The 102,864-nt window shown below is 62.9% G+C and carries 69 protein-coding genes, 1 tRNA gene and 3 pseudogenes; 33 read left to right on the top strand and 40 right to left on the bottom strand.

The window, feature by feature from the left end:
• Positions 1-87: 87 nt before the first annotated feature.
• From HMPREF2674_RS01910 to HMPREF2674_RS01900, 3 genes are all read left to right on the top strand, one after another.
• Positions 88-1,662, top strand: coding sequence for a hypothetical protein (locus tag HMPREF2674_RS01910; RefSeq protein ID WP_070824665.1), 1,575 nt, complete (start codon positions 88-90; stop codon positions 1,660-1,662).
• A 188-nt stretch (positions 1,663-1,850) separates the two neighbouring features.
• A complete protein-coding gene (locus HMPREF2674_RS01905) occupies positions 1,851-3,932 on the top strand; it encodes a TPM domain-containing protein (protein WP_070824664.1) in 2,082 nt (693 codons plus the stop codon).
• Between the two features lie 156 nt (positions 3,933-4,088).
• The gene (locus HMPREF2674_RS01900) at positions 4,089-4,841 is read left to right on the top strand and encodes a PspA/IM30 family protein (protein ID WP_049343949.1); all 753 of its coding nucleotides are present in this window, start codon (positions 4,089-4,091) and stop codon (positions 4,839-4,841) included.
• Between the two features lie 104 nt (positions 4,842-4,945).
• Here the strand turns inward: HMPREF2674_RS01900 and HMPREF2674_RS01895 are convergent, their stop codons facing one another.
• Entirely contained in the window at positions 4,946-7,357 is a 2,412-nt protein-coding gene (locus HMPREF2674_RS01895) for an S-layer homology domain-containing protein (protein WP_070824663.1), read from the bottom strand.
• A 1,466-nt stretch (positions 7,358-8,823) separates the two neighbouring features.
• On the opposite strand from HMPREF2674_RS01895, the gene HMPREF2674_RS09655 reads away from it, so the two are divergent.
• The 3 genes from HMPREF2674_RS09655 to HMPREF2674_RS01885 all read left to right on the top strand — a co-directional run bounded on the left by HMPREF2674_RS09655 (position 8,824) and on the right by HMPREF2674_RS01885 (position 11,080).
• Entirely contained in the window at positions 8,824-9,063 is a 240-nt protein-coding gene (locus tag HMPREF2674_RS09655) for a gallidermin/nisin family lantibiotic (protein WP_005505332.1), read from the top strand.
• Between the two features lie 64 nt (positions 9,064-9,127).
• Entirely contained in the window at positions 9,128-9,730 is a 603-nt protein-coding gene (locus tag HMPREF2674_RS01890; RefSeq protein WP_246826147.1) for an ABC transporter ATP-binding protein, read from the top strand.
• Positions 9,731-10,456: 726 nt separating this feature from the next.
• Entirely contained in the window at positions 10,457-11,080 is a 624-nt protein-coding gene (locus tag HMPREF2674_RS01885) for a hypothetical protein (protein WP_005505326.1), read from the top strand.
• Positions 11,081-11,655: 575 nt separating this feature from the next.
• On the opposite strand, the gene HMPREF2674_RS01880 is transcribed toward HMPREF2674_RS01885, so the two are convergent.
• Together HMPREF2674_RS01880 and HMPREF2674_RS01875 are read right to left on the bottom strand one after the other, a co-directional pair.
• Complete coding sequence (locus HMPREF2674_RS01880) at positions 11,656-12,249, bottom strand: protoglobin domain-containing protein (protein WP_005505324.1); 594 nt, start codon at positions 12,247-12,249, stop codon at positions 11,656-11,658.
• A 97-nt stretch (positions 12,250-12,346) separates the two neighbouring features.
• Positions 12,347-13,411 (bottom strand): annotated as a pseudogene (locus HMPREF2674_RS01875) (IS256 family transposase); the annotation flags it as partial.
• A gap of 150 nt (positions 13,412-13,561) precedes the next feature.
• On the opposite strand from HMPREF2674_RS01875, the gene HMPREF2674_RS01870 reads away from it, so the two are divergent.
• The 3 genes from HMPREF2674_RS01870 to erm all read left to right on the top strand — a co-directional run bounded on the left by HMPREF2674_RS01870 (position 13,562) and on the right by erm (position 15,809).
• Entirely contained in the window at positions 13,562-14,740 is a 1,179-nt protein-coding gene (locus HMPREF2674_RS01870) for an IS256-like element IS1249 family transposase (protein WP_005323424.1), read from the top strand.
• A gap of 49 nt (positions 14,741-14,789) precedes the next feature.
• On the top strand, positions 14,790-14,855 hold the full coding sequence (locus HMPREF2674_RS09650) for an erythromycin resistance leader peptide (RefSeq protein WP_071569110.1): 66 nt from the start codon (positions 14,790-14,792) through the stop codon (positions 14,853-14,855).
• Between the two features lie 99 nt (positions 14,856-14,954).
• The gene (erm, locus tag HMPREF2674_RS01865) at positions 14,955-15,809 is read left to right on the top strand and encodes a 23S ribosomal RNA methyltransferase Erm (protein WP_049353249.1); all 855 of its coding nucleotides are present in this window, start codon (positions 14,955-14,957) and stop codon (positions 15,807-15,809) included.
• Positions 15,810-16,064: 255 nt separating this feature from the next.
• On the opposite strand, the gene HMPREF2674_RS01860 is transcribed toward erm, so the two are convergent.
• A complete protein-coding gene (locus HMPREF2674_RS01860) occupies positions 16,065-17,375 on the bottom strand; it encodes an ISL3 family transposase (protein ID WP_049353248.1) in 1,311 nt (436 codons plus the stop codon).
• A gap of 449 nt (positions 17,376-17,824) precedes the next feature.
• Between HMPREF2674_RS01860 and tet(W) the strand changes: the two genes are divergently transcribed.
• Positions 17,825-19,747, top strand: a complete 1,923-nt coding sequence (gene tet(W), locus HMPREF2674_RS01855; protein ID WP_070824660.1) for a tetracycline resistance ribosomal protection protein Tet(W) — start codon at positions 17,825-17,827, stop codon at positions 19,745-19,747.
• A 220-nt stretch (positions 19,748-19,967) separates the two neighbouring features.
• On the opposite strand, the gene HMPREF2674_RS01850 is transcribed toward tet(W), so the two are convergent.
• Complete coding sequence (locus tag HMPREF2674_RS01850) at positions 19,968-21,260, bottom strand: IS30 family transposase (RefSeq protein ID WP_005987407.1); 1,293 nt, start codon at positions 21,258-21,260, stop codon at positions 19,968-19,970.
• Between the two features lie 146 nt (positions 21,261-21,406).
• On the opposite strand from HMPREF2674_RS01850, the gene HMPREF2674_RS01845 reads away from it, so the two are divergent.
• The gene (locus HMPREF2674_RS01845; protein WP_204371245.1) at positions 21,407-21,694 is read left to right on the top strand and encodes a Rossmann-fold NAD(P)-binding domain-containing protein; all 288 of its coding nucleotides are present in this window, start codon (positions 21,407-21,409) and stop codon (positions 21,692-21,694) included.
• A 908-nt stretch (positions 21,695-22,602) separates the two neighbouring features.
• Here the strand turns inward: HMPREF2674_RS01845 and abc-f are convergent.
• The 6 genes from abc-f to HMPREF2674_RS01810 all read right to left on the bottom strand — a co-directional run bounded on the left by abc-f (position 22,603) and on the right by HMPREF2674_RS01810 (position 33,555).
• Positions 22,603-24,072: a ribosomal protection-like ABC-F family protein gene (gene abc-f / locus HMPREF2674_RS01840; RefSeq protein ID WP_005987409.1), complete on the bottom strand. Its 1,470-nt coding sequence runs from the start codon at positions 24,070-24,072 to the stop codon at positions 22,603-22,605.
• Positions 24,073-24,333: 261 nt separating this feature from the next.
• Positions 24,334-25,620, bottom strand: a complete 1,287-nt coding sequence (locus HMPREF2674_RS01835; RefSeq protein ID WP_005987410.1) for an MFS transporter — start codon at positions 25,618-25,620, stop codon at positions 24,334-24,336.
• A 1,056-nt stretch (positions 25,621-26,676) separates the two neighbouring features.
• Positions 26,677-27,912, bottom strand: coding sequence for an IS256 family transposase (locus HMPREF2674_RS01825; RefSeq protein ID WP_070824659.1), 1,236 nt, complete (start codon positions 27,910-27,912; stop codon positions 26,677-26,679).
• Between the two features lie 644 nt (positions 27,913-28,556).
• Positions 28,557-28,633, bottom strand: a tRNA-Met gene (locus HMPREF2674_RS01820).
• 335 nt (positions 28,634-28,968) lie between these two features.
• A complete protein-coding gene (locus HMPREF2674_RS01815) occupies positions 28,969-32,088 on the bottom strand; it encodes a UPF0182 family membrane protein (protein WP_070824658.1) in 3,120 nt (1,039 codons plus the stop codon).
• 243 nt (positions 32,089-32,331) lie between these two features.
• On the bottom strand, positions 32,332-33,555 hold the full coding sequence (locus HMPREF2674_RS01810; RefSeq protein ID WP_070824657.1) for a YlbL family protein: 1,224 nt from the start codon (positions 33,553-33,555) through the stop codon (positions 32,332-32,334).
• 223 nt (positions 33,556-33,778) lie between these two features.
• On the opposite strand from HMPREF2674_RS01810, the gene HMPREF2674_RS01805 reads away from it, so the two are divergent.
• A complete protein-coding gene (locus HMPREF2674_RS01805) occupies positions 33,779-35,242 on the top strand; it encodes a zinc-dependent metalloprotease (RefSeq protein WP_070824656.1) in 1,464 nt (487 codons plus the stop codon).
• Between the two features lie 146 nt (positions 35,243-35,388).
• Here the strand turns inward: HMPREF2674_RS01805 and HMPREF2674_RS01800 are convergent, their stop codons facing one another.
• Both HMPREF2674_RS01800 and HMPREF2674_RS01795 read right to left on the bottom strand, forming a co-directional pair.
• Positions 35,389-36,021: a M48 metallopeptidase family protein gene (locus HMPREF2674_RS01800; RefSeq protein WP_070824655.1), complete on the bottom strand. Its 633-nt coding sequence runs from the start codon at positions 36,019-36,021 to the stop codon at positions 35,389-35,391.
• Complete coding sequence (locus tag HMPREF2674_RS01795) at positions 36,005-37,954, bottom strand: ATP-dependent helicase (RefSeq protein WP_070824654.1); 1,950 nt, start codon at positions 37,952-37,954, stop codon at positions 36,005-36,007. The genes HMPREF2674_RS01800 and HMPREF2674_RS01795 overlap by 17 nt, the downstream gene beginning before the upstream one ends.
• 424 nt (positions 37,955-38,378) lie before the next feature.
• On the opposite strand from HMPREF2674_RS01795, the gene HMPREF2674_RS01790 reads away from it, so the two are divergent.
• Positions 38,379-39,383 carry a phosphotransferase gene (locus HMPREF2674_RS01790; protein WP_049343936.1) on the top strand — a complete coding sequence of 335 codons (1,005 nt, stop codon included), beginning with the start codon at positions 38,379-38,381 and terminating at the stop codon, positions 39,381-39,383.
• A gap of 976 nt (positions 39,384-40,359) precedes the next feature.
• On the opposite strand, the gene HMPREF2674_RS01785 is transcribed toward HMPREF2674_RS01790, so the two are convergent.
• The 5 genes from HMPREF2674_RS01785 to HMPREF2674_RS01760 form a co-directional block, all read right to left on the bottom strand.
• Positions 40,360-44,934 (bottom strand): ATP-dependent helicase, encoded by a 4,575-nt coding sequence (locus tag HMPREF2674_RS01785; RefSeq protein ID WP_070824653.1) that lies wholly within the window; start codon positions 44,932-44,934, stop codon positions 40,360-40,362.
• Positions 44,935-45,091: 157 nt separating this feature from the next.
• A complete protein-coding gene (locus HMPREF2674_RS01780) occupies positions 45,092-48,898 on the bottom strand; it encodes a UrvD/REP family ATP-dependent DNA helicase (RefSeq protein ID WP_070824652.1) in 3,807 nt (1,268 codons plus the stop codon).
• A gap of 162 nt (positions 48,899-49,060) precedes the next feature.
• A complete protein-coding gene (locus HMPREF2674_RS09060) occupies positions 49,061-50,641 on the bottom strand; it encodes a PDDEXK family nuclease (RefSeq protein ID WP_084824410.1) in 1,581 nt (526 codons plus the stop codon).
• A 47-nt stretch (positions 50,642-50,688) separates the two neighbouring features.
• Entirely contained in the window at positions 50,689-52,263 is a 1,575-nt protein-coding gene (locus HMPREF2674_RS01765) for a PDDEXK family nuclease (protein ID WP_070824649.1), read from the bottom strand.
• A 28-nt stretch (positions 52,264-52,291) separates the two neighbouring features.
• Complete coding sequence (locus HMPREF2674_RS01760; protein WP_070824648.1) at positions 52,292-53,347, bottom strand: DNA cytosine methyltransferase; 1,056 nt, start codon at positions 53,345-53,347, stop codon at positions 52,292-52,294.
• Positions 53,348-53,631: 284 nt separating this feature from the next.
• Here HMPREF2674_RS01760 and HMPREF2674_RS01755 point away from each other — a divergent pair, with 284 nt between their 5' ends.
• The 4 genes from HMPREF2674_RS01755 (at position 53,632) to HMPREF2674_RS01740 (ending at position 58,593) form a co-directional block, all read left to right on the top strand.
• On the top strand, positions 53,632-54,327 hold the full coding sequence (locus HMPREF2674_RS01755; protein ID WP_070824647.1) for a 3'-5' exonuclease: 696 nt from the start codon (positions 53,632-53,634) through the stop codon (positions 54,325-54,327).
• 106 nt (positions 54,328-54,433) lie between these two features.
• Positions 54,434-55,813 carry a threonine/serine exporter family protein gene (locus HMPREF2674_RS01750; protein WP_070824646.1) on the top strand — a complete coding sequence of 460 codons (1,380 nt, stop codon included), beginning with the start codon at positions 54,434-54,436 and terminating at the stop codon, positions 55,811-55,813.
• Between the two features lie 222 nt (positions 55,814-56,035).
• Positions 56,036-57,385 (top strand): glutamate-1-semialdehyde 2,1-aminomutase, encoded by a 1,350-nt coding sequence (gene hemL / locus HMPREF2674_RS01745; RefSeq protein WP_049346674.1) that lies wholly within the window; start codon positions 56,036-56,038, stop codon positions 57,383-57,385.
• A gap of 29 nt (positions 57,386-57,414) precedes the next feature.
• Positions 57,415-58,593 carry a sugar dehydrogenase gene (locus HMPREF2674_RS01740; protein WP_070483788.1) on the top strand — a complete coding sequence of 393 codons (1,179 nt, stop codon included), beginning with the start codon at positions 57,415-57,417 and terminating at the stop codon, positions 58,591-58,593.
• An 81-nt stretch (positions 58,594-58,674) separates the two neighbouring features.
• Here the strand turns inward: HMPREF2674_RS01740 and hemB are convergent, their stop codons facing one another.
• The 7 genes from hemB to hemE all read right to left on the bottom strand — a co-directional run bounded on the left by hemB (position 58,675) and on the right by hemE (position 67,209).
• Positions 58,675-59,676, bottom strand: coding sequence for a porphobilinogen synthase (hemB, locus tag HMPREF2674_RS01735; protein WP_070824645.1), 1,002 nt, complete (start codon positions 59,674-59,676; stop codon positions 58,675-58,677).
• Positions 59,677-59,744: 68 nt separating this feature from the next.
• Positions 59,745-60,719 (bottom strand): uroporphyrinogen-III synthase, encoded by a 975-nt coding sequence (locus tag HMPREF2674_RS01730; RefSeq protein WP_070824644.1) that lies wholly within the window; start codon positions 60,717-60,719, stop codon positions 59,745-59,747.
• Positions 60,720-60,721: 2 nt separating this feature from the next.
• Positions 60,722-61,849 carry a hydroxymethylbilane synthase gene (locus HMPREF2674_RS01725; protein WP_070824643.1) on the bottom strand — a complete coding sequence of 376 codons (1,128 nt, stop codon included), beginning with the start codon at positions 61,847-61,849 and terminating at the stop codon, positions 60,722-60,724.
• A 12-nt stretch (positions 61,850-61,861) separates the two neighbouring features.
• Complete coding sequence (locus HMPREF2674_RS01720) at positions 61,862-63,190, bottom strand: ferrochelatase (RefSeq protein ID WP_210400117.1); 1,329 nt, start codon at positions 63,188-63,190, stop codon at positions 61,862-61,864.
• A gap of 209 nt (positions 63,191-63,399) precedes the next feature.
• Entirely contained in the window at positions 63,400-64,206 is an 807-nt protein-coding gene (hemQ, locus tag HMPREF2674_RS01715) for a hydrogen peroxide-dependent heme synthase (RefSeq protein ID WP_070824642.1), read from the bottom strand.
• 150 nt (positions 64,207-64,356) lie between these two features.
• Positions 64,357-65,946 (bottom strand): protoporphyrinogen oxidase, encoded by a 1,590-nt coding sequence (gene hemG / locus HMPREF2674_RS01710; RefSeq protein WP_070824641.1) that lies wholly within the window; start codon positions 65,944-65,946, stop codon positions 64,357-64,359.
• Between the two features lie 87 nt (positions 65,947-66,033).
• Positions 66,034-67,209, bottom strand: a complete 1,176-nt coding sequence (hemE, locus tag HMPREF2674_RS01705; protein ID WP_070824640.1) for a uroporphyrinogen decarboxylase — start codon at positions 67,207-67,209, stop codon at positions 66,034-66,036.
• Between the two features lie 416 nt (positions 67,210-67,625).
• On the opposite strand from hemE, the gene HMPREF2674_RS01700 reads away from it, so the two are divergent.
• From HMPREF2674_RS01700 to HMPREF2674_RS09645, 4 genes are all read left to right on the top strand, one after another.
• Positions 67,626-68,888, top strand: coding sequence for a glutamyl-tRNA reductase (locus HMPREF2674_RS01700; RefSeq protein ID WP_070824639.1), 1,263 nt, complete (start codon positions 67,626-67,628; stop codon positions 68,886-68,888).
• A 236-nt stretch (positions 68,889-69,124) separates the two neighbouring features.
• Complete coding sequence (locus HMPREF2674_RS01695) at positions 69,125-69,352, top strand: DUF3107 domain-containing protein (protein ID WP_049332104.1); 228 nt, start codon at positions 69,125-69,127, stop codon at positions 69,350-69,352.
• A 483-nt stretch (positions 69,353-69,835) separates the two neighbouring features.
• Positions 69,836-71,482 (top strand): DEAD/DEAH box helicase, encoded by a 1,647-nt coding sequence (locus HMPREF2674_RS01690; protein WP_070824638.1) that lies wholly within the window; start codon positions 69,836-69,838, stop codon positions 71,480-71,482.
• Between the two features lie 2 nt (positions 71,483-71,484).
• Complete coding sequence (locus HMPREF2674_RS09645) at positions 71,485-72,768, top strand: DNA-methyltransferase (RefSeq protein ID WP_070824637.1); 1,284 nt, start codon at positions 71,485-71,487, stop codon at positions 72,766-72,768.
• A gap of 202 nt (positions 72,769-72,970) precedes the next feature.
• Here the strand turns inward: HMPREF2674_RS09645 and HMPREF2674_RS01680 are convergent, their stop codons facing one another.
• Positions 72,971-73,885, bottom strand: coding sequence for a PHP domain-containing protein (locus HMPREF2674_RS01680; protein ID WP_070824636.1), 915 nt, complete (start codon positions 73,883-73,885; stop codon positions 72,971-72,973).
• Positions 73,886-74,088: 203 nt separating this feature from the next.
• On the opposite strand from HMPREF2674_RS01680, the gene HMPREF2674_RS01675 reads away from it, so the two are divergent.
• Entirely contained in the window at positions 74,089-75,624 is a 1,536-nt protein-coding gene (locus tag HMPREF2674_RS01675) for an aminopeptidase P family protein (protein WP_070824635.1), read from the top strand.
• Between the two features lie 153 nt (positions 75,625-75,777).
• On the opposite strand, the gene HMPREF2674_RS01670 is transcribed toward HMPREF2674_RS01675, so the two are convergent.
• Positions 75,778-76,761 carry a hypothetical protein gene (locus tag HMPREF2674_RS01670; protein ID WP_070824634.1) on the bottom strand — a complete coding sequence of 328 codons (984 nt, stop codon included), beginning with the start codon at positions 76,759-76,761 and terminating at the stop codon, positions 75,778-75,780.
• Positions 76,762-76,875: 114 nt separating this feature from the next.
• Here HMPREF2674_RS01670 and HMPREF2674_RS01665 point away from each other — a divergent pair, with 114 nt between their 5' ends.
• From HMPREF2674_RS01665 to HMPREF2674_RS01655, 3 genes are read left to right on the top strand one after another with little or no spacing between them, the layout of a single operon-like run.
• A complete protein-coding gene (locus tag HMPREF2674_RS01665) occupies positions 76,876-78,204 on the top strand; it encodes a magnesium transporter MgtE N-terminal domain-containing protein (RefSeq protein WP_049343908.1) in 1,329 nt (442 codons plus the stop codon).
• Positions 78,197-79,033 (top strand): DUF1003 domain-containing protein, encoded by an 837-nt coding sequence (locus HMPREF2674_RS01660; RefSeq protein WP_246826146.1) that lies wholly within the window; start codon positions 78,197-78,199, stop codon positions 79,031-79,033. The genes HMPREF2674_RS01665 and HMPREF2674_RS01660 overlap by 8 nt, the downstream gene beginning before the upstream one ends.
• A complete protein-coding gene (locus HMPREF2674_RS01655; RefSeq protein ID WP_070483762.1) occupies positions 79,020-80,222 on the top strand; it encodes a P-loop NTPase in 1,203 nt (400 codons plus the stop codon). The genes HMPREF2674_RS01660 and HMPREF2674_RS01655 overlap by 14 nt, the downstream gene beginning before the upstream one ends.
• 76 nt (positions 80,223-80,298) lie before the next feature.
• Here the strand turns inward: HMPREF2674_RS01655 and HMPREF2674_RS01650 are convergent, their stop codons facing one another.
• From HMPREF2674_RS01650 to dapE, 4 genes are all read right to left on the bottom strand, one after another.
• Positions 80,299-80,676, bottom strand: a complete 378-nt coding sequence (locus tag HMPREF2674_RS01650; RefSeq protein ID WP_049332091.1) for a twin-arginine translocase TatA/TatE family subunit — start codon at positions 80,674-80,676, stop codon at positions 80,299-80,301.
• A gap of 267 nt (positions 80,677-80,943) precedes the next feature.
• Entirely contained in the window at positions 80,944-82,311 is a 1,368-nt protein-coding gene (locus HMPREF2674_RS01645) for a hypothetical protein (RefSeq protein WP_070824633.1), read from the bottom strand.
• The gene (locus tag HMPREF2674_RS01640; RefSeq protein WP_049332089.1) at positions 82,308-82,691 is read right to left on the bottom strand and encodes a hypothetical protein; all 384 of its coding nucleotides are present in this window, start codon (positions 82,689-82,691) and stop codon (positions 82,308-82,310) included. The genes HMPREF2674_RS01645 and HMPREF2674_RS01640 overlap by 4 nt, the downstream gene beginning before the upstream one ends.
• Before the next feature lie 209 nt (positions 82,692-82,900).
• Complete coding sequence (dapE, locus tag HMPREF2674_RS01635) at positions 82,901-84,055, bottom strand: succinyl-diaminopimelate desuccinylase (RefSeq protein WP_049346654.1); 1,155 nt, start codon at positions 84,053-84,055, stop codon at positions 82,901-82,903.
• A gap of 105 nt (positions 84,056-84,160) precedes the next feature.
• Between dapE and dapD the strand changes: the two genes are divergently transcribed.
• From dapD to HMPREF2674_RS01605, 6 genes are all read left to right on the top strand, one after another.
• Positions 84,161-85,126 (top strand): 2,3,4,5-tetrahydropyridine-2,6-dicarboxylate N-succinyltransferase, encoded by a 966-nt coding sequence (gene dapD, locus HMPREF2674_RS01630; protein ID WP_070824632.1) that lies wholly within the window; start codon positions 84,161-84,163, stop codon positions 85,124-85,126.
• A 301-nt stretch (positions 85,127-85,427) separates the two neighbouring features.
• Positions 85,428-86,441 (top strand): UDP-glucose 4-epimerase GalE, encoded by a 1,014-nt coding sequence (gene galE / locus HMPREF2674_RS01625; protein ID WP_070604114.1) that lies wholly within the window; start codon positions 85,428-85,430, stop codon positions 86,439-86,441.
• Between the two features lie 374 nt (positions 86,442-86,815).
• Positions 86,816-87,580, top strand: coding sequence for an amino acid ABC transporter ATP-binding protein (locus HMPREF2674_RS01620; RefSeq protein WP_070483752.1), 765 nt, complete (start codon positions 86,816-86,818; stop codon positions 87,578-87,580).
• Positions 87,581-87,593: 13 nt separating this feature from the next.
• Positions 87,594-88,424: a glutamate ABC transporter substrate-binding protein gene (locus tag HMPREF2674_RS01615; protein WP_070824631.1), complete on the top strand. Its 831-nt coding sequence runs from the start codon at positions 87,594-87,596 to the stop codon at positions 88,422-88,424.
• Between the two features lie 16 nt (positions 88,425-88,440).
• The gene (locus HMPREF2674_RS01610; protein WP_070483749.1) at positions 88,441-89,124 is read left to right on the top strand and encodes an amino acid ABC transporter permease; all 684 of its coding nucleotides are present in this window, start codon (positions 88,441-88,443) and stop codon (positions 89,122-89,124) included.
• Positions 89,121-90,059: an amino acid ABC transporter permease gene (locus tag HMPREF2674_RS01605; protein WP_070824630.1), complete on the top strand. Its 939-nt coding sequence runs from the start codon at positions 89,121-89,123 to the stop codon at positions 90,057-90,059. Before HMPREF2674_RS01610 ends, HMPREF2674_RS01605 begins: the two co-directional genes overlap by 4 nt.
• A gap of 136 nt (positions 90,060-90,195) precedes the next feature.
• On the opposite strand, the gene dapC is transcribed toward HMPREF2674_RS01605, so the two are convergent.
• From dapC to HMPREF2674_RS09055, 6 genes and pseudogenes are all read right to left on the bottom strand, one after another.
• Positions 90,196-91,335, bottom strand: a complete 1,140-nt coding sequence (gene dapC / locus HMPREF2674_RS01600; RefSeq protein WP_070824629.1) for a succinyldiaminopimelate transaminase — start codon at positions 91,333-91,335, stop codon at positions 90,196-90,198.
• Positions 91,336-91,541: 206 nt separating this feature from the next.
• Complete coding sequence (gene fdxA, locus HMPREF2674_RS01595) at positions 91,542-91,862, bottom strand: ferredoxin (RefSeq protein WP_049332074.1); 321 nt, start codon at positions 91,860-91,862, stop codon at positions 91,542-91,544.
• A 363-nt stretch (positions 91,863-92,225) separates the two neighbouring features.
• Positions 92,226-93,614: a PIG-L family deacetylase gene (locus HMPREF2674_RS01590; protein ID WP_070824628.1), complete on the bottom strand. Its 1,389-nt coding sequence runs from the start codon at positions 93,612-93,614 to the stop codon at positions 92,226-92,228.
• A gap of 267 nt (positions 93,615-93,881) precedes the next feature.
• Entirely contained in the window at positions 93,882-95,792 is a 1,911-nt protein-coding gene (gene typA / locus HMPREF2674_RS01585; RefSeq protein WP_049343880.1) for a translational GTPase TypA, read from the bottom strand.
• Between the two features lie 203 nt (positions 95,793-95,995).
• Positions 95,996-97,075 (bottom strand): NAD(+) diphosphatase, encoded by a 1,080-nt coding sequence (locus HMPREF2674_RS01580; RefSeq protein WP_246826152.1) that lies wholly within the window; start codon positions 97,073-97,075, stop codon positions 95,996-95,998.
• Positions 97,061-97,516: pseudogene (locus HMPREF2674_RS09055) on the bottom strand (acyltransferase family protein); the annotation flags it as partial. The pseudogene HMPREF2674_RS09055 and the gene HMPREF2674_RS01580, both read right to left, overlap by 15 nt.
• 317 nt (positions 97,517-97,833) lie before the next feature.
• Between HMPREF2674_RS09055 and pgi the strand changes: the two are divergent.
• The gene (gene pgi, locus HMPREF2674_RS01575) at positions 97,834-99,510 is read left to right on the top strand and encodes a glucose-6-phosphate isomerase (RefSeq protein WP_070824627.1); all 1,677 of its coding nucleotides are present in this window, start codon (positions 97,834-97,836) and stop codon (positions 99,508-99,510) included.
• A 153-nt stretch (positions 99,511-99,663) separates the two neighbouring features.
• Here the strand turns inward: pgi and HMPREF2674_RS01570 are convergent, their stop codons facing one another.
• The 3 genes from HMPREF2674_RS01570 to HMPREF2674_RS01560 all read right to left on the bottom strand — a co-directional run bounded on the left by HMPREF2674_RS01570 (position 99,664) and on the right by HMPREF2674_RS01560 (position 101,635).
• Positions 99,664-100,368 carry a pyroglutamyl-peptidase I gene (locus HMPREF2674_RS01570; protein WP_070824626.1) on the bottom strand — a complete coding sequence of 235 codons (705 nt, stop codon included), beginning with the start codon at positions 100,366-100,368 and terminating at the stop codon, positions 99,664-99,666.
• Positions 100,369-100,374: 6 nt separating this feature from the next.
• A complete protein-coding gene (locus tag HMPREF2674_RS01565; RefSeq protein WP_070824625.1) occupies positions 100,375-100,965 on the bottom strand; it encodes an LOG family protein in 591 nt (196 codons plus the stop codon).
• Between the two features lie 148 nt (positions 100,966-101,113).
• The gene (locus HMPREF2674_RS01560) at positions 101,114-101,635 is read right to left on the bottom strand and encodes an NUDIX hydrolase (RefSeq protein WP_070824624.1); all 522 of its coding nucleotides are present in this window, start codon (positions 101,633-101,635) and stop codon (positions 101,114-101,116) included.
• Positions 101,636-101,889: 254 nt separating this feature from the next.
• On the opposite strand from HMPREF2674_RS01560, the pseudogene HMPREF2674_RS01555 reads away from it, so the two are divergent.
• Positions 101,890-102,864 (top strand): annotated as a pseudogene (locus HMPREF2674_RS01555) (hypothetical protein); the annotation flags it as partial.

Genomic DNA, 102,864 nt, shown 5'->3' with positions numbered 1-102,864 from the left:
CGTCACGATAACGGAGGAAATAGCATGACCGACCACGCCCCCGCGCGCTACTCTCGCAGCGTCTGCTAGTGGGAGCCGTTAGCAATCATGCCCCTTGACCAGTATTCGTGGCAGCAACAGGTCAAAGCCCTCGAAAACTACCTCGTGCACGCCGTGCTGAACCTGCAGACGCTTGAGCGTGCGCAGGTTTCTCCCCTGCGCTCCCTAAAGCAGACGCCGAACGCGTCGAAGGAGCTTCTCGCGACCGAGCTGGAGCAGTCCATTGAGCAGAACCGCATGCGGCTTAGCGAAGCCCTGAAGTACTACGCTTCCCTCGCTAACCTCGAAGGAAAGCCGGATTCCTTTGCGTACGCCCGAGACCGTTCCCTCGCATTGGCGTCCTCAGTGGTGACGGAGACGGAGCGGTGCTTCGAGCGCACCTTCCGTAGCCGTCTGCTGGAGGATACCCCGCCCGCTGATGTGAACAACCGTCTCCACGCGGTGCGTTACCTGCGCGAGAGCGCGCAGAAGCTGGAGGCCTTCGCGGAGCGGAAAAATTACGATCTCGCGGTGGATCTCTCCCAAACGGTACTGGCTAACCGAGCTCAGCAGTATAAGGCGTCGAATGGCGGTGGGCTGGGTGAAAAGGATGAGAGCAGAAAGCTCTGGGATGCCACGATTCAATACGCTACGAATCTTCTTCCTGCTCTGCGCGAGCAGGCCCTGCTGCTAGTTCAGTCCGTATTGAAGTTCACCGATCCGTTTTACCGCACCGGTCGGGACGGCATCACCCGATTTTTGCGCGTCGAAGATCTGAACGAGTTTGAGCTGACGGGTATGCAAGCCACTCTCGAGGAGAGTCTCGATGCGGCACGCCTACAGTTGCAGGACGCCGAGTTCCTCGCGGCCGTGCTAGACATTCATGTGCGCGAGACCATCGAGGCGATGAACCTTATCCTCACGCTTGAGGGTGAGGGAATCATCGAGGAGATGACCGCCGACCTTCGCCTGCTGGCCCGGCACGACCCTAAGACCGCGGAACAGCCAATCATGATTCCCAACCATGTAGAGGATTGGGACCATCCCGGTCCCTATTCCCTTATCACAATCGGGAAGCGCATCCAATCGCTAACGGGGTTCCCCGATATCATCCGTTTCCTGCACTACGAGGGGAGGCTCTTGCTCGCAAATCCCGGCTCCGCGTCCCCGGATCGTCCCGAGCAGATTCCCCTCCCTCTGCTGCGGGCTCACGTACGTCTACTCCGCCAGACGGTACGTCTACATACCGTGCAGAGGCAACTGACCTGGCTCGTCACGTGCGACGGGTACCTTCCTCTTTCTCTCATCGAACGCACCGCTTGTGGCCCGTGCGCAGACGATACCGGGAGCGTTGGGGTGCTTCACACCGTTGAGGCGTTGGAAGACCTCATCGAGGCTCGCGAATCTTCCCGCCCCGTTGCGGCGGGTGCTTTCCCCTCGCTCCGCGACGCGTGGGAGCAGGCTCAGGAACTCATCCGTGATGGTGAGAGAAGGCTGAGCACCGCCAAGATGCGGGGCTGCGCGCTCGTATCTACGGTGAGCGTCTCCGACGGGAAGACGAGTACCGTGTACGGCTCGGATGCTCGGGGCGTCCCGCATTACCTTCTTATGAATCGCAAGCAGGCAAGGGATTCTCACCGCTAACGGTCAAAGTAAACGATCAGTAAACAGAGTTCCAATATTCGGGTCATATTCGCTGAAGGCTTCGTATCATCGGGCCTTGACCGCGGGGCCGCGGTTACACTAATAGTGTGACCGGTGTTGAGGGTACGCAACGACCGCTACCTGCACGAACGAGCACATAAATACGTCACGATAACGGAGGAAATAGCATGACCAACCACGCCCCCGCGCGTTACTCTCGCAGTCAGCGCCCGCGCCTACGCACCGTAGTGGGTGCCACAGCGCTGGCAGCAGGTCTGTCCTTCGCCTCCGTCGTGGCCCCGGCCGGTTCGGCGTTCTTTACCGCAGCCGGCCCCTCGGCCGCACAGGCCGCTGACCCCATGCAGATTACCGGTACCCGCATCTACGACACCACGAATTCCCTGGGCAATACCTCCACGCTGAGTTCCAAGATTTCGGCTCTGTCGAAGAAGCACAACGTGGACCTGCACGTGGTGACCATCGATAAGTTTGAGAACCCCTCGGGTTCCCAGGCGTGGACCAAGGCCCTGGCTACGAAGAACAACTGGGGCTCGGCCGACGTTGTGCTGGTGATTGCCACCGAAAGCCGCCAGGCGTATTTCCTGGCCGGTAGCACGAAGACCCTGTCGAGCGATCAGCAGACGAAGGTGTACCAGAACTACATCAAGCCGAAGCTGCAGAACAGCGATTACTCTGGCGCAGCGTTGGCCGCGGTCGAGGGTATCGAGGCTCAGAAGGGCGGTAGCTCTTCGAGCGTGGTGACCGGTGTGCTGGGAGTCGGTGCGGTGGCTGCCGTTGGTGGTGGCGTGTACGCGGCTCGTCGCCGTAAGCGTCGCAAAAACGCCCCGCAGCAGAACACCTATAACGCTCCCCGCCCGGTTCCGCGTCCGCAGGTCCCGGAGATTCCTCTGGAAGAGCTGCGCACCCGCGCCGGTAGCGCCCTGCTACAGGCCGACACCACGATGAGTCGCGCCAAGCAGGAGCTGGAGTTTGCACGCGCCCAGTACGGCGATCAGCAGGTCGCCCGCTTCGAGAAGGAAATCGCCCGCGCCGAAGAACTGATGCGCCGTTCCTTCCAGCGTCAGCAGCTGCTGACCGACAGTATTCCCGACACCGAGGCGGAGCAGCGCGCCTGGTTGAGCGAGATTATCGATAACTCCCAGGCCGTGGCCCGCATCTCGCAGGAGCAGGACGCTCAGCTGGCCCAGATGCGCGACCTTGAGCAGCAGGCCCCCCAGGCCATCGCTGCGCTGAACGAGCACCTCCCGCAGGTGCGTAGCACGGTGGCGGAGTGCTCCGCCCGATACGCCCAGATGAAGGAACGCTACCTACCCTCGGCTCTGGAGCCCATCTCGAAGACCGCTGCTCTGCTGGAATCGAACCTGGCTCTGTGCACCGATGAGCTTCAGAAAGCACAGCAGCTGGTGGATACCAACCGAGCCGAGGCCGTTGCGCACCTGCGCTCTGCCGAGGAAGCCTCGGCACAAATTCTCGCGCTGTCCAATGCGGTGACGAACCGCAACAACGAGCTCAACGCGGCTCAGGAGGCTTTGAGTACCGACCTGCTGAGTATTCAGCGCGACGTGGCCGAGGCCAAGAGCCTGGCCATGTCCCAGGGTCGTTCCGACCTGGCCGCCGTGGCTGCCGGTATGGAAGCGGTCCTCGGACAGGTGACGCAGAGCTCCACCGCCCGCCCGAACGACCCGCTGGCCCTGGCCAATCAGCTGCGTCAGCTCTCGAGCGAGCTGGACAAGTCGATGACGGAAATGCGCGCCACCCGCGACCGTTCCCGTGCGGCAAGCCAGACCCTCGATCGCACCCTCCGCTCCGCGCACGCCGCGGTGACCGGTGCCCGCGGGTACATCGATAATCGTCGCGGCGCCGTGGGCCCCACGACCCTGACCGCGATCTCCGAAGCCGAACGCCACCTCATGAACGCCAACCGGATGCGTAACTCCAACCCGTTGGAGGCTCTGAACGAGGCCAACATGGCCCTTCAGCAGGCCAACGACGCGCAGAACCGCGCCGCCCGCGAGATGGGCCAGTTCTCCGAACGCTCCAGCGGTGGCGGCGGTAATAGCTGGGGTAGCGACCTCGCGAAGGGCCTGCTGCTGGGCGCCATCCTGAACACCCTGGGCTCCGGCTCAACCCACAGCTGGGGCAGCAGCTCCGGCGGCTCCTCCTCCGACGGCGGTTGGAGCGGCGGCGGCTTCAGTGGCGGCGGAGGCGGCGACTGGGGTAGCGGCGGTGGCGACGGCGGTAGCTTCTAGTTCACCCAATTCACCCAAAGTTTAGATTGAGGTCATCGGGCGTGCATGGTTTTCACAGCCCACGCCCAGAAACCTCTCACATAATAAGTTGTACGGGCACGGCTCACGAGGAGCGTGGCGCTCCCCCGCAGCCCGTTGAACAGAAAGTAGGAAATCATGGCTAAGCAGACTATCTTCGGTCGAATCGCACAGCTGGCGAAGGCAAACATCAACGCCCTGCTCGACGCTGCCGAGGACCCGCAGAAGATGCTGGACCAGATGGTTCGCGACTACACCAACAGCATCCGTGAGGCAGAGGCCGCCGTCGCCCAGACCATCGGCAACCTGCGACTGCTGGAGAAGGACCACGCAGAGGACCTCAAGGAAGCCCAGGAGTGGGGCGCCAAGGCTCTGGCCGCCTCCAACAAGGCAGATGAGCTTCGCACCGCTGGCGACACCGCTAACGCTGACAAGTTCGACAACCTCGCCAAGGTTGCTCTGGGCAAGCAGATGCAGGCTGAGAAGGCTGCACAGGCCCTCGAGCCCCAGCTGGCTTCCCAGACCCAGGTCGTGAACCAGCTCAAGGACGGTCTGGACAAGATGCGTACCAAGCTCGACGAGCTGAAGTACAAGCGCGACGAACTGACCTCGCGTCAGAAGACCGCCACCGCTCAGAGCCAGGTCAACGACGCTCTGAAGGCCTTCGACGTGATGGACCCGACCAGCGAAATCTACCGTTTCGAAGAGAAGGTCCGCCGCGAAGAGGCACGCGTCATTGGTCAGCAGGAGCTGGCATCCTCCTCGCTGGACGCACAGTTCAACACCCTGGAGGAGATGGGTCGCCAGAACGAGCTCGACGCCCGCCTGGCCGAGCTGAAGGCAAAGCAGACCCCTGCTATCGGTGGCGACACCCCCACCCAGACCCTCTAATCCGGTAGCGCGCCGATAGGCGCCTCCCTGTAGGTCACATACAAGAACCGCCCCGCTCCTGAAAAGGAGCGGGGCGGTTCTTTATGCTTTAGGGGCCGTACGCCTTAGTTAGCGTAGATGTACAGGTAGCCTGCCATAGCGTCGCGGGTGATGGCTGCCGAAGAGGTGGAGCCGGTACCGATGCCGTTCGAGGCGGCCCAGGCCAGGGCCTGCGATGCGTAGCCGCCCTGAGCCTGTGCCGGGGAGCCGGCCGCACGGTACATGAACTCGGCCATGGTGGACTCGGTGACGGCTTCCAGAGGACGGAAGTCGCTACCGGTGATACCCTGCTGGCTCAGCCAGTAAATCTCCTTGTACGCGGGGTGGTTAACCGGAACGTCGCTGAACGGCGAAACGGCCGGTGCGTTCACGGCGGGGCGACCAGCCACGCGGTACAGGTAGGTTGCCAGCTGCGCACGGTTGACCGATGCGTTCGGGCGGAAGGTGCCGTCCGCGAAGCCGAGCATGATGCGGTGATCAGAGTTCCAGCTGATCTCGTTGTAGTTCGGGTTCGAGTCGGACAGGTCGCTGTAGCCCAGCGCGGGGGTCTTGCCCGCGAAGTCCAGCGAGGAGGCCAGGATGTGCGGCAGGTCGTAGTCGTGGTGGCTGAAGCCGTCAATCAGCTTCACGCGGGCGTCAGAGAAGCCTGCGCCAAGGTATGCGTTGTAGCCGGACTCGACGGCGCCTCGTGCGCTCCAGGTAACGGGGTTGGTGTTACCGGAGGTGTCATTCGCGCCAACCCACCAGTACATCGGGGATGCCTTGGTGGTTGCGTCAGCGTCCACCGATCCGTCCGAGTCGCCGCCTGCGACCATGATGGAGCCGCCGCCCTGACGCCATGAGGTGTTGTGATCGGTCAGCTCGTAGGTGATGAACTCGGCGCCTCCGGAGTAACCCATGGTCCACACCTGGGAAGCGTCCAGGTTGTTCTCGCTCACGAAGGACTTCGCGAAGGAACGGAAGAATTCGCCGTTGGCGTCCATGTCTTCCCACCAGGTGATGCCGTCACCGGATGCGTTGGTGTCCGGGGAAATGACCGGTACGAAGACCATGTTGCGGGCGTTAGCGATCTTGCCCATTGCCGCGAGCATGCCCTCGTCGGGGGTGTAGACCTTAGACTCGTCACGCTGCCAGTAGTCACCGTCGAAGTAGAAGACCACACCGACGGGCTTGGAGTAGTCCAGGTTGTTCGCGTACACGTGGTACTGCGAGGTGGTGCCCGCCGGGGAGGTGTAGCTCTGGTAGGTTGCGGAGCTCATGGTGCGGGCACGCTGGGTGCTCTGCTGCTTCTGCTCGGTCTTCTGCTCGACCTTGGGGGCGGCGGTTGCTTTACCCTTGGTGAGCGAGTTGCTCAGGATCTGGGAGAAGTTGTAGTCGAAGTGGCCCGAGCCGTTCAGAACGGTTGCGGAGGCGTTGGTGTAGCCAGCGTTGCGGTAGGCGTTGTAGCCACCCTCAACGGCGCCGCGGGCGCTCCAGGTCTGCGGGTAGGTCTCGCCGGTGCCGTCGTTCGAGTTTGCGTACCAGAACATGGGCTGGGACTTCAGCGCCGCGGAGGGGGTGCCCTCGTCCAGGCCACCGCCGGCGACCATGATGGAGCCACCGCCATTGCGCCAGGTCTGGGGCTTAGTGTTCAGCTCGTAGGTGATGAACTCGGCACCACCGGAGTAACCCATGGTCCACACGTTGGAGGAGTCCACGCCGTTAGCCGCGATGAAGGAAGACGCGAAGGAGCGGAAGAACTCGCCGTTACGGTCCATGTCCTCCCACCAGGTCACGCCAGCATCGTAACGGTTGGTGTCCGGGGAGATGACGGGCACGAACAGCATGTTCTGTGCCGCAGCGGAGGCAGCCATCTGAGCCAGCTCGCCGGAGGGGTCGTAGACCTTGGACTGGTCGTTGCGCCAGTAGTCACCATCGAAGTAGAAGACCACGCCAACGGGCTTGGAGAAGTCCACACCGTCCGCGTACACGTGGTACTGCGAGGTGGTGCCCGCCGGGGAGGTGTAGGACAGGAAAGTCTGGTTGGTGCGGGTTGCGGGAACGGTGCTGCCGGCAACGGTGGACTGTGCCGCCTGAGCGGTCTGGGCGTTAGCAACCTGCGAGAGAGTGGGCTCGGTGACCACGGGAGCGGTCTGGGTAGCCTGTGCCGAGGGGGTGGTCTGCGCAGACTGGAAGGTTGCGGGAGTAGCCTGCTCGGTCTGTGCTGCCTGAGTTGCCTGTGCGGTGTAGGTCTGCTGGATGGGCTGGACCTGGTTGGTTGCGGGAGCCTCAGCCTGCTGGCGAACCTGCACAGCCACCTGCGAAAGAGTAGACTGGGCGGTCGCGGTAAAGAGCGAGCCCTGGGGTGCGCCGCCGGGGATGTCCTGTACGACGGGAGCGAACGCGGATGCGGGAGACAGCAGGGTGCTACCGAGCACGGTGGGAACGGCAATAGCCGCGAGAGAGCCTGCCTTAACGGTGCGGGGGCGAAGTGCCATGGGGTGTCCTCGTTGTTGGTGTTTCTGGGGCGTGAACGCCCGTGAGTGGTTGAGTGATAGGTGATCTATAGGTGAGAAGCCTATAGGCGGTCGGCCTGCGGTTTTGGCACCGCTTTGGTTTGTCCATCACCATCCCGTGCTCGTGGCGGGGATGTCCTCATGCGATGGTTTGTGCGGGGTCAGTCCGATGACCTGCGCGGCGGACCGTGGTAACCATGTACTCAAAGCTACCAGGTCAAAAAGCCTTTTCTAACGGTTTTTTGGAGCATTTTTACCCCCTCGCAAAATACTAACCCTAAGCCTAAACTTTTTCTAAGGTTTAAGTTGAGAATGACATGGGTTCAACCGACGGTTGAATGAGGGGTTTTGCCTTGATTTTTCGCGGTTTTTGAGCGTTTTTTGAGCTCTATTCAAAAACATTCACTCCAGGCTTTAGAGTTTTATTGTGAGGACAATCACTTTCCGAGTTAATTTTTGCGGTTTTTAGCCATTTTTGCACCAAAATCCGCAGAATTCCGGGGTAAATCGACTGATTTCTCAACCGGGAATATAGAGAACATATCGCATATTCCGGTTCTGGCATGAGGTAAAAATGTCCTTTCGGGGAGTTCATAGCAGCTCACCGGCCTCCATGCGCACGATTCCGAGTGCCTCGACAAGGAAGCATTTTGACTCCTTCGAACTCCTTCGAGGAGCCGCCCCGAAGCCCCAATTTTTCCCCACCGTCAATCCGATCACTACTGGTCCGACTGACAAACTCAGAGAATTTGGAAAGAGGAGAAGAGAAGCTGGAGGGAGAAGAGCGGGATATTCTGGACCGACCAACGAGCACGGGGATAAGGGCCAGCAAGACACCCATCTGCGACCACGAGATTTCGGAACAAGTTAGAGACGACAGAGCCCCCAGAGACAGGTGGGGAGCTCCCGCTAGACGCCTATGTCGAGGTAACTGCGCCGAGGCGGTTTGCGTCAAGATGAATTGTGCCAAGATGAATTGCGCCAAGAGACTATACCGAGACAGCCGCATCAAGTACGGCATGGGGTGCAAACCATTGCGCACAGCGCAGACCCCTCCGGTTAGCCGAGCCGGGTTCGATACAGGGTGCAAACCATCGCGTGCAACACGCCCTCTCCCCGCTCAGCCAGGTCACGCTCTGCCATATCGGAACTCAATCAAATCGGGGCCGTATAAGCCGGCATCCAACCGGTCAGTGCCCGAACATTCAAAGGGCCGGGGTAAAGAACCGTACGGTCATAGCTAGAATCGACAGCACAGCCGATTCCGGGCATAAAAAAACTCCCGATAGCTAAGCTATCGGGAGTTATCCGTTGCGGGGACAGGATTTGAACCTGCGACCTGAACATTCTGAAAGTTGCCCCTACTAATCTTGCATCGTTGTATCATAGCAGTGCGGGTAACTTTCTGTTACCTGAATATGTTCAGATTCTGAGAGCTTGGAGAAGTCGTGGTCACCGTTGACCTTGACACCCGTGTTGAAGAGGTTGAGGAAGCTGTTTGTCCTCACATCACCTCGAAGTTCCTGTGCGCCCCTGGGTGCCCGACGGGTGGCATTGCATGCTTCACTGCCCAGTGTGCTAACGGCTGCGGCATCTCTGTTGGCTGCAAGTGGTTAGTAGCTTTGTCGCAGCAGTCGGCCCTGGAGGGAAGGCATCCTAGGCCTTACCTCCAGGGCCGTTTTCTTTGAAAGGTAGGCCATGCCAGCTATATCGGTAACTGATTTGTCGGTTGGGTACAAGAATTCCCCAGTAGTGAGCGGCATTAACTTGCAGCTAAATACTGGCAGGATAATCTGCCTCCTTGGACCAAATGGGGCAGGTAAAACCACCTTAATGAAAACGATCCTTGGTCGGATAAAACCAATAAGTGGCCACATTAGATACGATCAGACAGACATTAGCGAAATGTCAGCTGCAATCGACCATCCAAGCTACTTTCCGTATCTGAGCGGTAAACAAAATGTACAGGTCGTCGCGGCATTCTGGGGTCTGGATGTTGATCCTGAGTCGGCCTTGGATAGTGTGGGCATCGTCCGCGCTGCCCACGGGCGGAAAGCCAAGGACTACTCGACCGGCATGAAGGAACGGCTGGAGCTTTGTCTTGCTTTATTATCTAGACCAAGATTTTTGTTCCTTGATGAGCCACAGAATGGTTTGGATCCAGATGGCATGATCTCCTTGTCTGCGACGCTTCGTCGTTATCGGGACGAAGGGAACTGCGTTGTAATATCAACGCACCTCCTCCATGAGATTCAAGGCGTCCCGGATGAGTGTGTCGTAGTTCGTAACGGCAAAGCTTTGCATATCCCCGACCTCAACGGCGTGAATCTCGCGGACCTATATCACCGGGGGTAGGACCATGCGAATTACTTCAGCTATCCGTGCTTTGCTTACTTACTATTGGAACATCTGGTATTTTCTCGCGGCTATCTTGGGCTCAATGGCGTCACTATTCCTCGGTGCATGGATTTCAAGTGAGGCAAGCGGAACTCCAATAACAGGGGGATACAGCTTCTTCTTTACTGGAACGCAGCCACTAATTTCCCTCGCATTACTCTTTATACTTGATGCTAGGGTTTCCAAGGTCCACTACGGGGGTTTGCCTCAGCAGGTATACATTGCCTGGTTGCCTAGCGTCCTACGCACCATCTGTCGAACACTTTCAATAGTTCTTGTAAACCTACTTAGTGTGCTGCTATTCGATCTAACAATGGTTTTGTCTGGTTCGAAAATGCACTCTGGGCTAGCAACCCTGCTTTGCTTTCTTACCTTCCAAAGTATACTAATTGCTCTGATCTACTCGACATTAGAAAGTCTCTCAAAACCTCCGACTGCCGCGGTAATTTCAGGTGTTCTTCTGTACTTCTGGATAGTGCTACCCGGTAACCTAGCTGACAATGCTACCCCATACATATCAAACGCCCTCCACTCCGTAGGGCTGAATCTCAATGGTACCGCAATCTCGTTCGTAGATATCCAGGAGCAATCAAATTTCGGTTTCTCTGCGCTTATCCCGGTACCAATCCTAATTATTACCTATGTTCTTGTGGCTAGGTTTCGAAGTAAAGGAGCAGTAAGAAAATGAAGTCTTTGTGTTCTATCGAGCGAATTGCAATCATTCGTTGGGTCACGATCGCTTATCTCGGTGCACTAGTTCTTCCGCTGCTGTTTCTCCGTTATGGAAATACCATTGCCGTAGCGCAATCCGCGTTACTCATCATGCTCCCAATTGCCACGGCAGGTCTAGCTTTGTCGCATGCTAAGGTCCCTGCCTCGTACGTCTCGTTTAGTATTCACGATAAAGTTCTGCTCCGGTTCATTGCTAAATCGCTGCTTCTCGCACAAGTAGTTAACCTTTGTTTGAGTCTGCTTTATGTCTCTATCATTGGCGAGCTTGTTAATGAGCGACTGTCGAGTCATACTGCTTTAGTACTTGTTTTCTCTTCGGTTGTGCTAACTCTGGCCTGTTTTGCGCTTCGGCTTTGGACTACTTCATTAGTTTCATGGATTGTTATCATCTTTTTTGTGGTGGCAGGTCTTCCGATTAGCACAGGTGATTTTGCGAACTCACCGATCTTGTTTGCTGTCGTTCCCACGACTTGGATTTTAAAAGGCGCCACCTTTGGCTCCTATATATTTTCTACCGGGTTTCTGTTGGCTGCGATAAGTTCGGGGTTTTTACTAACGTCGGTGAAACGTGCATAGCTATACTTCACTTGGAAAAGCGTATGTGAGGATAGCTGCACTTCCAACGGATAGGTTTCCAAGTGACGGCAAAGCGAAGTCAGCGTTTGCTAAACTGTTCTATCGAATCCCAGTTTGAGATCGGTCCTTGCAAGTTCCACACCTTCGTTTTATTCCGCTATCACGAAGGCTATTTCCGGCTCTTCCGAGTTGAGTGTGGGTGACCAGGTATTGGTCGGGGGTTGTGGGTAGAGGTCGAGGTCCTTGATGATGAGCGGACTTCTACCACCGCGATCTTCAAAGGACCTCCTGTTGACTTCTTACCGTGACGGATCATGGGGCAGCCACACACAGAGCACGATGCAGTATTCACAGGAACGAGGCAAACACGACCAACTGAAAGAGTGACTTTCCCGCACCAGAAAGCCGAAAAGTCACCCAACCAGCAACACGTAGTGTCCTATAACCCAGAAAGAAAGCTCTCCCTGGAAGCCACTGAGGCTTCCAGGGAGAGCAGTCAGAGAGTGCGAAAGACGAATACACCGCTATCAAGCGTGAGGCGGCCGATGGGGGAGTCGTAGGTGGCGAGCGCCGGATCAGAATTGCTCGGGGTGATCGCGGTAGGCATACGCCCACACTGTCACGGCGACAGTCACAGCGCGAGTCCACGCGTCACGGACAGCGTCCAGTTCTGCGCCCTCGAAGCCCTCCGCCAGGAGACGGTGCCCGACCTCCACAGTCGGCGCGATGAAGGCGAGCACGTAGCGCAGAGGCACGAATGGCGTCGAGTCCGCCCCATCCGCCGCGTTCTTCGCCGCGGTCATGTGTCGAGCTCCGATCAGGTACTGGTAGTCCAACCACGCCTGATCCCGCTCGCGCGTGCACATGTCGATGATCCACTGGGCGAATCGGGGCTTTGACGCCTGCGCGTACTCGGGGTTCGGCTGTCCATCCGGATGCGCGGAATGTGCTGCCAGGTAGGTCTTTTGAGCCAAAATCCCGCGCCACGTGTCGACCATTTCCATGGCATGCGGCGCCAGGATGGGTTCTGCTCGCGCGAGCAGCTCTGCGTCACCGGGCTGGACGTGCGCGGCGGCCTCAATCTGGCGTAGATCCTCGAGTGTGAGCGGAGACGTGGGGACGGCATCGGTGCCGTAGGTGTACCCCGACGAGTGGTCGTAAGCGGTCATGCGAACCTCCTTGAACTTATGCGTCATTGTAGAACGTGCTCTTGCTCAGGTCAAGTCCTGTGGAGTGGTGTAATCGTTTTGTGTCCTTCGGGTTGGGTTATGCGCTGAGTTGGAGTGGGGTGTCCTCCTGCCCGGTGGGTTGTGGTGTGAGTCGTGATTTGGTGAGGATGTCGAGGCTGAGGTAGCGTCGGCCTTCGGCCCATTCGTCGTTTTGTTCGGCGAGGACGGCTCCGACCAGGCGGATGATGGCCTGGCGGTTGGGGAAGATCCCCACGGAGTCGGTGCGTCGGCGGATTTCGCGGTTGAGGCGTTCATTGGGGTTATTGGACCAGATCTGGGTCCACACCCCGGTGGGGAAAGACGCGAACGCGAGGACGTCTGCCCTGGCTTGATCGAGGTGGTCACACACGGCGGGGAGCTTGTCGTTCACGTAGTCCAAGAGCCGGTCGTATTGAGCGTTGACCGATGCTGCGTCGGGTTGGTCGTACACCGAGTGCAGCATCGCTTTGACGGCGGGCCATAGTGCTTTGGGGGTGACCGACATGAGATTAGCGGCGTAGTGGGTGCGGCATCGTTGCCAAGTGGCTCCGGGCAGGTTGGCGGCGATGGCTTCAACCAGGCCCAGATGGGCGTCACTGGTCACCAGGCGCACGCCGGTCAGGCCCCGGGCGACCAGGTCAGAGAAGAACTCCTTCCAGGCTGGAGCGGTCTCACTGGTAGATACGCGCACCCCCAGCACTTCGCGATGTCCGTCATTGTTGACTCCAGTGGCAACCAGAACCGCGCACGAGACGACGCGTCCTCCTTCGCGCACTTTCATGGTGAGCGCATCAGCGGCAACGAAGGTGAAAGGCCCGGCATCGTGGAGGGGCCGGTTGCGGAACTCGTCCACGTGTTCGTCCAGGTCGGCTGCCATACGTGAGACCTGGGACTTCGATAGTCCTGTGATCCCCAGGGTTTTGACGAGCTTGTCCATGCGGCGTGTGGATACTCCTGCTAGGTAGCAGTCAGCGACCACTGTGATCAAGGCGTTTTCGGAGCGTTTGCGGCGCTGCAACAGCCACTCTGGAAAGTAGGTGCCTGAGCGTAGCTTGGGGATCGCCACGTCAATGGTGCCGACCCTGGTATCCAGGGGCCGGTGGCGATACCCAGGGTTAAGGGTCAAAATGTGTGTCCGGAATCGCGGATTTTCACGGATTGACCTGTAGGTTTCCGGAAAGTATATGCTCCGGAAGCATATATCTAGCCCCCGACGGGAAATCCTCGGTGTGGCAGCCGTGATGTGCTATGCGCGGCGTGGTGTGGTGTCGCAATGTCGAAGAACCAACCACGCTGCCACTGCGGCGGTGAAATGAAACGCAACGGCACCACCAGCAAAGGCACCACCAGATGGCGCTGCAAACAATGCGGCGCCTCCAGCGTCAAACGTCGAAACGACATCACCAACGCGGCAGTGTTCACCCAGTTCATCGAGCATTGCACCACCGCAATATCACTCGACGACCTAGCCAAACGAAACGGTGTTAGCCGCGCCACCATGAAGCGGCGCTTCAAGTGGTGCTGGCTCGTTGATGTGCCTGACCCCACCGCCGGCCACCACAAGCGGATCTACGACCAGGTATTTCTCGATGGCACCTACACCGCCGGTGGCTGCCTGATCGTCGCGGCGACCATCGACCACGTGATCGCCTGGCACTGGTGCAAACACGAAACCACCCGCGACTACCAACTGCTGCTTGAACGCATCGAAGCCCCACTCATCGCCGTCATCGACGGCGGCCAAGGCGCATACAGCGCAATCAAAAAGTGCTGGCCGACTACGAAAATTCAACGCTGCCTCGTCCACGCCCAACGCGTGGTCCGCCGCTACACCACCACCAACCCACGCACCGATGCCGGGCGCACCATCTACCGACTTGCGCTGAAACTGACCCGGATCACCACACTGGATGAAGCCGCCGCGTGGGGTGTGCAACTGCACGAGTTTTCAACGATCTACCGGGAATGGATGAACGAGAAAACCATGATCAAAGACCCCAAAACAGGTGCATGGACCCGCGTGTGGACCCACCACAACGTGCGCAAGGCCTACAACAGCCTCAACCATCTTTGGCGGTCCGAGATGCTGTTTGTCTACCTCAACCCGCCAGCAGGAGTCCTTGCGCCCGAGCGGATCAAATCCACCACCAACAGCTTAGAAGGCGGCATCAACGCCCAGCTCAAACTGCTCGCCAGAACCCACCGCGGCAGATCAGGCGAACGACAACGCCGCATGCTGGATTGGTGGCTCTACTTAAAAACGGAACTGCCTGACGATCCAGTACGAATCGCCAGGCAGTCCGACTGGGGCCAGGGCCAACTCGCCAAAGTATCCACCCTGACCCAAACCGAGAACCAAGCCGACCACGAAACAGGACGCCCAGCCCTCTACGACAACGCTATCGACACCGACTACACCCACTCAATCGGCATTCAAAAAGGCCAAATCTAACCCCCGCGACACGCCGAGCCAGACACACATTTTGACCCTTAACCCTTTAATGGATATAATTAGACCCATGTTGATTTCAGGTACCGCTTTCTTGCGGTTGCGCACCAACCGCTAAGGCGGTTTCCTACCCCGTAGGTTAAAAACCGCTCCGGTCCTTTAGCCGGGCGGCTATTTGTCATGCCCGGCTCCCTTTCAAATCCAAGGAGCACACCTGATGTCTGCATACGGACACGGCCGTCACGAGCATGGCCAAAATTTTCTCACCAACCACAAGATCATCAACTCCATCATCGACCTTGTGAAACAAACCTCCGGCCCCATCATTGAGATCGGACCAGGAAGCGGTGCCCTCACTCACCCGATGGCCCACTTGGGGAGGGCGATAACGGCAGTTGAAGTGGACGCAAAACTAGCTGCCAAAATCACACAAGAAACCTCCTCGGCGGCGGTCGAAGTGGTCCATGATGATTTCCTTAACTTCCGGTTACCCGCCACTCCCTGCGTCATTGTGGGAAACATTCCCTTTCACCTCACCACTGCCATTCTTCGAAAGTTGCTGCATGCGCCAGCATGGACTGACGCTGTACTCCTCATGCAGTGGGAAGTCGCTCGCCGCCGGGCCGGGGTAGGCGCAAGCACGATGATGACGGCTCAGTGGTCCCCATGGTTCACGTTTCACCTGGGTTCTCGGGTACCAAGGCCTGCTTTCCGGCCACAGCCAAACGTTGACGGGGGGATCTTAGTGATCCGCCGGGTGGGTGACCCGAAGATTCCGATAGAGCAGCGCAAAGCCTTTCAGGCGATGGTGCACACCGTTTTCACTGCCCGGGGACGCGGGATAGGGGAAATTCTCCGAAGGGCAGGGTTGTTTTCATCACGTTCAGAGACACAATCATGGTTGCGCTCGCGAGGAATCGACCCCGCAACCCTACCTCCCAGATTGCACACCAGCGACTGGATCGATCTCTTCCAGGTGACTGGTTCCTCTTCACCGCGCCATCGGCCCATTTCACCATCGGGAAGTAGTCAACGACCTCCTCAACGGAAAAATCGAGGCCGGCGGCGTTAATCCCCACCAAAACCGAAATCCACCAGTAGTACTAAAAGGGCTCTTCCGGTTTTAGAGTGCATTGATTAGTTCGCCGGGGGTTCGGGCGTGGCACAAGATATTGGGGTCCTTGGCTTTGTAGGAAAAAGGTATCTAATCCATCCGTACAAAACTAAGGACCTACTGTGCAGCCTAACGGAAATGTCATCGTCGATACCATCTGCCGCACCGCAAAACTAGGAACTACTATCACCGGTGCCACAGAAAACGGGCTCTTCATAATTGGGGGTGTAGTTGGGGTCTGAATCCGCCGGTTTCGAGGAGGCAGCGGGTGATGTAGTGGGTGAGGTTACGGAACCCGAGGGCGGAGCCGCGTAGGTGTTCGAGGCGTCCGTTGATGGCTTCGGTAGGGCCATTGGAGGTGTGGGGGTGGTCGAAGTAAGCCAGGATGTCCCCGGCTCGGCGTTTGAGTGTCCTGCCCAGCGTGATGAGCTCGGTCAGACCCCTCGGTACACGCGTGGAGGTCAGGGTGTTGATTTCGGCTTCCATCAGGGCCTTACCCGCGTCCGTGTCGGGCGCGCGGTAGGCGTCGATGATGTTCTGGTAGGCGCTCCAAGTGACCTCGAGCGCGACGTGCTCCTCACCGGAAAACAGGTTGAGTAGTTGGTGCTGCTGGCGTGGCGTGAGCAGGCATGAGCGGGTGTGTAACATCCTGCGGGCCTTGTACAGGGGGTCGGTGGCACGCCCGCGCCGGTGGTGGAGTTCTTGCTGAATGCGTCTGCGACACTCATCCAAGGCGTTGCCAGCCAGGTGCACGACGTGGAAGGGGTCCATGACCGCCCTCGCGCCGGGGAGTTCTTCAGTGGCTGCGCTTTTGAACCCGGTGAATCCATCCATCGCGACGATCTCGATGCGGCTTCGCCACGTGTCGGGGCGGGAGGCCAGCCAGGTTTTGAAGACCTGCTTGGAGCGACCCGGGACCATGTCCAAGAGTCGGGAGGGGCCGCTGCGTTCTCGGATGGGTGTCAAGTCCAAGATAACGGTGACGTATTTGTCTCCGTAGGGGGTGTGGCGCCACACGTGTTCATCCACCCCGATGACACGCACGCCATCGAACCGAGTTGGATCATTGATCAGTAGACGCTGGCCTTCACCCAGGACAGCGGTGTTGGCGGTATTCCAGGACACACCGAGGGCCTGGGAGATACGCGCCACCGTCAAATGATGAACGACCAGCCCAGTGAGCGCCCAGCGCACCGCCGCACGCGAGAGCTTGGCGCGCGGATCGGCCGCTTGGCTCATATCTTGACGCCACACATGGGCGCACTCCTGGCACCGGTAGCGGCGCACGCTCACGTGCAAGATCGTGGGGCGCCACCCGTAAGGCTCGTGCGCCAAGCGCCTGATCACCGTGTCACGCGACTCGCCCTGGCATCCGCAGCGTCGACACCACCGGTCCTCACCAGCAATCCGGCAAGCCAACACTGCATGGTCTGGCCACATGCGCTGGCCCGTCACTTCCAGGCCCAGGTCATCCAGGCGCGTGAACGCGCTCAGGTCAGGGCGATCAAAGATAGTATTGGCCATGTCGAGGTCTTTCAGATGGACGGTGTAGCAATCTCCATCATCGGAAGACCTCGACCCCTACCCGGCCACGACACGCCCAACCCCGCCCACAACACCTACACCCTCAAATGCGAAGAGCCCTTTTAGGTACTTGCTTTCCTAAAACTGATGTGATACAATGATTTAATCCAGAAAAGGAGTAAAAAATATGCGGCAAGGTATTCTTAAATAAAACTATAATCAAATAGTGGGAACAAAGGATTATGATAGCTCCTTTTGTAGGGGCTTAGTTTTTTGTACCCAATTTAAGAATACTTTTGCCTTATCAATTTTGACATATCCCCAAAAACAGCAATCACAAACAGGTGTATGCTGTATATGTGTATGTCCGCAACTTATAATCCCCAGCGGTAAAAGTATTAGCCGCTGGGGATTTTTGCGCCCATTCGGGCCTTGTATGGAGGATAGACATGAACATTATCAATATCGGGATTCTTGCCCATGTAGACGCTGGAAAGACGACCTTGACGGAGAGTCTGCTATATGCCAGTGGAGCCATTTCAGAACCGGGGAGCGTCGAAAAAGGGACAACGAGGACGGACACCTTGTTTTTGGAGCGGCAGCGTGGGATTACCATTCAAGCGGCAGTCACTTCCTTCCAGTGGCACAGATGTAAAGTTAACATTGTGGATACGCCCGGCCACATGGATTTTTTGGCGGAGGTGTACCGCTCTTTGGCTGTTTTAGATGGGGCCATCTTGGTGATCTCCGCTAAAGATGGCGTGCAGGCCCAGACCCGTATTCTGTTCCATGCCCTGCGGAAAATGAACATTCCCACCGTTATCTTTATCAACAAGATCGACCAGGCTGGCGTTGATTTGCAGAGCGTGGTTCAGTCTGTTCGGGATAAGCTCTCCGCCGATATTATCATCAAGCAGACGGTGTCGCTGTCCCCGGAAATAGTCCTGGAGGAAAATACCGACATAGAAGCATGGGATGCGGTCATCGAAAATAACGATGCATTATTGGAAAAGTATATCGCAGGAGAACCAATCAGCCAGGAAAAACTTGCGCGGGAGGAACAGCGGCGGGTTCAAGAAGTCTCCCTGTTTCCGGTCTATCATGGCAGCGCCAAAAAGGGCCTTGGCATTCAACCGTTGATGGATGCGGTGACAGGACTGTTCCAACCGATTGGGGAACAGGGGAGCGCCACCCTATGCGGCAGCGTTTTCAAGGTTGAGTACACCGATTGCGGCCAGCGGCGTGTCTATCTGCGGCTATACAGCGGAACGCTGCGCCTGCGGGATACGGTGGCCCTGGCCGGGAGAGAAAAGCTGAAAATCACAGAGATGCGTATTCCATCCAAAGGGGAAATTGTTCGGACAGACACCGCTTATCAGGGTGAAATTGTTATCCTTCCCAGCGACAGCGTGAGGTTAAACGATGTATTAGGGGACCCAACCCGGCTCCCTCGTAAAAGGTGGCGTGAGGACCCCCTCCCCATGCTGCGGACGTCGATTGCGCCGAAAACGGCAGCGCAAAGAGAACGGCTGCTGGACGCTCTTACGCAACTTGCGGATACTGACCCGCTTTTGCGCTGCGAGGTGGATTCCATCACCCATGAGATCATTCTTTCTTTTTTGGGCCGGGTGCAGTTGGAGGTTGTTTCCGCTTTGCTGTCGGAAAAATACAAGCTTGAAACAGTGGTAAAGGAACCCACCGTCATTTATATGGAGCGGCCGCTCAAAGCAGCCAGCCACACCATCCATATCGAGGTGCCGCCCAACCCGTTTTGGGCATCCATCGGACTGTCTGTTACACCACTCCCGCTTGGCTCCGGTGTACAATACGAGAGCCGGGTTTCGCTGGGATACTTGAACCAGAGTTTTCAAAACGCTGTCAGGGATGGTATCCGTTACGGGCTGGAGCAGGGCTTGTTCGGCTGGAACGTAACGGACTGTAAGATTTGCTTTGAATACGGGCTTTATTACAGTCCGGTCAGCACGCCGGCGGACTTCCGCTCATTGGCCCCGATTGTATTGGAACAGGCATTGAAGGAATCAGGGACGCAACTGCTGGAACCTTATCTCTCCTTCACCCTCTATGCGCCCCGGGAATATCTTTCCAGGGCTTATCATGATGCACCGAAATACTGTGCCACCATCGAAACGGTCCAGGTAAAAAAGGATGAAGTTGTCTTTACTGGCGAGATTCCCGCCCGCTGTATACAGGCATACCGTACTGATCTGGCCTTTTACACCAACGGGCAGAGCGTATGCCTTACAGAACTGAAAGGGTATCAGGCCGCTGTCGGCAAGCCAGTCATCCAGCCCCGCCGTCCAAACAGCCGCCTGGACAAGGTGCGCCATATGTTCAGTAAGATCACTGGTTGATTTCCGATCCCAACCGAACACATTGAGCTGACGGCACGCTCCCGCAGTTAACCGAACGCCCCCGAGGTCCTATCCGGGCCCCGGGGGCGGCATTTTCCCAGTTGAAGGAATGGTGGAGATGTGTTTCGATGGGTCCGGTGGCCATGCTCCGCCCGCCGCCCGGCACCTCTTCCCAGACTCAGCCGGACGGTCGGTCCGTCTATTCCGTTTTTCTCCTAGGCTAGGCCAGCGGGGCATCGCCCCTCTCTGCGCGCGCCCTCTCGATGAGCCCCGGCGTCAGGTCGAGATCGCCGAGCGGCACGTCCTCCACGCCGTAGGCGTCCAGCAGCGCCGCCGCGTCCTCCCCGAGCATCGCCCTGAAGGCGCGCGCGGGCGTCGCGAAGCCGAGCGCGCCGCGGGGCTCGGAGTTCACGTGCGACATGGCCAGCGCCAGGTCGGCCGGGGCGAGCCGGTCGAACCTGATTCCGGCGCCCTTGGGCAGCAGCTTCCTGATCTCGACGTGGTTGCGCTCGCAGGCGCCCTTCTGGTCGCTGCGCCTGGGGTCGCAGTAGAACAGCCTCGTCTCGCCCGGCCCCTCGCCGAGCAGCGCCGCGATCGCCGCCTCGTCGGAGAACTCGGCGCCGTTGTCGGTGAGGACGGCGCGGAACACGCGGCGCGTCCCGTCGGCGCCGAGGATGGCCCGGACGCCCTCCAGGGCGTCCGCGACGCACCCGGCGGTCTTCTCCTCCAGCGGCAGCGCGAGCTGGAGCCTGCTGGGGCGGTGCAGCAGCGTGAGCAGGCAGGCGGAGTCCTCCCGGGCCCCCTCGACGGTGTCCATCTCCCAGGCCGCGGCGCACGCGTCCTCCCCGAGGGCGAGGAACGCGGCATGCGACCTGCGGGCGGAGTGGCGGGTCGCCGCCCGGCCCGCGGCGCGCTTCCTCGGCCTGTAGCCGACCTTGCGCCTGAGCTCCATGTTGGTCATGCCGTCGTAGCCCGCCGAGACCCAGCGGTAGATGGTCGACGGCGACAGGTCCACCGGGCCGCCGTTGCGCGCCGCCATCTGCTCGGGCGACAGCCCCCGGCGCAGGCAGTCCCTTATCGCCTCCAGCCTGGCCGCCGCGGCGGGCTCGTCGGCGTCTATCCCGCGCCTGGACGAGACGAGGACCGAGTCGGCGCACAGCTGCGCGGCCCGGGCCTCGTAGAAGACGTGGGGGCGGCGCTTGCAGCCGATCGCGCGGTACCGGCCGCACCCGTTGCAGCAGCGCGGCCACGCCGCCAGGCGCGGGCAGGCCGCCGACAGGTCGGCGGAGGCGTCCACGCGCTCGCCGCGCCTGGCCTTCGGCGCCGTCACGAACCTGTGCGACGCCACCTCGGCGCTCACCGTCGAGGGCGACCTGCCCAGCTCCCTCGCGATCTCCCTGCACGACGCCCTGCGCTCCAGCATCCTCTGGACCGTGTCCCGCTCGTGCCTCGTGAGCCTTCCGTAGGCCCTCGGGACCGCCCTTGCGGAGCCGCTCTTCTTCTTTCCGGACATGCCGTCCTCCGATCTCCCGGGGCCGGCCGATCCGGCCCTCAGGGTATCGGGTTCCCACATTCATCCGCACATGTGCGGATGAATGTGGGAGGTGTTCGGATAAAGTTGATAATCAAGGTGAAGTCTCCAGCTCCAGCTACATGGATGTGTTCTATCCGAAGTACCAGGTGACCTGGGATATGATGAACGTTGCCGGTCCGAACAGCATGTTCATGCACTGCCTGCCCGCCAACCGTGGCGAGGAAGTCGTCGACGAGGTCATGGACGATCCCGAGCGCTCCCTGTGCTGGGTCGAGGCCGAGAACCGCAAGCACTCCATTCGCGCCATCCTGGCCACTCTGTGCCCCCAGAGCGAGCCCGACGAGCAGAAGGCTGCGGCATACCGCGCCACCATCAATGAGCGCATGGCCGCTCTCGGTAAGCACGGTCTGTAAGACGTACCAGGTCGGGCGAGCTACGGCTCGCCCGCCTTCGCAGGAGATGGGCGACCTCATGGCCATCGGCGAGGAGAACTGCAAGGTCTCCGACGACAACCGAGTGCATCAAGGGCGCCGACTTCATCTACACCGACGTGTGGTATGGCCTGTACGATGCTTTCTGATGGGCGGCAGCAGATGCTTGTCTCTTGCTGCCCATCATCTGCGCCACTGCGCGTAGGCACTGGCGCCCTGTCTGAAGTTAAACAGACCTTTCGAGTGTGCACGAAGTGATTGCGCCAACAACGAAGCCCCAACCTGCTCGCTAACTCATGGGCAAGCCACCTGAGACTACTCATTTCCCCTACTAGCAATGAAGGCCTGCAACCTGCAGTTTTGCAAACTGCTTGAAAGGCGCCTGCGTTGATTCACTTCCTATTGCAGCTGGCGGCTCGCACACGAAAAGGCACTTGAGTTTCAAAGCGGGCGTTTTCGTCGATATCGAGCCTCCAAAGGCGGCTCTCCGTGCCCCTTGGGACAAAAATAAAAACTCAATACTCTGAGTTTGAAAATGGTTTTTGAAGTTGTCCCAGCTTTTGTCCCCGAAGCCGATGAAACACGACATAGTGTTACTTGGCGGCACTCGGTTTGAGACGGCATCGAAAACTGAGGACAACTGGAATGTCGGGACAGTAAAACTGAAGCCATCGAGTGGGAGTAGGCCGATAGGGTTCTGACCTGCGATTTTGAGTGCCGCACTGTGCCGCTGAGTTTCGTTTCGTACGAGAGTCATGACAAAGCCACCAGCGACGGAGATGAGTAAAAGCGATTAAAGAGCCTCCGTTCCCTGCGTTGGGACGGAGGCTCTTTCTTTGCCGTTTTACTCCCTTGTCTCCGTTCGGGGATTATTTCTTGCTCATTTAGGGCTATTCGCGCTGAAAGATTTTGACTAGCTTGGTGTCCTTTATTTCGTAGACAATGTCTGCGACGTTCTCGACCAGCCTCTTATCGTGGGAGACGAACACTATCGTTCCGGCATAGGCGCTCATCATCTGCTCGAGGGCTTCGGCGCTCTTGATGTCCAGGTAATTTCCAGGCTCGTCCATGAGCAAGATGTTGTATCTGCCCAGCAGCATCTTCGCGAGTAGCAGCTTGATGACTTCGCCTCCCGAGAGAACGCCAACGTCCTTTGTCAGGTCGCGCGGTCCGATTCCCATAGAGGCGAGGATGCCTCGAATTTCGGTCATGCTGTACTCGCAACCATCCTGCATGAACGAGATCGCAGACTGACGGGCGTCGAACTTGTAGCCTGTTTGCTCGAAGTAACCGATCTCTGCCTTGGGAGAGATGTTGATACCGTCGGCGCGTCGAGCGATTGCCTTCAGCAGGCTGGTCTTTCCTGTACCGTTGCCACCGGTGATGGCCACTTTGGCACCGAGCGGTATCTCGAATTTCGCGTGGTCATAGAGCATGCAGTTGCCGAAGCTCAAGCTGAAATCGTCTGCCGAGATGGGAAATTTACTATGCAGTTCCAGGGCCTTGCTCTGGCGGAACCGCACGGCGCGAATGCTATCTGGGGCCTCAATCCCTTCGAGCGCTTCGAGGCGCTTCTCCATGTCCTTAGCCGCCTGGTACATCCTCTTCTGTTTGGTGCCGGTTGCTTTCTGATGCCCCAATCGACCTGCATACTCGTTGCTTTTTTTCGCAGCCTTCCGCTTGGCGTCGACCTGCCGTGCTTTTTTCCGTTGTTTTTCGATGGCGGCTTCGAGGCGATCGCGCTCGCGCATCGCCTCTTCGTATCGAGTCGCCTGAGCTTTGCGCTCTTCTTCTTTCTGTCGCAGATAGTCGGAGTAGTCACCCCAGAATTCGGAAATACCGCCGTCTTTGAGCTCCCAGATCTTGTCTACCACCTGGTCGAGAAAATGACGGTCATGGCTCACGATGAGCAGAGCCCCATCAAATGCCTTGAGTTGTCCGACGAGAAGGCGGATGCCGTCTTGGTCGAGGTGGCTCGTAGGCTCGTCGGCGAAGATCGCGCTTGCATGCTGGGAGAGTGCAGAGGCAATCTTGGCGCGTGTTTCCTCCCCGCCGCTCATCGTCTCCTGCGCCACTCCGGCGACGTTGAGACGGGAGAGCATCTCACCACTGTCCTGAGCCGCATCAAGGTCGAGTTCATCGAGTTGGCCGATGAGGGCAATGCTGCCGAAGCGCCTGACGTCGGCGTCCGCAATGGTAAGATTGCCGCTCAGAATTTTAAGCAGGCTGGTTTTGCCTGCGCCATTGTCTCCCACCAAGCCGATGCGATCGTAGGAGTAGATTTCCAACTCTTCGATATCTAGGATATCGCGGCCGGCATATTCCAAAAAGATGTCTTTAGCTTTGACTATGAGTTCCATAGGTTGAACCGCCTTTTGTGTATTAGCGTTTTACTGGAAGCGCAGCCATGCCAAAAAAGATTGCTCACGTCGATTTTTCGCCTTTGCCCAATTGCCGGCGCGAGCGTTTTGACCTTGCGCAAGCCGGCAAATCCGAAAATGATAGTTGGCGACGAATAAGGAGCGCGATGCGGAATGTCGGTGCAATACCTCGTCGTCGCAAGGGCTTGAAGGCTGACGCTTGAACCGATGGCTGCTGCCTCTTTTTTTCGAATACTTGGGCTATTGAATCTGCCCGGTATCTCTTTTCCCCGCGTTTCGGACGCTCGGAGCAAGCAGCATAGCCATCGCAAGCAGTACCATGGTCGCTCCAGAGCCGACGAACCATAACGGAGCTCCAAGCAGATCCGCAAAAACGGAGGGGGCTGCGAGGCCCATGGGCATGGCCCACGCCATGATGGTTCCGTAGAGGCCGAAAACGCGGCCTAGGTACTCAGGAGGTATCTGCTCCTGCATAAGGGCAGTCTGGGTTCCCGCGTACAACGGGGAGCATGCGCCCATAAGAAAGCTCACCGGCAGGAAAGCAGCGAACAATGACGGGCCGAGCGATCCGGATACGATTGCGGCAATGCCGAAGCCGGCAATCGCGGCGACCATGGTGAACGACCTATTGCGGAACCCTCCCGTGGCCGCCAAAATGCCGGACCCAGCCAGCATGCCTGCAGAAAAAAGGATTTCCACCAAAGCGGCATCCCCCGTGCTACCGCCAAAATGCCCCAAGGTCATTATTGGGAACAATGCCGCGAGCGGAGAGAACGCGAAAGCGAAGACGAACCCGCACCAAAGAAGGGCGAACAGCCCCCTGTACTCCCTAATCAGCTTGTAGCCGTCCGAAATCTCAGAGAAGAGCTCTCGAACCTTATTGGAAAAGGACAAGCTGCGGTCGGCTTCATCGAGGCCCCCTGCGTCTATCTGTGCGGCGAGGACGGCTAAAGAAGCGAAAAGCGCTCCCAGCACGTCGAGGACAATCATAGCGGTAATGCCCGCCACGGGATAAATCACTGCTGCAAGCGCGGCGCCAAGAATGTATCCGCCGGACTGAATCGCCTGAGTCACCCCCGATAGGCGAACGAGATGCTCTGGCGGGGCGAGATGGGGCGTGAGAGATTGGGAGGCTGGCGTGTAGAACGAAGTACCAACTGCACGGAGAAACAGGGCGATGAGAATTAGCCATGCAGGTAAGCTGCCGGCCAACGAGGCAATCGCCAAGGCGGCACCCACCGCGGCAATGAAGAGGTCGGCGCCGATGAGGACACGTTTCAAAGGCAGTCTGTCGACAACGGCGCCCGCAAGGATTCCGAACAAAGCAATCGGCAGAAAGCCTGCCAGCGATGCTAAGGAGAGGAGAGAAGACGACCCTGTCGTGAGGGCGAGATGCCAAATAAGACCCATTTGGAGAATCGAACTCGTCAATGTCGAAACGAGCTCCCCGCCCCATACGAAACAAAGCTTGAATTGCCATGAATGGCACAGCAGAACAGACCTGCCCCGAGAGGTTTCAAATATCATGGTTATGTCCAATCGTGAAATGGCGTGCAGAAAAACAGCGCGACGCCACAACAGCGCCGCTTTCTAGGCGCTCATCCACGTGCGGAAAAGACCAACCACGACACCCCTCCTTTGTTAATTCGGTCTGGCAAACCATGTAATATGTAATATTAACGAGGCTTGAGTTTGCCTGTCAAGAATCGAGCATCGGTAAGGGCAATCCTCTCTGGCCATTCGATTCCTTTTGTATCTTTGGTTGCATAGGTGACCCGCCAGGGCTATTACGCGTGGAAGAGGCGCCTGCCGAGCTGGCCGATGAGGCGCTGAAGATGGCCCTGGTCAGGCGAAACGATCCCAAGGGATGCGTACATCATTCGGATAGTAAGAATGTTGCCAGCAGGTTTTGCGGCAACCGCAAAGGAGCCGTATCCTGCAGCTGGAATCACGTTGCAGCATCCTGACCCGCATTCCGATTGGCGGACGGCCCGCTTCGGCATCCTGACCAGCACAGCGATCGAGCCTTGTCATTCCTTGGATATGCCGGTTGCTCGGGGCGGTCCCGACGGAGGCCCTCGCCTCCCCGGTCCGTGACCCAAGAAGGGCAAGCATGCTGATCTGCATGGCTGGTTCCTCCTTTATGTAGACGACCATGCAAAGAAGGGACAACCGAGGAGGCAGGTTACTGATGCGGGCTCCCGCACGCCCATGACTACCCGACGGGCTGTTTTTCATCTCCGATGCCCGCATTGCAGCATGAACGAATGTGCCTCGACATCTCTGCTGGCATGGTACGACTGGGATCGCACCTCGACGCATCCTTGCGCATACTGCCTTCCAAGTTTCGAAACCGGGAAGGAAAGTGTATGTGAGCGACGATATCGGCGCCGATTCGACGCTCGAGAGGGAGATTGCGCCGATTCTATCCATCGGGGATGCATTCCCGAAGATTCTCATCACTCGCACGAGGCATGAGCCCCATACCCGGGAGGGCGTGCTCGTGCTGAATTTCGCGAGGTGGCTGCTTGGCGGGTCAAGTCCTGTGGAGTGGTGTAATCGTTTTGTGTCCTTCGGGGTGGGTTATGCGCTGAGTTGGAGTGGGGGTTCCTCCTGTTGGGTGGGTTGGGGTGTGAGTCGTGATTTGGTGAGGATGTCGAGGCTGAGGTAGCGTCGGCCTTCGGCCCATTCGTCGTTTTGTTCGGCGAGGACGGCTCCGACCAGGCGGATGATGGCCTGGCGGTTGGGGAAGATCCCCACGGAGTCGGTGCGTCGGCGGATTTCGCGGTTGAGGCGTTCATTGGGGTTGTTGGACCAGATCTGGGTCCATACCCCGGTGGGGAAGGAGGCGAACGCGAGGACGTCTGCCCTGGCTTGATCGAGGTGGTCACACACGGCGGGGAGCTTGTCGTTCACGTAGTCCAAGAGCCGGTCGTATTGAGCGTTGACCGATGCTGCGTCGGGTTGGTCGTACACCGAGTGCAGCATCGCTTTGACGGCGGGCCATAGCGCTTTGGGGGTGACGGACATGAGATTCGCGGCGTAGTGGGTGCGGCATCGTTGCCAGGTGGCTCCGGGTAGGTTCGCTGCGATGGCTTCGACCAGGCCCAGATGGGCGTCGCTGGTGACCAGGCGCACGCCGGTGAGGCCTCGGGCGACCAGGTCGGCGAAGAACTCGTTCCACGCCGGGCCGGTCTCGCTGGTGGATACGCGCACCCCCAGTACTTCGCGGTGTCCGTCATTGTTGACTCCGGTGGCAACCAGGACCGCGCACGAGACGACGCGTCCTCCTTCGCGCACCTTCATGGTCAGTGCGTCAGCGGCGACGAACGTGAAAGGCCCAGCGTCGTCGAGGGGGCGATGGCGGAACTCGTCCACGTGTTCGTCCAGGTCGGCTGCCATACGTGAGACCTGGGACTTCGATAGTCCTGTGATCCCCAGGGTTTTGACGAGCTTGTCCATGCGGCGTGTGGATACTCCTGCTAGGTAGCAGTCAGCGACCACTGTGATCAAGGCGTTTTCGGAGCGTTTGCGGCGCTGCAACAGCCACTCTGGAAAGTAGGTGCCTGAGCGTAGCTTGGGGATCGCCACGTCAATGGTGCCGACCCTGGTATCCAGGGGCCGGTGGCGATACCCATTGCGCTGGGCCTGGCGCTGCGGGTCTTGTTGGCCCCACTGGGCCCCGCACACGGTGTCAGCGTCCGCTGAGAGCAACGCGTTAATCACGTGCTGGAGCAGGGAACGCATCAAATCTGGGGACGCCTGGGATAACGCCTCGCCAAGCAGGCCAGCAGGGTCGATAATATGAGGAGCGGTCATCGTTGTGCCTCCAAATCGTTTCGAGTCAGAAGTAGAGAGCTTTCTCGAAGGATCACACGGTGACCGCACCCATATCAAACGGGCCGACCACCCACGGTTACACCACTATGCGGGACGCTACTCTTTCAACCGCTTAGTTACCGCCTGTTTGAGGCTAAGCGGTATATCGAAAACGTTGGTATATCAGTCAAAACATGGTGTGTTGCCGCCTCTACCGCCTAATTTCTAAAAAGTGTACACGCGAGTGTTCATCTTCCTACATATGCGTGTGTATATATAAAAGTTTTCGGTTTTAGGCGGTGAAGGCGGTAAAGGGTTGGGATTCGGTTGAGATACGAGGGAAAATGCTATACCGCTTTTGCATTTTCAGGCGGTAAACAGCCGGTATCAACGCCGATTAGGCGGTGAAAATCCTCCTCTGCAACCTCCCTCCCACGAGATCATGCACGAGCGAAGATAGTCATACGCCCCGAAGGGGCGTTGGATGATAGTCCTCGATGTTGGGTGATAGTCCCCCCTCCCCCCACCTCGACGACGGGCCTGAGTTTGGCTGAAAGGTAGGGAATAACATAGGGATTCGGTCTCGTCAGGGCAAAACAAAACCCGGTATCTCAGCGACTTTTCGTTGAGATACCGGGTTTTTCTGGTTGCGGGGACAGGATTTGAACCTGCGACCTCCGGGTTATGAGCCCGGCGAGCTACCGAACTGCTCCACCCCGCGGCGACTCATACAACTATACAGACCCCAAACCGGGCATGCAAGCCAAAAACGCGATTTGTAACCAAGCACACAAAAATAGGGGCTGTTGGGTAGAAAGCAGTTGGGTAGAAAGCAGTTGGGTAGGAATAGGGGCTACGGGGCAGTGCCAGGGGTAGAACATACAGGAACGGGGTGGAAGCGATACACTTCCACCCCGTTCCGTCAGAGACCGCTAGAGGTAGTCAGTAGGAGCCGTATCCAGTGCAGGCCCCGGTTCTAGAGCGAGGACGCTAGACCCGTGGACATCCGATCCGTGAGCATCCGGTATGCGCTACTCCCCCGCCGCCTCAGGCATCCTAGTGAGAAGTCGAAAGGCTCGCGCTGGGCTTAGCGCTAGCCGCTGCGCTCGGAGCCGCCGAGGCGCTGGGCGCTGCCGATGCAGAAGCCTTAGCGGACGCCGTGCTCTGCGCCTCCTCAGCCTCCAGAGCCTTCTTCACGGCCGCTTCCAGACGCTTCTGGGCCTCACCGTAGGCGGCCCAGTCACCCTTCTTCATCGCGGCGTCGCTATCGCTCATAGCCTTCGAGGCATCCGTCAGAGCCTGCTTCAACTCCGAAGACTGCGAAGCCGACGAACCGCCGGTCGAAGCGCCCGAAGTACCCGAGGAGCCAGAGGCAGACGCAGACGGGCTAGCCGCCGCCGAGCCGTCCAGCTTAGCGCCCGAAGAGCCGCCGAACACCTGGTTCAGGGCCTCCTCCAGGGTCGGGGCGAAGCCGACCTTATCGCCGAAGCTCACCAGCACGCGCTGCAGACGCGGGTACTTCGCGTCACCGCTGGACTGCACGTACACCGGCTGAACGTACAGCATGCCGCCGCCCACCGGTAGGGTCAGCATATTGCCGTTAATAACCTCGGAGGAACCGCGGCGCAGCAGGTTCAGCTGGTTCGAGACCTCGGCATCAGAGTTGAAGATATTCTGAGCCTGGCCCGGGCCGGGAACCACCGAAGAACGCGGCAACTCCAGCAGACGCAGCTTGCCGTAGTCGGCGCTACGCTCGCCATCCTTACCGGTACCGGCGTCGCCGTTAGCGGCAAGGAAGCCGTACATCACGTTACGAGAGTTCGAATCGCTCTGCTGAGGAATGAACGTCGTCGTCAGCGAGAAGTGCGCGCGCGAATCCCCGGGCATCTGCAGGGACAGGTAGTACGGCGAAATCGGCTGGTTACGATCATTGGTCGGGTCGTTCGGAATCGACCACACGTCATCGCCCGCGTAGAAGCTGTGAGCGTTCGTCACGTGGTACTTATTCAGCATGGTGCGCTGAATATTGAACATGTCGGTCGGGTAACGCACGTGGCTCATGAGCGAAGCGTTCATCTCGTGATAGCTCTTCACCGTGCCGGGGAAGACGCTCTGCCAAGCCTTGAGCACCGGATCTTCCTCATCCCAGGCGTACAGGGTCACCGAGCCGTCGTAGGCGTCCACGGTGGCCTTCACCGAGTTACGGATGTAGTTCACCGACTTCGACCGCTGAGCCCCCGCCGCGGTGGCAGAATCCTGCGAGCTACCCTGCGCGTATGGGAACTGGTCGCTCGTCGTGTAGGCGTCCACGATCCACTGCACGCGGTTATTCACGATCGCCGGGTACGGCTTGGAATCCACCGTCAGGTACGGGGCCACCTTGCGCACGCGGTCCAGCGGGTTGCGTTCGTACAGAATCTGTGAGCCGTCGCGCACCGCATCCGAGAGCAGAATGTCGGAAGACTGGAACTTAATCGCGTAGGACAGACGGGCCAGCAGCGAATCGACGCGGGGGCCGCCGTTACCCGAGAAGGTGTACTTCGCGTCGGAGGCCTTCGTCTCGTCTGCAGAGAGCGGACGGTCCAGCTCCAGGGTGTCGCCCCTACCGCCCACAATCGAGTACTCCGGCGAGCTCATGCCGAAGTAGATGCGCGGCTCGTAATCCTCACTCAGGGTACCGGTCGCCTTAATACCGGACTGCAAGAACTTGGGGTTACCCGCCGAATCCACCTGGTTACCGTACGCGGCAATCACGCCGTAGCCGTGGGTGTACACCACGTGGCGGTTGTACCAGGAATCGCCGTTGGTCTGCGTGGGGTTCAGCTCGCGGGCCGCCAGCACGGTGTCCTGCGTGGTGTTACCCACGGTGTAACGGTCCACCGCCAGCTGCGACTCGAAGCGGTAGTACGGGCGGAACTGCTGCATCTGCGCGAACGCGGAGGAAACCACGTTCGGATCCAGCAGACGAATGTTCGCGATGGTCGCACTCGAAGAGCTCAGGGCACCGGCGCGAGTGTCGATGGTCGCGTCGTACGGGGTAGTCTCAATTTTGTCCAGGCCGTAGGCATAGCGGGTCGCATCAATATTGCGCTGAATAAACTGCGACTGCGCGCCCTGCTCGTTCGGAACCACCTGGAAACGTTGCACAACCCACGGGTACAGGCCACCGGCCACCAGCGATACGACCGCCAGCATTGCGGTGCTAATCAGCGGCAGACGCCAGTGATTCTTCACCGCGGCAGCAATGAACATGAACGACACCAGCAACGCAGAAACCGCCAAGATGGCGCTCACGGGAATGGATGCGTTCACGTCCGTGTACATGGCGCCGGCCCAGCGTCCGGCCTGCTGCTGGGTGGACGAGTAACGGTCCAGCCAGAAGCTCACCGCGCGGGTCAGAACAAACACGACGGCAAGCACGGCCGCGTGGCGGCGGAAAGCGTGAGTCGTGGTCACGCCGCCCGGCTGCACCTTAATGCCGCCGTAGAAGTAGTGCATGAACAGGCCGGCCACCGCGGCGAGCGCCACGGAGGAGGTCACCAGCGACACCACCACGCGCAGGAAGGGCAGCACAAACACGAAGAAGCCGTAGTCCAGGCCGAATTCCGGGTCGGTCTTGCCGAAAGACTGCTGGTTGAAGAAAAGGGCGACCGTGCTCCACTGCGACATCGTTGCCGAGGCAATAAACAGGCCCAGTAGCAGCGGAACCGCAATCAGCAAAAGCTTACGCGCCTTATCCACGCTCTCGTGGTAGCGGCGCATGCTATCCTCGGCACGCTGCTGGCCGAACACGTCGCGGAGCATCTGCTCGGTCGCATCCGAGGCGCTCGTCGGGACGCTCTGGTTCGGGCCGGCCTCATCCTTCGCGTTCTGCTCGCGGGTGGCGGGCAGAACATCCGCGTGGCGGACCGCGTAGGTCATGGAGGCCCACAGCGGCAGGGCCACCACGAGGGCGGCCACCACGAACACCGCGGCCTTCAAAAGAATCTGGGTGGTGAAGACGGTGCTATAGCCCAGCTGGTCAAACCATAGCCAGTCCGTGTACACCTGGGATAGTCCCACAAATGCGGCAATCAGAACCGCGACAACCACAATCGTCATCAGTAGAGGGCTGCGACGCTTCTTTGCTCGTTCCTTCTTCTGTGGGCGTGGGGTCTTATCGGTCGACTCAGACACAATTCCTCGCTCATCATTTCAAAATGTTCTTTACCTTAAGTATCGCAGAGGTTGGAGGAACGAACGGTGACATGACGTCAGAGGAGGGGTCGTTCGCCCGCTATCCCACTATTCGCACACACGCTCACCGGTCGCGAGGCGGTCACCGCGCATAACGAAGGCCCCGGCTCGAGTGAGCCGGGGCCTGAAGCCTCCCGGAGGGAAGCGCCCGCGTTCGTTAGGGTTGCCCGTTAGAGCTGCACGTTAGGATCCGCAGCGCGGCAGCGAATCATCGGGGGCGCCAGACTTAATGGCGTTCACGACCTGCACCGCCTCGTCCAGCGTCGAAACCGGGACCACCACCATCGTGCCGCGCACCTGGCCGGCATGATAGTAGTTGAGCATCGAGGGGTCCTGCTCCTGCATCTTCAGGACCGAATCGCAATTCTCCTTGGGCGCCAGGAAGTAGCGCGCACCGTAGCGGCCCGTCGCCAAAATCTTGTACTTGATGCCGCCAATCGCGCCAACGTTACCGTTCGCATCAATCGTGCCGGTGCCCGACACGTAGCTGCGGTAGGGGTCGCCGCCGGCGTCCTCGTCTGCCAGCAGGGTGCCCTCGCTCAGCTTATCCACCGTGCCGAGGGCCAGCATCAGGCCCGCGCTCGGGCCGCCCACGCCGTCCAGGTTGTACTGCACCTGCGCCGGCAAATCGTAGCTCTGCTTCAGGCTGATGCCCACGACCCAGCGGTCGCCCTCGGCCGAACGCACCGGGTTCAGCGTCACCGTGCGCTGCTGGCCGTCGCGCTCAACCGTCACCTGAATCGGCGAGCCGTTCGAGGCGTTCACCGCCTGCGATACATCTTTGAGGGTGGTGATCTGCTTGTCCCCCACCTTCAGGAGGCGGTCGCCGCTCTCCAGCACGCCCGCCGCGGGAGAACCCTCAACGGTCGTGTTCACCAGTACTTTCTCGGTCACCTGCATCTTCAGGTGACGCATGGCCGCGACCTTCGCCTGCGTCTGCGAATCGGCCATCTGCGCGCCGGTTTCGGCCGTGGCCGTCTCGTGGCTCACGTGCGGGTACAGGGCGTCGGTGGGCACCACGAGGCTGCGGTTGCCGTCAAAAGCCAGCCACCCGTAGAAAGCCTCCGCGCCGGACAGCTCAGTGTACGGGCCGCCCGCCACCGACACCGTGGTCATGTTGAGTTTGCCGTAGGTCTTATAGCTGGGGGCGCCCGAAACCTCGATGACGTCCTTATCCTGGTAGGTGCCGAGCACGTCAAAGAGCGGTCCGGGGCCTTCCTTCACGTACGAGCTGGGCAGGACAAACGCGCCGGCCAGCAACGCGCAGGTCGCCACGGCGCTCACGGAACGCAGGTTCAAGCGGCGCTCGCGGCTACGCGATCCGTGCTTACGGCGATGAGCTGAGGACTCGGCGGAAGCCTTCGATGAGGACTTCTCGGATTCGGACGGTGAGGTGGGCTTAGTCATGTTTTCTAGACTACCGGATGAACGCCCTCATCAACACACCTTTTCTGGTCAATCCCCCTGCCGGGGGTAAGGTCGGGGGTAAACCGGGTGAAGACCCGCTTGTGAGCCCTCAGCTGATTAAGGCGCATCCGAGGCGCCGACACGGGAAATTCACAGCAAAAATCGGTAGGCTGGACAGCGAGCGGGCCGGCTGTGCCCACCTTCGGATTAGGAAAGGTTTCAGATGTCTGATCACCACCACGGCGACGCCTCCAACGAGCGTGACCCCCTCGAAGAATTCCTGAAGAAGATGCAGGAGCAGGGCTTCGACCCCTCCGCAGGGGCAACCGGCCGGGGCGGCAACGACGCCTCCTCCAACGCACAGAACCCCTTCGGCGCGCTCTTCGGTGAGGGCGGGCAGAACCCCTTCGGCATTAACATCGATCCCGAGGACCTCAAGAACATGGGCATCAGCTTCGACCCCGCTATGCTGCAGGGCATGTTCTCGCAGGTGCAGGCCATGTTTGCCGGCGCATCCGACGAATCCAGCCCCAGCGGCGTGAACTGGACCAACGTCAAGAACCAGACCCGCCAGATGCTCGCCTCCATGGGCGAAGACCCGGTGGTTCCCGAAAACCTCAAGCGCGCCGTCGAGGACGCCGCAAACCTGGCCGACCTGTGGCTGGATGCGGTCACCTCCATCGAGCGTCACAACCTTCCCGTTCAGGCCTGGTCCAAGGCCGAATGGGTTGAGGAGTCCTTCGACTCCTGGCGCGAAATGGTCGAGCCCGTGGCCGCCGAGGTCACCCAGGCCATGGTCATGCCCGGCCCCGCGGACGAGCTGCCCGAAGAAATCGCCGCCATCTTCAACAGCGGATTCCTGAACAACGTTGGCGCCATGATCTTTGGCGCCCAGATGGCCCAGGCCCTCGCGAAGCTCGCCGGTGAGGTGTACTCCTCCACCGATGTGGGCTTCCCCCTCGCCCCCGGCCACTCCGCACTGCTGCCCAACGGCTACCAGCAGCTCGCGGACGACATCGAGGTGCCGCCGCAGGAGGTTCTGCTCTACCTGGCCGTTCGCGAGGCCGCGCTGATTCGCCTGCACAAGGCCAACCCCTGGCTGCGTGAGGACCTGGTCCAGCTCGTTGCCCGTTTCGCCCGCGGTATTCGCGTGGACATGAACCGTATGCAGGACGCCGCCTCCCAGGTGGACATGAACGACCCCGAGGCCGTTCAGGAGGCCTTCGAGGGCGGCATGTTCAGCCCCCAGCGCACCGAGGACCAGGAGCTTGCCGTTCAGCGTCTCGAGGGTCTGCTGGCCCTCATCGAGGGTTGGGTGTCCGTCGTGACCGAGGATGCCACCCGCAACCTGCCCAAGGCCCCGCAGCTGACCGAAATCATGGCCCGTCGCCGCATCGACGGCGGCCCCAGCGAGCAGGTCTTCGAGAACCTGGTCGGCCTGCAGCTGCGCCCGCGCCTGGTGCGCGAGGCCCAGCAGTTCTGGCGCTGGTACGAAAGCTCCCACGGCATTGAGGCGCGCGACGGCCTCTGGGACACCCCGGAGACCCTGCCCACCCCCGCCGAGCTGGAAGACTTCACCGCATACGACGCGCGCATGAACGAAATCAGCCTGGACGACGTGGACTTCGAGTCTGAGCTGCAGAAGCTGCTGGACGGCGGCTTCGGCGAGGCTCCCGAAGAGAAGTAACCGCGGGAACTACCCCGGTAGACCGGCAAAAATAATACTGAAACCTCGAGCGGGGGTGGCTTGCAAAAGTGCAAGCCACCCCCGCTCGAGTATTTCCGGCTGGTTCTGCCGGTTTGTTTTTTGTTAATTAGTTTTCGGAAAAAGCCCTAGCCGGCGCTGTTTTCGCCGCGCTCGCCGCGCGAGCCTTCGGCCCGCGAGCGCCCCATCGCGTACCCGTCCAGGAATGCGCGGGCACGCTCCAGCTGCGGGTAGCGGGCCTCCAGGGTGCGGAAGGAGCGCGAATGATTCGGCTGCAGCAGATGGCACAGCTCGTGGTGCACCACCGAATCCAGCGCGTACTCCGGAACCCCCTGCAACTCCGAGGAGATGCGAATCTGCGCGGTCGCGTAGGTCGCCGAACCCCAGCGCTGACGCTGGTTGCTCACCCAGCGAATCGAGAGCCGTTTGAGCTGCTCGGTGCCCTCCAGCTCCGGCAGGTAGGCGCGCACCAACAGGCTGGCCCGCTCGTGCAGGTACTCGTCGGTGACATTCAGCTGCGCGGCGTGCTCACGGCGGGCGGCGCGACGCTGAATACGCGGCAGCAGGCGGGCAATATGCTCGTCTATCTCCTCGCTCGTGCTCGCGGCGGGAATGAGCAGGCGGTACGCGGGGTTGCCGTGCTCGTCCACGCCGTCGCGCTGCATGCTGATGGTGCGGGTGCGGCGGGCCGAGCGGACCAGCTCAATCTGCGGGCGATCCGCCGTGGCCGGCAGAATCTCTCGTTTAAAACGCTGAGCCATAGTCCTCTCCCTTCTTGCGACGACCCTGCGAGTGGTTCCCGTACGAGTGGTTCCCGCGCGCGCCGCGGGCCGCTCCTCCGTAGCCGCTCGAGTAGCCGCTTGCGGCGGGGCGGCGGCGCTTGGCCGGGTCGATGTCATCCAGGAAACGCGAGCGCTTCCGCTGACCTCTGCCGCCCACGGTGCGGGTCATGGTCCAGGTCAGCCACAGGTACTTGCGGGCGCGCGTGATGCCCACGTACAGCAGGCGGCGCTCCTCGTCCACCTCATCCGGGGTGGTCGCGAAGGTGATGGGCATGAGGCCCTCGTTGAGGCCGCACAGGAATACGGCATCCCACTCCAGGCCCTTGGCCGCGTGCAGGGAGGCGAGGGTTACGCCGTTCATCTGCGGGGCCTCGTTGAACTCGCTACGGTGGTTCAGGGTCGCCACGACCTCGTGCATGGTCAGCGGCAGCGGCTCGGGCACGCCGGGGCGCGGGTTGGCACGGTGCTCCTTCAGCTGCTCCTGACGGTTCTGCGCCATCATGTCGACCATGTGCACGAGTGCGGCGAGGGATTCCCACTTCTGGCGGGTGGCGCCTCCCGAGAGGGGGCCCTCCTCCTTGTAGCCGAGGCCGCTGAGCACGTCGCGGGTGTAGCGGGTGACGTCTTCGGTGCCGTCGGTGGACTTGGCTGAGCCGCGCAGGGCGAGCATGGCCTGCTTGACCTCGGGGCGTTCGAAGAAGCGCTCCGCGCCGCGCAGCTGGTACGGGATGTGGGCGGCGGACAGTGCCGACTCAATCGCCGCCGATTGGGCGTTCGTGCGGAAGAGCACCGCAATCTCGGCGGGGGCCACCCCCTCCTTGTCGATGAGGTCTCGGATATCCTCGGCGATGCCGGCGGCTTCCTGCTCGTCGTCCGCGTAGCCGAACCACTCCACGTCCACGCCGGGGCCGCGCTGAGACATCAGTTCCAGCGGCGGTGCCCAGGAGTGCGGGCTCGAATCGGGGTGCGGGCGGCGGGCGGCCAGCAGGCGGTTCGCGAGCTCCACCACCTGCGAGTGGGAGCGGTAGTCGCGGGTCAGCTTGACCGTGTGTGCCCCGCGGTAGCGTCGCGGGAACTCCAGCAGGTAGCGGCTGGTCGCGCCGGTGAAGGAGTAAATCGTCTGGGATGCGTCGCCCACCACGCAGATGTCGTCGCGGCCGCCCAGCCACACGTCCAGCAGGCGCTGCTGCAGCGGGGAGACGTCCTGGTACTCATCCACCACGAAGTGGCGGTACTGCTGGCGGACGGTCGCAGCGAGCTTCTCGTCCTCCTCGAGCATGGCGATGGTCAGCAGCAGCACGTCCTCAAAGTCGATGAGGTTACGCTCGTCCTTGAGATCTTCGTAGGCTTGGAAGATGCGCTGCATGTTCTGCGGGGTAATCGCCGAAGGCAGCTGTTTCTCGCTCAGGCGCTGCATGAGGGTGTCGGGGGTGAGCAGCTGAACCTTCGCCCACTCAATCAGCGACGCCAAATCGCGCAGCAGGGAACGGTCCGTGCTGATGCGCAGACGGTTCGCGGCCTCGGTGATGAGCGCCGCCTTGTTCTGCACGATGGAGGGGAAGGTGCCGCCCACGACCTGCGGCCAGAAGTAGGTGAGCTGGCGCAGGGCCGCCGAGTGGAAGGTGCGCGCCTGCACGCCGAACGCGCCGAGCTGCTGAAGGCGGGTGCGCATCTCTTCGGCCGCGCGCAGGGTGAAGGTCAGGGCGAGCACGCGCGGGCCCTGGTAGCGGCCAATCGCGATGCCGTAGGCGATGCGGTGCGTAATCGCGCGGGTCTTGCCGGTGCCGGCACCGGCGAGCACGCGCATGGGCCCGTCGAGCTCGGTGGCGACCGCGCGCTGGTCGGGGTCGAGGCCCGCGAGGATATCGTCAGCGGAGAGTGCGTGCTGCGGCTGCGGGGGTAGTGCGGTCATCGTTCTCCATCGGGGCTCGGCGCGGTTGCTGGATTCGCGCTGAATCTGTGCTGGTTCTGCGGGCTGGGCGTACGGGATGTACAGGGCGGGACCGGGAAGGTCTGCGCCGCTATTGCCCGGTCTTCCATTGTATTCCCTGCCGAACATCACAGCAGGCCCGGGCGCGCACCCGTTCACCGCAAGCGCGCCCGTTCACCGAGAACCTGCCCCTTCGCTGCGCCCCTGCCCGCGGGGGAACCGCAGGGAACCGGCCGCGGCGGCTACTTGCAGGCGGCCGTGCGCGGGCGGCGAAATGCGTGGTGATGCGTTCCCCCGGGATTCCGCCCGCCGGAGGGGTAGGCATCGCCCAAAACTTTCTTCACTAGTCAGCATAAACATACGGTGAAAGGCTCGGGGTGCTCACATGGTTTGGTAACCTTAACCCGTGACTTTATCTCCCCTTCAGCTTGCAGCCATCGTCTCTGCCGGAGTGCCCGGAATCTACCCCGTCGGCGCCGAGGCGGTCCGCGAAGATAGCGGCGACTTCGACTCGGCCATCATCGCCGACTCGGCCGGTCGCCGCTGGCGTGTGCGCGCCCCGCGCCGTCCCGATGCCAGCATGCGTCTGGAGGCCGAGCACCTCATCCTGCAGTCCTTCAGCCCCGGCCTGCGCGCCCGCCTGCCCTTCGCCGTGCCCACGGTCGCCGGCATCGTGCCGTACGCCGGCGGCAATGTTTTCGTGTACACGCACATCCCCGGCTCCGTCTACGACGTGGACCAGCTTGCCGAGCTGAGCCGCCGCGAGGTCGCTCAGGGGCGTCCCTCCCTGGCCGCGATTATCGCCAAGGATATTGCGACCCTGCACGTGATGCCCGAGGACATCATCTACGAAGCCGACCTGCCCTCCTACTCTTCGGAGCAGATTCGCCGCCGCAAGATTGCCGAACTCGAGCGCGCCGCCGCTACCGGCAAGGTGCCCGCCGACCTGCTCGCGCACTGGCAGGCGGTCCTCTCCCCCGGCCCCATGTGGCAGTTCCGCCCACGCGTGGTGCACGCCGATATGGGGGCCGAGAACCTGGTGCTGGAGGTGACCCCCTCCGAGGCGCGCATCGTCGAGGTGACCGGCTGGTCCGACGTGCACGTGGGCGACCCCGCGCAGGACTTCGCGTGGCTGTACTCGTGCGAGGATATCGACTTCACCGACGAGGCCGTGGAGGTGTACCGTCAGCAGATGCCGCAGCTACCCGACGCCTACCTGGCGCAGCGCGCGAACTTCTACGCCGAGTTCGCGGTGGCCCAGTGGCTCACCCACACGGTCGAGACCGACGATAAGGACGGCGCGACCCACGCGGTGTCGATGCTCCTGGATATTCAGGACGATCTGCGTTCCTCGGGCGAGCTACTCGGCCAGGAGGACACTCCCCCGCTCATGAGCGGACCGCAAGACTAGCAGAGCTGGGCTCGTTATTGGGTAGCCCGTTATTGGACGGCGGCCGCATGAGCCCCTCAGTGAGCGCCGCCGAGCCGCCGAGCCGCCGAGCCCCCCCCTATTCTTTAAGATTCATGGCCCCCGGGAGCCTGCTTCGCGCAGGCCTCGGGGGCCATGAACATACTAATAGAGCGCTTTTCCGGAGGATTTAGGGCGTTCCCACCGAATTTTTCAATGTATTTTCCAACACATTTTGAGCGCCTGTTCTGCATTTTTGTGCACGAAAAATTGCAATTAAGGGTGAGAGTTGAAGGTGTGATTTAAAAAAGAACGCACCTCTTCATGCAGAGTTTATTCACAAAATCCCACACAACCCAAACACCCAGAATAGGACTCCACAAGGCTTCAATTTCACCTTGAAACATGCCCAAAAACATGCATTTTGGGGCAATTATTTTACGCTTAGACTTTTTTGTCAAGTCCTGGAATACTTTTCCTGTACCGTTCCACAGAGAACGAGCACAGCCCCCAAAAGCGTACTGACCAGCGCCGATACCGTGGCAGCGGTATCGAGGGGGAACGATTGGACGGGGACCGTGACCGGTCATGTCACACCCCGAGCCGGATTCATGCACCGCGCAACCAATCACCGATGGCAGAATTCTATAGAGGTACTTTCGAGGTTGTGTTTGAGAGTAAAGACGCACGCGAACCCCACGGCACGCAGACGGCGTGAGTGAGGCCGCCACGGCGGCAGTTGTCTGCGGATGATCCGAGCGTGCGAGGGCACGAAGTACCTTTATAGTTCTTCAGCGGCTGAGAACGCCTCCCCGCCCTAATGCAGTAGGGCCGAGAGGCGTTTTCTGCTATTCACTTCGAGAGTGAGAAAAGCCCGGGCCGACCCCGCGATGGGGTCGGCCCGGGCTTTTGCGCATCCGTTTAGGCTATTGACGGCAGGGGCCGGGCTATTGGCGGCCGGGCCGGGAAGCGCGAGCGCCTAGCCCTCGCCCGCGCGGGCCTTGCGGATCACTGCGGCCAGCTGCGCCTCCGAGGGCAGGCCACCGCGAATCTGCTCGTCCCACACCTCCTCCACGCGCTTGCCGCCCAGGTAGACGAACACCGTGCTGATGCGCTCCGGGTCAATCCCCATGATGCGGGAGAACGCGATGCGGTACAGGCCCAGCTGGAAGCGGCGCGCCTGCATGTCCGCGGCCTTCGGGCGGCGACCGGTCTTCCAATCCACCAGAATCCAGCGTTCGCCGTCCCCGTCCTCGGTGCGGAACACGGCGTCGATGCGGCCGCGCAGGCTCACGCCCTCCACGTGGGTCTCAACCGGGTACTCCACGGCCCAGATGCGTTCCTTCCATTCGGGGGAGCCCCACTCGCTCGCCGCGAAGCGCTCCCAGAGCGAGCGCACGGAGGAATCCTGCTCGCTCTCCTCGGCGAGGGACAGCTCGTCGAAGAGGGCGTCTTGCGGAAGGCCCTCGGCGAACTCGGGGTGTTCCTCCCCCGCTACTTCCTCCGACGCTGTCTCTCCCGCCGGCTCGACCGCGCCGGGCAGGGTCACACCCAGCGTGTCCTCGGCCTCCGGGACCTCAAGCGGATCGGCGCTCGGCACCACACCGAAGTGCTCCTCAATGAGGGCGTGCACCTCCGTACCGATGGTCGCCGCACGCGAGGGACGCTGCGGCACCGGGCGCAACAGCTCGTGCACCGTGCCCTGCGGATCCTCGCTCAGGCGAATGAACGTGGAGGCCGAGAGGTGACCGGGCAGCTGCTCGGCCAGCACCGGCTCGGTGTGCTCGGCCAGGCGCATGAGCAAATCGGCCTCGCGCTCCCAATCCTGGGCGCGGCGGCGCAGGGCCTCGGGAACGGCCCCGGCGGGCTCGGGGGCGGTGAGATCCGCACCGGCAGCAAGCTGCGCCTCCAGCTCGGCGACCGCGTTTTCGACGGCCAGGGCGGCCCGTTCCACCGCCTCGCGGCGGCTCGTGGAGTTAATGGCAATCTCGCGGTTCAACTCCTCGTGGCGTCCGTGGCGCAGAATCGCCTCGGTGCCCTCGTTCAGGTCCTCCTCGGAGCGCCAGCGCCAAATCACGGGGCGTTCCAGCGGGTCGAAGGGCCACATGGCGGTTAGCACCGCACCCAGGTGCGGGTTTATCGTCTCGTAGGTTTGGGCGCTGAAACAGCCGCCCGCCACGACGGGCAGGGCCGCGGCCATCACGGGAGAATAGCCGGGGCGCGGAGGCTGGGATGCGCGCTCCGCTTCCTCGGCGGCCAGCTCGTCCAGCCACTCGGGCGCGGGCAGATCCAGGCGCTCGCAGTTCTCCCGCACCGTGCGCACGCGCATCGGTAGCGGCGAGAGCTGTACCTCGCGCATCAGGGAGGGAATTATCGCCCCCGCCAGGGCCCAGGCGTAAGGGACCTCACCCGCCTCCTCGGGGTCGGGCAGGCCCTCGGGAGTCAGCACCGTGCCCTGCGCCAGGGTCACCGGCTCCTTGAGGCGGTACCCCGTGTCGGCGATGAACTCAACCCAGGGGGTCACGTTATCGATCGGCTTCTTCTTGCCGTCGTCCGAGGGGTCGGCCACGACGAAGACCAGGCCCATGCCGACCAGCTGCGGGGCGGTCCAGGGGAACTCCACCGTGTCCTCGGCGTGCCGCCGGTAGGCCTCGGCCAGGGTCCACAGCAGTTCCATCCAGAAGGGCTGGACCGGCTGCGGGGTCTTCGCGGTGCTCTTCCAGCGGAAGGCGCTCACGGCCAGCAGGTTGCGGGCGCGGGTCATCGCCACGTACATGAGGCGGCGGTCCTCCATGCCCGCGTGCTCGCCGGCGTCCCCCTTGTGGGCCTTCAGGTATTCCTCGAGCTTCTTGGCCTCCTCGAACTCCGCGATTTCCTCGGGGCGTTCCAGGATTGAGGGCAGGTACTCGCTGTCGCCGCGCAGGGGCCAGGGCAGGGCCACGTTGGCCGTGATCTGCCAGAGGTTCGGGGTCTGCGCGCCGCCGACGGTGCCGCACAGGCCCGGCAGGAAAACGCGGTCCCATTCCAGGCCTTTGGAGGCGTGCATCGTCATCAGCTGAACGGCGTTCGGGTCGGGGTCGATGGAGCCCAGCTCCAGGCCCTTCTCCTCGTCGTCCGCGCGTTCCAGCCAGGCGAGGAAGCCCATCACGTAGCTCACGCCGCCCGAGGAGAGCATAAAGCGGCGAGCGCCCGGCTCTCCCTCCTCCGCGCTCACGCCGTCGGCGCCCGCGTAAATCATGGCGTTGATGCGCGGGGCCGACATTCCGTAGGCGGCGGCCACCTCGTGGAAGGCGTCCAGGTTTACGCGCGCCACCAGCGGGTCGGTACCCGGGCGGACCGCCAGCTCAATGTCCAGGAGCATGGTGCGTTCAATCTCGTAGAGCAGATTGCCCAGGTCGTCGCTCAGGCCCGCGCGGAGCACGCGCATCTGCTCGGCGAAGGCGCGCAGACGCTCCAGGCCCGCCGAGGAGAAGCGGCGGCCACGGTAGTGCTCGCCGTAGAGGGGTTCGCCGTCCGGGCCGTCCTGCGGCAGGTTCTCGACCGCCTCGATGAGCGAAACGTACCCCGAGGAGTCGTCCACCGCGCCCTTGAGCACCTGGTCCAGCTGCTCCTGTGCGGCGCGCAGATGCTCGGCGGTCAGGCGGCCGCGGGTACCCCGGCCGGTACCCTCGGAGGGGCCGTCCTCGACCTCTTCGGCCTGCTCGAGCAGGCGCAGGGCCATCTGCTCCCGCAGGGCCCGCTCACGCTCGCGAACCAGCGACTGCGCCCAATCCCCCAGCGCCAGCAGGTCGGCACCGCCCAGGCGCCAGCGGGCACCCGTGAGCAGGCGGGCCAGCGCATCCGAACGGTTCGGGTCGGCCAGCACGCGCAGCGCCGAGACCAGGTCCACGACCTCCGGCTGAGAGAGCAGGCCACCCAGGCCCACCTGCTGCACCGGAATGTTCAGGCGCTCGCACTCCTCGCGAATCGTGTCCAGCTGGCCGTGGGAGCGGGCCAGCACGGCGACCTCGGGCATCTTCAGGCGCGGACGCACCGAACCGTCGCCGCCGCGGTGCGCCGCGTAGGCCCGTTCGTACTCGCGCACGGCCTCGGCGCGCATCCCGGCAATCCGCTCGGCAATGCCCGCGGCCTCCGCGCGGTCGGAGTCGTAGTAGGTCATCTCCACGCGACCGGTCATCCCGGAGGCGGCCTCCTCGAAGGCGGGAGTGTCTTCCTCCCCGACCAGCACGCAGCGCGGGCGCAGGTCGGGCACCTGATCGGCGCTGATATCGCCGCGCATCGCACGCACCCACTCGGGAACGTCCTTGAGCTTTTCGGCCACGTGGTTCGCGGCGTTCAGGATCGAGATGTCGTTACGCCACGCCACTGACAGGAAGAGCGGCTGCGCGTGCGGGGTCGGGAAGTGACGGTAGAAGCTGAACATCTGGCCGTCGGAGGCGCCGCGGAAGCCGTAAATCGACTGCTTCGGGTCGCCCACCGCCATCACGGGGTGCGCGGGAATACCGGCCGCCTCATCGGCCCCGTAAATCGAGGAGAACAGGCGCATCTGCGCGTGGGAGGTGTCCTGGAACTCATCCAGCAGAACCACCTTGAAGCGGGCGCGCTCCCCCTCGCGAATCGCCGGGTCGCTCTCGGCGATGCGCGCGGCCAGGCGCATAAGGTCGCCGAAGTCCAGCACCTGCATGCGCGCCTTCACGCGGGCGTAGCTCTGCGCCATCTGCGCGTACACCCGTCGGTTACGCAGGAGTCGCTGAACCTTCTGAATGTCCCGTTCTTTCTTGACGGGGCGGCGAGAATCGGGCACCGCGGCGTAGGCGGCCAGCTGCTCGGTGCAGAAGTCGATGACCTCCTGCGGCTCGCGCAGGTGCTCGGCGCACTCGTCGGAAAGCCGCAGCAGCTGGTTAATCATGGTGGCCGCCGAGAGGGGCACATCACCCTGATCCTGCGGTAGCTCACCCTCCCAGTACTGCACAATCTGCGCGGCCAGCTGCCACTTCTGCGCGTCGCCGAGCATCTGCGCGTCCTGCTCCACGCCCAGGCGCAGGCCGTACTCCTTGACGAGGTTGTTCGCGTAGGAGTGGTAGGTCAGCACGGTCGGGTCCGCGATGCCCTCGCGCAGTTCCTCCTCGGTCGGTTCGAGTCGGCGGCTGCGGCGCAGGGTGTTCAGGCCGGCGCGCATGCGGTTGCGCAGCTCGGTGGCGGCCTTGCGGGTGAAGGTCACGCCGAGCACCTCCTCGGGGCGCACGAAGCCGTTGTCGACCAGCCAGATCACGCGGTCGACCATGGTCGCGGTCTTGCCCGAACCGGCACCGGCGATGACGAGGGTCGGGGCGGGGCCGGCCTCAATCATGCGGATCTGTTCGGGTGTGGGTTTCTTGCCGTCGGGGCCGTTGAGCATCGCGGCAATGTCGAGGGCGCTACGGTAGCCGCCCGCGGGGGTTGCTCCTGCGGGCAGGTCGGCCAGGAGCGTGCCGTCGGCGAATTGCCAGGTGTTGCGCTCGCACCACTGGGCGGGGGTGAGCGGCTGTCCGGAGGCGGTGGCGGGGTTGGTCATGGGTCCTCATCTTTCGTCGTTGAGGGTGAGTGAATGGTTCGTGTTGTACCGGTGCCGGGGTACCGGCGAGCGCGGTCAGCGGGCGGCCTGATGGGTGGCCGGGTGAGTGAACTGCAGCCACCCGGCGCGGGGCCTCTTCCGCTAGGGCCGCATCGCGTTAGGGCTGAGTCACCTGGCGGCCGCGGGTGCATATCGGGCAGAGCTCGGGCAGGCGGCACCCGTGCCCGTGGTTGCCCTCGCGGTGGCGGGTCTGCACCTGCGCACCGGCGATGAGCTCGGCGGCTCGTTGCACCAAGTCCACGGCCCATTCGTCGTTATCCTCCAGGGCGGGCTGAACCTGCAGGCGGGCCTTGCTGTCATCGTTCACGTCCGAGACGCCCACCTGCATGAGCGCGGCACCGGCGGAACGCCCCGTGTAGCCGGTGTACTCCAGCTCCTGGGGACGGGTGTCTGGTAGCGGTTCGCCTGCTTCTAGGGCGGCGGCTTCGGCACGGTAACGCTCTTCCAGTTGTTCGCCCGCACCGGCCTCCACCGCAATCTGGTAGGCGGCCAGCTGCGGGTGCGTGGCCACGGCCGTCCCGTCCGGCTTGCTTTTGCCGGTCTTCAGGTCGACGATGACGAAGCGGCGGGTGCCGTCCCTCTCCGGTGCCTCCTCCAGGCGGTCCACGCGGCCGGTGAGGAGCGCATCCAGCTCGCCCACTTCCCCCTGCGGGTCGAAGGGCACGGGCACGCGCACCGAGAAGGATCCTTCAACACCGAGGTTCTGCCAGCCGGCGTCGCCCATGTGCTGACGGTAGTAGTAGCTCAGGCGCAGAATCATGCGCTTGGCCCGCTCGTAGAGGGCGTAGGCCTCCCAGGGCACGCGCTCGCGGTATTCTTCTTCGCTCTCGTCCTCCCTACGGGCGGGCACGCCGAGGGAGCTAATGCGCTCGTCGAGGGCGGTTTGGAGCTGTTCGAGGGTGCCGGTCGGGTACTCCTCGGCGATGGCGTGCACGAGGGTGCCCAGGGAGCGGGAGAGGTCGGTTTGGGCCTCGGCGCGGGCGGCGGAAACCAACCAGTCCAGCGGGGAGTTGTGGATGGTTTCCAGGCGCGAGGGCGAGAGCGCGATGATGCGTCGCCCCTCGTCGGCGCCATTTTCTGGCGATTCTTGGGCGGGGCGAGCGAAGAACGGCTCGGTGCTCGACAGCGGCAGCAAGCCCCACCACTGCTCGGGGGATGCGCCGGGCGCCTGCACGCGGGCCAGGCGGGCCAGGGTACGTGATGCGGCGTCGAAGCGGAAGGCCGCGGCCTCCGGGTTCAGGGCGGCCTCGGGGTTCAGCGCATCCTCTGCGGTAGCGGGGGCATCGGGTGCGTGAGCTTCTAATCCAGGCGAGCCGGCCGCGTTCTTCAGCTCGGCGTCCTCGGCGCTCATGGCGGTGAGCGCATCCTCCACGAGGGTGCGGCGCAGCTCCGCCACGAGCGAGCGCAGGGTGGCGGGGCGGCGCACGCGGGTGATGGGAACCTCGGGCGAGTCGTTCTCGGCGTCGGTGGGCACCACGAAGTCGAAGAACTCGCCGGGAGCTTCGTCCTCGTTGCGCACGGCGGTCAGCACCAGGCGGGTGCTGGCTCGAGTGGCGGCGACGGCGAACATGCGCAGCTCGTCGTGGCGGGTGTCGCGCACGCGTTCGGGGTAGCTGCGAATACGTGCGGGCGGCACCTGCTCCCCCTCTGCCTGCGCGTCGGGGTTAGCGTGGGCCGGGTTAGCGGGGGCGGGGCGGCGCATCCTGGCGTCGCAGATGTCGACCAGGTCGCCGGTAGCCAGCAGGGAGCCGCGCACGGTGGTGTTGGGCCAGGTGCCCTCCTGCAGGCCGCATACATATACGGTGCGCCAGGATTGGCCTGCGGCCAGGGCGGGGGTGAGGATTTCCACCGCGTCCTGGCGTACGCCGCGGGCGGCCAGGGTGTCCATGGGTAGGTCCTGCGCGTCGATGAAGTCCAGGAATTGTTCGGCACCGGCGCCGCGCATCTGCTCGTCGAATCGGTCGGCGGCCTCGAAGAGACCGATCATGGCGTCGAGGTTGCGGTGGGCGGCGTCGGCTTCGGGGCCCGCGCCGCGCGACTGGGCGACCCAGGTTTTTTCGAGGCCGCTGGCTTCCCAGAGGGCCCAGAGCACCTCGGTGCTGGTGGAGTCGGGGCGCGCGAGTGCCTTGCGGCCCGCGGAGAGCACGGCTGCGATGCGGTGCACGGCGCGCCCCACGCCCTCGGCGGGCAGGGTTTCGGGATGCAGCAGGGCGCCCAGCAGCAGGTCGTCACTGGGGCGGTGGCCACCGGTTTGCAGCTCGACGGATCGTAGCTGCTGGCGGAGTCGCCGCACGTCCATGCTGGATGCGCCGCCCAGCCGCGAGGTGAGCAGGGTGATGGCGCTGTTCGCCCCGTTGAGGGGGTTGGAGCGGTTTTCTTCGGCGATGACGTCGTCGAGGCTCTTGCGCATAATCTCTTCGGCCTCGTCGGGGCCCAGGGCCTCGTAGCCCGCGCCGGTGACGGCTGGGTTGAGGGCCTTCTCGCCGCGTTTGCGGGCGTAGACGAGCAGGCTGAGCGCGTCGAGGAAGGGACGTACGGCGGGTTCGTCACGCACGGGCACGAGGGCGGCGGAGGTACGCGAGGGAATACCGCTGGCCGAGAGCACGCGGCGGATGCGCGCCACGTCCGCGCCGTTGCGCACGATGATAGCACTCTCGCGGTAGGGGCGGTTGCCGTAGATGCGGTCTTCGAGCAGCAGCTGGGCGAGCAGGTTCGCCTCGTCCTGGGCGCTGGAGAGCGCATACTTATACACTCCGGCGGGTGCGGTGCGGTAGTGCGCGGGGTCGAGGATTTTGCCGTCGGCGCCCAGGTGTAGCAGCGGCTCGTCCACGGCGCCCCAGGTGAGGGCTTCGTCGGCGGGGGTGGTGTTGATGCGTCCGAAAGTTGCGGGGGTCTTCTGTCTGTCTGTCTCGGCGGTGGGCACGTAGCGGCTGTAGCGCGGCAGGCGGCGGCGAATATCCGCCACGAGCGGCATCATGAGTGCGGGCAGACGGTAGGAGGTGGTTAGGGTGCGTTCGGCCAGGTGCGGGAAGCTTTCGGGCAGCGTGCGCACCAGGTCGGGGCGGGCGCCGCGGAAGCCCTGGACGACGGCTTCGTCGCTGTAGGTCATGATGACTTCGGGCGCGGCGGCGAAGACGTCCGGGTATTCTGCGGCCAGCTCGGCGGCGTCTGCGGGCGGCTCTTCGGCGGCGATGAGGCGTAGCAGGCGGTAGGTGGAGGGGCTGAGCTCCTGCACGTCGTCGATGAGGATGAGGTCGTAGCGGCGGCGCTCTTCGGCGAGGAATTCGGGGTTGCGCAGTAGCAGCCGGCAGGCGTCGTTGATGAGCACGGCGGGGTCGTAGGCGTTTTTGGCGCGGAGGGCTCGCACGGCGCGGTATTCGGTGTGGAGCTGGGCGAGGGCGGCCCAGACGGGTCGGTTGTAGTCGCGGGCGAGGGCCTGGACGTCCTCGGCGGTGAGGTCGTATTCGGCCATGCGGTCGAAGAAGTCGCGGATTTCGTGGCGGAATCCGCGGGTGGGTAGGGCTTCGCGGAGGGAGTCGGGCCAGGCGGGGCCGAGTGCGATGCCTTCGGCGTGGTTGGCGAGCAGTTCGCCGATGATGACGTCTTGTTCGGGGCCGGAGAGGAGCTTGAGGTTGCCTTCTACGCCGCTGAGTAGCCCGCGGGTTTGGGCGCGTTTGAGCAGGTCGAAGGCGTAGGCTGCCCAGGCTCGGGTGGGTGCTACGGAGAGGCTGCGGTCGCTGGCGGCGGCGATGGTGTCTCGCATGCGGGTTGCGGCGGTGCGGGTGGGTGCGAGGATGAGCAGGCGGGCGGGGTCGTTCCCGTCGGAGAGGTAGCGCAGGGCGCGTTCGGTGAGGTGATGGGTCTTGCCGGTGCCGGGGATGCCGGTGAGCAGTTGAGTTGTCATGGCTTCAGTCTATCGGGTGGGCGGCGGGTCCGCCCCGCCGCAGGTCATTCGGGGCCCGCAGACAAACCTCCCTAGCCGCCTCTGGGGATGAAGGTGTTGAGTAATGTAAAAAGCTCACCCACAAGTCAAATATCAAAACTTGCGGGTGAGCCTCAGCCCTAACTAGTCAATGTCTTTTAAAGTAATAGCGCGGTTCACAGAGAAAATTTTGCGAATTTCTTCATGCGAATATGGGTTCTTCTGATGCCGTTCCACCATACGAGCTAAATACCGAGCCGTAATAACAGACCCCAAAAGACCAGATCTATTCGAAATATTCTCTAGTTGAGAATTTATATTTTTTCCATAGTCCGAGACTACGTATGCAAAAAATGAAAGATTGGCAAATTCCAACCCATATTCCGAGTAACGTTCAATATATTCAAGCATGCGATTTTTATGATCATTGCTAATACTATATTTTTTCTTGTAGGATTTGGTATCCAAAATTCCCGCCCATTTTTCACCACGGGAAGCTACAACGATGTCAGGCACGATACCCTTCTGCCCGATATGCTCAGCACGGAGCCCAAAAACATCGGCAAAAATTGAAGAAGTTGCCTTCTCAAATTCGGTAGCCTTATCACGCCCACTGCGTGACAACTCAATATACTCCTGGAGAAATCGGTCCTTAAATCCATGCGGATACTTTCCTGAAAGAATCCGCTCCGTATCCTTGAAGGGCACTCCAGATTTTTCTGAAATAGTAGTAACGAGTTGCTCATCTACCCTCTCGATATAACATGTCTTTGCATATTCCTCAGCGCACAAGAGCACAAGTCGTTCCCTAATATCTTCTGGGGATACACGACCCTTCTTGCCACGACGAGAGGTGTACCTGGTCTTTCCTGGACGCAAACCATATCGCCCCTGAAAATACTCCTCGTTATCAGGCTGGTCCAGTAGTGGTTTATCCTTATATTTCTCTACCAGTTCTCGAGCTTCTTCCTCCATACCAGCAGCAATAGACCAGTTACCGTTTTTCCGTTCAATAAGCTGGGTATATTCCAACCAGTTAGCGCAGGTATTAACAATATTCCTAAGTCCCTTAACGACATTAGCCATGGTAGCCTCTGATCTGGCATTAGGAAGTCTATATAAATCAATAAAGTTATTCTCTAGTGATTCATCACCAATACGTCGGTATTCAAGGATGCGCGACACAACATTATCTACACAAGTTTGCCCATTAGAGATTCCATGCTCAATGACAACCTTTGCAATTTCATCTTTTTCATTAAGATATTTCTCAAGACGCTCATCCAGCAGAAGCTGAAGAATAAAAATAAAAGGACGCACCGCAAAACGACTATCAACTGAAGAAGGTCCTTCATAGGAGAAAGCGCTGGGGAACTGATTTTCCACAACCTGTTTTTTAATAATATCAAAAGGAGGCATATCATTTTTAACTAGTGCCTCCCCAGCATCCGTCAGATAACATACTTCGTCTTTATCTTGATAAAAAAGCCCAAGGCATCTAAGCCAAGTGCGGTATGTACGAGCCCCTCCACCCGTTCGGTCAAACCGAGACCCTTCTCCCTTAATTCCTGCGCGTTCAAGATTTTCTTCAAAGGAAAGCTCACCCTCCCGCCCCTGAGAACCCCAGGTGCGCCCCTCATACAAAAGAGCGAATTCCCTCAAAGCTTGAGGGGTAGATAGCAAACTACGCTTGGGACGGGTAAACCACCACATATTATGATCCATAAAATATTCCCTTTCACACAAAATCTTTATAAGAAGAAATTAATCTTCTATTCAATATCTTCAAACGTAATTGCACGATTCAGCGAGAAAATTTCGCGAATCTCCGAGTGGGTGTACGGCTTCTTCTGATGACGTTCCACCATACGCACAATATCTCGCGCAGTAATCACCGACCCGGGGACACCGGATTTCTCAGAGATAGTACGAATCTGAGGCGTCACCGAATTCTTGTAGTCTGAAACCACGTACGAGAAGAACGCGAGCGTCGCAAATTCAGGGCCATACTTCGGGTACCGTTCGATGTACTCGACCATACGGTTACGGTGGTCATGTCCGATACTGTATCCCTTGGCATATGCTTTGCTATCCAAGATGCCAGACCAGCCCTCTTCACGAGAGGCGACAACCACGTCCGGGACGATGCCCTTCTGACCGATATGCTCTGCGTAGAGCCCAAAGATGTCGGCAAAAATTGAAGTTGTTGCCTTCTCAAATTCAGTAGCCCTATCGCGTGATTCAAAGGCCATCTGTACGTACTCAGAAAGGAAGGAATCGACAAGGCCGTTCGGATACTTAGCGGAGAGAATACGTTCGGTTTCCACCGCAGAAACGCCTGTCTCCGCCGCAATATCAGCAACGAGCTGGGTATCCACACGATTGATAAGACGCTCAGCCACGTATTTTTCGGCGACCAGAAGAACGTTCTTCTCCTCAATCTTCTTCGAAGAAACGCTACCGGTCCCCTCAAGACGTCGAGTGTCTTTGAACTTACCGGGGCGCAAACCATACTTACGCTGGAAGTATTCCTCATCGTTAGGCTTAGCGACCAGCGCTTTCGATGAGTACTCCTCGACGAGCCCCCGTGCTTCATCCTCAGCACCCGAAGCAATCGTCCAGGTGCCCTTATAACGTTCAATAAGCTGGGTGTACCCCAGCCAGTTACCACAGGTATTCGCGATGTCTCCGTGATTCGCGAAAATCTTCTCGAGAAGAGGAGCAGCCCTAGGAGTGGTATAGAGCTCTACATAGTTCTCTTCCAGAGATTCGTCACCGATACGACGGTGTTCAAGGATACGAGATACGACGTCATCCACACACGACTGCTTATTCGATACGCCATGTACGATGACGATTTTCCCGATTTCTTCCTTCTCATTCAGGTAGCCTTCAAGACGCTCGTCCAGAAGAAGCTGCAGGAGGAAGACGAAAGGGCGAACTTTGAATCGTGAATCGACAGCAGACTGCCCTTTATAGGTAAAGGCGCTGGGGAATTGATAATCCAAAACCTGCTTCTTGAGCACCGTAAGAGGAGGCATTTCCTGCTTTACCAGTGCTTCTCCAGCGTCCGTTAACCAGAACTTTCCGCCCTCATCCATAAAGACAAGGCCGAGACTTTTCAGCCAGGCTCGATACGTGCGGGCCCCGCCACCAGTCTGATCTCGACGCTTTCCCTTCGCTTTAAGACCGGCAAGCTCCAGGTTCTTTTCGATGGTCAGTTCCGTTGTCTTATCAGTCGTTTTCCAGACTTTGCCCTCTGCTTCAAGAGCAATTGCCATCAGACAGCGGGGAACGGGCGGCAGACTACGCTTGGGGCGGGTAACCCACCACGTATTACGAGCCATACAAACTACTCCTTTGCAGTTTCTTCGATTAGTAGGATGCTTCTTGACTAGGGTATTCTTCGCCCTTAAACGTCCTCAAAATCGCTTCAAATATAACACGGGCTCCTTCGGCAGGAACCGCCATGCCTATCTGCTTGCGAACAGACTCTTTACTACCTGCAAAGTTGTAGTTGTCAGGGAAAGTCTGCAAACGTGCACGCTCACGGTTAGTGAGCGCACGGTTCTCTTCCCAGTGATACATGTGAGTACCACCGCCGCCAGAACCGGTTACGGTATAAGCAGGCTTTTCAGGGTGAAGACGCTTGTAAATCTGGGAAATTTTTGCGCCCTTAACCTTTAGCTGAAGATGCTCAGGAATATCCGCAGTAAAAGCGTTCTGCCCCGGCTTGATATAAGACAAACGTTCCTGCACAACCTTTGACTGCTTAGTTAGTTCAGTACCGGTCATATCGGAAGTGATAGGAGGATTCTCCAGGGCAGTACGAGCCGATACATCGTGGTTGCGATAAGGCTCGGTAGAAGGAACCTTGAACTCTACATCCTGGTCGTTACGAATACCCACGATGATAATTCGGTGACGTGCTTGAGGAACGCCATATTCTTCAAACTTGTATAGGTTGGTTACAAGCTTGTAGCCCGCCTTCTCAAAGGTTTCGAGAATCTGGTTAAAGGCTTTACCCTCGTTAGCACTACGGAGTCCGCCGACATTCTCGGCCAGGAACCACAGAGGCTGGAACATTTCCAAAGCCTTTGCGCCGTAGGTGTAAAGCGGACCGTAGGTGCCATCCAGTCCCTTCTGCTCCCCCACGGTGGAAAAATCATTGCAAGGGAAGCCGAAGGCTAGACCATCAATATCGCCCAGTTCTTTTAGCACAGAGTAGTCAAGCTCTCGAATATCAGCATGCACTACAGACTCGGGGCGATCCGGGCAGATATTTTGGCGGTAAGTGTTGCACGTATCTTCGTCGTAGTCGGTCGCCCACTGGTGAACAATCTTCCAGTTGGGGTCAGAGATAGAAGCACGAGTTGCTCCAATAGCAAGGCCACCAGGGCCACAGAAAAGTTCACCTAGCTTAAATTCCATGCCCACCACTATACACTAATATATTCGAAAATATAACTACCAAGCTGCACATACTTTCGAATATTGAGGTTACTAAAATATCTCAAAATCTATCAGTCTATATATAAAAACTAGATTTTAAGTCTTTCGTGTTCCCCGCTGTCCTTATTAGTGTGTTCTTGGTGTCCTTCTCCCCCGCACATATCATTTCCCCTTCCCGACCACCGCACCTGTTCCAAGTCACCTTGCAAACCCTAGTAACGAACCGGCGCGCGCCTCCTTCTTTGCTGGGTTAGTCTTATAGCATGACCTGGATGAACGGCCTGCGCGCCACTTTTGACCTTGAAACCACCGGTGTGGACGTCACCACCGCCCGCATCGTGACTGCTTCCCTGATCCTGCTAGACGCTCAGGGCAACGTGGTGCGCCGCGGCGAATGGCTGGCGGACCCCGGCGTCGAGATTCCCGCCGGTGCCGCCGCCGTGCACGGCATCACCACCGAGTACGCGCGTGAGCACGGCCGGCCCGCCCGCGAGGTCGTGTGGGAGCTTGCCGGCGCAATCGGCGCGCTCAACCTTGACGGCGTGCCCATCATCGCGTTCAACGCCGCCTACGACTTCTCGGTGCTCCACCACGAGATGCTGCGCTACGGCATCGCGAACGGTGAGCTGCCGCCCGGCGCGGTGCTCGACCCGTACGTTCTGCATAAGCACGTCGTCCCCCGCAAGCGAGGCAAGCGCACCCTCGAGGTGCTGGCCGCCGAGTACGGTGTCTCCCTAGAGAACGCGCACACCTCCGCCGATGATGCCCTGGCCGCCGAGCGCCTGCTCGTCAAGCTCACCGAGCAGTTCCCCGAGATCCTCAACGTAGACGCCCACCAGCTGCACGAGCAGCAGATTCAGTGGGCAGCGGAGCAGGCGGCGAACTTTCAGGCGTGGTTGCGCACGCAGCCGGGCAAGGAATCCGAGGTCATCGACGGCCGCTGGCCCGTCCGCCGGTAAGGGGCGCCCCGCCGCTACCGCCGCCGTGGTATCTCGCCTATCCTAGTGAGGGACGTACACGAACCCCAGCCCACTACACATACGACGGCGCGCCACGGAGTTTTTAATGGATCATCAGCCCAGCAACCCCTCAGATTCCGCAGAACAGTACTACGACACGAACACCCGAAGCATCTACCTCGGGTCGAGCCGCCTCGCCCACGAGCACCTGGTCGCCCAATCCCAGGTGGTGCTCCGACTGGGCCGCATCCTGATGAAGTCGGGTGCGAGCGCGTACCGCATTAAGGCGTCCATGGCGCGCCTGGCGAAGGCCGTGGGTCTGAAGGAGCACCACGCGCAGGTGACCTTCACCGAGATTTCCACCTCCTCGTACACCGAGGGTAACTTCCGCACCGAAGTGGCCGAGCAGCGCACGATGGGCATTAACGCCCACAAGATCGATCAGCTGGGCAAGTTCATCTCCGAACTGCCCGAACGCATCACCCCGGCGGAGGCGAACGCCGAGCTGGACCGCATCGATTCGGCCAAGCCGCTGTACACCCGCTGGATGCTGGCGCTGGCGTCGGCGGTGGCCTGTGCCGGGTTCGCGTTCCTGAACCGCGGCGGCCTGGTGGAGTGCTCGGTCGTGTTCCTCGCCGCCGGTGCCGGTCAGTTTTTGCGTTCGACCCTTCTCAAGCGCGGGGTGAGCCATTTGGCAACGTGGATGGCGTGCGGCTTCCTGGCGGCCGGCCTGTACATTGCGGTTGTCAATGTGCTGGTTGCGGCGGGTCTGGTTAGCCCGAACCACATGGTTGGTTTTATTTCTTCGGTGCTGTTCCTGGTGCCGGGCTTCCCCATGGTGACGGGTATGCTCGACATTTCCCGCATGGACTTCCTCGCGGGTATTTCGCGTCTGACCTACGTGGGTTTGCTGCTGCTCAGCGCGTCTTTTGCGGTGTGGGTTTTGGGTTCGCTCTTCCACCTGCCATTGGCTTCTCCGGCCCCTCTGAATCTGGACCCGACCCTGTATCTGCTCCTGCAGATTATCTCCTCGGGTGTTGCGGCGGCCGGCTTCGCGATGCTCTTCGCCGCCTCGCCGGTGGCCTGCGTGTGGGGTGGCGTGATTGCTGCGGTAGCGAACCCCGTCCGTATTCACATGGTGGAGGCGGGCATGCCCGCGCATATGGCCGCGACGATTGCCGTGTTTGGTGTGGGCATCCTGGCCGAGGTTGTGGCCCCGCTGCACCAGCGCAAGTACACCCGTATTTCTCTGTCGGTTCCGGCCGTGGTGACGATGGTTCCGGGTGTCCCGTTCTACCGTTCCATGTCGCATTTTGCCAGCGGTGACATGTACTCGGCGGCAACCGGTTTCGTGCAGTCCCTGCTCATCTTCATGGCGCTGGGTATGGGCCTGGCCTTCGTGCGTCTGCTATTCGATAAGAACTGGCTGTTCGATCAGGACACGCAGGTGCTGAACCGCCTGGATACCGACCGCCACCTGCGCTAATCCGCCGCGTTCCCCCTCCGTTTCCCAGCCCGTTACCCCGCCCGTCCGGAGTGTTTTGTCGTCACCTTTCGGTACGTTCAGACGCTCGTCACCTGCGGTTTACCTGAAGCACCTATGATGGTTAGGGTACGGGACGTTAGCGGCGCGAGGGCTCTGCCGCCCGGCACGCCTCGTCCCCTGTAATTCTTGAATTCGCCGTCTCGTTTGAAAGGCACCGATACGATGACTCCCTCCCCCACCCACCCGCTACACCACGAAGCCAGCGAGAAGCTATTCGAGCGTTCCCGCGCGGTGATTCCCGGCGGCGTGAATTCCCCGGTGCGCGCCTTCAACTCCGTGGGCGGCACTCCTGCGTTTGCGGCGAAGGCTAAGGGCCCCTACCTGTACGACGCGGACGGCAACGAATACGTTGACCTGGTCTGCTCCTGGGGCCCGTCGATTCTGGGCCACGCGCACCCGCAGGTCGTGGAGGCCGTTCAGCAGGCCGCCGCGCGCGGCCTGTCCTTCGGTGCGGCGAGCGCCCCCGAGGCGGAGCTGGCCGAGCTGGTCATCAACCGCATTAACGCCGCGATTCCCGGCGCGATTGAGCAGGTGCGCATGGTGTCCACGGGTACCGAGGCGACCATGACCGCGATTCGCCTGGCCCGAGGCGTGACCGGCCGCGACAAGATCATTAAGTTTGCCGGCTGCTACCACGGCCACGTGGATGCGCTGCTCTCCGAGGCCGGTTCGGGCGTGGCAACCCTGGCGCTACCCGGTTCTGCCGGCGTGACCGCCGCGACCGCCGCCGAGACCATCGTGCTGCCCTACAACGACCTGGACGCCGTGCGCGAGGCCTTCGAAACCCACGAGGGTCAGATTGCCGCCGTCATCACCGAGGCGGCCCCCTGCAACATGGGCGTGGTCGCCCCCGAGCCCGGCTTCAACCGCGGCCTGCACGAGATTGCCCACGCCAACGGCGCGCTCGTCATCTTTGACGAGGTGCTGACCGGTTTCCGCGTCTCCTCGGCAGGTTACTGGGGTTACGCCGCCCCCGAGGACGGCGGCTGGGTTCCCGATATCTTCACCTTCGGCAAGGTTATCGGCGGTGGCATGCCCATCGCGGCCCTGGCCGGTAAGCGCCGCATCATGGAGTACCTGGCCCCGGTCGGCCCGGTCTACCAGGCCGGCACCCTCTCGGGTAACCCGCTGTCGGTGGCTGCCGGTATTGAGACCCTGACCCTGGCCGACGAAGAGGTCTACAAGACCCTGGACGCCCGCAGCGCCCAGCTGCGCCGGGCCCTGACCGAGGCGTTCACCGCCGCGGGTGTGGACCACTCCATCCAGAACGCCGGCAACCTCTTCTCGGTGGCGTTCGGCACCTCCGAGAAGGGCGTGCACAACTACGCGGACGTCAAGGCCTCGGCCACCGACCGTTACACCGCGTTCTTCCACTCGATGCTGGAGTCCGGCGTGTACCTGCCGCCGAGCGCGTTCGAGGCCTGGTTCGTTTCTGCCGCCCACAATGATGAGGCCATGGACCGTATCATCTCGGCCCTGCCGGCCGCCGCAGCTGCTGCCGCATCCGCCTAGACGCGAGCGAATAGAGAGAGGAGAAACCCATGGATTTGTCTGCCCTGGGAATTCCCCTGGAGCCGGTGCGTGACGTCTGGCTGATCGCCTTCATGGCGTACACCTTCGCCTGCCTGCTGGTGGATATTGCCTACCCGGTGAATATTCCCGCCGCCAAGGCGCGGGAGCTTTTCGTGGCGGTCAAGGGGGATCCCGTTGAGGCCGCGAGAATCCGCCTCGAGGATATGGCCGCGAGCGGTTTGCCGCTCTCTTCTGCCCAGAAAGGCTCGGTGACGAAGCGGGCAAAGAAGCAGCTGGAGAGCATCCCCGGCAGTAGCATCGTGGGCGGTTGGTTGCACGTGCTGATGTACGCGTGGGCGTGGGTCGTGATGGTGTCCATCTTTACGCTGTACTGGGATATCGCCTACGACGGCATCCTGCTACCGGCGCTAATCCTGCCGTTCCTCATGGTGTACGCGGGTGCCCGCTGGGGCCGCCGCAGCTGGCGTACGGCCCGCGGCTTCAGCGCCGATGAGCGCACGCTGGGCATGCCCCGCATCTACTCCGCGACCCTGGGTCGGCTGAGCGCGCCGTTCCGCGTGAAGGGTGCGGTTCCCGGCATCGGCCCGATTCGTCTGGACCGCGTTGGGTTCTGGATTCTGCAGTTCCTGGCGGCTCAGGCCCTGCTGTACTTCCTGTACTCGCTCTCGGGGCTCGAGATGGAGGATATCGCCCTCCCCTACGTTGGCCACACCTCGATGCTCCTGGGAATCGGCGCGGTAATCTCGCTCCTAACGGCGTGGGCGCAGGTACGCAGCTATATTCTGTTCAACCCCGATTCCTTCGTGACCGGCCGCGTGCTGCTGCCGGCGAAGACCCGCGAGTACTCGACGCTCCGGGCGTTCCGGGTGCTCCCGAACAACCCGGACGCGATTAAGACGGACGCGAAGGATCCCGCGCAGTGGAAGGTGGAGGTGATGCTCCCCAACGGTAGCAAGCGCACCTTCCCGCTGAAGGACCCGAATATTGACTGCCTGATTGCGCAGCTCGCGTTCAAGCTGGAGCAGGGAGACTGGGCTCGGCTCGACTCCCCCGCCGACCGCGAGAAGCTGGCCGGGTACTTCCTGGACGGCCGCGCGATTTGCACGACCCTGGGTCACATCCCCGCGGGTAAGCACGCGGAGGAGGCGGCGCGCCGTGCGTCCTTCCAGAAGGCGCAGTACAAGTAAACCGATAGCCCGTATAACACTAAAGAAGCCACATGCTGTTCACACAGCATGTGGCTTCTCAGCGTTCAAAGAGGGAGGGATTTAGGCGTCCAGCTCGCGGAGCCAGCGGGCCGCCTCAGTACCGTAGTAGGTCAGGATAACGTCCGCACCGGCGCGGTGAATCGAACGCAGCGACTCCAGCACCACGGCCTTGCGGTTAATCCAGCCGTTCGCGGCGGCGGCCTCAATCATCGCGTACTCGCCCGACACCTGGTAGGCGGCCACGGGCACCGGCGAAAATTCCGCCACCTCGCGCACAATATCCAGGTAGCTGCCGGCGGGCTTCACCATGACCATGTCGGCGCCCTCCTCCAGGTCGGCGCGCACCTCCAGCAGCGACTCGCGGCGGTTGGCCGGGTCCTGCTGGTAGGTCTTACGGTCGCCCTTGAACGTCGACTCCACAGCGTCACGGAACGGGCCGAAGAACGCCGAAGCGTACTTCGCCGAATACGCCATAATCGACACGTCCTCGAAGCCGGCCTCATCCAGGGCGGCGCGCATGGCCGCAATCTGGCCGTCCATCATGCCCGAGGGCGAGACGGTGTGCGCACCCGCGCGGGCCTGCGAAACCGCCATCTTGCAGTACAGCTCCACGGTCTCGTCATTATCCACCACGAGCGTGCCGTGGCCGTCATCGACCAGCACACCGCAGTGGCCGTGGCTCGTGAACTCGTCCAGGCAGGTGTCGGCCATGACCACCAGGTCGTCGCCGAACTCCTCGCGGCACACGGCAATCGCGCGGTTCAGGATGCCCTGCGGGTCCCATGCGGTCGAGCCGATCTCGTCCTTATCCTCGTCGCGGGGAATACCAAACAGGTCGAGGCAGCGGATGCCCGCTTCGTAGGCCTCGCGCACGGCGGGGATGATGCTCTCCAGGGTGTGCTGGTACTGGCCGGGCATGGAGCGAATCGGCTGCTTCTCGTCAATGCCGTCGCGCACGAAGAACACCTGAATCAACTGCGAGGGGCGCAGGGTGGTCTCGGCGACGAGGGAGCGCATGGCTGCGGTGGTGCGCAGGCGGCGGGGACGGCGGGTGAGGTTCATGATCTCTCCTGAAAACTTCGATAGAAATATGTGGTCTTAGCTGTGGGGAACCTGCATGAGGGATGCGCCTACATGAGGGATACGGCGGCGCGCGCCAAATCCCTCGGGGAGGGTGAATCGGCCTGCACGTGGCGCAGGTTGAGGGCGCGGCAGGCGGATGCGGTGGTCGCCCCAATCGCCACCACCGGCGGCACGGATTCGGGCTCTAGCGCGGGCGCGCCGTCGAGCAGGGCGTGCAGGCGGGAGGGCGCGGTCGCCACGATTACGTCCGGGTTGGGGGCGTCTGCGCCCTGCAGGAGGGCGCGGGCGGCACTGAGGCTCAGCTCGCCGGGCTCCACCCGCTCGGCTGGCACCATGTCGTAGAGCACGCGCGCGGTCACCGACCAGCCCAGGTTTTTGAGGCCCTCGCGCAGGGTCGGGCGGGCGTTGGAGCCCTCCAGAACCAGCACGGCCGCGGGCTTGGTTGAATCAGGCCCGGCCGCGGCTGAATCGGTTGAGACAGCCCCGGCCGCGGGTCCTTCGAGCTCCGCGAGCATGCCGGCGGCGCTCTGAACGCTCGGCTGAAAATCCGCGTCCAGTCCGAGCTGGGCGCGCACGGCGCGGGCGGTTGCCGCACCCACGCAGGCGATGCGCGCTCCCCCGGAGTGAACCGCGCGGGCGAAGTCCTCACCCCAGAGCTCGGCGCAGGCGCGCACCGTGTGTGCGCTCGTGAAGCTCACCCAGGCGTAGACCCCGGATTCCAGGAGCGCGGGAATACCGCGCAACTCCTCGGTGGCGGGCACGGTGCGTGCCTGCTGCAGGGGCGCGAAGAGCACGCGAGGGGCCGCGGTGTTCCGCAGGCGGTCCTGCGAAGGGTCCCGCGGGCCCTCCCCGTTGTCACCTTCACGGGTCTCTTCGCTGGTGCTTTCGCGGGCGGACGGTTTAGCGGCCCGCTCAGCCTCCCACTCCTCGGCGAGGGCGCGCGCGAAGGCCGCGCCCTGGGCCGCCGAGCGGGTCAGCAGAACCGTGGCACCCCGTTCGGCGGGGCGTTGCTCCTCGTCCATGGCTACTTGACGTCCAGACCGGCCAGGGCGGCGGCACCCATCTGCAGCAGGTCCTCGGCCACGCGCACGCCCAGACGCTCGGCGCCGGGCACATCCAGCTCGGAGGTCGCGGAGGTGTGACGCAGCAGGTCGGTGCCGTCCGGGGAGGCCACCACCGCGCTGAGCACCAGGTCGCCCTCAACGATCTCGGCGAAAGCGCCGATGGGGGCGGCGCATCCGGCCTCCAGGCGGCGCAGCAGGGCGCGCTCGGCGCTGACGGCCAGGCGCGTCTCGTAGTGGTTCGCGGCAATCAGCGCGCGGCCCAGGGAGCGGGTCGGCCGGGCCAGCTCGGCGTCGTCGAGCACGGCCGGATCGGGGTTGCCGAACTCGTTCTCGCGCACCTCCAGGGCCAGGGCGCCCTGGCCGGGGGCCGGCAGCATGCGGCTGGGGTCCAGGTACTCGGTAATCAGGTGTTCCTTGCCCAGGCGCTTGAGGCCGGAGACGGCCAGCACCACGGCGTCGCAATCGCCAAGGCGTTCGGTGCCCACACCGCGGTCGGCGTGCTCGTCGGTCTCGGCATTCTGGCGAAGGACGACCTGCTTGCCGGAGTGCTCCTCGAGGCCCTTCACGCGGCCGATGCGGGTGCCCACGTTACCGCGGATATCCACGATCTCGAGGTCGGGTCGCAGGGCCCGCAGCTGGGCGGCTCGGCGCGGCGAGCCGGTGCCCACGCGGGAGCCCTCCGGCAGGGTGTCGACGGTGAGGCCGTCGCGGGCCACGAGGGCGTCGCGCGGGTCCTCACGCTTGAGGGTTGCGGCGACGACCAGGCCGGGGCAGGGCGCGGAGGGCAGGTCCTTCAGGGAATGAACGGCCATGTCCACGCGCTGCTCGGCGGGGGCGTCAGCCCCGTCCAGCAGGCGCTGGCGCAGGGCGGCGGCGAACACGCCGGTGCCGCCCAGGGTGGCCAGCGGGCCGGTGAGCACGTCGCCCTCGGTCTTGACGGTGCGCAGCTCAAAGCTCACGCTTTCGGCGGGCTCACCGCCCGGCTGATGCTTGGCGTAGAGCTCGGTGACGGATTCGGCCGCCAGACGGCTCTGGGTGAGCGCGAGCGCGGAGCCTCGGGTGCCCAGAATATACTCGCTGTGGCTCATTTCTCTCCTGCTCTAGTCCTCTTCGGACCGGTCGGTGCATCCGGTGCAATATTCGGCGACGACGGGTTTCTCCGCGCCACGACCCGGCTTGCAGCAGCCCGGCTCGCACTCGTCGAACCAGCCGTACTGGCCGCTCGCGCTCGGGGCGCACACGCTCTCGCGGCCGGGGCGCAGGTCGGCGGGAACGCCGTTCTCCACGCGCTCCTCAATGAGGCGGCGCAGCGACTCCACGTACGCCGGATGCGTACCGGGGGTCGGGGTGCGCACGGCCACCACGCCCAGGCGCTCACAGGTGTCCAGAGCCTCGGTGTCGAGGTCCCACTTCACCTCCATGTGGTCGGAGACGAAGCCGAGGGGCACCAGCACGACGCCCTCCACGGGGGCCTCGCCGTCCTCGCCGGGGTTGGCGGGGGTGGGCAGTGCCTCCAGGGCGTCGTTGACGTCCGGTTCCAGCCAGGGCATGGACGGCGGGCCGGAGCGGGACTGGTACACCAGCTCCCATTCGACGTTCTGCAGAAGCTGCGGAGCCTCATCGCGCACAAGCGAAAGCACGGCGCGGGCGACCTGCAGGTGCTTCTCCACGTAGGCGGAGCCGCCCTCGTAGTTCACACCGCGCGGGCCTGCCTCGTTCGCGGCAGAGGTGGGCACCGAGTGGGTGCAGAACATGATGCGCAGGCGCGGGTTCAGCGAACCGCTATCGCGTGCGGCAAGCTGCTCACGCACCGTTGCCAGACCGTCCTTCAGGCCGTCAGCGAAGGCGCGGGAGAAGCCGGGCACGTCAAAGAACTGGCGGATCTTACCCACGTGCATGCGGCCCTCCAGGCCGAGCTGCTGCAGCGCGATACCGTAGTCCTCACGGTACTGGCGGCAGCTCGAGTAACCCGGGTAGGCGCTGGTGGCCAGCACCAGCACGTTGCGGTGGCCGTTCTCGTAGGCTTCGGCAAGCACGTCCTTCACGTAGGGCTTCCAGTTGCGGTTCGCCCAGGTAATCGGGATGTGCGGGCCGCGCTCGGCCAGCGCCTGCTGCAGCGCGGCGAGCAGGGCGCGGTTCTGCTCGTTAATCGGCGAGACACCGCCGTTGGCGCGGTAGTGGGTGGCGACCTCCTCGAGGCGCTCGTCCGGGATGCCGCGGCCGGCGGTCACATTGCGCAGGAAGGGGATGACGTCCTCCTGGCCCTCGGGGCCGCCGAAGGAGGAGAGAATCACCAGGTCGTAGGGTCGGGGTTCCTCGGCGCGAACGCGGATGATGGTCCGCTCGCTGCGGTACTCCCCCAGGGTCTGCTCGGTCAGCCGCGCCGGGCCGTTGGAGGCCGTGTTGGCGGGGTCGGTGCGGTTAGGAATGACGTCATCGGGCAGGAGGGAGCCGTTCAGGGTGCCCTCGCCCGAGGGGTTTGTGTGTGCGGGGGCGAAACGCGCGGGACGCGCCGCCACCCCGGCCACGCCGGTGGCGGAGGACGCAGCCGAGGTGTTCTCGGCGGCGGCCTCTACCGCGCTGGACGAACCGGGGTGGGAGCAACCGCATCCGCGGGTAGCGCCGTGAGGCTGTTGGCTCACGCCAGAACCTCTGCTACTTCGTCGGCACCGATGCGGCGACCGGTGTAGAAGGGGGTGTCCTCGCGAACGTGCAGGCGAGCCTCGGTGTTGCGGAAGTGGCGCATCAGGTCGACCAGGTCAACCAGCACAGGTGCTTCGAGAGCCAGAACCCACTCGTAGTCGTTCAGGCCGAACGATGCGACGGTGTTGGCCAGAACCTGCGGGAAGTCGATGGCCTTCATGCCGTGGTTCTTCAGCATCTCGGCGCGACGCTCGGGGTTCATGTAGTACCAGTCGTAGGAGCGCACGAAGGGGTACACGCAGACCCAAGCCTCGGGGGCCTTGCCGCGGGCGTAGGCGGGCGCGTGGTTGCGGGTGAACTCAGCCTCGCGGTGAACGCCCATGGTGGACCAGACGATGGTGGTGCCGGAGAACAGTGCGGTGCGGCGAATCTTGCGGACTGCTGCCTGCAGCTTTTCGGGGTTCTGGCCGTGGGTCCAAATCATGACGTCGGCGTTGTCGCGCATTGCGGAGACGTCGTAGATGCCGCGCAGGGTCACACCCTCGGCGGCCAGCTGCTCAACAACCTTCTCGAATTCGGCACGAGCCTCGTCGGTGTTAGCCTCTGCCGGGCGTGCGCCAGAGCGTGCGAACACGGTGTACAGGGCGTAGTGCAGGGTTTCGCCCTCTTCGCGGCCGCGGCGGTTCTCGTCAGCTGCGGAGTGCTGAACAGCGTAGCCCTTGGGTGCGCCACCGTAACCCTGGCCGGGGTGGGTGTAACCGCCGTGGCCGTGGCCGCCCTGTGCTGCGTGGGGGTGAGACATGGTTCTTCTCTTCCTTTCCTCAGCGGTAACCCGCTGTTCGTGGTGCGAGGCTTCCGTAGCCGCGCACCGGTTGATTAGTGAATATTCTGCGCTCTTCCCGCCCGAAGCGGTAGGAGGCATCCCACAGGCGTGGGAAGTCTTTGAGGGATGCTACGCGCCCTTGGGCTTGGTGCCGGGGGCGGGCGCCGCATCCTGCTTGGGTTCGGGGGCCTTTACGCCCTCCCAGTTCTGGGCGGCGTGGGTGATGAGGCGGTCCATCTGCTCGTAGGTGTCGCGCACCGTGGCCACGAGGCCCGAGCCTGCGGCCCAGGATCCGACGGTGCTGAGCGTGCCCAGTTCGCTGGCGCGCTCGCGGAACTCCTGCACGCGCTTACGGTGACCCGGCGTGGAGGCGGGCAGAACACCGCGCCAACGCACGACGTCCGCATCCACCAGATTGTTGTGGGTGAGCGGCACGTCCGTCATGCGGGTTGCGTCACGCAGGGCCAGGGTGATGAGCTGCTCGTCAGCCAGGGCGACCTCGGAGAAGCGGGAGTCCTCGCCGCCTCGGCCGTAGGACAGGCGCACCACGTGGCGGTCCGGGCCGGCCTCGTCGGCCACCCACTGCCACTTGGCGGTCGCGTGGGTCAGGGCCTTGGCGCGCACGGCGGTGGCCTGTTCCGAGACGAGCAGGCCGGTGCCGCGGGGGTGCTGGTTGAGGGCCGGCGCATCTACGACGAGGGTCACGAGGGCGACCTCGGGGCCGGGTTCCACGGCGGGCAGCGCGGTGGAGACGTGCGGGCCGATGAGTCGGGCCACGGTCGGGCCGTCGGTGGCGAGCACCAGGTAGTCGGCGTAGAGGGGCGTGTTCTCGCCGTCAGTGGTGTGGCGCTGGATGATGAACCATTGGCCGGTGGATTCGTCGCGGTCCACGGCGATGACGTCAAAGTTGGTCACGATGCGCACGCCGGCCTCGTAGAGTTCCTCCACGAGACGCTCGGAGAGCTGGTTCATGCCGCCCACGATGCCCGCAACCTGCGAGCCGGCGGGGGCCGCCGAACGGAAAGCGGCCGCGGCTGCCGAGAGGGAGCCGTGCTTGCGCAGGGCCGCGCGCAGGCCGGGGATGGTGGCGTCCACGTCGAGCTTGTCGGGGTGGGTGGAGTACACGCCCGAGACCACGGGTGCGACCAGGTTATCGAGCACCTTCTGGCCCATGCGCAGGCGCACGAGCTCGCCCAGGGTCTTCGCCTTCTCGCCCACGGAGGCGGGCAGGAGGCGGTCCAGCTGGGCGCGGCGCAGGCCGCTCTTACCGATGACGGGAATCAGCGACTTATCGCTCACGTTGCCGGGAATACCCATAATGCCGGTGCTGGGGGTGCGGCAGGCTCCCTGCGGCAGGTACAGCCAGGAACCGTAGGAATTGGGGGTGACGATCTGATCGCCCAGGCCGAGCTCCTCGACGAGTTCGCGCACGATGGGGCTGCGGGTTGCGAAGGATTCGGCGCCGGAGTCCAGCAGTAGGCCGCCGACTTCGTGCGCGCCCACGGCACCGCCGAGGTGGGGACGCTGCTCGAGCAGGGTCACGCGCAGGCCGGCCGCGGCGAGGCGGCGGGCCGCGATCAGGCCGGAGGGGCCGCCGCCGATAACGATGGCGGTGGGCGCCTTGTCGTTGGCGCGGTGAGCCGCTCGTGCCGCCAGACGTGCGGTGGAGGACTGTCCCTGCGCGGTGTATCGGTGCGCCTGGTTATCGTGATTCCCCATGGTTTTCTCCTTTGTCTGTCAGCTGGTGGCCGGTGGTCGTGGGTTCCCACGGTGCCGATTCTACGCCGGCCCCGCGAGTTCGTCGCCCTAGTTCGCCGTCTTCTCGTGAATGTAGCGAACCAGGTCGGTCAGTACCTGCGGGTCGGTGGTCGGGGGTACGCCGTGGCCGAGGTTGACCACGTGCGAAGGGGCGGCGGAGCCTTCGGCGAGGACTTTGTCCACGTGCGCGTAGAGGCTTTCGGGGCCCGCGGCGAGCAGGGCAGGGTCGATGTTGCCCTGCAGGGGCACCGCGCCGTTGAGCAGGGTGTTTGCGGCGGAGAGCGGCAGGCGGTAGTCCACACCGATGACGTCCGCGCCGGCCTCGTGCATCGCGGGCAGCAGCGCGGCAGTGCCGGTGCCGAAGTGGATGCGCGGCACGCCGTACTCGCGCACGGCGTCCAGGGTCTCGGCGGAGTGCTGCTGCACGTAGCGGCGGTAGTCGCCCTCGCCGAGGGAGCCCGCCCACGAGTCGAAGAGCTGCACGGCGGAGGCACCCGCCTCAATCTGCGCGCGCAGGAACTGGCCGGCGGTGCGGGCGGCCCAGGCGGCCAGCTCGTGCCAGGCGGCGGGGTCGGCGTGCATCATGGTGCGCGGGCGCAGGTGGTCGCGGGAGGGGCCGCCCTCGACCATGTAGGCGGCGACGGTGAAGGGTGCGCCGGCGAAGCCGATGAGCGGGGTGTCGCCGAGCATTTCGACGGTTGCGGCGATGGCCTCACGGATGGGATCCAGGGCGCTTTCGGTCAGTTCGGGCAGGGCGCGCACATCCTCGAGGGTGCGCACGGGGCGGTCGAGGACCGGGCCCTTACCGGGCACGATGTCCACGTTGACGCCCGCGAGCTTCATGGGGATGACGATGTCGGAGAAGAAGATGCCGGCGTCGACCTTGTGGCGGCGGACGGGCTGCACGGTGATTTCCGCGGCCAGTTCGGGGGTGAGACATGCGTCCAGCATGGGGATACCCTCGCGTACCCGGCGGTATTCGGGCAGGGAGCGGCCGGCCTGGCGCATGAACCAGACGGGTCGGTGGCTTGAGGGGCGGCCGGTGAGGGCCTGGAGCATGGGCGAGGATGCGGCGGTTCCGGCGCGCAGGGGGTGCTGCGCGGGCAGGTGCGCGAGCTGCTCGTCGGTAAGCAGGGGGCGCTGTGCATCGGTGGGGTGCGTGGGCAGGGTCTGCGAGGGTGCAGAGCTTTCGGCCGGAAGTGTGTGCTGCTGGTTTTCGCTCATAGTGTCTAGTGTGACAGGTTTTGTTAGGGGTTTTTATGACACTTTGTCACGCTTAGGTTCCCCCATGGTTCACTATGTTACATGTCAGGCTTACCTTATCTGGCCCGCGATTCAGCGGGCGCGAGGCGAGGCTATTCGCGGCCACCCATACATAAAACCCCTAGTGGGAGGATTATAGGGCACTGTTTGGTGCGCCGAGAGCCACCCGGAAGTGATTATTTATACATTGGGTCATATGACCCGCGACGACCCGCGTTTATTTTCCTTATCTCTCGTGCCTATTTTTTGGACCCCTTAGAAAGTACTTGCTCCCCGTTATTCCTCATCCGCACCCCGCCAACATGACACTTCATGAAGTCACTTAGGTTATGCGCGCTTTACAGCCCGTCACCCCCGGCGGTTATGATTAGTCACTAGTGAGTACTTATGCATTTGTGGCATCGCACCACACAGTAGATCTAACCACCGTCGCCGCCCTGAGCGCCGGTGCCTCTGGCATACCCGACGTCCTCTCTAGCGACGACGCCCGTCAGCTGGGCGTGACCGGTTCGGTGGTCCTGGCCACCTGCAACCGCCTCGAGATGTACGTCCAGCTCCCCATTGCCGCGCACCTGCCCGCCATCCGCGACATGATTACCTCCAGCATCTCCGGTCGGTCCGGACTGGATTCCGCGCTCGTCTCCGGCAGCTTCGACCTGTACGAGGGCGAGGACGCCGTCCGCCACCTGCTGACGGTCGCCTCCGGCCTGGAGTCCGCCGTCGTGGGTGAGCGCGAGATTGCCGGCCAGGTACGCCGCGCCCTCGCCTCCGCTCAGGAGAAGGCACAGCGGGATGAGCGCCCCCTGCCCGGCGAGCTGGTTCAGCTCTTCGAACACGCCGCGCACACGGCCCGCCAGGTCGGCCAGCACACCCTCCTGGGCTCGCAGGGACGCTCCATCGTCTCGGTGGCCCTGGATTTGGCCGACGAGGTGACCGAGAAGGATTGGCCCACCCGCCGCGCCCTGGTGTTCGGCACCGGCGCCTACGCGGGCGCCACGATTGCGGCCCTGCGCGACCGCGGCTGCACCGACATCTGGGTGAACTCCCGTTCCGGACGCGCCCCCGAGTTCGCCGCCAAGCGCGATGTTTTCGCGGTGCCCGAGGGCGGCATGGAGCAGGCCATGGCCGAGGCCGACCTGATTATCGGTTGCTCGGGCGGCTCCGCGCCGCTTCAGCCCGAGCAGATTCCCGCCGGTCACCACACGATCCTCGACCTGGCCCTCTCGCGCGACTTCGATCCCTCTGTGGCCGACCTGCCGAACGTCGAGCTGATTACGCTCGAGTCGGTGCGCCTGGCCGCCCCCGAGGAGACCGAGGAGGCCGTGGCCACCGCGCTGCGCATCGTGGAGTCCGAGCTGGCCACCTTCCTGTCACGCCAGCGCGCCCGCACGATTGACTCGGCCATTGTGGCCCTGCGCTCGCACACGATGGCGGTGCTCGACTCCGAGCTGGAGAAGGCCCGCAACCAGTTCGGATGCGGTGCCGCCGCCGAGCAGCTGGAAATCGCGATGCGCCGCACCGTGAAGTCCCTGTTGCACACCCCGACGGTGCGCGCGAAGATGCTGGCGGCTCAGGGCCGCACGGACGAGTACGTGCACGCACTGGAGGTTCTGTACGGTATTCAGGTTGCTGACGACTAGGCGATAGAGCTTGTGTATTGGGCCCGGCGAACATGCGCGCCGGGCCCTTTCCGTGCCCGCTGTACCCGGCATATGCTCAGCCCAGCTCGCTCTCAGCCCGGGGCGAAGTGCCCGCGGCGGGCCGTACCGCGGGGCACTCGCGCGCTAGAGTAGAGGGTAGAGACAGAACGAAGCAGAGGCGCGCCCCGACCGCGGTTGGCCGGCGGCGAGCCCCGAAAGTATCCGCAAGGAGAACCATGGAAATCAAGATTGGCGTTCGCCACAACACCCGCGAAATCGTTGTCGAGACCAGCGAGGCTAAGGAAATTCTCACCGAGAAGGTCACCAAGGCCATCGAGGACGGCTCGATCCTGGAAATCATGGACGATAAGGGCAACACCACCCTGATTCCCGGCGGCCAGATCAGCTACGTCGAACTCGGTAGCGACGCCAAGCGCCACGTGGGCTTCGGCATCGGCGCCTAATCGCCGCATCGTACCCTGCACGCCCCGCCGCTCCGCGATTCACCCGCGGAGCGGCGGGGCGCTGCGCATCCGCGGGGCCTCTCGCAGTGTTCCTCGCCCCTTTCCGCATTCCTCCCGCACGCCTCCGCACCGGCCGCGAGGGGCGTACACCACAGCCTCCCGATGGTGCGTTCCGGAGCGATCCGGGTTAATATTGAGGGGTTAAGTGAATGACCGGTCGTACCCACCCTGTACCCCGAGTATCACGCCGCAGCGCGGCACCGCACCCCGGCACCCCCTACGCCGGGCGGCGAGCCCGCAACACCGCACCGGCCCACCCGCCGGACCAGCTCGAGCGCGGCGTTCTCGGAAGAATTTCCCGCACTAGAATTTCCCGCGGCCGGCTTTCGATATCGACCGGCCATTGCACAGCCCCGCTGGCACTGGCCCCTACCCCTTCGGGGAGACGACACACCCCGACCAGGGGTAGAAAGATACGGTCCAGTGACTGAAACGAACACGCAGGAAACCACTCAGACTGCAAAGTCCTTCGCCGACTTCGGCGTTCGCCAGGACATTAGCGACGCCCTCGCGGCGGTTGGCATTACCTCCCCCTTCCCCATCCAGGAGCTGACTCTTCCCGTGGCTCTGTCTGGCCAGGACATCATCGGCCAGGCCAAGACCGGTACCGGTAAGACCCTCGGCTTCGGTCTGCCCACCATTCAGCGCGTGGTCGGCCGCGACGACGAGGGTTGGGCCGACCTGGAGTACCCCGGCGCACCCCAGGCCCTGATTCTGGTTCCCACCCGCGAGCTCGCCATTCAGGTGGGCGACGACCTGGCCATCGCCGCGAAGCTGCGCAACGCCCGCGTCGCCACCCTCTACGGTGGCGTGCCGATTGAGCCGCAGGCCGAGCTGCTGCGCCGCGGCCTGGAAGTGGCCGTGGGCACCCCCGGCCGCATCATCGACCTGTACAAGCAGGGCTTCCTGAACCTCAAGCAGGTCAAGATCGTGGTCCTCGACGAGGCCGACGAAATGCTGGACCTGGGTTTCCAGCCCTCCGTGGAGAAGATTCTCAGCTACCTGCCCGAGAAGCGTCAAAGCATGCTGTTCTCCGCCACCATGCCCGGCCCCGTGATTGCCATGGCGCGCCAGTACATGACCAAGCCCATGCGCATTAGCGCCGCCGACCCCGAGGACGCTTCGAAGACCAAGGCGTCGATTCGCCAGGTCGTCTACCGCGCCCACCACCTCGACAAGGACGAGATGATTGGCCGCATCCTGCGCGCCACGGGCCGCGGCCGCACCATCATCTTCACCAAGACCAAGCGCGATGCCGCCCGCGTGGCCGAGGAGCTCGTCAACCGCGGCTTCGCGGCCGCTCCCCTGCACGGCGACCTGAACCAGGTGGCCCGCGAGCAGGCGCTGAAGGCGTTCCGCACCGGCAAGGTCGACATCCTGGTCGCCACCGACGTGGCCGCCCGCGGTATCGACGTCGACGACGTGACCCACGTGATTAACCACCGCGTGCCCGAGGACGAGAAGACCTACCTGCACCGCACCGGCCGCACCGGCCGCGCGGGCAACGAGGGTACCGCCATCACCCTGGTGGACTGGGACGACCTGCCCCGCTGGAAGGTCATCAACGACGCCCTCGAGCTGGGCGTGCCCGACCCCGTGGAGACCTACTCCTCCTCCGAGCATCTCTTCTACGACCTAAACATTCCGCTCGGTACGAAGGGCCGCCTGCCCCGCGAGGAGCGCGTGGCCGAGGGCATGGGCGACGAGTTCTTCGCCAACGCCCGCGAGGAGCGCGAAAGCCGTGACGGTCGCGGTTCCCGCCGCGATTCCCGTGGACGCGGTGGCCGTTCCCGCGACGGTGAGAAGGGCGGCCGCCGCGGTGGCCGTTCCCGCGGTGGCGAGAAGGGTAGCCGTTCCGAGGGCCGCCGCCGCTCTGAGCGCTCTTCCGAGCGTTCGGGTTCTGAGTCCGAGGCACCCCGCGCCGAGCGTGCGCCCCGCCAGCGTCGCCGCACCCGCCGCGTTGAGGGCCAGCCGGTGGAGGGCAAGTCCGCGGAGCGTCAGCCGCGCCGCCGCACCCGCCGCCGTTCCTCCGAGCGTTCCGGCGCCGAGCGCCCCGGTGCTGAGGGCTAGGGTTGGGTATCTCAGCATCCCCGGCGCCCGCCGTGCCCTCCCCCGCCGAGCCGGGTGACGCCTCCGCGCAGCCCAGCCTGCGTTCGGGCACGTTCGACCCGCAGGGCCCCTCCCTGATTGTGCAGGCGGATAACCTGCACTACCTGCGCGAGCTGCCCGACGGCGCGTTCACGGTCATCTACATTGACCCGCCCTTCAACACGGGCAAGAAGCAGACGCGCCGCACGCTGAGCTCGGAGGCCTCCGAGAAGGGCGACCGCACCGGGTTCAAGGGCAAGAGCTACTCGAGCACCTTGCAAACCCTGGCGAGCTACAACGACTCCTTCGAGGACTATTGGGCGTTCCTGGCCCCGCGCATTGAGCAGGCGCACCGCCTGCTCGCGCAGGACGGCACCCTGTACCTGCACCTGGATTGGCGCGAAGTGCACTACGTGAAGATCATGTGCGACATGATTTTTGGGCGTGAGAATTTCATTAACGAGCTGATTTGGGCGTACGACTACGGTGCGAAGTCCACGCGCCGCTGGCCGACCAAGCACGACAACATCCTCGTGTACGCGAAGGATCACCGCAGCTACTACTTCAACACCGCCGAGGTGGACCGTGAACCGTACATGGCTCCCGGCCTGGTGACCGAGGAGAAGGCCTCGCGCGGCAAGCTCCCCACGGACGTGTGGTGGCACACGATTGTCTCGCCGACCGGCAAGGAGAAGACCGGCTACCCCACGCAGAAGCCCACCGGCCTGCTGCGCCGCATGATTGCGGCAAGCTCCCGCCCGGGCGATTGGGTGCTGGATTTCTTCGCGGGTTCGGGGTCGACGGGCGCGGCGGCGGCTCAGCTGGGCCGCAAGTTCGTGTGCGTGGACCAGAATCCCCCGGCGATTGAGGTCATGGCGAAGCGCTTGAACGTGGATCCGGTGTCTTTCGAGGCGTACCGCGGCGTGCCCCGCGGGGCGAGCGTGCTGTTCACCCCCAAGCGCACGGTGGGCGTGCGCGGCGGTACGAGCCGAGACGCGCTGACGGCGGCGAGCCGCCACGCGCTCAAGGCTGTGCTGGAGACGCTGACCGAGACGACCCACCCGGTTGAGGGAGCCTCGTGCAAGTTCGTGCGTCACTGGTCAATGGATGCGGTGGATCGGAAGATGCGCGTCGACGGGCGGAACGAACTGCGCCGTCAGCGTCAGCGCCAGGCGCGCGCGAAGGCTCGCGCGGCGAGGGCTGCGGAGGCGGCCGCCTCCACGGCCGATGAGGTGCTACAGCACCGGGCCTCCCGCGAGAGCCTGTAACCGCGCGTCCGGTTCTGCTTTTCGGGCCGGCTCAGCTCGTTCGATCTGCCCGGTAATTCAGGCCGGTTTAGCCGCGCCGCCAGGGGCACAACCCGTATGCGAGAAGGGGGGGGACGGAATCTCAGGAGATTCCGTCCCGCCCCTTCGTGGGCTCGTTGAATAGGCGTGAATAGGCGTGAATAGGTGCGGCCCGTCAGCCGCCCTACGCGATTTGTTCGCGGATGCGCGCCACCGTGGCCGCGTCCGTCGTGTTTTCGCCCAGCAGGTTCGGTTTGCCCGCGCCGTGGTAGTCGCTCGAACCGGTCACCAGCAGGTCGGTGCCCGCCGCGCGGCGCTCCTCAATAAACTTCAGCAGGCGCGCCCGGTCTTCCGCGGAGTTCTCGCGGTGGTACACCTCCACGCCGGCCAGGCCCGCATCCACCAGCTTGCCCAGGTAGTCCAGGCTCAGGGCGGGCCCGCGCATCGTGCTCATGGGGTGCGCGATGACCGGCACGCCGCCGGCCTCGCGGACCAGGCGCACCGCCTCCACCGGGTCCAGGGCCTGCTGGGGCACGTAGTAGGGGCTGCCCGTGTAGAGCAGGCGGTTGAAGGCCTCGGTGCGGTCCCGCACGATTCCGGCGGCGACCAGCGCGTCGGCGATGTGCGGTCGGCCCACTGCGGCGTTGCCCTCCCCCACCTGCGCGAGCACGTCGTCCCAGGTCAGCGGGTAGTCGGCGGCCAGGCGCTCGAGGATGGCGCGGGCGCGGCCCTCGCGGCTGAGGCGAATCTGCTCCACGCGGTGTGCAAGCTCGGAGTGCACCGGGTCGAATCCGTAGGCCAGCAGGTGAATTGTCTTCGTGCGGGGGCGGTCCTCGGTGTAGTGGTAGCGGCAGGAGAACTCGGCGCCGGGCAGAAAGTCCAGGCCGTGTTCCTCGGCCAGGCGGGAGGCCCTATCCCACCCGGATGCGGTGTCGTGGTCGGTCAGGGCGAACCCGGCCAGCCCGGTTTGGGCGATGAGCGGCACCAGCTCTTCAAGGCTCTGGGTGCCGTCTGAGATGGCGGAGTGGATGTGCAGATCGTAGCGTCCGTTGTGCTCTCGACGTTCCGGAGTCGTCGGGTTCGTCTCTGCCTGGCTCATGTGCCGCTCCGTCTCCTCACCCCGTACGAGCACCAGCGCCGCCTCACGCGGCGGGGCCCGTTTCTCGGGGATTTATGTCTGAATGGTGTCTACGGTGTCTTTCTCTTCTTCCACCCTACCAACATTGGCGGCGGCCCACCGGCTATTTGGTCGTGGGGACCCGAATATGCGCCCATCTGTGGCGAAGGCGATATGATTAAGGCATGACTGAGAACAATAAGAAGAGCACCGAAGCTCAGAAGACTGATCACCGCAGCACCCCTAAAGCGTCTGCGTTTACCGAATTCATCGCTAAGGACTGGGCCAAGGCCGAGGACGGCGGCTACACCCGCGAGCCCGTAGCAGACTACGCTGCTAAGCGCCGCGCCAAGATTTCCAAGGCATTCCCCGGCGAGCGCCTGGTTCTGCCCGCAGGCCCGCTGAAGGTCCGTTCGAACGACTGCGATTACCGCTTCCGTCCGCACTCGGCCTTCGCTCACCAGACCGGTCTGGGCGTTGACCACGAGCCGGACGCCGTGCTGATTTTTGAGCCCGTCGAGGAGGGTACCGGCGATAACGGTTCCAACCACGAGGTGACCCTGTACTTCCGCCCGCTGGCCGGCCGCGACACCACCGAGTTCTACGCCGATGCACGCTACGGCGAGTTCTGGGTTGGCCCCCGCCCCACCCTGAAGGAGTTCTCGGAGCGTTTCGGCATCCGCACCCGCGACCTGTCCGAGCTTGAGGTGGCTGTCACCAAGAACGCCGGTAACCAGGGTCTGGGCGGCGTGAACATCCGCCTGGTCCGCAACGTTGACCCGGCTGTTGACGCTCTCGTCGACACCTCCCGCTACAACACCGGCGTGGAGCTGGAGCAGGCCGACAAGCTGGACTCCGAGCTGGCCGTGGCTCTTTCCGAGGCTCGCCTGATTAAGGACGAGATTGAGGTTGAGAACCTGAAGCGTTCGGTCGCCATGACCGTCAAGGGCTTCGAAGAGGTTGTGCGCGAGCTGCCCAAGGCTGTAAAGCACCACCGTGGTGAGCGCGTGGTTGAGACCGCGTTCTTCTCCGTGGCACGTACCGACGGTAACGACCTGGGCTACGACACCATCGCGGCTTGCGGTAACAACGCAACCATCTTGCACTGGATTCGTAACAACGGCACCGTGGACGAGGGCAAGCTGCTGCTGCTGGACGCCGGTGTTGAGGACGACACCCTGTACACCGCTGACGTGACCCGCACCTTCCCCGTGAACGGTAAGTTCACCGAGGTTCAGGCAAAGGTCTACAACGCCGTGCTGGATGCCGCCAACGCCGCATTCGCCGTGGCTAAGCCGGGCACCAAGTTCTACGAAATCCACGAGGCCGCCATGAACGTTCTGGCGCATCGCCTGGAGGAGTGGGGCCTGCTGCCGGTTTCCGCCGATGTTTCGCTCACCGTTGAGGGCGGTCAGCACCGCCGCTGGATGCCGCACGGCACCAGCCACCACCTGGGCCTGGACGTGCACGACTGCGCGCAGGCTAAGGCTGAGCTGTACATGTGGGCTGAGCTGGAGCCGGGCATGGTCTTCACCATCGAGCCGGCCCTGTACTTCAAGGACGAGGACCTGTCGGTTCCCGAGGAGTACCGCGGCATCGGTATCCGCCTTGAGGACGACGTGCTCTGCACCGAGGACGGCAACGTGAACCTCTCCGCTGCGCTGCCTCGCACCGTCGAGGAGATTGAGGAGTGGATGGCTAAGCTCTCCAAGGAGGCGTAACCCCATCCCCGCCGGATGTACCGGTTAATGCCGGTTGTCTATGCATGAGGAAAGCCCCTCACCGAGTGAATCGGTGAGGGGCTTTCGCGTCTCTTCTCAGCCGCCGTCTTCTCCGCCTGTTCTCCGCCTGTTTTCCGCCGTTGCGGCTGGAGCCTATTCGGAGTCCTTCGAGGACTTATCGTGCAGGCCCTGCGGGCGCGGGGTGGGACGCTCGGGCTTGGGTTGAATCAGCTTGGCGTATTCCTCCGGGTCGTCCACGCGCAGGCCGAAGCGCTGAGCCGGACGCTTCTGCGGCGTTGCCTTCTGATCGGTCGCCTGCGCGCTGTTTACCTGTTCGGCGGTTGCTGCCTCCCGGACGGCGGGCGGAACGCTCTGCGCGGGCTGGACGGGCGCGGGCATGTTCTGGGCCGCGCTCTGGGCCACCGCGTTCTGCGCGGTAGTATCGCGCTCGGGCAGGTTCTGGTTCGGGGCGGGCTGGCTACCGGCCTGCGAACGGTAGGAGGGCGCCTTCGGGGCACCGGTCGGAACCGGCGCACCGTTCATCGAGACGGTGCTCTGAGCGGCACGCGCCTGCGAAGCCTCCGGGGCGGTCGCCGCACGCGCGGCCGCAACCGCGGCAGAGAAGCGGGAATGACCGCCCAGCACGCGGCGCGCCTCCTGGGCGTACTCCGGCAGCGCGTACAGCACGGTACGCGAGGGAATCGCCTCGGTGCGCATGGGGTAGCGAACCCCGCGGCCGCGGCGCAGGTCGAACACGCGCCACAGCACAAAAATGGCCACTGAAATCGGCACCGTTGAGAGCAGCGCGCTCATAAAGTTCGTGCCGCCGGCCGCCACAAACATCGAGTACAGCAGACCGATCATGACACCCTGGATGGCGGATACCAGCAGGGCGCGGCCGTAGCCGGTCTGCACGGGGTACTCCACCTGACGGATGCCGTCGTTGACCAGGTACAGGGCAGTCACCGGGAACTGTTGCTCGTTCAGCACGTCAAAAGCGGATAGCGCGTCGTCGTGGCGCACGAAGGAGGCGACCGGCTCGCCGCTCGGCAGGGGGTGGCCGTTGGCCTGGGCCAGGCGCGAGGCCATAAACGAGGAGGGCGGGGTATTGGGCAGATTCGGCAGCTGAAAAGTCATGGCATTAATTGTACCGGCCTGTCCAGGGCCCGGCCGCGGGGCTTCCCTGCGGGCACCGCTGAGAACGAGAACGCTCAAAGTGCGATTCCAGGCGGCGGAGCGTACCCTAGAGGGGTGAGCAATTCTAAGTTCAGCGCCCCCAGCAAGATTTACATTGCCCGCCTTCTGGGCCTCGACGTTTTTGACCCCTTCGGTGACCGCCTCGGCCGTCTCCGCGATGTTGTCGTGCTCAAACGCGGCCTGGGTGCCTCCATTGCAGGAGCCCGCCCCGCCAAGGGCACCGAGCCGATTGTCGTCGGCATCATCGTTGAGGTGCTCGGCAAGAAACGCGTGTTCATGCCCATGACCCGCGTGCGCAGCATCGACGCCTCCCAGATTATTTCGACCGGCCTGGTGAACCTGCGCCGCTTCGAGCAGCGCAACTCCGAGACCCTCATCGTCGGTGAGCTCTTCGACCGCCGCGTACGCCTGCTTGACGGCAGCGGCGACGCCGTTATTGAAGACGTCGCGATTGAGCAGCGCCGCAACGGCGACTGGGGCGTGACCGAGCTGTTCGTCTCCCGCGTCAGCTCCGGCTCCAGCACGTGGCGCCGCCGTTCCAAGGAGACCCTCATCGTCGACTGGGACGAGGCTCTGCTCTCCACCGATGTGGAACCGCAGGCGGCAACCGCGTTCGTGGCCAACCACGAAAACTCCAAGCCTGCCGACCTGGCGGACGCCATCCACGAGATGAGCGATAAGCGCATGGTCGAAATCGCCGCCGAGCTGCAGGACGAACGCCTCGCGGACGTTCTGCAGGAGCTGCCCGCCGAGGACCAGGTGCAGATTCTGTCGCACCTGGACGACGAGCGCGCCGCGCAGGTCCTCGAAGAGATGGAACCGGACGACGCGGCCGACCTGCTTATCGAACTGGACGACGCCCAGCGTGAGAAGCTGCTGGAACTCATGGAGCCCGACGAGGCGGACGACGTGCGTCGACTGCTCGAATACGACGAGGGTACCGCCGGTTCGCTCATGAACCCGGTGCCGATTATCCTCTCCCCCGAGGCGACCGTCGCCGAGGCGCTTGCACACATCCGCGCCGAGGAAATTCCTCCGGCAATGGCGGCTGCCGTCATGGTGACGCGCCCGCCCCTGGAAACCCCGACGGGTAAGTACCTGGGCCTGGTGCACATGCAGAAGCTGCTGCGCGTGCCGCCGAGCGAGCCCATCGGCCACATCCTCGACACCGACACCGAGCCGGTCTCTGACCAGGCCAGCCTCGAAGAGTTGGCTCGCGTGCTGGCAACCTACGACCTGACCATCGTTCCCATTGTGAACGATTCGCACCGCCTGGTAGGCGCGGTGACCATCGACGACGTGCTCGATGCTCTCCTGCCCGAAGACTGGCGAACTTACGATGATGGAACTCCCGTACGAAAGGTAGGACGACGCTTTGCCTGATTCGAACCGCCGCGACGCAAACCGTACCGAAGAGAACCCCCGCATCGATAAGGCACGTATTCTCAAGGACCGCCTGGAGAAGAAGTACGCTGAACGCAACCGCGAGCGCGGCGATTCCCGCCCGCAGCGCGGCGAATCGCAGCTAAGCACCCCCGGCACCCGCAAGCCGAAGCTGTTTACCAGCCCTAACCCGGACTCCTTCGGCCGCATGACCGAGGCGTTTGCGCGCTACATGGGTACCCCGCAGTTCTTGATGTGGATGACCATTTTCTGTGGCGTGTGGCTGGCCTGGAACTCCCTGGCGCCGGAGGAGATGCAGTTCGACCCGCGTAGCCTGAACTTCACCCTGCTGACCCTGATGCTGTCCCTACAGGCCTCCTACGCCGCTCCCCTGCTGCTGCTCGCGCAGAACCGTCAGGACGACCGTGACCGCGTGGTGGCTTCCGAGGACCGTAAGCGCGATCAGCAGAACCTGGAGGAGACCCAGTACCTGACCCGCGAGATCGCTTCGCTGCGTATTGCCCTGCGCGAGGTGGCGACCCGAGACTTCGTTCGTAGCGAGCTGCGTGACATTCTTGAGGAACTGCAGAACATTGCGCAGGAGCAGGAGCGTCACGCCGAGCAGCTGCAGGACATCAGTGAGGACATTGAGGACCTGGAGGAGGCTATCGACGATATTGACGCCTCCGACGGCCTCGAGGGTGAGGAAACCGAGGGCGAGGAGACCGAGGGCTCCGCGCACACTGAGGACCCGGGCGAGCGGAAGGCGGAGAGCCCGGCCAAGACCTCGGGCGATGCCCCGGAGGGAGGCGTCCGTGAGCGCCGATAACCCGCTGCAGGACGCACTCTACGCGGCCCTTGCCCGTGTGGAGGACCCCGAGCTGCGTCGCCCCATCACGGAGCTCGGCATGGTCGAGACCGCGCTCGTGCATCCCGAACTGGATGAGCGCGGTGAGCCGATTCCCGGCCGCCACTGGGCCGAGGTGAAGGTTCTGCTCACCATCGAGGGCTGCCCGCTGAAGAACACCATCGAGCAGCAGGTGCGCGAGGCCGCCGCCACCGTCGAGGGCATCGAGCGAGTGCAGCTGCAGGTGGGCGCGATGAACCCGCAGCAGCGTTCCGCCCTGCGTTCGATGCTCAAGCCCGAACGCACCAACCCGTTCACCGCCCCCGGTTCGCTGACCCGCGTGTTCGGCGTGGTGTCCGGCAAGGGCGGCGTGGGTAAGTCCTCCATGACGGCCAACCTTGCGGCGGCTTTCGCCTCGCGCGGGCTCTCGGTGGGCATTATCGACGCGGACGTGCACGGCTTCTCGATTCCGGGCCTGCTCGGCATCACCGATGCCCCCACACGCCTGGATGACCTGATTCTTCCGCCGACCGTGGATGTTCCCGCCCCCGCCCGCCGCTGGGGCGATGCGCAGGTCGGCGGCGGCTTTATTCGCGTGATTTCTATCGGCATGTTCCTCAAGGGTAACGAGCCGGTGGCCTGGCGCGGCCCCATGCTGCACCGCGCGCTGGAGCAGTTCATCATGGACGTGCATTTCGGTGCCTTGGATGTGTTGCTACTCGATTTGCCGCCCGGCACCGGCGATATTGCCATCTCCATGGCGCAGCTGCTGCCCAACGCGGAGCTTGTGCTCATCTCCACCCCGCAGCACGCCGCCGTGGATGTGGCCGAACGCGCCGGCACCCTGAGCCTGCAGACCGGTCAGAAGGTCGTGGGTGTGGTGGAGAACATGGCCGCCATGACCCTGCCGGACGGCACCGTGCTCGACATGTTCGGTTCCGGTGGCGGTCAGGTGCTCGCTGAGCGTCTCTCGGAGGCGCTCTCCTACCCCGTCCCGCTGCTCGGCTCGGTCCCCCTGGACGTGAACCTGCGCACCGGCGGTGACGAGGGCATGCCCGTCGTGTGGGGTCGCCCCGACTCCGCGACCGCCGAAGAGATTCAGTCCATCGCCTCGAAGCTTCTGCACTCCGGCGAGTCGAGGGCGGGGCAGAGCCTGCCGCTCTTCGTCTAGGGCTAGAGCCTCTACAAAGCTGATACTGAAAGAACCCCGCGCCGTGACCGGTGCGGGGTTCTTTCGTTTCAAAATCTTAGGTGGCGTCCACGTCGAAGGGGGCGTACGCGCCTCGCGGGAGGGAGTGGCTCTCGGCCTTCTCCTGCTCCTTCAGCAGCGCCTCCTCGCGGGCCTTCGCCTCGCGCTCGCGCTCGGCGTCGTCCTCGGCGAATGCCTGACGCACAATCACGCGGGGGTCGTACTGGCGGGGGTCGTACTGGCGCCAGTTGATGTCCTCCAGGCCCGTCTCGCCCAGGGCCTCTTTGAAGTCGTCCTTAGCGTCGAAGGCCATGCGGCGCACGGTCTTGACGAACTCGCGAATCTGACGGGCGTATTCGGGCATGCGTTCGGGGCCAATCACCACGAACGTGATGATGGCCAGAATAATCAACTCGGTGCCACTAATACCAAACACAGAATATAGATTATCAGCTCCGGGCCGGTGCCGCCGACCAAAAGGGCCCATACGAACGTGTCTTTAAGCTCTGGACCTGCGGGATGCGCGAGCTAAAGCCCCGCCGAAAGCTTTGCGCCCTCGGCTAAGAACGCCACAACAGCGGTTTACGGCGGGTAGTCTCCACCGCCGGGTAAAACGCTGCGGCTCCTACCGCAGACACGCCCGCCTCCCGAACGCAAAAGACCGCCGGCAGCACACCGGCGGTCTCGCAAAACAGTATTCGGTTTACGGCGGGTAGTCTCCACCGCCGGGGAGCTGCTTCCAATGCCACAGCCAGCCCACCCAGCCCCACTGCGCGCACGCGCCCGCAACCAGCAACGCCCAGCGGTAAGCCCGCGAACGGCTCAGCGCCGCCGCCACCACGACCAGCGGGAACAGCGGTAGCAGCAGACGGAACGTCGACGACTGCGGGTTGAGGAACAGAATCAGGTAGGCGAAGTAGCAGACGCACCATAGATTCAGCGGGGCCGCCAAAACGCTTCGCGCAACCGGGCTCAGGCACAGCGCGACGAAACCCAGGATCAGCAGAACCAGCAGGATCGGGGCCGCATACCCAAAGTACAGGTACCCCTGTGTCAGCCACGGCTCAATCGGCGCCAGATGCGTGCCTCGCCAGGCCGTCTCCGTGGCGGTGTACGCATCCACACGGCCCGTAGCCGACCACGCAATCGCGGGCCACACCAGCGCGCACGCGCACACCAGCAGGGCGCTCAGCAGCTGCCCCGCACGGCGCACAAACGCCGCACCCATACCCGACTGGCGGCTCGAACGCACCCAGCACGCAAACCACCACAGGCCGGCAGCCGCGCCCAGGGGCACACCCACCGGGCGGGACAGGCACGCCAGGGCCGCAACCGGCACCAACCAGCCGTAACGCCCCTTCACGAGGCACAGCAGCGCACCGGCCAGGAACACCAGGTTCAGTGACTCGGCGTAAGGCACCTGAAGCACGGGAGCCACCGGCAGGAACGACACCAGGGCCGTGCCCCACAGCGCCAGCGAGGAGGCGGGCTCAGCATCGGCGGAGTCAGATCCGGAACGCGCGAGGCGGGCCGCCTTCACCGAGGCGTCAAAGAGCAGGTAGATGATCCAGGCCGCCGCGAAACCGGCCAACAACGCGACGGTGGCGGCCACCGGGTAGTAGGCGATGCCCGTCAGGCGGCTGATTCCCTGCGAGAGTAGCGGAAAGATGGGGTAAAACGCCCACTGATTCTGCTGGACGACACCCATCGCATTGACCGGCAGCTCGCTCGGGTAACCGTTGAGCGCAATCTGCTCGTACCAGCCGGCATCCCAGGTGCTGATGAAGGAGAGGTAGCTCAGATGCTCACCCCAGGGGCCGCGCAGCTGCTGCTGGCCGACCACGGCGAACACCGCGAAGCCCCACACACGCGAAATCCCGTAGATGAGCAGCACAGAAAGCCAGGCCGGCAGGGCGCGCAGACGCTCCCCCACGCGGCGCAGACGCTCGGCGGAGGAGGTGTACATCCATGTCAGGGCCTCGTCGAAGGACTCGGACCGGTTCTGCTCGACGCGGGATGCGGTATGCTCCGCCGGCTCGCTCGATTCGGTGAGCCCGGCGCGTGCGCTCATCGGGCCTCCCCGCTCTGCGGCTTCTCGGCGGAGGATACCGCGGAGGCGCCCGAGGGCTTGTCCACGTGGTGATCCACGAAGTCGTGGGCGCTCAGGGTCCGCTCAACGTTACCGGTATGCGGCACGGCCAGAGGAAGGGGTTCCGGCTCTTCCTGCACGGCCCGGGGGCCCTCGGCGGGCACGGCCTGCGATGCGGGGGCCCTGAAGGGCTTGGCGATGACGTCCAGATCGTCGACCGTGTCGAAGACTCCCAGGCCGTCACGGCCCACGGCGTTGAAGAACGCTGCGCCGGGCACGGCGCGGTGGCCGCCGAGCGCAATCACCGTGAGCGAGGCGATGACCAGCAGGATCAGGGCGAGCAGAATCAGAAGAATGTTCAACTCTGTCCTCTCGAATAACGTGTATGGTTACTCTCCATCTTAGAAGAGAGATGTGTTGTCTCCCCTTCTATGACGCTGTGAGATGCCGGCCGGCCGGGGCGACAACGCGGTGGCCGGCAGGCGGAGGGCTTTGGTCCGGGTTCGCGCACGGGGTTCGCGCACGGGGCCCATGCCGCCGTTCGGCACGCAACCGGGCCGGGAAGCGCCTCCTAGTCCTCGTCGTCGCGGTCGCTGAGTAGCCAGGCGCGCAGGTCCGCGTGGCAGCGGGTCAGCTGGCTGAAGCGTACGTGCTCGTTGTCGGTATGGGCCAGCAGGGCGTCACCGGGGCCGAAGTTCACGGCCGGGATTCCGATTTCACTCAGGCGCGCCACGTCCGTCCAACCGTACTTCGGCTGGGGCTCCTGCCCCACCGCCTCAATCAGGGAGGCGGCCAGCGGGGTGTCCAGGCCGGGGCGGGCCGCCGGGGAGAGGTCCACGAAGTCCAGCTCGTACCCGGCGAACACCTCGCGAACGTGAGCGACCGCCTCGTCCAGGGTCTTATCGGGGGCGAAACGATAATTCACGTGCATCGCCGCCGCGTCGGGAATCACGTTGCCGGCCACGCCGCCAGAGATCTGCACCGCGTTCAGGCCCTCGCGGTAGTCCAGCCCCTCCACGGCGATGGTCTTCGGCTCGTAGGAGGCGAGCGCCGCCAGCGCGGGCGCCAGGGCGTGGATCGCGTTCTCGCCGCGCCAGGCCCGGCCCGAGTGGGCGGCCAGGCCGCGGGTGCGCACGAAGAAACGCATGGTGCCGTTGCAGCCGCCCTCAATCGTGCCGTTGGTCGGTTCGAGCAGTACGCCGAAGTTGGCGTCGGTGATGAGCTCCCCGTGGTTGCGAATCAGGCGCGCCAGGCCGGAGAGCTCGCTCGCGACCTCCTCGTGGTCGTAGAAGATGTAGGTCAGGTTGTAGTCGGTGTCCCGCGCGGTCAGCTCGGCGGCAAGCTTCAGCTGGACGGCCACGCCGCCCTTCATGTCGGTCGCGCCGCGTCCGTAGAGTACGTACTCGCCGTCTTCCTCGCGAACGGTGGCCGGCACGGTGCCGAGGGAGCCCTCGACGGTGGGTAGGGGCACGGTGTCCAGGTGACCGGCCAGGATAATGCGGGTGCGTTCCCCCTCTTCACCGGGCATCGGCGGGAATTCGGTGCGGGCAATAATGGCGTCCCCGTCGCGGGTCAGATGCAGGTGCGGGTAGGCCGCGAGCGCCGCGTACACGGCATCGGCCAGGTCCTTCTCGTGGTCGGATACCGATTCGTAGTCGAGCAGGGCGCGGGTCAGCTCGGGCATGGATACGTTCAGGTCCAGGGGTGCGTGGTGATTCACAGTCATCCCTCCACGATACAGGCTGGGGGCGCCCCGCATCCCGGGGCGCGCGCATCTGTTCGTGAGACGAACGCCGACGGCCCTGATGCTCGGTGTGCTACAGCCCATATAATGGTGTGCATGTCTGAAAACACTCCCCGTTACGCCTCCGGCGTCGCACTGGTCAATGTTGTTGTCTCTGGCGAGCACGCCGGCACCGTCCTGGATGCCTGGTTCCCCGCCCCCTCCCTCACCCAGACCCCCGACCTGTCCATCGCGGACGAGCTGGAGGAGCTGGCCGCTGAGCACCCGGCGCGCAACGCCCGCACCGAGGTGCGTACCGCCTCCATCAACCTGGATGAGGCACCCGAAGATGCACTCGACGCGTACCTGCGTCTGCACCTGCTCTCCCACACCCTGGTTCGCCCCAACGAGCTGAACCTGGATGGCCTGTTCGGCACCCTCGCGAACGTGGCGTGGACCAACCACGGCCCGGTGCTTGCCGCTGAGTTCCAGAAGCTGGCGATTGGCCTGCGCAAGCTGGGCCACCTGAGCGTGAGCCACATTGATAAGTTCCCGCGCCTGGTGGATTATGTGGTTCCCACCGGCGTGCGTATTGGCGACGGCGACCGTCTGCGCCTGGGTGCGCACCTGGCCTCCGGCACGACCGTGATGCACGAGGGCTTCGTGAACTTCAACGCTGGTACCCTGGGCACCTCCATGGTTGAGGGCCGTATTTCTCAGGGCGTTGTGGTGGGTGACGGCTCGGATGTGGGTGGCGGCGCCTCCACGATGGGTACCCTCTCCGGCGGCGGCAAGAAGCGCGTATCCATTGGTGAGCGTTCCCTGCTGGGTGCGGAGTCCGGTATCGGTATTGCCCTGGGCGATGACTGCGTGGTTGAGGCGGGCCTGTACGTGACCGCAGGTTCGCGCGTGAGCGTGCTGCTGCCCGGTCAGGAGGCGCGCGTGGTGAAGGCTGCGGAGCTGTCCGGTGTGTCGAACCTGCTGTTCCGCCGTAATTCGCTGAGCGGCGCGATTGAGGTTCTGCCGCGTGCGAAGAACACCGTGGAGCTGAACGAGGCACTGCACCTGAACTAGGGCTGGGTCTGAACTACTCTGGGCCGGCCTGGGCTAATGCCGGCCGCCCCTGCGGACTTGAGGGGTCGGGATGCGTGAAGCATCCCGACCCTTTTTCTACGTTGTGCGCGGGGCTCGCATCCCATCCTCGATAACTTCACCGTCCGTAGCCCTTTACGCGCCTCCCACGTGCTCACACCGGAGTGCACAAGCGCACAGTGCATAAAACCATTCTGTTGCCCCGACCCCTGTACCATTAGATACAGCTCAACAGCACATGCTCCGTCCGGTTCACTCCGGAATTTTTGCTCGAAAGGACATCATGAAGGTACTCGTTACCGGCGGTGCCGGCTACATTGGCTCGCACACCGTACTTGAACTGCTCAAGGCAGGCCACGACGTCGTCGTCATGGATAACCTCGCCAACTCCTCCGAAGAGTCCCTCAAGCGCGTCACCGAGCTGGCCGGCCGCGCCCCCGAATTCCACAAGGTTGATCTGCTCGACCTCGAGGGCATGAAGGCCCTCTTCAAGCAGGTTCGCCCCGACGCCGTGATTCACTTTGCGGGTCTGAAGGCTGTGGGTGAGTCCGCCGAGAAGCCGCTGTGGTACTACCAGACCAACGTGGCCGGCACCCTGAACCTGCTCTACGCCATGGACGAGGCCGACTGCCACTCCATCGTGTTCTCCTCCTCCGCTACCGTGTACGGCGAGCCCGAGTCCATGCCGCTCATCGAGAAGATGAACATGGATGCGCAGTCCTGCTACGGCCGTACCAAGGAGCACATCGAGGACATGCTGGTCGACCTGGCCGCTTCCGACTCCAAGTGGAACATTGCTCTGCTGCGCTACTTCAACCCGGTGGGCGCACACGAGTCCGGCCGTATCGGCGAGGACCCGGCGGGTATCCCGAACAACCTGGTGCCCTTCATCGCCCAGGTTGCAGTGGGTCGCCGCGACCACCTGAACGTCTTCGGCAACGACTACCCGACCGTTGACGGTACCGGTGTGCGCGACTATATCCACGTGGTCGACCTGGCCGACGGCCACCTGAAGGCGCTGAACTACATTGCTGAGCACGGCGGCCTGCACACCTGGAACCTGGGTACCGGTAACGGCTACTCGGTTCTGCAGGTTCTGCACGCATTCGAGGAGGCGTGCGGTAAGGAGCTGCCGTACAAGATTGTGGATCGTCGCCCCGGTGACGTTGCGGTCTCGTACGCCGACCCCTCCTCCGCCCTGGCTGACCTGGGTTGGAGCGCTACCCGTGATATCAAGACCATGGTTCGCGACCACTGGAACTGGCAGAAGAATAACCCCAACGGTTACGAAGCCTAAACAGTTTTAGCCCCTCCTGCGGGGGTGTTACAGGATGCCCGATAGGTGTTGTCTCACCTATCGGGCATTTTTGTACGCTTTTTCGAAATTTTTGCCGGTCTACGCTTCGCCACCCGGAGGAGGGTACCCTCTCGCGAGCTCATACGATTCACTCACAGCGTTTCCTCTAGTCAGAGCATTTTAAGGGGATAAAGTGCGCACCACCCGTATTTTTACGTCAAAAATACTATAACTATGCACTACCCCTTAAAAATTCACAGCGTTTCAACGGCGAAACGAATAATTTACACGCGCGTTACATGGAGCACGTAAGCTGAAAACTCACCATTTTTGCAACCCACATCATAGATACATCTCACATGAAAGGGTTAGTGATGTCCGCACAGGCAACCCCCGCATCGCCGAAAAACCTCGTTGAAATTCGTGATGTCAACAAGTACTACGGCACGAACCACGTTCTGAAGAACATTAACCTTTCCGTGGGTAAGGGCGAAGTAATTATCCTTCTCGGCCCTTCCGGTTCCGGCAAGTCGACCCTCTGCCGAACCATCAACCGCCTCGAAACCATCTCCAGCGGTTCCATCAAGATTGACGGGCAGGAACTGCCCAAGGAGGGCCGCGCCCTCGCCAAGCTCCGCGCAGAGGTCGGCATGGTGTTCCAGTCCTACAACCTCTTCGCGCACAAGACCATCCTGGATAACGTGACCCTCGGCCCCCGCCGAATCCGCAAGATCTCCAAGTCGGAGGCAGAAGCGGAGGCCATGAAGCTACTCGCAAAGGTCGGCGTGGATTCCCAGGCGCACAAGATGCCCGCCCAGCTTTCGGGTGGCCAGCAGCAGCGCGTCGCCATCGCCCGCGCCCTCGCCATGAAGCCCAAGGTCATGCTCTTCGACGAGCCCACCAGCGCACTCGACCCCGAAATGGTCAACGAGGTGCTCGACACCATGGTCTCCCTCGCGAAGGAAGGCATGACCATGATCGTCGTGACCCACGAGATGGGCTTCGCCCGCAAGGCCGCCGACCGCATCGTGTTCCTGGCCGACGGCGAAATCGTCGAGGAAGCCCACCCGGACGAGTTCTTCACCAACCCGAAGAGCGACCGCGCCAAGGACTTCTTGTCCAAGATCATCGACCACTAATCCGGAGGGTGAAATGAAAAAATATTCACGCAAGCTGGCAGCGCTCGCCGCGGCAGCATCCCTCGCTCTCACCGGTACTCTCGCAGGCTGCTCCAGCGCAAACAGCGACCATAAGATTCGCATCGGCATCAAGTTCGACCAGCCCGGCCTGGGCTACCAGGACGGCAGCCAGTACACCGGCTTCGACGTGGACGTAGCACGCTACGTCGCCGGCAAGCTCGGCTACTCCGAGAACCAGATTGAGTTCGTCGAGTCTCCCAGCGCCAACCGTGAGAACATGCTCAACAACGGCCAGGTCGACATGATTTTTGCGACCTACTCCATCACCGACAGCCGTAAGAAGACCGTGGACTTCGCCGGCCCCTACTACACCGCCGGCCAGGACCTGCTCGTGCGCGCCGATAACACCGACATCAAGGGCCCGGACGACCTCAACGGCAAGAACCTCTGCTCCGTGACCGGTTCCACCAGCGCCAAGAAGGTCCAGGAGAAGTTCGCCAAGAACGTGAACCTGGTCAAGCAGAACAGCTACTCCGACTGCGTGGTCGCCCTCAACGGCGGCGTGGTGGACGCCGTGACCACCGACGACATCATCCTCGCCGGCCTGGCGGCCACCAAGGCCAACAAGGGCAAGCTGAAGGTGGTTGGCGCCCCCTTCACCACCGAACGCTACGGCGTGGGCCTGCCCAAGGGCACCGACAAGTGCGAAGCCGTGAACAAGGCCATTAACGAGATGGTTGCCGACGGCACCTGGGAGAAGCTCGTCACCAAGTACACCGAGGGCACGGGCTACCACTACAACACCGAGACCAACCCGCCGTCCCCGAGCGCCTCCTGCGCCTAGTTAGAGAGGTTTACGAATGTCATTCTTTGACCAACTCGGCGCCCTCCTAGCCAAGTACGATGTGGTTGGCGCCTTCATGACCAATATTGAGCTGACCTTCTGGGCGGCCATTGGTTCCTTCGTTATCGGTACCGTGCTGGCGCTCATGCGTATCAGCCCCGTCCCCTCCCTGCGTTGGGCCGGTACCGCGTACGTGCACCTGGTGCGTAACACCCCGCTGACCATTCTGATGACCCTGGCGATTCTGGGCGTGTGGACGCAGTTCCAGCTCTCGTTCTCCGGCGATTTCGACACGAACTTCTTCGTGTACGCGGTGATTGTGCTGTCGATTTATCACGCGGCCTTCATCTGCGAGGCGATTCGTTCGGGCGTGAACACCGTTCCGAAGGGTCAGGCAGAAGCTGCCCGCGCTATTGGTCTGGGCTTCTTCGACACCGCCGGCCTGGTGATTTTCCCGCAGGCGTTGCGCGGTGCGATTACCCCGCTGGGCAACACCCTGATTGCACTGGCCAAGAACACGACGGTGGCCTCCGTGGCCTCCGTGGCGGAGGCTTCCGGCATGATGAAGTCCATGATCGAGTTCGACGCGAACATGGTTCTGGCCATCTTCCTCGTCTTCGCTCTGGGCTTCGTGGTGATCGTTGTTCCCATTGGTGTTCTGACCACCTGGTCCTCTCGAAAGCTGGCGGTGAAACGATGAAAAACCCCTTTATCAGTAACGAAACCCGCGGGACCTCGTCGGTTCTCTTTGACGAGCCGGGTCCCGTGGCTCAGCGCCGCACCCGCATCTTCAACATTGCGGCCCTGGTTGTCTTCGCAATTTTCGCGGTGTACGTGCTGACCGTGATGGGCCAGAAGGGCCAGCTGGAGGCGGAGAAGTGGACCGACCTGTTCACCGCCCGTGCATGGACCTCCTACTATCTGCCCGGCCTGGCCTCGACCCTGTCCGCCGCCTTGATTTCGGTGGTGACCTCGATTGCCTTCGGTATGGTCTTCGGTATCGCGCGTCTGTCGCAGTACCGCGTGGTCCGTTGGATTGGCACCGTGGTCGTGGAGTTCTTCCGCGCCGTGCCCGTGCTAATCATGATGATCTTCTTCTGGCTGTTCCTGGGCAAGTACAGCGGTCTTCCGCCGGCCCAGCTACCCTTTATCGCCGTGGTGGTGGGCCTGACCCTGTACAACGGTTCGGTGATTGCCGAGCTGCTGCGCTCGGGCGTGAAGCAGCTGCCCCGTGGTCAGGGTGAGGCCGGTCTGGCAATTGGTCTGACCCCCAGCCAGACGCTGATTCAGATTCTGATTCCGCAGGCGTTCACCGCGATGATGCCCTCCATGCTGAGCCAGTTTGTGGTGATTCTGAAGGATACCGCCCTGGGTTACATCATCTCCTACCCGGAGCTGCTCGCCTCGGCGCGCCGCATCGGTTCCGGTGACGGTAACGTGCTGCAGACCCTGCTACTGGCGGCGGCCCTGTTTATCATTGTGAACTTCGCGCTAACCGCACTGGCAACCGGTATTACCGACCGCCTGGCATCGCGCACCTCCGCGAAGGTGACCCGCGAACTGATTCCCGGCGAGATCGACAACCCGAACCCGCCGACGATTCAGATGTTCGTGCTCCCCGGCGGCCGCAAGTAGCCACAGCCGAGGTACAGCACGAGGTACGGCAAAGCCCCCGCACTCCCCTCTCGGGAGGGTGCGGGGGCTTTCTGCTATGCAGGTTAGATTCCCCCGGTGAGCGGCTCGGTACCGCCGTGCGGATGGGGTGGTCAGTCTACTTAGCGGCAGAGGCCTTCAGACGCTCGGCGGCCTTGGCCACGGCCTCGTCGGAGGCGGTCAGGGCGATGCGCACGTAGCCCTCGCCGTCCTCGCCGTAGAACACGCCGGGTCCGGCGATGATGCCCAGATCGGCCAGGCGGCCGATGGAATCCCAGGTGGACTCGCCGAAGGTGGTCCACAGGTACAGGCCCGCCTCGGATCCCTCGATGCGTCCGCCGGCGGCGGTGATGGCGTCCTCCAGCACCTCGCGGCGGGCACGGTAGCGGTCCTTCTGCGCCGCAACGTGCGCCTCATCGCCCAGGGCGGCAATCATGGCGGCCTGCACGGGCGCGGGCACGATCATGCCGGCGTGCTTGCGGCTGTTGATAATGTTCGGCATGAGCTCGGGGGCGCCGGCCACGAAGGCGGCACGGTAGCCGGCCAGGTTCGACTGCTTGGACAGCGAGTAGACGGCCAGCAGGCCGGTGAAGTCGCCGTCGCACACTCGCGGATCCAGGATGGAGGGCACAGGCTTACCGCCGCGAGCCTCGTCCCAGGCGCCCCAACCGAGCTCCGCATAGCACTCGTCGGAGGCCACCACGGCGCCGATTTCGCGGGCCTGCGCCACGATTTCACGCAGCTGCTCCACGGTGCGGACCGTGCCGTTCGGGTTGGCCGGGGAGTTCACCCAAATCAGCTTCACGCGGCTGCGGGTGTCGGCGTCCAGCTCGTCCAGGCTGTCGGCGGGCACGGATTCGGCGCGGGCGAAGCGGGCACCCATATCGTAGGTGGGGTAGGCGATGCGCGGGTACACGACCACGTCGCCGGGGCCCAGGCCCAGCAGGAAGGGCAGCCAGGCTACGAGCTCCTTCGAGCCGATCGTGGGCATGATGGCCTGCGGGTCCAGGCCCTTCACGCCGCGGCGGCGCTCAAACCATTCGGCGATGGCCTCGCGCAGGGCGGGGGTGCCGTGGGTGGTCGGGTAGCCGGGGGCGTCGGATGCCTCGGCGAGCGCGTTGCGGATGAGCTCGGGGGTGGGGTCCACGGGGGTGCCGATGGACAGGTCCACCGGGCCGTCGGGGTGAGCCGCGGCGGTGGCGCGGTAGGGGGCGAGCGCCTCCCAGGGGTATTCGGGCAGGTTCAGGCCGTAAGTCATTGTGTCACCTGGTCGCTTGGGGATTTTTCGTCACTTCAGTCTATCGCCCGGGCTTTGGGGCTGACTAGAGGAAGAGCCCCCATCCCAGCGCCTAGACAGTTTGTCCAGGGGCACACCGCGTGCGGTGCGCATCGGCCGGGGTGGGGGCTCGTGCATCCGGTCACTCGCGCAATTACTCTGCGGGCGCGGATGCTTCAGGTATGGGGTTAGTTGCTCTGCGGGGGCAGTGCCGCGATGAAAGGCACGTCCTTGCCGGTGGGGCCGAGCTTTGCGGCGCCACCGGGGGAACCCAGGTCGTCGAAGAAGTCGGCGTTGGCGCTCACGTATTCGCTCCACTCTTCGGGAACGTCGTCTTCGTAGTAGATGGCCTCGACGGGGCAGACGGGCTCGCAGGCGCCGCAGTCCACGCACTCGTCGGGGTGGATGTACAGGGTGCGGTCACCTTCGTAGATGCAGTCCACGGGGCATTCTTCAACGCAGGCGCGGTCTTTGACGTCCACGCAGGGAAGCGCGATAACGTAGGTCATGGGTCGGTGCCTTTCTCGATGCTGTGCGCCCTGTGCCCGCCGGTCTGCGGGTCGCCTTCTCCAGGGCAGGGTCTGCAGAGTAAACCGCCGAGCGTGTGGTGCTCGGCGGGGAAGTCTTTGTATAGTCTATCGCGCGCTCGGTGTTTTATCGTATTTTCGTGGTGTATTAGACAGCGAACGGCGGCGGGCGGGGGCCTATTTTTTAGGCAAGCCTGCCCTGCCGCCGTTCATTATTTCACCTAGTCAGCGAATTATAAAAATACCCAAATTATATAAATGAAATCTTCGTCACATTAATTTGTGGGTGGGCACAACCCTTTTCCCACCGAGGAAAAACACGCAATAACGCATACTTTTTCTTCGCTATTTATCCCGACCCTCGGCCTTGGCACGCGCACGCTGATGCGCCGAACGGGCCGAGAAGTAGCGCGCATCCTTCACCCGGTTGCGCGTGTACGCGAACATGCCCAGCATCGCCGCCACCGGCGCACCGAACCACCACAGCGCACCGTACAGGCCGATGGCCGAGTGCCCCGGGTTCACGAGCACGAAGGGCGAGTCAGGGCGGCCGTAGGCCAGCCAGTACACGGTCACGAAGGCCACGGCACCCACGATAGCCGCCGTCATGCCGCGGCGCAGGGCGAGCGCGCTCCACAGGGAGGCGAAGAAAATCGTCAGGTACGCGATAAGCAAGCCCACGGGCAGGGCAACATCGCCCGCGTACACAACCCAAGCGTGGTAGATGGAACCGGCGACGGCCGCCACGGCACCCAGAATCACGCCGGTCAGCACCGTGGAGACGAGCCCCGCCTCCTGCGGCTTCGGGTTGACCGTGCGGGTGGGGTCGCCGTCGAGCACGCGGTAGGTCTCGACGGCAGAAATCTTCTGCGGCACCTTATTCGAGTACTCGAAGGTCTTATCGTCCAGCACCGTAATCTGGGTGCGGTGCGCCTCCATAGCCTTTCGTTTGGCGGTGCCGTCGCCAAAGATGGCGGCCTGCACGCGGGTGTCCTCGGGGTTGTACTCGCCCTCAATGCCCCAGATAAGCAGCGGTCGGTCCTCGTCATCCCCCAGAATCTCCAGGGCGCGCTTCACGATTTGGTGCACGCGCACGTGGTCGGGGTGACCGTAGCCGCCGTCGGCGTCGTAGGTGACCAGCACATCCGGCTGAATCTCGTGAATTGCGGCGACCAGGGCCTGCGCCTGCGGTTCGAGGGGCTGGGCGGTCAGCGAGGCATCGCTCGAGACGGGGTTGGCGATGGGCTTACCGTTCGGGCCCCAGGCCATGCCGGAGTCGCGGTAGAGGGCCGGCACGCCCTCGGCGGTGGCCGGCTCCTGACCGAGGAAGAGGTGGCGGTGCACGCCCAGGGCCTCGAGGGCGCCGTTCAGCTCGCCCACGCGGTACTCCCCTAGCGCCTCGCCGTTGTCGGTGCATCCGGGCTTACCGACCTCCAGGTGCTGTAGCTGCTGCGGGATGACCTCGCCCAGCTCACCGCGGGTTGCGGTGATGAGGTACACCTCGGCGCCCTTCTGCGCGTAGTATGCCATCGTCGCGCCGGTCGAGGAGGTCTCGTCGTCGGGGTGCGCATGCACGAAGAGGATGCGCGCCTGCTCCGAATCGTAGTTTGTGGGCAGCAGGTCGCGCTTGGCCCCGGATGCGATGCGCTCACCCTGCGTGGGGTAACTGGGGGTCGCGGCTTCCTGCGGCTTCTGCTGCTCGGCTTCCTGCGGGCTGTTGTCGGATGCGGACACGGGAATTCCCTCTCATAACGCACGGACTGGGATGTGCCTGTAGGGCTCACGCCTCACCCCGCGCACAGGGCGTCTGCGGGGGTGCACGCTGTCTCAGCACACGGTCTTATCTTACACGGCGGCAGGGGTGGGCTCACCTCAGTATTGAGCGGTCCCGGTTTCGCTCCCCGACCCGCCCGAATACGCCGAGCCGCCGCCCTCTTCCTTCCGGAAGGTGGCGGCGGCTCTTCGAAACGCTACGGCCCGATGGTCGTACCGTCAGCGCAATTAGTTGGCGCGGGCGCGGCGGCGGAACTCGCGCACACGCTCGTTGGAGTCAAGGATGACCTTACGGATACGGATGGCCTCGGGGGTCACCTCAACGCACTCGTCCTCGCGAGCGAACTCGAGGGACTCCTCGAGGGTCAGCTTCTTCGGCGGGGTCAGGTTTTCGAAGTTGTCCGCGGTCGAAGAACGCATGTTGGTCAGCTTCTTTTCCTTGGTGATGTTCACTTCCATGTCGTCGGCACGGGAGTTCATACCCACGATCATGCCCTCGTACACCTCGGAGGTGGGCTCCACGAAGAAGGTGCCGCGCTCCTGCAGGTTGATCATCGCGTAGGGGGTCACCACGCCGGCGCGGTCAGCAATCAGCGAACCGTTGGTGCGGTACTCAATCTCGCCGGCCCAGGGCTCGGGATCAATCGAGTACGAGGAGGAAATGCCGGCACCGCGGGTCTCGGTCAGGAACTGGGTGCGGAAGCCGATCAGGCCACGGGCGGGAACGGCGAACTCCATACGGACCCAACCGGTACCGTGGTTTGCCATGTTCTCCATGCGGCCCTTACGAGATGCCATCAGCTGGGTGACGGCGCCCAGGTACTCCTCGGGCACGTCAATAATCATGTGCTCCATGGGCTCGTACACCTTGCCGTCGATGGTCTTGGTGACCACCTGGGGCTTACCCACGGTCAGCTCGAAGCCCTCGCGGCGCATCTGCTCCACAAGGATTGCCAGGGCGAGCTCGCCACGGCCCTGAACCTCCCAGGCATCCGGACGCTGGGTGGGCAGAACCTTGATGGACACGTTACCGATGAGCTCGCGGTCCAGGCGGTCCTTCACCTGACGCGCGGTGACCTTTGCGCCCTTGACGCGGCCGGCCAGCGGGGAGGTGTTGATACCGATGGTCATGGAGATCGCGGGGTCGTCCACCTTGATTAGCGGCAGGGGCTTGGGGTTCTCGGCGTCGGTCAGGGTCTCACCGATGGTGATGTCCTCGATACCCGCAACCGCGACAATCTCGCCGGGGCCGGCGGACTCGGCTGGAACGCGGTCCAGCGCCTTGGTGGCCAGCAGCTCGGAGATGCGGACGTTCTTGATCTCGCCGTCGTGGCGTGCCCAGGCGACGGTCTGGCCCTTCTTCAGGGTGCCGTTGAAGATACGGACCAGTGCCAGACGGCCCAGGAACGGGGAGGAGTCCAGGTTGGTCACGTGTGCCTGCAGAACCTCGTTGGGGTCGTAGGTGGGGGCGGGCACATGCTCGATGATGGTCTTGAACAGCGGCTCGAGGTCGTCGTTGTCGGGCAGCTGGCCGTCGGCGGGCTGGTTCAGGGAGGCGGCGCCGGCCTTACCGGAGGCGTACACGACCGGAACGTTCAGCACGGCGTCCAGGTCCAGGTCGGGGACCTCCTCGGCCAGGTCGGAGGCCAGGCCCAGCAGCAGGTCCATGGACTCGCTCACGACCTCGTCGATACGGGAGTCGGGGCGGTCCACCTTGTTGACCACGAGGATCACGGGAAGCTTGGCGGCCAGTGCCTTACGCAGCACGAAGCGGGTCTGGGGCAGCGGGCCCTCGGAGGCGTCCACGAGCAGCACAACGCCGTCAACCATGGACAGGCCGCGCTCCACCTCGCCACCGAAGTCGGCGTGGCCGGGGGTGTCGACCACGTTGATGGTGATGGTCTCGCCGTTAGCAGAGGGGCCGTTGTAGAACACGGTGGTGTTCTTCGCCAGAATGGTAATGCCCTTTTCGCGTTCGAGGTCGCCGGAGTCCATGACTCGGTCTTCAACATCTGCGTGGTCAGAGAAGGCGTGGGTCTGCTGCAGCATCGCGTCGACGATGGTGGTCTTACCGTGGTCAACGTGTGCCACGATGGCCACATTACGAAGGTCGGGGCGCGAAGCGGTGTTTTCAGACATGCGTAAAGTTTCTCGCTTAAATCTAGGGGATAGTCCTGCCAACGGCTGATGCGCTCCGGGCGCGGGGGTGCAGGAGGCAATCCTCAGCGGGAGAAACCTGCCTTGTTCGCTTCTGCCGACTGTACCTTCGGATGTGAAACTCCGCTGTATGCGGGCACGGCAAAAGGGACCCCCCTCCGTTGGGCTTAGCTACCAGTGTAGCACTAGGGCTTTTCGGCGAGCCAGTCATCCAGCATACGACGGGCCACGGCGTTGGTGCCGGGCAGCTCAAGCTTGGCGGGGTCGTCCTGCCCGCTATTGCCGCGTTCCTCCGAGATGGCGATCGCTTCGCGCAGCTGCTCGGCGGTAAACCAGCGGGCGGCTCGAATTTCACCGTCGTGGTGAACGATGGGCTCGTTCTCGTCCACGGTCACCCGGTAGCAGATCATGAGCGAGCGCGGGAAGGGCCACACATCGCTCATACGGTACTCGCTGCGTTCCGCGCGCAGGCCGGTCTCTTCGTAGACCTCGCGGGCGATGGCCTCCTCGAGGTTTTCGCCCGGGTCGACGAACCCGGCGATGAGTGCGAAACGGTTGGGGTGCCACTGGCGGTTATTGGCCAGGAGCACGCGCTCGCCGTCGCGGCTCATGACAAGGCCCATGACGGCCGGTTCGATGCGGGGAAAGACCATTTCGCCGGATGCGGTGCGGCGGATTCCCTTGCGGCCGATGGGGGCTTCTTCACCGGTGTAGGCGGAGTACCGCATTTCGATGAGGTAGTCGCGGCGGGCCAGGGCGGCGGCGTAGCGGGCGCGGCCGAGCGGGTCGCGGTGCACCGGGTAGTAGCGGAAGCCGCTGGAGGAGGCCTGCACGGGTCCCTCCTGACTGTTCGGTTCGGCGGCGTTGAGTTCTGCGGCGACGGCCTGAAGCGCGTCGTCCTCGCAGTAGAGGGCGTGCACCTCTGCCGTCGGGGTGCCCGCCGCCGGAGCAGCCGTTGCGGGTGCGTGCTCATCGCGCGCGCCTTCCCTCGCGTTGAACCCGGGGATGAGGTCGGGCTCTAGAACGGGGTTCGGCCGGAGTACGGTGCGGCCCAGCACGGCACTTTCTTCGGCCAGGGTGCGGGGCAGGACGCGCACGTAGTGCACGGTGCCGTCCGGGTTGGTCAGGGTTTCACCTGACCGGGAGACGACGAGGTAGAGGGACTGGCCGGATGCGGTCTGGGCTGATTCATGCATAGTCCCAATGCTACTCCGTCTCGTAACGCTCCCCCCGCCCTGCTCGCCCGGGAAGGACTGCGCATCCACGGCGCGGGCGCTCCAGGCGGTCGGCGAGAGCACCAGGAGGCTACCGGCGAGGGTCAGCAGAATCACGACCGAAGCTGCGGGTAGCAGACGGGTGAACACGTGGGTCCAGTAGTTGAGGAGATTGAGGGGCTTACCCTCGTTGATCTTCCGCATGAAGGAGAGCGAGAGCAGGAATGTGGAAATGAACAGGAAGACGTCCACACCGCCGGAAACCTTGCCCACCCAGACGTGGTAAACCACGACGAGGAGCACTGCAAAAGCACGCAGACCCTGGATTTCGGGGCGGAAACCGCGGCTTTCCAGGAAAGACTCGTAGGGAGGGTTCTGGCCGTTTTTGGGCACACGAACCCCCTGGTTAAAAGCTATGTTGTGTTGTCCTGAGTGTTGTGTTTGAGAGTAGAAAATCGTTCCCTGCCCCAAAAGTCGTACCGGGCGGGGCATCTCACAAAGTGCCTGGGAACGCGTTGAGGGAGTGATCCTCGAGGTGTTTCTGCATCCCAGGCATTATTCAGCCCGGTCTAATGTTTTTTAAAGTGAAAGTTCAATGTTTGTGGGGCATCTCCCATTTTCTTGAGGTATATCCGTCCATCCCCTAGATATGCCTCTGACAAGCCAAACCATTCTTTTCAACCTCTACAGATTGCCTACCGAGGTGCAAACGGGCTCACCGGGTGTCCATTTTCGATTTTTTCGCTGTATCGTCCCACATCACCCTCGAAAGAGGTGACAGCGGCTCCCGAAAATAAGAGAATGGAAGCATGACTACTTCTATTGACCCCACGACCACCTCTGCCTGGTCGGCTCTGTCCGCTCACCACAAGGCTCTCACCCCGAACCTGCGCGAGTGGTTTGCCGCCGACCCCGCCCGTGCCGAGAAGTTCAGCTTCACCGCTGACGAGCTGCACGTTGACCTTTCCAAGAACCTGATTACCTCCGAGACCGTTGAGCTGCTGCTCAAGCTCGCCGAAGAGGTCAAGCTGGAGCAGGCTCGCGAGGCCATGTTCTCCGGTGAGCACATTAACGTCACCGAGGACCGCGCCGTGCTGCACACCGCCCTGCGCCGCCCCGAGGGTTACACCCCCGCCCTGACCGTCGACGGCCAGGACGTAGACGCAGACGTTCACGCCGTGCTGAAGAAGATTTACGCTTTCGCTGAGCGCGTGCGTAGCGGCGAGTGGACCGGCGTGACCGGCAAGCGCATCGAGACCGTCGTGAACATCGGTATCGGTGGCTCCGACCTGGGCCCGGTCATGGTGTACGAGGCTCTCAAGCCCTACGCCGATGCAGGCATCACCGCCCGCTTCATCTCCAACATTGACCCGACCGACGTGGCCGAGAAGGTCTCCGACCTGGATCCCGAGACCACCCTGTTCATTGTCGCCTCCAAGACCTTCGGTACCCTGGAGACCCTGACCAACGCCCGCGTGGCCCGCGAGTGGCTCATCTCCTCCCTGCGTGAAGCTGGCGCTCTGGACGGTAAGGAAGCATCCGAGGCCGTGGCAAAGCACTTCGTGGCTGTCTCCACCGCGCTCGATAAGGTTGCCGCATTCGGCATCGACCCCGAGAACGCCTTCGGCTTCTGGGACTGGGTTGGCGGCCGCTACTCCGTGGACTCCGCCATCGGCACCTCCCTGGCTATCGTGCTGGGCCCGAAGGTCTTCGCTGACTTCCTCGCTGGCTTCCACGCTATGGATGAGCACTTCCGCACCGCTCCCTTCGAGAAGAACGTCCCCGTTCTGATGGGTCTGCTGAACATCTGGAACGTGAACTTCCTGGGTGCAGAGACCCACGCGGTTCTGCCCTATGACCAGTACCTGCACCGTTTCCCCGCATACCTGCAGCAGCTGACCATGGAGTCCAACGGCAAGTCCGTTCGCGCAGACGGTTCCTTCGTCAACTACGCAACCGGTGAAGTGTTCTGGGGCGAGCCCGGCACCAACGGCCAGCACGCCTTCTACCAGCTGATTCACCAGGGCACCCGCCTGATTCCCGCGGACTTCCTGGCCTTCGCCAACCCGGTCCACCCGACCAAGGACGGCGAGCAGGACGTTCACGAGCTGTTCCTGGCTAACTTCTTCGCACAGTCTCAGGCTCTGGCGTTCGGCAAGACCGAGGAAGAGGTTCGCGCAGAGGGCACCGCGGAGCACGTGGTCAACGCACGTATCTTCAGCGGTAACCGCCCCTCCACCTCCATCATGGCGCCGCGCCTGACCCCGCGCGTTCTGGGCTCTCTGATTGCCCTGTACGAGCACATCACCTTCGTTCAGGGTGTTGTGTGGGGCATCGATTCCTTCGACCAGTGGGGTGTTGAGCTGGGCAAGAAGCTGGCCCTGGACCTGGTTCCCGCTATCGAGGGTGACCGCGAGGTTCTGGAGCGTCAGGATTCTTCGACCGCTTCGCTGATCGACTACTACCTGAAGAACCGCACCAAGTAGTAACTCGATCCTGCATGTGCCGGTTTTGTAGCCCGGCTGTATTGGCCCTGCGCAAGCTGGCTCAGCGCAGATACACAAACCGCCGGATAGGCTCCCAGTTTGGGAAGCTATCCGGCGGTCTTGTTATGTAGGTTCTAGCTCAATACCGTGCTACTAGTTCACGGCGGGCAGGGTGTCGGAGGCGACCTCAGCAATAATGCGCACCACGGTGGATTCGGGCAGCTGCGGGATGCCCTGCTCGTCGCGAACCACGCCACCGGCGTCGCGGTGGGCGGTCAGCTCCACACCCTCGGTGGCCTCTTCGCCGTCGGCATCCTCTTCACCATCAGCACAGATTGCGGGCACGTGCACGAATCCGGCGGGGATACTCAGCCCCAGTTCGCGGCTGATGCGCTGGCCCTCGTAGAACACGTGGTTGCACACGTAGGTTCCGGCGGTGTACGAGATCTCGACGGGTTCCCCCGCCGCACGCAGACGCTCAAAGCTGGCGCGCACCGGCAGGGAGGAGAAGTACGCCTCCTGACCGCCCGGGGCGATCGGCTCATCGCAGCGTCGGTCGCCGTCGTTATCCTCAATGCCCGCGGAGTCCAGGTTGATGGCGACCTGCTCGAGGCTCACCACATCGCGGCCGACCGCCACACCCAGGCTGATGAGCGCGTCGGGCTGCACCTCCTGCAGGGCGGCGCGCAGGGCGGCGCTGGATCCGTCGTAGCTGACGGGCAGCTCGCGGGCCACGACGCGCAGGTCCGGGCGGGCGGTATTCAGCGCCCGCACGGCGCCTTCCGCGAGCGCCACGGTGGGGTTGACGGGCACGCCGGGGAACGGTCCGAAGTAGGTCAGTAGCAGGGTATTGGCCATGGCAGTTTAGCTTTCTGCGTTGGTCTTTGTGGCGGCGCGGCGCTCCAGGTCCTTGGCGAGCGCATCCAACAGTTCCTCGGGGGTGGTCACGATAATGAGCTCGTCCAGGTAGCGCTCGTTCAGCAGACCGGTGGACGCCATGTAGTGCATCGCGTCGATGAGCTTATCCCAGTAGCCGTTGACGTTCAGCAGGGCGACCGGCTTGGAGTGGATGTCGAGGAACTGCCAGCTGAACACCTCGAAGAACTCTTCCAGGGTGCCGGGGCCGCCGGGCATGGCGACGAAAGCGTCGGCCTTCTCGATCATGGCGATTTTGCGCTGGTGCATGGTGTCCACAATGTCGAGGGTGGTCTGGCCGGGGTAGACGCCCTCCAGTCCGACCAGCTTGTGGGTGACCACGCCGTAGACCACGCCGCCGGCGTCGAGGGTTGCGCCCGCGACGGTGCCCATGAGGCCGGTGCGGCCACCGCCGTACACCACGCCAATATTGTTCCGAGCGCAGAGGGTGCCGAGCTCGCGGGCGCGCTCGGTGAAGAGCGGGTCGTTGCCGGAGCGTGCGCCGCAGTAGACGGCAAGGTTGTAGTCAGTCTTCTTCATGGTTCTCCTTGAGGGGTGGGCGAGGGTACCGTACGCGTCGCTGCGTGGCGGCTTCGCCTCGCGGTGTTCTGTGTTGAGGGTACCGGATGTACCTGTGTACCTCATGTGTGCCGCCCGCCAGGTCAGGGGCGCGCATTGGGCGAGGCGGTTAGGGTAGCGGGGTGCGTGCCAGCAGCGGGAAGATCTGCTCGGTATTCAGCGGTGCCTGCGATGCAGAATCGAAGGGGCTGCTCATGGAGGGGTTGACCCAGCGTAGCTCAGCGATTTCTGCCTGCGGCACCAAAGAAGCCAATAGCTCGTGCTGCTCGTCGGTGGGGGCGTATTCGAAGGTTTCGGCGCGTACCGTAAAGCCTGCCTCGTTCAGCGCGGCGGCTTCGAGGAGTCCGAGGTGGCGCATCCGGTCGGGGTCGGGGGTGAGCCCGATTTCTTCACTCACTTCGCGGCAGGCAGTCTGCAGCGGGGTCTCCCCCGGTTCGGGTTTGCCGCCGGGCATCATGAACCCGTCGCTACCCTGTTTGCGCACGGTGAGTACGAGCCCGTCCCGGTTGCGGATTGCTACAGCGCACACGTTCACGACGCGGTGCGCGCTGTCGATGGCGCTGTGTTCAGCAACGGGCTGGGCGGTGCGGACTGCTTCCACTCGGTTCTGCGGGTTCTTCTGCGTGGGCATCTTTCTACCCTAGCATTTCCGCATCCTCCACCCGGCGCTGTGCGTGTTTGTCTTATTCATCCGCCCTATTGTGCGCCCTGCGGGCAGTGGTTTTACGTAATATTTCGGCGAGTTATCTTATGTCCGGTTCATGCGTTTAGGTGCGTGTTACGGTGTAATTAACCGCGATGTCGCGGTACCGTATACGCACTCGACTTGGCGCGATACAGGAAGAGTGCGAATCGCTCAATCACTCATGTAGAAGGAACTTCGTGATGGCTAACTCTTCTCGTGCCCGCCGCTACGGTAGCGCCGGCGCTTCTGTTCTTCTTGCCGCATCCTTGAGCCTGGGCGCTCTGCCTTCTGTTGCAGCGGCTGATACCCCGAATCCGGATAACCCGCCGGTTATTACGGTCTACAACTACAAGGTTGAGACTAATACCCGTCAGCTGAAGACTGCCCTGCGTCTGAACAAGATTACGTTCAAGGCGTCGAAACTGCCCGCGAAAACTACCGCTTTCGCCCCGGCTTTGCATGAGGCAAACCACAGGGGTTTCCCGTTTCTGAACCCGATTCAGACGGTGCGCGTTGAGGGCCCGTTCAAGGACGGCACGGCGACTGCGACCCATTACGTTCCCGGTAGCCTGATTGACCCAGCGAAGAACTACAGCTTCGTCGCTAATATCATCGTTGATGGTTACGGTGGCGGTCAGGTTCTGCGCATGGACGTTGTGAAGGATAGCGCCGCACCGGTTCTGCACGTGGATTCGCCGCGTCTGAACACCAAGGGTGAGACCGTGTTGAAGGTGCGCGGTACCGGCTACACCGGTGAGGCGACCCCGCACGGTGTGCGCGTGGTGGTGTCTGATACGAACGTGTGGGTTCCCGGTCGTTTTCCTCAGACGGGTATGCGTTTCGTGGCTGAGGTGACCGTACCTGCTTCGCAGATTCACAACGGTGCTTTTGAGACGGAGGTGAAGGTTCCGGCGGATGTTGCGGCGACACTGAATACCTCTCACAAGTACATTGCGGGCACTATGGCTGCTGGCGTTGAGGGTGCCGAGTATGGTTCGTTTGATGCTCAGAAGCCTCTTGAGCTTTTCGCGCAGGAGCCCGTGGTGTCTGCGGTTCCGACCTATGCCCCGACGGTGGCTCCTCTGCCGGAAGCAACCGTTGGCGTGAACCCCACCGACGCACCCACCGTGGCACCTCTGCCCGAGGCAACCGTTGGCGTGAACCCGACGGATGCG

This window comes from Rothia sp. HMSC062F03 (genome assembly GCF_001836905.1).
GTDB classification, from domain to species: domain Bacteria; phylum Actinomycetota; class Actinomycetes; order Actinomycetales; family Micrococcaceae; genus Rothia; species Rothia mucilaginosa_A.
The sequence above is the reverse complement of the archived record's forward strand: the minus strand, read 5'-3'. Positions and strand labels throughout refer to the sequence as shown.

Bases quoted from the DNA above. Each gene is read 5' to 3' on its own strand.
- hemQ (WP_070824642.1), bottom strand. From the start codon at position 64,206: ATGTCTCACCCCCACGCAGCACAGGGCGGCCACGGCCACGGCGGTTAC.
- HMPREF2674_RS01880 (WP_005505324.1), bottom strand. From the start codon at position 12,249: ATGACCGCTTACGACCACTCGTCGGGGTACACCTACGGCACCGATGCC.
- HMPREF2674_RS01885 (WP_005505326.1), top strand. From the start codon at position 10,457: ATGAAGTCTTTGTGTTCTATCGAGCGAATTGCAATCATTCGTTGGGTC.
- HMPREF2674_RS01765 (WP_070824649.1), bottom strand. From the start codon at position 52,263: ATGGCTCGTAATACGTGGTGGGTTACCCGCCCCAAGCGTAGTCTGCCG.
- HMPREF2674_RS01870 (WP_005323424.1), top strand. From the start codon at position 13,562: ATGTCGAAGAACCAACCACGCTGCCACTGCGGCGGTGAAATGAAACGC.
- abc-f (WP_005987409.1), bottom strand. From the start codon at position 24,072: ATGGAACTCATAGTCAAAGCTAAAGACATCTTTTTGGAATATGCCGGC.
- hemG (WP_070824641.1), bottom strand. From the start codon at position 65,946: ATGGGGAATCACGATAACCAGGCGCACCGATACACCGCGCAGGGACAG.
- HMPREF2674_RS01795 (WP_070824654.1), bottom strand. From the start codon at position 37,954: ATGACCGCACTACCCCCGCAGCCGCAGCACGCACTCTCCGCTGACGAT.
- pgi (WP_070824627.1), top strand. From the start codon at position 97,834: ATGACTACTTCTATTGACCCCACGACCACCTCTGCCTGGTCGGCTCTG.
- HMPREF2674_RS01755 (WP_070824647.1), top strand. From the start codon at position 53,632: ATGACCTGGATGAACGGCCTGCGCGCCACTTTTGACCTTGAAACCACC.
- HMPREF2674_RS01740 (WP_070483788.1), top strand. From the start codon at position 57,415: ATGGATTTGTCTGCCCTGGGAATTCCCCTGGAGCCGGTGCGTGACGTC.
- HMPREF2674_RS01850 (WP_005987407.1), bottom strand. From the start codon at position 21,260: ATGTCCGGAAAGAAGAAGAGCGGCTCCGCAAGGGCGGTCCCGAGGGCC.
- HMPREF2674_RS01730 (WP_070824644.1), bottom strand. From the start codon at position 60,719: ATGGACGAGGAGCAACGCCCCGCCGAACGGGGTGCCACGGTTCTGCTG.
- HMPREF2674_RS01760 (WP_070824648.1), bottom strand. From the start codon at position 53,347: ATGGAATTTAAGCTAGGTGAACTTTTCTGTGGCCCTGGTGGCCTTGCT.
- HMPREF2674_RS01680 (WP_070824636.1), bottom strand. From the start codon at position 73,885: ATGAGCCAGGCAGAGACGAACCCGACGACTCCGGAACGTCGAGAGCAC.
- HMPREF2674_RS01565 (WP_070824625.1), bottom strand. From the start codon at position 100,965: ATGAAGAAGACTGACTACAACCTTGCCGTCTACTGCGGCGCACGCTCC.
- HMPREF2674_RS01800 (WP_070824655.1), bottom strand. From the start codon at position 36,021: ATGGCTCAGCGTTTTAAACGAGAGATTCTGCCGGCCACGGCGGATCGC.
- HMPREF2674_RS01780 (WP_070824652.1), bottom strand. From the start codon at position 48,898: ATGACAACTCAACTGCTCACCGGCATCCCCGGCACCGGCAAGACCCAT.
- HMPREF2674_RS01620 (WP_070483752.1), top strand. From the start codon at position 86,816: ATGTCCGCACAGGCAACCCCCGCATCGCCGAAAAACCTCGTTGAAATT.
- HMPREF2674_RS01570 (WP_070824626.1), bottom strand. From the start codon at position 100,368: ATGGCCAATACCCTGCTACTGACCTACTTCGGACCGTTCCCCGGCGTG.
- HMPREF2674_RS09060 (WP_084824410.1), bottom strand. From the start codon at position 50,641: ATGGATCATAATATGTGGTGGTTTACCCGTCCCAAGCGTAGTTTGCTA.
- HMPREF2674_RS01805 (WP_070824656.1), top strand. From the start codon at position 33,779: ATGTCTGATCACCACCACGGCGACGCCTCCAACGAGCGTGACCCCCTC.
- fdxA (WP_049332074.1), bottom strand. From the start codon at position 91,862: ATGACCTACGTTATCGCGCTTCCCTGCGTGGACGTCAAAGACCGCGCC.
- HMPREF2674_RS01860 (WP_049353248.1), bottom strand. From the start codon at position 17,375: ATGGCCAATACTATCTTTGATCGCCCTGACCTGAGCGCGTTCACGCGC.
- HMPREF2674_RS01835 (WP_005987410.1), bottom strand. From the start codon at position 25,620: ATGATATTTGAAACCTCTCGGGGCAGGTCTGTTCTGCTGTGCCATTCA.
- galE (WP_070604114.1), top strand. From the start codon at position 85,428: ATGAAGGTACTCGTTACCGGCGGTGCCGGCTACATTGGCTCGCACACC.
- HMPREF2674_RS01560 (WP_070824624.1), bottom strand. From the start codon at position 101,635: ATGCCCACGCAGAAGAACCCGCAGAACCGAGTGGAAGCAGTCCGCACC.
- HMPREF2674_RS01610 (WP_070483749.1), top strand. From the start codon at position 88,441: ATGTCATTCTTTGACCAACTCGGCGCCCTCCTAGCCAAGTACGATGTG.
- HMPREF2674_RS01900 (WP_049343949.1), top strand. From the start codon at position 4,089: ATGGCTAAGCAGACTATCTTCGGTCGAATCGCACAGCTGGCGAAGGCA.
- HMPREF2674_RS01675 (WP_070824635.1), top strand. From the start codon at position 74,089: ATGACTGAGAACAATAAGAAGAGCACCGAAGCTCAGAAGACTGATCAC.
- dapC (WP_070824629.1), bottom strand. From the start codon at position 91,335: ATGACTTACGGCCTGAACCTGCCCGAATACCCCTGGGAGGCGCTCGCC.
- HMPREF2674_RS01615 (WP_070824631.1), top strand. From the start codon at position 87,594: ATGAAAAAATATTCACGCAAGCTGGCAGCGCTCGCCGCGGCAGCATCC.
- HMPREF2674_RS01910 (WP_070824665.1), top strand. From the start codon at position 88: ATGCCCCTTGACCAGTATTCGTGGCAGCAACAGGTCAAAGCCCTCGAA.
- hemE (WP_070824640.1), bottom strand. From the start codon at position 67,209: ATGAGCGAAAACCAGCAGCACACACTTCCGGCCGAAAGCTCTGCACCC.
- HMPREF2674_RS01695 (WP_049332104.1), top strand. From the start codon at position 69,125: ATGGAAATCAAGATTGGCGTTCGCCACAACACCCGCGAAATCGTTGTC.
- HMPREF2674_RS01670 (WP_070824634.1), bottom strand. From the start codon at position 76,761: ATGACTTTTCAGCTGCCGAATCTGCCCAATACCCCGCCCTCCTCGTTT.
- HMPREF2674_RS01605 (WP_070824630.1), top strand. From the start codon at position 89,121: ATGAAAAACCCCTTTATCAGTAACGAAACCCGCGGGACCTCGTCGGTT.
- typA (WP_049343880.1), bottom strand. From the start codon at position 95,792: ATGTCTGAAAACACCGCTTCGCGCCCCGACCTTCGTAATGTGGCCATC.
- HMPREF2674_RS01825 (WP_070824659.1), bottom strand. From the start codon at position 27,912: ATGACCGCTCCTCATATTATCGACCCTGCTGGCCTGCTTGGCGAGGCG.
- HMPREF2674_RS01785 (WP_070824653.1), bottom strand. From the start codon at position 44,934: ATGACCAACCCCGCCACCGCCTCCGGACAGCCGCTCACCCCCGCCCAG.
- erm (WP_049353249.1), top strand. From the start codon at position 14,955: ATGTCTGCATACGGACACGGCCGTCACGAGCATGGCCAAAATTTTCTC.
- HMPREF2674_RS01810 (WP_070824657.1), bottom strand. From the start codon at position 33,555: ATGACTAAGCCCACCTCACCGTCCGAATCCGAGAAGTCCTCATCGAAG.
- hemL (WP_049346674.1), top strand. From the start codon at position 56,036: ATGACTCCCTCCCCCACCCACCCGCTACACCACGAAGCCAGCGAGAAG.
- HMPREF2674_RS01725 (WP_070824643.1), bottom strand. From the start codon at position 61,849: ATGAGCCACAGCGAGTATATTCTGGGCACCCGAGGCTCCGCGCTCGCG.
- HMPREF2674_RS01905 (WP_070824664.1), top strand. From the start codon at position 1,851: ATGACCAACCACGCCCCCGCGCGTTACTCTCGCAGTCAGCGCCCGCGC.
- HMPREF2674_RS01750 (WP_070824646.1), top strand. From the start codon at position 54,434: ATGGATCATCAGCCCAGCAACCCCTCAGATTCCGCAGAACAGTACTAC.
- HMPREF2674_RS01895 (WP_070824663.1), bottom strand. From the start codon at position 7,357: ATGGCACTTCGCCCCCGCACCGTTAAGGCAGGCTCTCTCGCGGCTATT.
- dapE (WP_049346654.1), bottom strand. From the start codon at position 84,055: ATGACTGTGAATCACCACGCACCCCTGGACCTGAACGTATCCATGCCC.
- HMPREF2674_RS01645 (WP_070824633.1), bottom strand. From the start codon at position 82,311: ATGAGCGCACGCGCCGGGCTCACCGAATCGAGCGAGCCGGCGGAGCAT.
- hemB (WP_070824645.1), bottom strand. From the start codon at position 59,676: ATGAACCTCACCCGCCGTCCCCGCCGCCTGCGCACCACCGCAGCCATG.
- dapD (WP_070824632.1), top strand. From the start codon at position 84,161: ATGGTGTGCATGTCTGAAAACACTCCCCGTTACGCCTCCGGCGTCGCA.